This window comes from Myxococcus sp. CA051A, from assembly GCF_013336705.1.
GTDB classification, from domain to species: Bacteria; Myxococcota; Myxococcia; order Myxococcales; family Myxococcaceae; genus Myxococcus; species Myxococcus llanfairpwllgwyngyllgogerychwyrndrobwllllantysiliogogogochensis.
The window spans coordinates 1-115,343 of the sequence record NZ_JABUMS010000009.1 but is presented as its reverse complement, the minus strand read 5'-3'; the positions used below and the strand labels follow the sequence as shown (position 1 = coordinate 115,343).

Below are 115,343 nucleotides of genomic sequence, written 5' to 3'. Positions count from 1 at the left end.
AAGCCCAGTATGCGCAAGCACTTGACCGCCTGTTACCCCTACCTGCGGAAAGGTGCGCCTGAATTGTCAAGTGAGTGGGTTTTCGTCTATAACCACGTCCATCTTCTGGATCTGCGGCGTCCACCGCGGCGTGCAAGAAGCGCTCCGGACGCAGGGAGTTGAAAACCCTTATGGCCTCCAACACTGGATTCACCCTCTGGCTGACCGGCATGTCCGGGACCGGTAAGAGCACCACTGCCGCTTACATCGCGGCGCGGCTCCGTCAGGTCGGCCGCAACGTGGAGATCCTCGACGAGGGGGAGCTCGCCGACGAGCTGTGGGCGGGGTTGGGTGATTCGAAGGATGAGCGCAACACGATCGCCGGTCGTCTCGGCTTCGTGGCGAACGTCCTGACGCGCAATGGTGTCGCCGCCCTGGTGCCCTGCGTGAGCCCCTACAAGGGGAAGCGTGAGGAGAACCGCCGCGCCATCGGTCGCTACGTGGAGGTCTACGTCGACTGCCCCACCGAGAAGCTCATCGAGCGCGACAGCACGGGTCGCTACAAGAAGGCGCTCAACGGGGAGATTCCCAACTTCATCGGCATCACCGAGCCGTACGAGCCGCCCAACTCGCCGGAAGTCACCATCCACTCCGACGTGGAGTCGGTGGAGGACGGCGCCGCGAAGATCTTCCAGTCGCTGCTGGACCTCGGCTACATGACCACCGAGGAGCTGAAGATCATCACCGGCAAGAAGATGAAGGCCAACCCGCTGCCGGCCAAGGGTGAGCGGGCGGAGAAGGCTGAGAAGCCCGAGAAGGGTGGCGGTGCCAAGGCCCGTCGGGCGGAGGAGCCGAAGGTGGCCGCCAAGGTGAAGCCTGCCAAGGCCGACAAGGCGGACAAGGGCGCGAAGTCGCGTCCCGCCACGCGCGCTGCCCGCGTCGCGAAGCCGGCTCCCGCGGGGAAGAAGCCCGCGAAGGGCAAGTCCCGCTGAAGAGGGGGGGGCCGGACACGGCCCTCGTTCCACTTCAAGTCAAGGGCTCCAGGTTGCCGCGCGATGCGCGTGCAATCCGGGGCCCTTTCGTTTTAGGAGTCCCCCATGCTGAGCCCCGAGCGAATCCAGGCCCTGTGTGAGTCGTCGCGTCCCAAGCTGGAGGCCATGCGTGCCGCGTTGCGCGCCCATGGAAGTGCGCTGGTGGCCTTTTCGGGAGGCGTGGATTCGACCTTCGTCCTGAAGGTGGCCGTGGAGGAGCTGGGCGAACGGGCCCTGGCGCTCACGGCGCTGTCCGCCTCGGTGGCCCCCGAGGAGGCGCAGGAGGCGCGGGAGCTGGCGGAGAAGATGGGGGCCCGGCACGTCGTCCTGGGCAGCAACGAGCTGGCCAATCCGCAGTACGCGGCCAACCCCACCAACCGCTGCTACTTCTGCAAGACGGAGCTGTACGACATCTGCGAGGCCCAGCGGACGGAGCTGGGGCTGGCGGTGGTGGTGGACGGCTTCAACGCGGACGACTTCAAGGATCACCGGCCGGGGCACAAGGCGGCGCGTGAGCACACGGTGCGCTCTCCGTTGGCGGAGGCCGGGCTGACGAAGGAGGAGATTCGCGCCTGGAGTCAGTTCCTGGGGCTGCCCACATGGGACAAGCCGCAGATGGCGTGCCTGGCGTCGCGGATTCCGTACGGCACGGCGGTGACGCGGGACAGGCTGCTGCAGATCGCCGCGGCCGAGTCGGAGCTGCGCAAGCTGGGCTTCCGGCAGTTCCGTGTGCGCTACCACAGCGACGTGGCGCGGCTGGAAGTGGCCGCCGAGGAGTACGAGCGGTTCCTCGTCGCGGATGTGCGCCAGCGGATCAACACCGCGTTCCTGGCGCTGGGGTTCAAGTTCGTGGCGTTGGATCTGGAGCCGTTCCGCTCAGGCCGCCTGAACGAGGCCGCTGGCGTGACGAAGCCCGCGACCCAGGGGGCCACGGGCTTCGCACTGCCCGTCGTGAGCTAGGGCTTCGGGATGAAGCCGGTGCCGACCATCCGGCCCTCGACCTTGCTGCTGTAGGAGCTCGGCGTCCAGCCGAGGGCTCCGAGCTCGACGGTCGTATCGAACTGGAACGCTTGAGGGGTGGGGTACCCCTGGCTGTCCACTGTGCCAGTGAAGGCTGGGCTGACGGGGCCTGCCCTGAAGCCGAAGTTTGAATTGGCGAGGAGTCCTGCGAGGGACACCGAATTGCTGTCGGGCTGTGCGGACAGCTTGAAGGTCATGGTGTGCCCTGAGAGCCCGATACCGACGTTGTAGTGGAGGGGTTCGAGGTAGTCCCCCCCGAACTGAGGCGTCAGGGGACCCGTGGTGACTTCGAGGTTGAGAGTCCCATCTGGCCCCGGTGCAAGCCGAGTCAGCGTCACGGACTCGAAGCTGAATGCGAAGGGCCTGCTCTGGCCTTCCATATAAACGCAGGAGCAGGGCCGGCCACCTTGGTACACTTTGGTGAACTCCACCTGCCCGGTGATCCACCCTCCCTTGTCCACGCGGATGCCCACATCCACGGTGCCGGGGAGCACGATCTTGAAGATGAATTGGACGGTGGTTGTTTCCTTCTCGGCGATCGTGAACTGCAAGGGGTTTGGAGAGATCATCAACGCCTCGATGCGCTTGCCGGGCTCACCTGCAGTCACCTCCTCGAGGTGGTAGTCGCCCTTGAGCTCGATGTAATAGAGGCCCGTCGGGAGCTGGATGGAGAGAGTCTCCTCGCTGATGTCGGTGATGGTCGCGTTCTGAGGCCCGGTGAGCTCGAAGGTGGCCCCGACCAGGCGGTACGTCTTTCCCTCCGAACTCGATGTCAGCAGGGGGAGTTGCATGGCGCCCTTGCCGGGCTCGTACTCACTGGGAGGCCCAGAGGAGCCGCCGCACGCGGCGACGAGCAGCGCGAATGCAAGTGTGCCGAGACTTGATTTCTTCATGGGCATGTCCTCCAGGGGGTGGTCATCGTAGGCATCTTGAACGACCGCGTTAAACGTGTGGGGCGTATCGCATGATGAGGCCGCGTGTGCCTCGGGGCTGGTAGAACACGCGGTCGCAAGATGGCTCGCGAGTGCACAGTGACGTCCGGATGGTCCTCGGTGCTGACGAATCCTCTGCGGGCCGTGGCACTGCTGATCACAGTGCTCCCGCCAGGGGACGCGCCGGCCGCCGAGTACGTGGACTCTCCGTACCGGGACCGCAGTGCCTTCTCGCTGATCCTCGGCCCGGGCGCCTCCTATACGGAGTTGATCGACAGCGGGGATGCCGAGGTGGTGAAGGGGCTCGACGCGCTGCTCGACGTGGGGGCCAGCCTCACGTTGGGGTACGACGGGAACGAGGTCTTCGTGCTGATCCGCGGCAGCCTCCGGGAGCCAGATCTCTCGCTGGTGGGCGGGTTCCGAAGCGTCTTCGGGGACGAGTCCTGGCAGTCCTTCGTGGATCTCGGCGCCGTCGTGCGTCCGTTTTCTGGGCCGTGGGTGGGGCCTCGCGTAGCGTTGGGCCTGCGACACACCTTCTCGGAGCGGTTCGCGGTGTACGGGGGACTCGGGCTCACGCTCGGGTTCGGATCCGGACTGCGCGCCGATGCCGAGGGCTTCACCGGGCTGCAGTGGATCTTCCCGGTAGGCGGATCCGAGTGAAAATCTTGCGATCAAATAGGTCTGTGAGATGGTGTGCGCATCTGTAGGAGGTTGCGCACTTGGACATGAATCCCCGTCTCACTTCGGTGGTCTTCCGGCTGAACCGCGAAAAGCTCGATGCTCTGAAGGAGCTGTCGCGCACCACCCGCATCCGTCAGAGCGAATACCTCCGAGAGGCCATCTCGGATCTGCTGGCGAAGTACGAAGAGCGCCTCGTCGACTGATCAGCGCGAGGATCCGCCGCGTGTCACCCGGGTAGGAAGGGTGGCTCCAGCGGCAGCCCTGGAGGGTGGAGACGCTCCGGGGCGGTGAAGGGATCCACTCCAGGAGGGTAGCGAACCTCCCAGAGCATCAGGCCGTGAGCGGGCGCCTTGAAGCCCTCCATGGCCGCCCCTGTCTCCAGGGCCGCGAGCCACGCCTCTTCTGGCAGCAGCCCCGCCGCAACCTTCAGCGCGCCACCCACCACGTAGCGCACCTGGTAGCGAGCAAAGCCGTCCCCGGTCAGCCTCACCTCGTAAAGGCCACCGCCCCGCTCGTGCAGGGTGGCGGACTCCAGCGTGCGCGGCTTGCGGGGGCTGGACTTCTCATGGAAGGCGATGAAGTCCCTCGTGCCCGCCGCCATGGCGAGCAGCTCCGCCACCCGCTCGGGTGTCACCGTCGCGCCTCGTCCCTGGAGCCCCGCTTCGCCCGCCACGTCGAGCGAGTAGGGCGCCCACTCCGGCGACGGCGCTTCGCCGCCCAGCCACAGTCGATATCGATACTCCTTGCCGCTCGCGCTCCACTGGGCATGGAAGGAGCCGGGCCGGCGCACCAGGCACAACCCGAGCCCCGCGGGCAGGTGCGGGGGCAGTCGCTGGGCGAGCGACTCGGGTGAGTCTCCCGCCTCCAGCCGGACGCTCACCACCTGCATTCGCGCATGGACGCCCCGGTCCGTCCGCCCCGAGGGCATCACCGTCGCGGGCACTCCCACCGAGCGCAGGGCCCCCTCCAGGGCCTCCTGGACGGTGGGGCCTTCCGGCTGGCGCTGGAACCCGCGGAAGTTTCCGCCGCGGTACCAGATCCACAGTGCGACAGGAATCCGCTTGGAGGTCGAAGTAAGCACGGCGTTGCGAGGGCGCGGGGTAACACGGGATAATCGCGCGTGAAATGGCAGCTGGACAAGAACTCGCGGCGGACGTGGATGGGCAGTGGCTCTTCCGACATGGAGACCTGGTCCTTGGACCGGTGAGTGGCTCCCAGATCGTGGAGAAGCTCAAGACGGGCGAGTTGACGCCCGATTCCCCTCTGGCCCTGGCCGGCGAGAGGGACTTCCACCCCATTAAAGATGTGGAGCCCTTCAAGGTGCACGTGGCGCTCTCCGAGGCACGGGTGCGCGTGGACGCGGCCGTCCTGGTGGAGCGGGAGAAGAACCGCAAGCGGGTGATGGTGCTCGGCGGCGTCGCGGGTGCGCTGGCGCTGGTGCTCGGCAGCGCGGGCCTGCTGCTGGCGCGCAACGCCGCGGTGCACGGCTGGTTCGGAGAGGACGAGTTCGAGGGCATCGAGATGGAGGCCCCCGTCATCCGCGTGGCGCAAGCGCGCCAGGACAACGAGGAACTCTTCGATTATCCCACGCAAGGCTCCGCCCGGCCGACCAAACCCGGGGAGACGGGCACGACGAAACCCGCGAACGGCACGGGCAAGCCCACGGCGGTGGCCTCCGCGTCACGCACGGAGGACCGCAAGCCGCCGCGTCCCTCGGGGAGCGTGAACACGGACGCGGAGGGCATGGAGGTGGCGCAGCAGTTCGACCAGTCCGCCATCAACCGCATCGTCGCGGGCAACAAGTCCACGCTCTTCAAGTGCTTCAAGGAGGAGGCCGAGCGCAGTCCCGGGCTGGCCACGAAAATCCCCCTGGAGTTCGTCATCGGCAACGACGGCAAGGTCAACAAGCTGTGGGTGGACAACCCCCAGTTCAAGAAGGGCCCACTCTACGACTGCCTCTTCACGGAGCTGCAGAAGTGGCCGTTCCGGGCCTACGACGGAGAGCGGGCGACGGTGGGCCTGTCGTTCAATATCGGCAAGCGGGGGTAGGGCCACTTTCTTGCCCACCTCGCGGGCATGCCGCATACCGGGGCCATGTCCGCCGCATCCGTTGCCGAGACCGAAATCGCGAAGAAAGCGCTGAGCGTGCCGCCGGGGACGTTCCGTCACACCGTGCTGATGGCCGCCAAGCGCTTCAAGTCCACCTGGGCCGAGCTGGGCAAGTTGCTCGTGACGGTCCGGGACGAGGCGAAGTTCGAGGAGTGGGGCCACCCCACCTTCGAGGCCTACTGCCTCAAGGAACTGCACATCAAGAAGCAGACGGCCCTCAAGCTCACCCGTTCCTTCAGCTTCCTGGCCAAGCATGAGCCCGAGGAGGAGCTGCGGGCTCAGGAGTTCCCGGAAAAGGCTCCGGCCTTCGAGGTCATCGAAGTGCTGGCCGACGCCGAGGAGCGGGGCCAGTTGTCACCCACTGAATACAAATCCCTACGTGACAGCATCTGGAGTCCGGAGAAGTCTCCGACGGAGCTGAAGAAGGAGTTCACCGAGCGCTTCCCCCGTCCGCCGCCCGAGCCGCCGCCCGAGAGCCTCCAGGTGCGCAAGCTGGCGTCGATGGCTCGGAAGCTCGCCAGCGAGCTGGCGGGGTGCCGCAAGATTCCGAACGCCGTTGCCGAGCGGGCAGCCGCCCTGGCGGACGACGTGGAAGAGCTCGCCGCGGGCGTGACGGACGCCTGAGCCACTGTTACTGAACGCTCACCCGTTGCGGAGGCTGTACGCTCCGTAACGGGCCCGCACCGTTGGGCTTCCTGCCCAGGGGGGAGGGCCCTATAGTGGTTATGGGCCCCCATGTAGGTGGGCCCGGCGGCTGTTCGAGACGTGGGCAGGCCGTTTGGGTTGGGGAGCGGTGGACGGCGAAGTGGCTCCGGGGGAACCGGGGTCGGCGAACTCGGAGGCGGCAGTGAAGAAGGAGCACCACGTCAACCTGTCCTGCTCGTTCTGCGGAAAATCGCAGCGCGAGGTCCGCAAACTGATTGCGGGACCTACGGTCTACATCTGCGATGAGTGCATCAAGCTCTGCAACGACATCATCGCGGATGAGAACGAGCGTGAAGAAGGCAAGCCTCAGGTCAGCCTGCCAACGCCTTCGGAAATCAAGGCGTTCCTCGATGAGTACGTCATCGGGCAGGACCAGGCCAAGAAGGTACTCGCCGTAGCGGTGTACAACCACTACAAGCGAATCTACCAGAAGAAGCCTTCGGCTCGACCGCGCCCTGGCGTGAAGAGTCCGTCGGGCGAGGAGGTGGAGCTCAGCAAGAGCAACATCCTGCTCATCGGCCCCACGGGCAGCGGCAAGACGCTGCTGGCGCAGTCGCTGGCGCGCTTCCTCAACGTCCCGTTCACCATCGCGGATGCCACCAGCCTCACCGAGGCCGGCTACGTGGGTGAGGACGTGGAGAACATCATCCAGAACCTGCTCCACAACGCCGACTACGACGTGGAGAAGGCGGCGCGCGGCATCGTCTACATCGACGAGATCGACAAGATCGCGCGCAAGGGCGACATGCCCAGCGCGACCCGCGATGTGGGCGGTGAAGGCGTGCAGCAGGCGCTCTTGAAGATCATCGAGGGCACGCGCGCCAATGTCACCCCGAGGGGTGGCAAGAAGTACAACCAGCAGGAGTACGTGCAGGTCGACACGACGAACATCCTGTTCATCTGCGGCGGCGCGTTCCACGGCATCGACGGCGTCATCAAGCGCCGCGTGGGTGAGAAGGGCCTGGGCTTCGGGGCGCGAATCTCGCACCGCGAGGACCGCAGCGTGGGCGAGCTGCTGGCGCTGACGGAGCCGGAAGATTTGATGAAGTTCGGGATGATTCCCGAGTTCATCGGTCGTCTGCCGATGATCGCCACGCTGAATGATTTGAAGGAAGAGGACCTGGTCACCATCCTCGCCCAGCCGAAGAACGCGCTGGTGAAGCAGTACCAGAAGCTCTTCGAGATGGAGAAGGTGAAGCTGACCTTCACGAAGGAGGCGCTGCGCGCCATCGCTCGCGAGGCGATGCGCCGTCACTCCGGAGCGCGTGGCCTGCGCGCCATCCTCGAGGATGCGATGCTGGAGATCATGTACGACGTGCCGTTCCGCGAGGGCGTCAAGGAGTGCAAGATCACCGAGACGGTCATCACCCGTCACGAGGCACCCCAGCTCGTCATGGAGAAGGAGAAGAAGACGGCCTAGCCGCCGCGCTGCTTCTCTGATGTTCCGGCCCCTCCTTCCCGTGTGGAACGAGGGGCCTTCTCATGTCCGGCGTCAGGCGGCGGCGGTGGTGCCCTTGGGCGCGGGGAGGGTGATGATGAACTCCGCGTACTCGCCCAGGATGCTCTCCACCCGAATCTCGCCCTGATGCTCCTGGACGATGTCGTGGCAGAGCGACAGGCCCAGGCCCGTGCCGGAGCCGGCGGGCTTGGTGGTGAAGAACGGGTCGAACAGCTTCTCGCGAATCTCCAGCGGAATGCCCGGCCCGTTGTCTCGCACGCGCAGCTCCACGCGGTCTCCCTGCCGGCGGGTGGAGACCTGGACGCGAGGGACGAAGCCCGCGTCGGCCTTCTGCTGCTTCTGCACCGTGGCGTAGAAGGCGTTGTCGAGGATGTTGATGAGCAGGCGGCTGATGTCGCCGGCCACCACCTCCACGGTGCCGACGGTGGCGTCCAGCTCCGTGTCCGTCTCCACGGTGGCCGCGCCCTGGCGGGCTCGCAGCCCCTGCACGGCCAGGTTGACGCTGTCGCGAATCAACATGTTCAGGTCCGCGCGGGTGCGCGAGCCCTCCGAGCGCCGCGAGTGCCGCAGCATCGTCTTGATGATTCCCGATGCACGCTGGCCGTGGGACTGGATGCGCTTCGAGTTCTGCTTCAAGTCCTCCAGCGTCTCCAGCACGTCCTCCGCCGTCGTGGCGTCGAACTTGTCCGTCATGCCCCGCAGCGTGGAGTCCAGCTCGGCGGCCAGCTTCGCGGACAGCTCCGAGAAGTTGTTCACGAAGTTGAGCGGGTTCTGCAGCTCGTGGGCGATGCCCGCGGTGAGTGAGCCCAGGGACGCCAGCTTCTCCTGCGCCACCAATTGCCGCTGCATCTCCTGGATGCGGCTGAGGGTACCCGCCAGCTCCACGTTCTTGCTCTGGAGCTCCGCGGTGCGCTCATCCACGCGCCGCTCCAGCGTGTGGCTGTACTCCTCCAGGCTCGCGTACAGGCCCGCGTTCTCCAGGGAGATGGCGCCCTGGAAGGACAAGAGGCGCAGCACCTCCAGGCGCTCGGGCGTGAAGGCGCCTCGCGTCGCGTCGTTCTCCAGGTAGAGCACCCCCGTGAGCGAGCCCTGCTTCAGCAGCGGGCTGCACAGCACGGACTTCGGACGTGCGCTGCGGACGTACGGGTCCTCGGAGAAGGGCTCCTCCGCCGTCGCGTCATCCAGGAGCACCGTCTCCCCGGTGCGCACGACGTAGTGGACGATGGAGGCCGGCAGCGCCGTGGACGACTCCACCGGCACGGCCTGCCCTTGCAGCACGCGGGCTCCATCCACGGAGCCCTCCGCTTCGATGAAGAGGCCCGCGGGCTTCTTGAGGATGAGGAAGCCGCGCCGCGCCCCCGCGTTCTCGATGAGCAGCGTCATCAATTTGCGCAGCAGCTTGTCCAACACGATTTCGCCGGACAGCGCGCGCGCCGTCTTGAGCACCGACTCCAGGTCCAGTGCGGCCAGCGGAGTGCCACCGGACTCCTCGGTCCGAGGGAACTCTGGAGCCGAAGAAGTCAGCAGGCGCGGATGCTCTCGCTCCATTCGCGAGACGAGGGCCCGTGCGCCCCAGCGCAGATACGCGCTCCGTGCCTCTTCCAGATACGAGCGGGCCACTCGCTCGCGACCCACGGACAGGTGGAAGTGCGCGGCCCGCTCGCAGGCCACGCCCTCGTCGAGCGACAAGCCGTGCTCCCGGGCCAGTCGGATGGCCCGGTCATAGCCATCCGCTGCTTCGTCGGCGCGCCCGTCGACGCGTGCGCGCTCCGCGTCGAGCAGCTCCGCGCGCGCGCCATAGTTCATCGGGGCGATGCGGGCCCAACCCCGCATCTGCTTGCGGAGGGTGTCGATGGCGCGCGAGGAGCGGATTCGCTCCAGCGGTCCCTTCGTGGGATGGAGCTGGAGGAGCGCCAGTCCCTGGAAGAACTTGTACCAGGGCAGGTACATCTGCCCCGCGATGAGCTCCACGCGCGCGTCCACCGCCGCCGCGCTCTCCAGCGCTCCGCTCGCATCACCCCACAACCAGCGCCGCATGGTGCGCATGACGTCGCAGGTGGCGATGCCGTTGGCATAACCGAGCTGGTGATACGGGGCGACGATGTCCTGCTCCCGTGCCTCCACGTCCCCGGTGAAGGCACCCGTGAGCACGTCGAGCGTGTGCCGCGTGTACTGGAGGAAGGGCACGTTCTGGTGCCGGTGCGAGGCGAGGGCATCGATGAAGCGGTCGACGCGCGGGCCATGCTCTCCCAGTCCATCTCGCGCGATGAGCGACACGGCGCAGCCCGCGCTCGAGTTGTACGCGAAGTACTCGATGTCTCCTGTCTCCTGGCCCTTGCTCGCCCCGGCGAAGAAGTCGTCGATGCACGGCGACAGCGGCTCCTTCCAGTGCCGGATGAAGAGGTTGAAGACGAAGTGGACCATCGACCGGAGGCTCTCCGCGCTGAAGCGGTCCAGCGTCTTCAATGCCAGCCGGCCGTAGCGGTAGCCCTCCTCGGGATTGCCCAGGTGGACGCTGAGCATCAGGCCATAGCCCACGTAGCCGAAGGCCGCCGTGCCCGTCGCCCCATGCCGGATGGAAATCTGGAGGTTGCGCAACACGACGAGCGGGAAGAGCAGCGGCCGGGCCATGAACGCGGCCGTGGCCAGCTTCATCATCACCCGCAGCGTGGCGAGCAGCAGCGGGTCCGTCAGCTCCGGAAGTGACTCCAGGTCCTCGGGCTTGCGCAGCCCCAGGTACATCTTCGTCTTCGCCACGGCGGCCAGGACATGCGCCTGCTTGGGCTTCGCGGGCAGGTGCTGCCCCAACGTCCCGAGGACCTTCAGCCCCAGGTCCACCGCGCGCTCGTGCTCACCCCGGTGCGAGTGACACTGGAGTCTCACCAGATGCACCCGCACCTGTTCGAGCCGGTCCACCGCGTGGGCCAGCGCCGTGCTGGCCAGCCGCTCCATCTGCTCGAAGTCCGCAGCGAGGTACGCCGCCTCGGCCGCTTCGACGTGCAGGTCGAACGCGAGCGCGCGGTTCCACTTCCAGCCCTCGTCTCCGAGGAGCTGTCGCCCTGTCGTCAGGAGCCGCAGCGCCGCGGCCCACGCACCGCGTGACTTGGCGCCGCGCCCCGCGCGCAGGTCCAGCTCCGCCACGCGGTTGCGTTCCTCCGCGTCCTTCAAGACGGGCAGGGCGAGGTGGAAGTGGCTGACGATGTCGGCGAGCTGCTCGTCCATCAGCTCGGGAGGCGTGTGCCGCAGCAGCAGCCGGCCGATGCGCGCATGCACCTCCGGATGCTCGCTGACGGGCGTCAGCTCCAGGGCTGCCTGCTGGACGCGGTCGTGCGCGAACTGGAAGCTGTCGCTGCTCTCGGTATCGGCGAGCCGTTCGCCCACCGGGGCCACCAGCCCCGCCTGGAGCACTTCGTCCAGGGCCTCTTCCGCCTGCTCCGGCGAGCGCTCCAGGACGACGGCGAGGTTGCGCAACGTGAAGGTATGTCCGAGTGCCGCCGCCACTGGCAACAGGGCCTGCGCACCCGGGCTCAGCTCTCGAATTCGCGCCGTGAGCAGCGCCACCACGCCGTCGCTGAAGTCCTGTCCGCGCAGCGCTCCACCATCCCACCGGAACCCGCCGCCCTCCGCGTCGAAGCGCACGAGCCCGCGCTCGTAGAAGGCGCGCAGGAGCTGCACCGCGAAGAACGGATTGCCCTCCGTCAACGAGAGCACCACCGCGTCCAGTTGCGTGTCCGGCTGACCCGCCGCCGCGGGGAAGACATCGGCCACGAGGCGGGTGAGCTGTGCGGGTGTCAGCGGCTCCAGGTCGATGCGCTGCACGGGCGTGCCCGCATCTCGCAGGGCCTGAGTGAGTCCCTCCACCGGATGCTCGGGCCCCAGCTCCTCGGAGCGACAGGCCGCGACGACGAGCAGGTGATTGAGTCCCCGGTCCGACAGGAGCAGGCGCAGCAACTGGAGGCTCGCGCTGTCCGCCCACTGGAGGTCGTCGAGCACGATGACGAGCGGATGCTCCTGCGTGGCGAGCACCCCCACCAGCTTGCGCAACACGAGCTGGAACCGGAGCTCCGACTCCGCGGGGCCCAGCTCGGCGACAGGGGGCTGCTCGCCCAGCACCAGCGCCAGGCGCGGCACCGCGTCCACCACCAGCCGCCCCATGCCACCCAACGCCTCCAGCAAGCGCGCGCGCCAATCCTCCAGTCGCTCCTCGCCAAGCAGGCTGCGGGCCACCTCGCGGAAGGCCTCGAAGACGCCGCTGTAGGGCGTGTCACGAAGGAGCTGGTCGTACTTGCCCCTCACGAACAGGCCATGTCTCGCCGACACGGGACGCTTGAGCGTGCCCGTGAGCGCGGACTTGCCCATGCCGGCCGCACCCGTGAGCAGCACGAAGCCGGAGCGACCCGACGCCGCGCGATCAAAGGCGGCCTTCAGCTCGGCCTGTTGTGTCTCGCGCCCATAGAGCTTCTCGGGCACGGCGAAGCGTTCGGGCACGTCCTTCGTGCCCAGCTCGAAGTCGGGCACCGCGCCGGTGGTCTCCTCCAGCGCGTCGAGGCAGCGCTGGAGGTCGGCGACCAGTCCGTACGCGCTCTGGTATCGGTCCTCGGGTGACTTGGCGAGCAGCTTGAGGATGAGGGCCGAGAGGGGGCGAGGCAGCTCCGGCACGAGCTCCTGTGGCGCCGGCGGGGGGAGCGCCACGTGCGCGTGGATGAGCCCCAGGGCATCGGTGTCCGCGAAGGGCCGACGGCCGGTGAACAGCTCGAACAGCATGACACCCAGCGAGTAGAAGTCGCTGCGCGAGTCCACGCTGCGGTGGGTGCGGCCCGTGCCCTCGGGCGACAGGTATTCGAGCGTGCCCTCCAAGCGCTCCGGGGCGACAGGCGCCACTTCGGCCCGCGCGCGGCGCGTGGCCAGGGTGAGTCCCGTCAGCTTCACGGACGAGCCGTCCGCGCTCAGCAGTACGGAGGCGGGTTGCAGGTCCCGGTGCAGGATGCCGGCGGCGTGGAGTTGGCCCACGGCGCGAGCAAGGGCGACGGCGATCCTGCACCCGGCGCGGCCCTCCATGCGGCCCGCGGCGAGTCGCTGGGCGAGGGTCGTCTCTCCAAAACCCTCGAGCACGAGCACGGACATGCCGGGGCGGGATTCTTCGAGGGAAAGAGGGTGGAGGACGCCGTCGAGGCGGAGGGTGTGGGTGAGCTCGAATTCGTGGCGAAGACGATTGGTGAGGGACGGGGGCCGAGTGGGCTCCGCGACCTTCAGGGTGACCCGGGCACCATCTTCCGCGCGCGTGGCGCGAAGGAGCTGGAAGGAGCCGGAGGAGGAGAGCGCTCTGTCGCTGCGGTAGCCAGGAACCTCAATCATTGCTCAACCCGTGCGCGCAGGGGCGCGGCACCCCCCCTTGGAAGGGGGAGGCTAGCTGTGCACCCCCAGGCTCGCAACAGCGCCCGGTCGCTTCACCAGGAGGGTTGCCTGCTCGCCGGAGTGGAGCGCGCGGCCCGGGTGTGCCATGGAACCTCCACGGTGATGAGACCTTCGGCCAGGGTGGAGCTCGACACGCGGCGGGACGGCAGGCGCGTTCTCGTCATCGGAAGTGGTTTTGGAGGGCTGGCGGCCGCGGTCCGACTGGCCGCGCGAGGCTGGCGAGTCACCGTCCTGGAGCGGAGGGATGGACCTGGTGGTCGGGCCCATGCCTTCCAGCAGGACGGGTTCACCTTCGATGCCGGCCCTACTGTCATCACCTGTCCGCACCTGCTCGAGGAGCTGTGGGCCCTGGCGGGACGGAAGCTGGCGGACCACGTGGAACTCAAGCCGGTGACGCCGCTGTACCGCATGCGTTTTCCGGACGGCGTCACGTTCGACTACCACACGGACAAGGAGGCGATGCTGGAGTCCGTGCGACGCATCTCGCCTGGAGACGAGGCGGGCTACCTGTCGCTCAGTGCCCGTGTCGAGCGGATGTACGAAGCGGGCATCGGCCCGCTGATGAGTGCGCCGGTACCGCACGTGCTCAGCCTCGCGCCGTTCACTCCGGCATTGGTGCGCGATGAAGCCTTCCGGAGCATGTATGGACTGGTGTCGCGTCACGTGAAGGACGAGCGACTGCGGCAGGCGCTGAGCTTCCATCCGCTCCTCATCGGCGGCAGTCCCTTCTCGCCCGCGAGCGCGGTGTACACGTCCATCCAGTTCGTGGAGCGGCGCTGGGGTGCGTTCTTTCCGGTGGGAGGAACGGGGGCGTTGGTGCGGGGAATGGTGTCCTTGCTGGAGTCGCTGGGGGGCGAGGTTCGCTACGGCAGCGAGGTGTCGGAAATCACGGTGGAGGGGCGCAAGGCCACGGGGGTTCGGCTCGGGGATGGTTCGTGGCTTCCCGCCGAGGCCGTGGTGTCCAATGCGGACGCGGCGTGGACGTACCGCTATCTGCTGCCCAGGCATGTGCGCAGTCACTGGACGGACACGCGCATCCAGCAGGCGCGGTACTCGATGAGCGTGTTCCTCTGGTACTTCGGAACGCGGCGTCGGTACCCGGACGTCGCGCACCACACGTTGCTGTTCGGACGCGACTTCAAGGGCATGTTCTCCGGACTGGCCGGGCCGGGGCTGCCTTCCGAGGACCCGCTGCTGTACCTCCATCGCCCCACGGCGACGGACGTGGGGCTGGCTCCGCCGGACCACGATGCGTTCTACGTGTTGGCGCCCGTGCCGCACCTGGGAGACGGCTCGAGCTGGAAGGCGAGGGCGGAGATTTTCCGTCGCAAGCTGGCGGCCCGGCTGTCGCGCACGGTGTTGCCTGGGCTGGAGCAGGAGTTGGTGACGTCGCGAGTCTTCACGCCGGAGGACTTCCGGGATGACCTGCGCTCGTTCCGGGGCGCGGCGTTCAGCTTCGCGCCCACGCTGATGCAGACCACGTTCCTCCGAGCCCAGGCCAAGAGCGAGGACGTGGACCGGCTCTACCTCGTGGGTGCGGGGACGCATCCGGGGGCGGGACTGCCCGCGGTGTTGTGCTCCGCGAAGATCGTCGACACGGTCATGGCGGAGGCCTGAGCCCGCATCGCCGCATGGAGGCGTGAGCCTCGTGCTGACGAGGCGGCGGAGCGGCTTCAGGTCTCGATGGCGGCGCGTGAGTCCGTATCGCCGAACGGAGGCGTGAGCTTCGTGCTGGGGCCGGGTCTGCTTCGGACCTCGATGGCGACGGGGCAGCCCGCATCGCCGCGCTGCGTTCACGCGGAGATTGAGGGCGGGGCGCGCGTGCCCGAGAATCAGGCCACGGAGGAGCGCGTACATGACGACGGTCGAGGACCTGCCCCACTGTCACATCATCCTGAAGGCGGCGCTCCAGGCCGCGCGCCCGGAGGACCGGCCCGACGGGCCGTGGGCGCTGGGAGGGCCGCGCCCTGTCTGTCCGGCAGCGGGGCAGGTGGAACTGGGGCTGTGGTTCTCCTCGCTCGTCGCGCCGCACCTCGCTGACCGGTTCGAGGAGGCCGTCGCACGACGCGTGCTGGACCACGTGCGTGACTTCCTCGCGAAGCCGTCGCGCCTCACGCCGCAGGAGTCACTCTCGCTCGGGCATCAGAAGCAACTGACCAGCCACGCGGGCCGCGCATACCACCGGCTCATCGCGGACTCCCGCTCCGAGCCCAAGGAGTCGGAAGCACTCGCGGTGGCCCGGCGCACAGCGGGCGCGGCGGCGGCCCTGTGTCGGGGCAAGGACACGTATGTCCACCTCACCGCGGCTGTGGCTCGGGTGGTGAAGTACCTGCGCGAGGCGGAGACGCGCGGCGACTTGAGCGTGCATGACTTCATCGTGGAACTGGACGCGCGCATCCTCCGGCTGGAGTGTCAGGCTGCGATCACTCCATTGCTCGCGGCGGACACTCCGCCGCCGGAACTCGACGCGGTGCTGTGGCGGTTCGATGGAGGCAAGGGTCAGGCGCGGCACTTCATCGCACGTCTGCGTGGTGGAACCCTGGGCCTGGTGACGAAGCTGGGCGCGCGCTGGGCCTGGGTCGAGGGACGCCGTGATGAAGTCCTGGCCTCCGTGCCGGACACGCTCTTCGAGGACGCCACCCGTACCGTCATGGCACGGGAGTGATGCGAGGAGTCACCACGCCGCGGGGCTCGCGCGGAACTCGGGGGTGATAGGTTTTCGAGAGGCTTTCCCCTGGGAGGTATGGATTTGGGCTCAACCCCGTCAGGCCGAGTGAGTGCATTCCTCCGGAGTTTCGGTACCTGGGTCGATGGAGCTCACTCCGCCAGGGTTCAAGAACTCATCGAGCGCCTGGCGCAGCGGCCGTACGATGACTTCGCGGTGCGGGATCTCGCGGAGCTTGGCCCGCACGCGCGCCACGCGGGGGGTGTCCTCGTTGAACATCTGGCCAGCAAAGGCTGGGACATGAGGATCACCGCGGCCCTCGCGCTCGGCCTCATCCAATACGCGGAGGCCACCGATGCGCTCATCGCGCAGCTCGAAGATGGCCCGGACTGGCGCCGTGTCCATGCCTCGGCCCGCGCTCTCGGGTTGCTCTACGCGGAGCGAGCCATCGAGTCGCTCGAGCGCATCGCGGCGAGGCATTGGTATCCGCCCGTGAAGGAGGCGGCCAGCCAGGCCGTTCGGGTCATCCGGGGCGAGGAAGAGTATCCGGCGGGGAGGATCAACTCCGTGTTCTTCGCCCATGAGCATGCGGGTGCATCCCTGACGGCCACCTCCCGTCCGTTTCTCGACCTGGGCCCGGATGAACTCCCCGCGGTCTTCCTCGCGCAACGGACCTACTCCGCCGAGGTGTTCGACATGGGCGAATATCCTTCTCGGGTGAAGAAGCGAAACCAGCGGCCCCAATGCGGCCTGCGTGTCTCGGACGGATATCTGCTGGGTGCCAGTCGGGGAGAGTGGGGTGGCGAACTCGTTCACCAGCGGGACGACGCCACCGAAACGCACATCCTCTACACCCATGTGGTTGGCATCCATCGCCTGGGGCCGCACATCATCGTCGCGACAGGACTGGCCCACCTCGGAGGGAACACGGGTCGACTGTACCGGGTGTTTGCCCAGGGCGAGACCTTCGACGTGGAGCCCTGGCGACAGCTCCCCGGTGCTCCTCAGGGCTCTGGATGGCTCGCCGACGGACGCCTCTACATCTCCTGTTTCGGGGGAGCTGTCCTCGTCTCCCCCGAGGGAGACTTCGAGATGGCGGACTCCGGGATGCTCCCGGCGAAGTGACGCTCAGTCCTTCTTGCCGCCCCCGCCCGGAGGCGACCGCGGGCGCTGGCGCGGGAAGTTCGGGAACACGTCTCGCTCGAATACCTTGCGCAGCTTCGGGAAGTTGAGCGCCCACCTCACTCCCAGCCTCCACGGCGTGAAGAGCACGCGCGGGACACGGGGGAACAGTCCCGGGAGCCACTCCGCGTACGTCTTCTCCATCGCGTCCACGTTGTAGTCCTCGCGAACGTCCACGCAGTACTGCGGGCCCGCATTATCCGGCACGTGGCCGTCGAGGATCTCCCCCAGCCCTGGCGGAAGGAACGTGGTGTGCAACGTCATGCCCACGTCGAAGTACTTGCTGCCCAGCCGGCAGATGGGCCCCTTGCTCATGTTCTCCGAGTCGAAGATCCACACCTCGTTACCCGTGGAGTCGGCAGGCAGGTCCGGCGTCGGGTCGGAGACCACCAGCGCCACGACGTAGCCCTTCCAGTACGGCACCTTCGGCAGCTTGATGCTGGGCACGAACTGCGGCGCGAAGCCGAACCAGCCCGTGGGCAACACGTAGCCGTCGAAGCGACCCGACTTGACGTAGAACTTGAAGAAGCTCGCGGCCCGGCCTTCCTGGATGGGCAGGCCGCTCTTGTCTCCAACGATGGGCTTGTAGAGCTGGTAGACGTACTCGGGGACCATGTCCGCCGCGAACCCATCCGAGTTGAAGTAGATGGCCAGTTCGTCATCCGGAATGACCCAGTTCGGCTCCGCCCCGTCGCTGTTGTCGGAGGTGGGCGAGCGCCACTTCTGCCGCAGATACAGCCGCAGGTTCGTCTCGAGTTCTCCGTTGACGAGGCCCGCGTTGGAGAAGACGGTGAGGCCCCAGGTGAAGTTGTCGTGCGAGTGCAGGCGCGACTCGATGCGCCGGTTGCGCATGTCGATGCGGTGCACCCCCAGCGAGCTGCGCGTCACCGGCACCGCCGTGGGCATGCCCTCCTGGTAGGCCTCCGCCCGGCGGCCATTGATGAGCAGGTCCCCTTCCTTGATGGTGTGGGACAGGTCCTCGGACGGCGAGTGTCCCGCGACCAGGGTGATGACGTCGTCCGGGTTCTCGTAGCGAGCCGCGAAGTGCAGGCCACCCCCGCCGGACTGGAAGCGATGCGCCGGAATCCTTGGCGGGTCGTCCCGCGACAGCGTGCCGGGAGAGGGCCGCAGGTCCGAGCGCTTCACCACCCAGAACACCGCCTGCGGGTACGCGCGCTCGGAGGTGAATCTGTCCACCAGTCGCTGCACGCGCGTCATCCCCGGCAGCGCCGCCTGCACCGCGATGGTCCAGAAGTTGATGGGGAAGTTGCTGTCGAGCAACACGACGTAGTCGCGCGTGACGGCGATTTGATGGAGCGACTGGGCGACCACCGGATTGCCCGTCGCCGCGTCCATCAGTGCCCAGTGGTGCAGCCGGTTCTCCCACGTGTCCCAGCTCGACAGGTGCGTCCAGCCTTCGCCGAGCGGCCACTTGGGGGCGTGGTTGGTGAAGAAGAGGCGAGGCTTCTGCTGGGACTCGGTCTCCCGGGGAGAGATGGGCTCCGCCACTTCGGGCGCGAACGCGGGGTGCGCGGTGCTCTGGAGCAGCGGGAAGGCCCAGGGCGTGGGGATGGCGGGCTTCCACTCGCGCAGATAGCCGAGCGGCGTGTACGCCTTGAGCGTCATCGGGTGGATGGCCCACGGGCGCCCCGCGTCCGTGGTCACCAGCAACATGTTCTCACCCTCCACCAGGAACGGCGCCGTGTTGGGGGCCTCCTGCGCGCCCAGCGCGATGCTCACGTCGGAGAGCGTCGTCTCACGGAACTCGTTGAGGTAGCGGGTGATGGGGCCGCGAGAAGTCGCTCCATCGTTCACCGGTTCCCGCGCGTAGTACGACGGCGTCTCCATGATGGCGGAGCTGAAGGTCGCGTCGGCGCCGTCGAAGTCGAGCCGCAGCACCAGCCCATCCGAGGCCAGCGCGGGCGAGCCCGCATGGACGCTGGGGCCCGCGACGAAGACATGTCCATGCAGATCCGGCGGCAGCTTGCCGGCGAGCACCTTCAGCGGCTCTTTTGAGTACGGCGTCCGATCGGACGTCATCGCGTTGCGCGGCATGCCCGGGCGCAGGCCCGGATGCACGACGAGGCCGGGGTAGGTGGTTCCGTCCGGCATGTGCGGCGGCGCGGGAGCGGGCTCGTCGTCACCGGCGGCGTGGGGAAGAGGAGGAAGAGGGGGCTTGATCGCTTCGTGCATGGACGCCTCCACGGGTAGGGAGGTGCAAGTCGTGTCGGGGGAACGGGGCCGGCACGCTATCACGCGCCGCATCTCCACCTCGCACGAGGTGGCCCGTCCGCTTGGGTAGGGAGGGACCGGGATGGGGTACCGGGTGTGGACCCCATGTGCCATCATCCCGCCGCTCGGGGCGAACAAACATGAACGAACACGACATGTCTCAGCCACGCGTCATCGGCGGGCGATACGTCCTGGAGCGGGTGCTCGGGGGCGGTGGAATGGGCACCGTGTGGGTGGCGAGGGATCCCAAGCTCCAGCGCCTGGTCGCCCTCAAGCTGATGGCGAGCCACTGCGCGCCCACCCCCCACGCGCTGCGCCAGTTCGAATGGGAAGCCCAGGCCATCGCCCGCTTCCAGAGTCCACACGTCATCCAGGTCCATGACTGCGACCTCTCCGGTGACGAGCCCTACATCGTCATGGAGCTGCTGGAAGGCGAGGACCTGGAGGCGCTGCTCAACCGGCGCGGAAGGCTGTCGCTCGCCATGGTGGAGCGGCTGCTCACGCAGGCCTCCCGCGCGCTCACCGCCGCGCACGCCGCGGGCGTCATCCACCGGGACCTCAAGCCCGCCAACCTCTTCCTCTCGCGCAGCACGGCGGGAGAGCTGGTGAAGGTGCTCGACTTCGGGCTCGCCCTGTTGACGCAGGGAGGCGACGCGCAGCCTCATCCGGACGAGGAGATGGCGGGCACGCCGCGCTACATGAGCCCCGAGCAACTGCGCGGCCTGTCGCCCCGGTTGGACCACCGCTGTGACTTGTGGGCCCTGGCCGTGGTGGCCTACCGCGCGCTCACCGGTCAGCACCCGTTCCCCCTGGAATCGCTGCGGCAGTTGCGGCTGGGCAACGTGCCTCCGGCCCCCGTGCCGCCGTCCACGCTGGTGCCCGGGCTGGGCACGGAGGTCGACGCCTTCTTCGCGCGCGCGCTCGACGTGGAGCCCTCGCGGCGCTACCAGTCCGCGCACGAGCTGTCCTCGGACTTCATCGCGCGGGTGGAGGCGGGGCGTCCGTCACGGCCAGCGAAGGTGCTGGTGGTGGACGACGAGCCGGACGTCGCGGTGCTGATGGAGCAGAGCTTCCGCAAGCAGATCCGCCGCTCCGTGTACCAGTTCCTCTTCGCGTCGGACGGCGAGGAGGCGCTGGAGGAGCTGCGCCAGAATCCCGACACCGAAGTGGTGCTCTGCGACATCAACATGCCGAGGATGGACGGGCTCACCTTCCTGTCCCGCGTGGGCGAGGTCAGCTCTCTGACTCGGGTGGTCATCGTCTCCGCGTACGGAGACATGAGCAACCTGCGCACGGCGATGAACCGGGGGGCCTTCGACTTCATCACCAAGCCCATCGACTTCCCGGACATGGAGGCGACGCTCATCAAGACGCTCAAGCATGTGCGCGAGCTGCGCCGCACGGTGCGATACACGGAGGAGAACGGCCTTTTGCGCATGTTCGTCCCCGGCGGCGTGCTGGAGCGGATTCCTCCGATGTTGCAGGGCACGGAGGACATGTCGGGCGAGTGGGTGGAGGGCACCGTCGTCTTCATCGACGTGGATGGCTTCACACCCGTGCTCAGCCAGCAGGCGCCCCCGGAGTCGCTGCGCCGGCTCAACGCCAACTTCGAGGCCATTGTCCCGGAAATCCTCGCGCGCGGTGGCACGGTGGACAAGTTCGTGGGGGACGCGGTGATGGCCGTGTTCCGAGGGCCAGGGCACGTGGACCAGGCGCTGGAGGCGTGTCTGTCCATCCGCCGTCAACTGGAGACCCTGGCCACTCGCGGCGGCGCGCATGCGCCCTACGCGCATGGTGTCTGCATGGGGCTGGACTCGGGAGACCTCGTCGCCGGGAGCATCGGCGCGAAGGCGTCCGGGCGGCTCGACTACACGGTGCTGGGCGAGGTGGTGAACACCGCCTCGAAGCTCGCGGGCCTGGCCCGGCGAGGGCAGGTGCTCCTCAGCGACAGGACGCGTGAGCGCGCCCGGGAGTCCTTCGTCTACGCGCCGCAGGGAGAGCAGGTGCTGCACGGCGCGACGACGTCACTCACCGTCTTCGAGCTCTTGCGCGGCGAGGGGCCCCGGGACGTGACGCCCGAGGACTCCACGCCGTTCGTCGTGTCGGAGAAGCGTGAGGAGACGCGCGAGCAGGGACTGGCGGCGCTGCCGTCCCGGTAGGGGACGGCGGAGCGCTCAGCTCTGCGTCACTCGCACGGTGGTGTTCATCTCCCGGCCGGTGGCCGGGTCCCTGGCGCGCATGGTGAGGATGCCTTCGATGTTCACATCGAAGGTGATTTCCACCTGCACGCCGCCGGCGCGGGCCTGCTGGATGCCGGAGAAGGTGAACTCGCCGAGCATGTCATTGCGCACCACCATCTCGTGGTCGCCCTGGAAGATGCGCATGGCCAGCTCGGTCTGGTTGTCCATGCTGGTGGTGGCCAGCAGCTGCTTGGCGTTGGGAATGGGCGCGTTGCGCGGGAAGACGACGTGGAAGGCGCCGCCGGCCTTCTCCAGGCCAATGGCCATGGGAATCACGTCGAGCAGCTGGATGCGCAGGTTGGTGTCGTCCTGGAGCGAGTGCGCGTAGAGCGCCGCGCCAATGGCGACGGCCTCGTCCGGGTGTACGCCCTTGCTGGGCGGCTTGCCGAAGAACTTGGTCAGCCGGTCCTGGACGACGGGCATGCGCGTCTGCCCACCCACCAGCATGACCTCGTCGATGTCCTTGGTGGACAGCCCCGAATCCACCAGCACCCGCGCCACCATCTGCAGCGTGCGGTCCACGAGGTGGTTGGTGAGCTGCTCCAGCATCTTCCGGGTGAACTTCATCTCGATGTTCAGGGGCTGGCCCTGGGACGTCATCGTGATGAAGGGGATGTTGAACGGCACCTCGTCGCGCGCGGACAGGTCGATCTTGGTGCGCTCGGCCAGGTCCTTGATGCGCTGCATCGCCACCGGGTCTGTGGCCAGGTCGATGCCCGTCTTGGCCGCGAAGTCCTTCAGGACGTGGTGGATGATGGCGTTGTCGAAGTCGATGCCGCCCAGGAAGACGTCGCCGCCGGTGGCCTTCACCTCGAAGACGCGGTCCCGGATTTCGATGATGGAGACGTCGAAGGTGCCGCCGCCCAGGTCGTAGATGACGACCTTCTGCTTCAGGCCCTTGCCCACGCCGTACGCGAGCGCCGCCGCGGTGGGCTCGTTGATGATGCGCACGACGTCCAGGTCGATGAGCTTGCCGGCGTCCTTCACCGACTGGCGCTGCCTGTCATTGAAGTACGCGGGGACCGTCACCACCGCCCGCTTGATGGGCATTTTCAGGTAGTTGGACGCGACCTCTCGAATCTTCCCGAGGATCTTCGCGCTGACTTCCTGGAGGGTGAACTCCTTCTTGCCCACATCCAGCGTGACTTCGTTCTTCTTGCCGGGGCGCAGGTTGTACGCCACGACCTTCTTCATCGTCTCCACGACGTCGCTGCCGAACGTGCGCCCCACCAATCGCTTGGCACCGTAGACGGTGTTGCGCGGGTTGAGCTGCCACTGGCGCTTGGCCTCGTAGCCGATGAGCTCGTTCCCCTTGTCGTCAATCGCGAAGATGGAGGGGATGGTGTACTCACCGCCCTTGTAGGGGATGAGCTTCACGTTCCCGCTCTCCTCGACGATCGCCGCGCACGAGTTCGTCGTGCCGAGGTCGATGCCGATGATGGGCTCCTTGTGCATCGTGTTTGGACTCCGGGTGGGCACCGAAGAGAAGGTCCGGACCGTATCTCACCCCCGGCCCCCACGCGAGTATGCTTACACCCAGCGCGCCCGCTCGCCTCCGGTCGGCTCCTGGCAAAACCCTGGAACCCCGCACGATGTCGGGCGAAAAGTCCAACCCGGCCACTCTCTTCCCTGGAGGGCAACCGGCTGCCCGAGCCCGTGGGCTGGACGACATGACGGCAAAGGGGCCTGGACTTCCAGCAGGCCGGGCGGAAAGGTCTTGGGGAGGCCAACGGAGGCTGCGGAGCGCCGGGCCCCTGACTAGAGAGAACTGACCCGTACGAGGAGAGCCACCGTGGACGCGAAGGGTTATCTGCAGGAAGTGGGCACGCAGGTGAACGCCGACTTCGTCAAGAACCGTTCGATCCTGTCCTTCGAGGAGTACCTGTCGCTCTTCATCAACGATCCGCGCGCCCAGGCGCGGAACGCGGCGCAGTACCTCCGGGACGTGATGGACCACTTCGGCACGGAGACGGTGCCGCATCCGACGGGGACGATTCGCCGCTTCAAGGTCTTCAACACGGAGGGCAGCGGGCGGGACGGCCGGGTGGCGGGGCAGGAGGAGGTGCAGAACGCCATCTACCGGGTGCTCGGCAACTTCGTGCGCGCCGGCCGCATCAACAAGCTCATCTTCCTGCACGGCCCCAACGGCAGCGCGAAGTCCACGCTGGTCAACGCGCTCAAGGCTGGCATGGAGACGTACTCCTGGCTGCCGCAGGGGGCGCTCTACCGCATCGCCTGGGTGTTCCCCTCGGAGAAGCTCATCAAGGGCTCCATCGGCTTCGGGGAGCGCACGGACGGCAACGGGGAGCTGACGACCTTCGCGCATCTGGACGCGGAGAACATCGACCTGCGCATGCCGTGCGAGCTGCGGGATCATCCGATGTTCGCCATGCCACCGGGTGAGCGGCGCAAGGTGTTGGAGACGGCCCTGAAGAAGAAGGGGCTGGGCACCGGGGACGGGGAGTCGGGGGACTACATCCTGTCCGACTACGTGCGGGACGGAGAGCTGTGCTCCAAGTGCCGCCGCATCTACACGGCGCTGCTCAACTCGTACAACGGCGACTGGCTGAAGGTGATGCGCCACGTCCAGGTGGAGCGCTTCTACGTGTCGCGCCGCTACCAGGTGGCCACGGTGACGGTGGAGCCGCAGATGAGCGTGGACGCCGTCGTCCAGCAGATCACCGCGGACCGCACCCAGCTCAACGTGCCCGCGCCGCTGCACAGCACCGTCCTGTTCGAGCCACACGGGCCGCTCGTCCACGCCAACCGGGGCCTCATCGAGTACGCGGACCTGCTCAAGCGCCCGCTGGAGGCGTTCAAGTACCTGCTGGGGTTCAGCGAGACGAGCGAGGTGCCGCTGGAGCCGTTCGTGCTCCAGCTGGACGAGGTGCTCATCGCGTCGTCCAACGAGAAACACCTGGGCGCCTTCAAGGAGCTGCCGGACTTCGCGTCGTTCAAGGGGCGCATCGAGCTGGTGCGCGTGCCCTACCTGCGCCGCTACCGCACCGAGCAGCAGATCTACGACGCGCAGGTGTCCGCGACGACGGTGGGCAAACACGTGGCGCCCCACGCGACGGAGCTGGCCGCGATGTGGGCCGTGCTCACGCGCCTGAAGAAGCCCATTCCGGACCGCTATCCCAGTGACGTGAAGGAGCTCATCGACCACGTCACGCCGGTGGAGAAGCTGCACCTGTACGAGGAGGGCGCGCCGCCGGACCGGCTCAGCCTGGCCAACACCAAGGAGCTGAGGAAGCTGCGCGAGGAGCTGTTCACCGAGTCGGACGCGTACCCCAACTACGAGGGGCGCGTGGGCGCGAGCGCGCGCGAAATCAAGACGGCGCTGTTCAACGCCGCGCAGAACCCCGACTACAAGTGCCTCAACGGACTGGCGGTGCTCGAGGAGTTGGAGGCCATCTGCAAGGACAAGAGCGTCTACGAGTTCCTGCTCCAGGAAGTGGTGGACGGCTACCACGACCATGAGGAGTTCGTGCGCGTGGCGGAGGCGGAGTACCTGGACCGCGTGGACACCGAGGTGCGCGAGTCCATGGGCCTGGTCTCCGAGGGCCAGTATCGCGAGCTGGTGGAGCGCTACATCCAGGGCGTCAGCCACTGGGTGCGCGGCGAGAAGATGCGCAACCGCATCACCGGCGAGATGGAGAAGCCCGACGAGCAGCGCATGCAGGAGGTGGAAGCCATCGTCATGCCGCGCGGAGAAGAGGTCTCCGAGTTCCGCCGCGGGCTCATCTCCTCCATCGGCGCGCACCGGCTGGACAATCCAGACCTGGCGATGGACTACCCGCGCATCTTCCCGGACATGTTCAAGCGCCTGAGGGACCACTACTTCGAAGAGCGCAAGCGGGTGCTGCGCAAGAACAAGGAGAACGTCCTCAAGTACCTCTCCGAGGACCGAAACCAGCTGTCGACGCGCGAGCAGACGCAGGTGCAGGGCACGCTGAAGACGATGGCGGAGCGCTACGGCTACTGCGAGTACTGCGCGAAGGACGCCATCCTGTTCCTGATGAAGAAGCGCTACGCCTGAGGCCGGGCGGGCAGGCGACCGGCCCCTGCAGGGCGCCTGCTTTCCAATGAGGATGGGGCGTGGGGAAGATGGGCGTCGCAAGCGAGTTCGCAGTCTCAGCGCCGTCCTTCATCCCGGAGAGTCGATGACCCGCTTCCTCCTGGGCGCCCCCGTCGCCCTGCTCGCCCTCGCATCGTGTGCCGGTGCGCCCGCGTCTCCCGCCAGCGCTCCCGTGCCACAGGCGCCGCCGGAGGTGGTGCGGGTATCCACGCCGGAGCCGTCGAGGCCGACGCGCAAGGAGATGGTGCGCCGCATCCTCCCTCACAACGTGCGCCTGCAAATCACGGAGGCGGACAAGGTGAGGCGCACGGCCTCCGGCGTGGTGGTGGGCTCCGAGCGGAGCGCGGAGGGCGTGGTCGCGTGGGTCATCACCAATGCGCACGCGGTGGTGATGGACGACCTGAAGGCCCCCACGCTGAACGTGCTGGTGGACCGCCGCGCGGATGTGGAGTCGCACGTGGGCCAGGTGGTGGCGACCGGACAGGTGCCGGACCTGGACCTGGCGCTCGTGAAGGTGCCGGGGCTGGCGTTGCCCGCGGTGGAGTTGGCGGACGAGGCGGAGCTGGAGTTGGGCGAGGACGTCGTCGTGGCGGCGTCGCCCTATGGCCGCGCGCTGTCGCTGTCCGGCGGCATGTTGTCCCAGGTGGAGTGGGACCGGGAGTCCCGGCGTCCGAGGATGGTGAAGACGGACGCGCCCATCGGCTACGGCGCGTCGGGCGGCGGCATCTTCAGCCTGGAGTCGGGCCGGCTGCTGGCCATCGTGGAGGGCTACCGCACGGCGCAGGTGGACTTCGCGGTGCGTGAGGAGAGCTACAGCTTCGACGTGCCCATGCCCGGCGAGACGTTCGCCGCGCCCAGCACCAAGGTGCGACAGTTCCTGCAGGCCAAGGGCTTCGGGCGCTTGTTGGAACGCAGCCTGCCTGGCGAGGGAGGCGTCGCTCACGCCGCCGGGCGCTGAGCCGCCTTTTTGTCGACAGCCGTCCGCTGCGCGCTACATCTGCTCGGGCCAGGAGGCGAGCGGATGTCGGGACGTGTTTCGTGGGATCAGTACTTCATGGACATCGCCAAGCAGGTGGCGACGCGGGCCACGTGTGATCGCAAGCACGTGGGGGCCGTCATCGTCCGTGGACGAACCATCCTGTCCACCGGCTACAACGGCTCCATCCGCGGCCTGCCGCACTGTGACGACGTGGGCCACATGATGGAGAACGGACACTGCGTGGCGACAGTGCACGCGGAGGCGAACGCCATCATCCAGTCCGCCACCAACGGCGTAGCCATTGACGGAGCGACCATCTACACGACCGCCAGCCCCTGCTGGCCGTGCTTCAAGCTGATCGCCAACGCGGGCCTCGTCCGCATCGTCTTCGGCGAGTTCTATCGGGATCCTCGCATCTTCGAGGTGGCCTCCCAGCTCAAGCTGGAGCTCGTTGGCCTGGGTGAGGCCGCGCGCCCTCCCGCGTCCTCGACCTGAAGCGCCTGCTGGAACCCTTCGGGAAGCGTCATCCGGACAACACTCCGGAGCCTGTCCAAGCCATTGACTCCACTCGGGAATTTGCCGTTTCCGGCAAGAATTACCGACCCAGGGTTGACGTTGTGGAACAGGCTCCCTAACTCTTGCCGGCGGTGGGGTGGCGGCGGGAGAGGGAGACGAAAAACCCGAGGAGTTTCCGTTGGTTAGCTCGACGGCTGTGTCCAGTAGCGTGGTGCGTGTCCAGGAAGCGACGGATCCCGTGGTGGGCGCTGCCCGCTATGGCGCCGTGCAGACGCTGATGGACAGCCTGCTGCACGACGTCCGCAACCCGCTCAATGCGATGGCCATCCACCTGGAGGTGCTGTCGGAGAAGCTGAAGGCGGAGACCGGGCAGGTGCCGCCGTCGCAGGAGAAGAACCTCAAGGCGCTGCGCGAGCAGATCCAGCGCGTGGACGGAATCCTGCGGCAGTTCTCCGACTTCATCGTGACCCGGGGCGGCACGGCGGGCGAAGTGGACCTGTCGGACGCGACGACGCGGGCGCTGGGCGTGGTGGCTCACGAGGGACGCAAGCGCCGGGCCACGGTGCAGGTGGCGGTGGAGGCGGGCGTGCTGGTCCGCCTGGCGGACACCTCGGAGCTGGGCTTCTTCGTCATCCAGGCGTTGCTGCGGGGCTTCCGGCGGGCCGAAGGCGGGGGCTCGGTGCGCGTCACGGTGCGAGGGGAAGGCTCGGTGGCGGTGCTGGAGGTGGAGGACACCGGGGGCGACAGCGCTCCGGAGCACGCGGACGTGGTGGCGGCCCTGGGGCTGCGCTGTGCCCAACTGGGAGTGGACCTCCACGTCCGAGGTGGTTCCTGCCGGCTCATCTTTCCTCGCGCTTGAGGGCTGTACCGGGCGCCAGGCTTCTCCTTCAGAGTCATCCCCCATTCGCGTCACGACGCAGTACCGGAGGTCTTCATCTTGGGTAGCGCACGAATCCTGGCCGTGGACGACGAACGCGACACGTGCGAGGCGCTGGCGGAAATGCTCAGCACCTGGGGGCACAAGGTCGAGACGGCCTTCGACGGGCACGATGCCCTGCGCAAGGCCGGAGAGTTTCGACCGGACGTCGTCCTGTCGGACCTGGCGATGCCGGAGACCGACGGACTGTGGCTGCTGCGCAACCTCAAGGAAGAGCTGCCGGACTGTCCGGTGGTGTTCCTCACGGGCCGCGGCACCATCGACGCGGCGGTGGAGGCCATCCGCGAGGGTGCGTATGACTTCATCGTCAAGCCGCTGGACACCGCGCGCCTCAAGGTCTGCATCGACCGCGCGCTGGAGAAGAAGGAGACGATGCGCGAGGTGCAGACGCTGCGCCGTCGCCTCAAGCAACTGGGCTCTTCCGACCTGATCGCCCAGTCCGCGGGCATGCGCAAGGTCATCGAGCTGGTGGAGAAGGTGGCCCCGTCCAAGGCCAGCGTGTCCATCAGCGGCGAGTCCGGCACGGGCAAGGAGGTGGTGGCGCGCGCCGTCCACAACCTGTCCCTGCGCCGCGACAAGCCCTTCATCGCCATCAACTGCGCGTCCATCCCCGCCACGCTGATCGAATCGGAGATCTTCGGCCACGAGCGCGGCGCCTTCACCGGCGCGGATCAGCGCCGTCCGGGCGTGTTCGAGCTGGCCCACGGCGGCACGCTGTTCCTGGACGAATTGGGAGAGATTCCCATCGACCTGCAGGCCAAGCTGCTCCGCGTGCTGGAAGAGAGCCGCCTGCGCCGGCTGGGTGGCAAGGTGGAACTCGAGGTGGACGTGCGCGTGTTGTGCGCCACCAACCGCGACCTGAAGCAGGAGATCAAGAACGGGCGGTTCCGCGAGGACCTCTACTTCCGGCTCAACGTGTTCCAGATCCACCTGCCGCCCCTGCGCGAGCGCCGCGAGGACGTGCCCATCCTGGTCCAGCACTTCGTGGACAAGTTCCGAGGGGATTCAGCCAAGCGCGTGTCCGGGGTGCACCCGGAGGCCATGGAGGTGCTCAAGAACTACGAGTGGCCGGGCAACATCCGCGAGCTGCGCAACGCGGTGGAGCGCGCGGTGATCCTCTGCGACGGGGAGCTGATCACCCGGGAGCACCTGCCGCCGGACATGGCGGGCAAGGGCCCGGAACGACACACGTTCCGGCTGCCTTTTGGCCTGAGCCTGGACGCGGTGGAGCGCGAGTACATCCTGGGAAGCCTCCAGCGCAATGGCAACAACAAGGCGCGCACGGCGGAGGTGCTCGGGGTGAGCGAGAAGACGCTCTACAACAAGCTCAATCGCTATGCGGCGGAGGCGCGCACTCAGCAAGGCGGGCCCTCGCGTGACAACGGGCCGCTGGGCGGACAGGGAGGCGATGGCCCCCTGAGCGCCCACAACCTGGTCGCTCGCTGACCTGACGGGTAGGAAATCCCCTCCGGATTCCGCGCTGTTGGAGCGGCTCGGAGGGGCGGTCAAGAAGGCCTTGGCAGGAGGTGCCGAGAGGGGCCGACCCTCCGCGAAACCCCGCGTCAATTCTTGACTTTTGACCTCTGGACAAGGGATTCTGTGGTCGACTCCCACCCACAGGGATGGCCCGGCCGTACAGGTCGACGCACCGGGCAAACTCCGACGCCTTCTTCTCGGCAAATCAGGAGTGTGCATCAGAGTGCCGCCGGGGGGGCACAAGGAAGGCCACAACGCAATGAGCGACGCGCGAGTTCTTCACTTCTTCGGCGGCAAGGGCGGGGTCGGTAAGACCACGCTCGCGGCGGCGTACGCGTTGCGGTTGTCGGAGGAGGTCCCGAAGGAGCGGGTGCTGCTCGTTTCGCTGGATCCGGTGCGCTCCCTGTCGGATCTGCTGAAGAAGAAGCTGACCGCGAAGCCCTCGAAGCTGGTGGCGGGCAAGGGTGAGGGTGGCGTCTGGGGCCTGGAGCTGGAGCCGGCCGCGCTGCTCAAGCCGTTCCTGGCGGACTACCTGCCCGCGCTGAAGAAGGCCGCTGGCAAGGGCACCCACTTCTCCGAGGAGGAGCTGGGCTCGCTGTATCAGCAGGCCGTCCCCGGGCTGGAGGAGCTGGTCGGGCTCTTCCACGTGGTGTCGCTGCTGGAGGGTGAGGATTTCGACCGGGTGGTCGTGGACTGCTCGCCCACGAGCCACACGCTGCGCCTGTTCGACCTGCCGGTGGGGCTGCGCAAGTTCCTGGGCCTGGTGAAGGCGGGCGGCGACAAGCCGGCGCCGTCCACGGGCAAGGGCAAGAAGGCGGAGGCCGCCGCGGCGGAGCCGACCTACCTGGAAGCGCTGGGGCAGAAGGCGGAGAAGCTGCTGGGGCTCTTGAAGGACCCCGCGCGGACCGCCTTCCACCTGGTGGCGCTGGCCGAGCCGGTTCCCGAGGCGCAGACGCGCATGCTCTTCACCCAGCTGCGCGAGCGCGGGCTGCCGGTGACGGAGATCGTCGTCAACCAGGTGGAGGACCGCGAGGGGTGTCCCGCGTGTCAGGGCCGCCGGGGTCTGCAGGCGCCGCACGTGCGCAAGTTCCAGGCGCTGGACAAGGCCGTGCCGGTCCACCTGCTGGGTCGTCGTGAAGTGGCGCCGCGCGGGCTGGACGGCGTGGGCCTGCTCGCGAAGGCGTGGGCGGGTGGCAAGGAGACGAAGGCGCTGGAGTTCGCCGCCGCGGAGGGCCCTCCGGCCCTGGTGCGCGCGCCGTCCATGCCGCCCATCGCCGCGCCGCCGCTGCCGCCCACGCGGCTCATCTTCTTCGTGGGGCAGGGCGGAGTGGGCAAGAGCTCCTGCGCCGCCGCCGCCGCAGTGACGCTGACGGAGAAGGAGGGGCCGGTGCTCCTCATCTCCACGGATCCGGCGCACTCGCTGTCGGACGTGCTCCAGAGCCGGCTGACGGACACCGAGACGCAGGTGAAGGGCACCAAGGGCCTGTACGCGCGCGAGCTGGACATGGCGGGTTGGTTCAACGCCCTGCGCAAGCGGCTCAAGGAGAAGGCGGAGAAGGCCTTCGAGGGCGCGCCCAAGGCGGGCAACGACGTCCCCGCGGATCTGCTCTACCTGCGCAACCTGCTGGAGTCCGCGCCCCCGGGCATCGACGAGCTGGCGGCGATGAGCGTGCTCACCGACGCGCTGGTGCAGGAGCGCTTCAAGCGCATCGTCGTGGACTCGTCGCCGGTGGTGAACTCCGTGCGCGTGGTGGAGCTGGCGGAGACGGCGAAGACGTGGCTGGGCGCGCTGCACGCCGTGCTCAACAAGCACCGGGCCAAGGGCCTGGGCGAGCTGGCGGACGACATCGCGGGGATGATCAAACACGCGAAGCGCTTCGAGGAGGCGCTGGCGTCTCCCACGGAGGCGCGCTTCGTCGTCGTCACCCGCGGCGAGGAGCTGGCCGCGTCCCGCACCGAGCGCGTGGTGGAGTACCTGAAGGAGAGGAAGCTCCCGGTGGAGCGCATCCTCGTCAACCGCGTGGGCCCCAAGTCCACCTGCGAGAAGTGCGAGAACCGCCGCAAGCTGGAGCTGAACGCGGCGAAGGCCATCGAGAAGAAGCTGGGCCTGCCCGTCACCATGGCACCGGCGCTCGGTCGGCACCCGGCCGGGCTGCGCGAGCTGAAGGCGTTCCGGACGGCGTGGTACGCGCTGTCTCCTCCGGCCGCGAAGATCAAGGCCGCCTGAAGCAGCGAGGTGGGGGCCCCGCCATTGTGCTGGTGGCCTCCCACCTGAAACGCCCGCCGAGGCCCGTTCCCGTCCGCCCCCGCTGAGCACCTTGGCGTCCTCTCACGTGAGGACCAAGCGCTCTTCTCGTGGGGCTTCTGTATGCGTGCGAGCCCCGTCATCCCAAGTGGTGGCTGGTCAGCACTCGGACGCGGGACGTCTCAGGCGTCGCACTCCGAGGGCGCGTCGGTGAACGTTCCGAGTTCGGGGAAGGTGAGTGCTCCTGCCTCCGTCAGCGTGCCCGTGCGGGGTGCCTGTCCCTTGAGGCGCAGCTCCACCTGACGGCCGGTCACCGAATACGTCCCGGACACCTCGCTTCGCTGGGGCTTGCCCTCCGCGTCCACGGAGCGGGTCCAAAGGACGGCCCTGCCCCGGGTGAGGAAGCGCAATCCCCGGGTGCTGCCCAGGACGCCGACGCCCGGGCCGTACCAGGCCACGGTGCGCAGCAGGAAGGGCACGTCCGCCTCGCGCTCCGGGACTCGGCCCAGCAGCCGCTGCCAGCCCAGCGTGTCGCGAATGCCGTCCAGGTCGGCGTCCTGGCGGGCGCGGGCCAGTCGCCGGGCGTCCAGCCTCACCGCCTGGGAGAGGTGCTCGACGATGACGTCCCGGTGGGCGCCGTACTCGCACACGCGGCCCTGCTTGCGCAGGACGCCCAGCGTGGCGGCGGCGTTGTAGCGGGGCAGGGCGTACGCCGGGTCTTCCTTGGCGGCGGCCTGGAACTTCTCCAGGGCCTCCGGGTAGCGGCCGGCCCGGTACAGGCGGAAGCCCTCGGTGTTGAGGCCCTTCGCGGAGGGGGGCGCCGGGGTGGCAGGGGGGGCGGTCAGCGCCAGGACGAGCAGCGGCAGGGCCAGAAACATGTCGCTCCGAATGGGACGCAGGTGTCCGGCAGCGTGACACGGTGCGGTGCGTAACCGCTTGCGCGTTGAAAGGTGCCTTACCCTGGTGCTAGTTCCGCGCCATGGCAACCGGCATCAGTTACGCGCTCGACTTCGAGCGCCCGCTCATCGAGCTGGAGAAGAAGATCGATGAGCTCAAGGCGTTGTCCACGGGTGGTTCCGCGGACTTCACCTCGGAGATTTCCAAGCTCGAGAAGAAGGCGAAGAAGCTCCAGACGGAGATCTTCAGTGACTTGACGCGGTGGCAGGTGGTGCAGATGTCCCGCCACCCCGCGCGCCCCTACTTCCTGGACTACATCCGCCTGCTGTTCACCGACTTCGTGGAGCTGTGCGGAGACCGGCACTTCGGCGAGGACCCGTCGATTGTCGGAGGCTTCGCCCGTTTCGACGGCAAGCCGGTGATGGTGATGGGGCACCAGAAGGGCCGCAACACCAAGGAGAACATGGCGCGCAACTTCGGCATGCCGCGCCCGGAGGGCTACCGCAAGGCCCGCCGGCTGATGGAGCTGGCGGAGCGCTTCGAGAAGCCCATCCTCACCTTCGTGGACACGCCGGGCGCCTACCCGGGCATCGGCGCGGAGGAGCGCGGCCAGGCGGAGGCCATCGCCGTCAACCTGGAGGTAATGAGCGGGCTGCGCGTGCCCATCATCTCCACGGTGGTGGGTGAGGGCGGCTCGGGTGGCGCGCTCGCCATTGGCGTGGGCAACCGCGTGCTGATGTTCCAGAACAGCGTCTATTCCGTCATCTCGCCGGAGGGCTGCGCCTCCATCCTCTTCCGCGACGCCAGCAAGGCGGACAAGGCGGCGGATGCGATGAAGCTCACCGCGGGCGACCTGCTCCAGATGAAGATCATCGACGAGGTGGTGCCCGAGCCCGCCGGTGGCGCGCATCGAGACCCCGCGAAGGCGGCCGAGGCGCTCGGCAAGGTGCTGCGCAAGCACCTGGGCCAGCTCGCCGAGCTGTCACCCGACGGTCTGGTCAAGGACCGCTACGCGAAGTTCCGCGCGCTCGGCGTGTTCACCGGTCGCTGAGGCACATCTCCAGGGCCTCTACCTCCATGCGACCTCTCGTTCCTCCCCATGTCGAAACGCTCAAGCCGTACGTGCCGGGCAAGCCCATCGAGGAGACCGAGCGCGAGTTCGGCCTGACCGGTGTCATCAAGCTCGCCTCCAACGAGAACCCGCTGGGGCCCTCCCCGCGCGCGCTCGAGGCCATGCGGCTGGCGTCAACCCAGGTGCATCTGTATCCGGATGCCACGTCGTTCCACCTGGTGCGCCGGCTGGCCGCGTCCCTGGGCGTGCAGCCGCAGGAAGTGGTGCTGGGCAGCGGCTCCAACGAGCTCATCGAGCTGCTCATCCGCACCTTCACCACGCCGGAGGACGAAATCCTCCTGTGCAGGAACTCCTTCTCCGCGTACCGCATCTCCGCGCAGGCCCACGGGCGGCCCTTCGTGGAGGTGCCCATGCGCGAGGGCTACCAGTACGACTTGGAGGCCATGGCGCGCGCGGTGACGCCGCGCACGCGGCTCATCTTCCTGGCCAATCCGGACAACCCCACGGGCACCGCGTTCGGCCGGAAGGAGCTGGAGACCTTCCTCGCGGCCGTCCCGCCCGAGGTGCTGATTGCCTACGACGAGGCCTACTTCGAGTTCGTCGACTGGCCCGACTACGTCAGCGGCGTGGAGTTGTTCCGGCGTCACCCGAACGTCGTGGCGCTGCGCACCTTCAGCAAGATTCACGGGCTGGCGGGCATCCGCCTGGGCTACGGCGTCATGGACGCGAAGCTCGCCATGTATCTGCAGCGCACGCGCATGCCCTTCAACCTGACGGTGGTGGCGCAGGCGGCGGGCCTCGCGGCGCTGGAAGACACCGAGCATGTGCGGCGCACGCGGGAGAACAACCGCGCGGGCCTGCGCTACTTCGAGGCGGAGCTGCCCCAACTGGGAATCACCCTCACGAAGAGCCACGCGAACTTCGTGTTCGCGGACTTCCGCCGCTCCTCCACCGAGCTGTACGAGCTGCTCCTGCGCAAGGGCGTCATCGTCCGGCCCTTCGCGGGCGGGGGTTTTCCCACCTGTCTTCGCATCTCCGTGGGGACGGCCTCGGAGAACGAGCGGTGCGTGCGCGCACTGAAAGAGGTGCTCTCGTGAGCCCACGCTGCTTCATTGTCGCCATCGACGGGCCGGCCGGTGCTGGCAAGTCCACGGTGTCCAAGCTGCTGGCGCGCCGGCTCGGCTTCTCCCTCGTCGACACGGGCGCCATCTACCGCTGCGTGGCGCTGATGGCGACGGACGAGCGCATCCCCTACGACGACGACGCGCGCCTGGGGGAGCTGCTGGGCCGCGTGCACATCCACTTCCAGGTGGTGGGCGAGGAGAACCGCGTCTTCCTCGGCGGCAAGGACGTGTCGGGCGACATCCGCTCGCCCGAAATCTCCATGGCCGCGTCGCAGGTGTCCGGGCGCCCTGTCGTCCGCGCTGGGCTGCTCCAGCTCCAGCGTCGCCTGGCCCTGGAGTCGAGCAAGGGCTCCATCCTGGAAGGCCGCGACATCGGCACGGTGGTGTTCCCGGACGCGGACGCGAAGTTCTTCCTGGAGGCCAACCCCGAGGTGCGCGCCCGCCGCCGCTTCGAGGAGCTGTTCCAGAAGGGCGTGGAGAGCAGCCTCGACGACGTGCTCGCGGACCAGACGAAGCGCGACAAGGATGACTCCGCGCGCGCGGTGGCTCCGCTGAAGGCCGCGGAGGACGCCATCCGCGTGGACTCCAGCAGCCTGCCGCTGTCGGAGGTGGTGCACTCCATGGAGGCGGAGATCCTCCGCCGCATGGCGGCACGCGGGTAGGGCGCACCTGCGCTCCACCCGTCCGGGCCGGCTCAGAAGGTGACGCCCTCCTTGGAGGGCGCCGGCACCACCAGCGACAGCCGGGGCTGCACGCCCTGGGCGTCGTAGAAGGCGTGGTAGAGGAACAGGTCCGCCACCACCTGCTTGACGTAGCCGCGCGTCTCCCGGAAGGGGATGGACTCCACGAAGAGGTCCAGCGGCAGGTCGCCGCGCTCCTGGGCCCACTTCGCCGCGGCGCTCGGTCCCGCGTTGTATGCGGCGGCGGCGAGCACCGGATGTGAGAAGCGCTCCATCAACCGTGACAGGTACCAGGCCCCGTAGCGGATGTTGCGCTCGGGCGAGAAGAGGTCCGCGGGCGCCGGGTCTGGCTCCGCGAGCTTCCGGGCAATCTCCGTCGCCGTCTTGGGGATGATCTGCATCAGCCCGCGCGCGTCCGCCGCGCTCATGACCTCCGGCTTGAAGGCGCTCTCCCGCCGCATGATGGCCCACACCAGGAACGGGTCCACCTTGTGCGCCGTCGCCGCCTGCTCCACCGCGTTCGAGAAGGCGCGAGGGTAGAAGGCCGCGAGCGCATCCGGCTCGCGAGAGCCGAAGGCCCGGCCCCACAGGTGTCGCGCCGCCACCGTGTGCGCATGGCCGAACTCACCCAGGCCGATCAACGCGTGCGCGAAGGGCAGGGCCTGGTCCGCGGAGCGCAGGCGCGCCACATGCGACTCCACCTCTTCGGCCGCGTCCCGGAACAGGCCTGTGCGCGTCAGCTCCACCGCCAGCCCCAGCTCGGGAGGGCGAGGCAGCTCCAGCGACAGCGGAGGACGCGGGAAGCTCGCCGGCGCCACCCGTCCCAACTCCTTGAGCCGCTCCGAGGCCAGCAGCGCGTAGAACGACGCCGGCGCCACGGTGATGAGACGCTCGTACTCCGGGCCGACCTCCGCCGCGGCCGCTCCGCCGAGCTCGCGGCTGCGCGCCATCCAGTAGCGCGCCTGGGGGGCCAGGCTGCTCCTCGGGAAGGTCGCCACCAGCGACTCCAGCGACGCGCGCGCCTTCGCGTAGTCCGCCAGTCGCAGGTACGCGAGAGACCGGAACCACAGGCCCTCGTCCCGACGCCGCGAGCGCGCGTAGCGCTCCCCATGCGCGGTGAAGGACTTCGCGGCCTCGGCGAAGCGCCCCGCCTGCAGGTCGAGCCAGCCCGCGAAGAAGGCGCCTTCCTCGCCCGCCGACTGCGAGGCGTACTTCTGGTCCAACGCCGCCATCAGCGCCCGGGCCTTCTCGTTGTCGTCCGCGCGCAGGGCCCGCCGCGCCACGAGCAGCTCCGCGTCGGCCGCGACACTCGCGGGCCCCTTCTCCGCGACGGCGAGCGCCTGCCGCGCGTCCTCGTCGCGGCCCAGCGCGAACAGGGCCCTGGCTCGCAGCAGCGACACCTTCGCCGTCTGCTCCTTCGAGAGCTTGTCGCCCTTCAGCGCCTCCAGCTCCTCCAGCGCGCGCTGGGACGCGCCACCGCTGAGGAATCCCTCGGTGCGCTGCGCGCGCTCCGCGAAGCCCAGGCGCACCCCGGGACGGCGGACCTCGGTGAGCCACTTCACCGCGTCATCGGCGTACGGGTGCGCGGGAAAGCGCAGCGCCACCGTCATCAAATCCGCCTGCTGCCCCGCGCGATTGCCCGACGCGCCTCGCGCCTGGGCCCGTTGGAAGAGCAGCTCCGGGGACGGCGTCGCCTTCACCGCCGCCTCCAGCACGCCCACCGCCTGCTTCGCCTTGCCCGCCTTCAGGAGCGATTCGCCCAGCCGTGACCGGGCCCGCGTCACCAGGTCCAGGGGCGCTCCCGGGGCCTCCAGCACCCGCGCGAAGTCCAGCGCGGCCCCCGCGGCATCCCCCACGTAGAAGCGCGCCTGGCCCAGATAGAAGGCCCGGTAGGGCTCCAGCAAGGCAGGGGCGGGGCCGGCCGCCAGCATGTCGCGCGCCTCGGCCGCTCGCCCGTCGGACAGGGCCAGTGTGCCCGCCAGCAAGGCGAGCCTCCCCGCGTCCGGACACTGCTTCGCCACGCAGGCAGCCCACTCGCTCTGGGCCCGAGAGGTCGCGTCGGTCTGATGAAGCCGCACGGCCTCCAGGGTTGTCGGGGATTGTCCCAGGGAAACCCCCAGTGCCCACCCCGCGACCGTCCCCATCCAGCTCATGTGTTCTCCCTTTCAGCACGCGGCTTTGCGGCCTGCCAACGAGACGCGTCCCTCAATCATTCCCCCTCTCACACGAGGGGGGTGGTTTGACAGCCGGCCCGACAAGTCCTAAATCCGCGCGCCATCGGGCCGGTTCGAAATGTCCTCAACCCGTCGTCATTCGCTGAAAGCGTTCAGGCGATTACGTGCTCTTGGGTCATTGAAGTCGGCCCGTTGCGTCACCCGGGGTGCATCACTACTTTGCGCGGCCGTTGCACGCTACCCCGGTCCGTCGTCGTCCAGGCGGGACCTGTCGTCCGGTAACACTGCTCGTTCACAGCGCTCGGGGGGGAAACAGCACAGAGGGAGGGCTCCATGAAGCCGTGTCCAGCCGATCTGCCGCAAACCATCAATCCCGAGGCCGGGCCGAAGCGTGCCGGTGTCGAGACGCATCGCAACCTGAATTGCCACCAGTATGACAACTGCCTGGACGAAGCGGTCCGGCGAGGGTGGCAGTCCTTCACATGCATGAAGTGCCCGATGTATCAGCACGCCGCGCCGCCGCAGATGGGCCTCGAGGCTTACGCCACCCAGCGCCGTCCCGTCTGATTCGGAGTCGCTTCACCGTGTGAGGGGAGGCCCCGTTATGGAGAGGGGCGCCCCACACGGGCCGCGCCCGCCGCGCCTCACTGGACCGCGGCGTAGATGACGGCGACCCAGTATTGCTTCGCGCCAAAGCGCTTCGAATCGCCCCGCACCACGCCCACGCCCACCCGGTTGTTGGTGGCTTCGGTGACGCTGCGGGACTCGGGGAGCGCGGCCGGGTCAGAGACCACGAAGAAGTCCACCGATGCGGTCCCCGCGTCGGGGAGCACCCGGAACACCCGTTCGTGCAAGGGCGCCTCGCCAGGCTGGGCCGCGGGCTGGTCCAACTCCAGCGCATGTCGGGCATGTGCCACCGCCAGTGACTCCAGCGCCTGACTCCGGGCCAGGGGCGGCAGCTTCTTCGCGGCGCGCCACCGCGCCAGGGCGTCATACGCATCCTGCTGGGGATTCTGCGGGTCCGCCGAGGCGGGCGACGCGGCGGTGAAGACCTCCGTGACGGTGGCCTCGCTGCGACCGCCTGCCACTGTTCGCAGGACGACGCCCACCCCCATGAAGCGGAACCCGGGATCCAACAGGTTCCGGCGGTGACCCGGGCTGTGCTCGATGCCGAAGTGCGCCGCGAGCGGCCCGGCGGCCTGCCCCAGGTTCTCTCCGGCCCGTCCGTAGCGCGAGCCCGGGGGAAGTCGACGGGTGAGGGTGCTCCCATCCGGCGCGATGTGCGCGAAGAAGCCCTCTGTCGTCATGCGCGTGCTGTACCCCTGGGCCACGCGCTCCAGCACCGGGTCCGGCATCAGCTCCACCAGCCCATGGGCCCGGCGCAGGGCGTTGATGCGCTCATGCAGCGCGCTCCGCGCGCCTTCCTCCGTGGTGGGCTCCACGTTGTTCTCGCGCTCGCCGCGCAGACGGACTTCCCCAATCTGCGTGAGGAACAGGGACGTGACTTCCGGGCCCGCGTCGCCCTGCGCGACCACCTCCACCGTGTAGGTGCCGGGCTTGAGGAAATCCAGGCGCGTGCAGAAGTCGGAGCCCTCCGTTCCTCGCCGCGTGAGGGGGACGATGACCACTTCGCCGTCGGGTCGCGTGACGTAGATCTCCGGCGCATGGAGCGGCGGATTGAGCCTTCCGCAGAGTGTCTGCACCGCGCGCTCGCCGGGCATGACGCGGGGGAACGGCTTCAGCTCCGCCTTGCGGTCCGACACCAACGTCACCAGGGCGGCGCGCTTGTCCACCAGGGCCACGCCCACGCCGAAGTGGGTGGCTCGATCCGAGTTGAGGTCGGTCCGGGCGCGCAGCGACTCGAGCGCATGCGCATGGGCCCACGCGCGGATGACGAGCGCCCGGGGTGCGGGATCCGCCGCGCCCGCGTCGCTGACGGCCTCCGTGAGCGTGAAGAGGTCGGGCGCACCCGTGAAGACGCCGCTGAGCGCATCGTGGGCCAGTCGCCTCGCGGCCACGCTCAGCGCGCTGTCCTCCGTGGGCGCGCGACGTCCCACGCGCTCGAACTCCCGCACCACATGCTGGGCGGCCTGCCGCTCCATCGACTCCGCCGGCGTCAGCGGGGCCTTGCGCTCGGGCGGTGGGGTGCGCGGCGCCAGGGGCACTGACGGCGCCGTCGCGGCCCTGGAGGGCGTGGCGGGCCTCGTTGCTCCCGTCGTGGGCCCGGGCGCGGCGGCCAGGAGCGCCGTCAGCGCGAGCACGGCGATCATCGGGTGTCCCACCGGAAGGTGAGCGCCTTCACCGTGCCGGGGCCCAGTCGTTCATTGAGCTGCGCGCACAGCGAGGGCGCCTCGGCCTCCAGGGTGCGGGCCCACTCGGCGCTCGTGACGATGACGACGAGGGTGCCACCCTCCAGCGCACGGGGGGAGCTATGGCGGGCAATGTGTGCTCCCACCACCGCGCCCCACACGGGCGCGAGGGCATGGCCCCGGCCTGACTCACCCGCGAGGCGCGCCAGGACACGGGGTAGGAGACTTTCCAGGGACTTGGGCTCGCCACGGGCCATCGCGCACGATGATGATTCGTGAGAACCTGAAAGCCAACCACCTGTTGCGTGACGTGGGCGAAGAGCGGGCGGCCGGGTCCGACGGTGTCCAGCGAGGGGGCTTCAGGGCCCTCCGCGCCGTCGCGCGATGGGCGTCGTGCCTGTATGGTCTTGGGCGTTCCGCCCCCCGGGAGCCGCACCGTATGAGTCCCTCGCCTCGTCCCCTGCTGCTGACAGCCCTCGTGTGCGCCCTGGGGACGCTGGCCGGCTGTGGGATGAACGCCGACGAAATCCCCGGCATCCCCGGCGACAACAAGCCGCTGCCGGGTCCCTGCGCGGTGGACGAGGACTGCCCGAACCCGTCCCTCTTCATCTGCAACACGGCGCTGTCCCGCTGTGAGCCCGCCTGTCGGACCCGCGAGGACTGTGAGGAGGGCAAGCGCCAGCAATATGCGCTGCCCATGTGTGACAACCCGCTGGGCTGTCAGTGCGACATGAACCGGTGCGTGGTGGGCCTGTGCGCCGCGGACGCGGATTGCGGCGTGGACGAGGTCTGCCGGGACGGGGCCTGCGGGGCGCCTCCTGCCCCGGCGCTCGCGGCCTCGTGCCAGGTGACGCCGGAGGTCGTCGTGGGCAGCCCCGAGTTGTCCGTCGTCTTCGGGGTGTGGGTGAAGGATGCGTCGGGGCGGCCCATGGTGCCGCGTGATGGCGCGACGTGGTCGTCACTCTCGCCGATGGCGACGGGCGGGGGCACGGGCGTCCGGGCTGCTTTCACGTTGCGGGTGCCCGGCGCGGAGCAGGACGTGGTGGAGGCGCGCGTCGGCTCGGCCATCTGCCGCGCCCGCGTCATGGTGCTCAGCCCCGACGTGCCGGACGGAGGGGTGCGCGTGCTGGTGTTTGACGAGCTGACGGGACGCCCGTTGCCGCTGGCCTCCGTGGCCGTGTCGGAGGTGGGCGGGAAGATGTTGTCGGTGGGGCTGACGGGGCTCGATGGCGTCGCGTGGGTGCCCGCCTCGGGCACCGTGGGCCTGTCCGCCTTCCACCCGGACTTCGGCTACCTGACGCTGGCCCGCCACGACGTGGACGACCACCGCGATGTCCGGATGGCGCTGCGGCGCAACCCGCAGGATTTCTCCGGAGGCGTGCGGGTCGACTTCGTCGAGCCGCGTGCTGTGGGCGTCCCTGCTCCCATGCTGCGGTTGGGAATGACGGGCCTGTCGGTGCCGGGGCTCTTCTCCGAGCTGGCATCGGGGACGTTGCTGGGCTTCGAGCGCGAGGTGGAAGTGAGCGCGGGCGGCACGCGGCGACTGCCCCTGCCGTCGGGCACTGCGCTCTGGTTGGAAGGGGGCACGCCGCCTCCGGCCTCCGCGCCCGGGGTGGCGGGTATCTGCGATGGCGCGCTGGCGGGCGTGTTGAATCCCGAGGAGGCCATCCTGTCCGGTACCTGTGGCACCCGCGCGGCCTGGGGGCTGACGGGGAGCGTGCCGGTGGCGGAGCTGCCGCTCAATGCGCTGGAGCCCGGAGCCGACCCGCTGCTGATGCTGGGGCGCCTGCTCCCCCTGTCTCCGCGCTTCTATTCGTCCGTGGCGCGCGATGCCGCCTTCCGCCTGGTCCCCACGCCGGGCCTCTCCACGGGAGTGCCAAGGCCAGACACCGTGGCGTATTCCGAGAGCGTGTCCCTGGCCTTCGAGGGCGTGCGCCTGGCGTTTCCCTTTGCCGTGCGCGTCCCGGAGCTTCCTCGCTACCGGGGGACCTATCTGGACCGGGCCTATGTGGTGAGCACCGTGGTGGCGCCGGGGCGAGGGCTGGTTCCCCTGGGGCTCGGAGCCGCAGCCAACGTCGCGCCCGCGGATCCGAACACGGACGCGGATGTGCGGGTGGGCCGGTCCGGCGTGGTGGCCCTGCGCATGGCCCCCGCGCACCATGGCCTGGAGGGGCAGCCCTACCGACTCCTGGTGGGAGCGACCTCCCGAGCGGCCCTCGACGATGCCTCCGCGGGCACGGCGACCGGCTTCGTGGTGGCGGATCTGCCGGGATTGACCTTCGACCCCCTGGGCGAGCACCCCGTCGAGCCCACCGCCGACTTCCTCCCGATTCCCGAGGACGCTCGCTACAACTTCGACGGCGCCGAAGCCCACGGACTCCAGGGACGAGAGCTGCGCGCCGACGTCGACGAGCCCGCCACCCTGGTCCGCGTCGTCTTCACGGACCGCCTCGGGCGACGTTGGACGGTCCTGGCCTCACCCGACGAGCTGGAGGAAGGCATCCGTGTCCCTCGACCTCCCGCGGGGCTCGAGGACCGGACCTACTTCGGCGACCACCTGGGCTCGCGGGCGCTCCTGCGAGTGGAGGTGCTCCAGGTCACCGGGCGTGATGCTCGTGACACCCTGGGGCCCTCGCGGCTGGTGGCGGCGGGCGGTCCGGGCCTGGACCACGTGGGGGACCTGACTCGCGCGGCGTCGTCGCTGGACGTGGGGCGCCCGGAAGTCACCTGGCTCTATCCGGAGCTGGAGGGACAGCGGCTGAGCCGGGGAAGCGCCGTCCGTGTCCGAGTCACCGGTTTTCGCCCGGGCGCGAGCGCCGGAGCCGACGGCCGCGTGCGTGTCATGGTACGGGGGGGCGGGAAGGGCTGCGAGGAGGTCCTCGTGAGCGACTCCGCCGCCTCACCCGCGACGGGGGAAGTACAGCTCCAGCTCCCGGCCAGTTGCTCCGGGATAGGGGTGTCGCTCATCGCCTCGCTGGAGGACACGGAGGGCGCGCTGCTGCGTCCACCTGTCTTCACGTCGAGGGGCGTGGATATCCCCTAGGGGGGATGAAGGAAGACGTCGTTGGTTGGATGTCCATGGACGGAGGTTCCCTACCTGGCGTCTCGCCTTGTGATTCGCTTTCTGGATTTGCAGGGTGGTAGCGTCTCGTGGGTCGTTCGCTGGAGGAGCGGTGCAGAAGGAGACGGTCGTCACGGTCATCTCGAAGATCTCCGACCGGCCGGTCAACCTCGACGCGGCGCTGGTGGTGATCTACGGATTGGACCTGGGTCGGAAGTTCGATTTGACGCGCGAGGAGACGCTGATCGGGCGCTCGTCGAAGTGCGACATCCAGATCGACCAGGAGTCGGTGAGCCGCAACCACGCGGCCATCGCGAATACCCGCGAGGGCGTGAAGATTCGCGACGCGGGTTCCACCAACGGCACGTTCATCAACGACGAGGTGGTGGAGGGTGATCGCGAGCTGCGCAACGGCGACCTGGTGAAGATTGGCCGCACCATCTTCAAGTACATCGCGGGCGGCAACATCGAGGCCGCCTACCACGATGAGATCTACCGGCTGACCACGATGGACGGCCTGACGCAGATCTACAACCGCCGCTACTTCGACGAGCAGCTGGACCGGGAGATCTCCCGCAGCCGCCGTTATGAGCGCGTGCTGTCGCTGGTGTTGGTGGACATCGACCACTTCAAGAAGGTGAACGACAAGTTCGGGCACCTGGCGGGAGACTCGGTGCTCAAGCAGCTGGCGTCCACGGTGCGCACGCGCATCCGGCGCGAGGATGTCTTCGCGCGCTATGGCGGCGAGGAGTTCGCCATCCTGTTGCCGGAAGTGGCGCTGGTCGGCGCGCGACAGCTCTCCGAGAAGGTCCGGCGGTTGGTGGAGAAGCAGCGCTTCGAGTTTGATCGCCAGCCCATCCCCGTCACCATCTCCCTGGGCGTGGCGGTGTTGGACCCTCGCCACCGCGAGCCCGGAGACCTGGTGCGCGCGGCGGACGAGAAGCTCTTCGAGGCGAAGACGGGTGGGCGCAACCGCGTCATCGCCTGACGCGGCGTGCGCCCCTCGGGGCGTCCGATTCAGCCGGCGAAGATGGAGCGCCGCTCCCGCAGCAGCGTGTGGATCATCGACTGGATGGCCTCGCGCGTGCGCTCGGTGAGTCGCCCCACTTCGCCCAGGTCCTCCGCGGCTTCAGGGGGCAGGCCGTCCATGGCGATGGGTTCGCCGAAGCGGATGCTCCACTTGGCGGGCAGCGGGCCCAGCGGAGTGAGGGGCACGTAGGGCAACCCGAAGAAGCTCGCGGGAATGCGTCCCAGCAGGGGGGAGGTCTCCTCCGCGCCGACGATGGCCACCGGGACGATGGGCGCTCCCGTGCGAAGGGCGAGCTTCACGAAGCCACCTCGCCCGAAACGCTTGAGCCGGTAGCGCTCCGCGAAGGGCTTGCTGAGCCCCTGGTAGCCCTCCGGGAAGACGACCAGTGGGCGCTGCTCGTCGAGCAGCCGCAGCGCGTTCTCCGGGCATGCCCGCACGGCGCCCAGGCGATTGAAGAGGGTGCCCAGCACGGGCGCGTGGAAGATCTGATCCTCCACCAGCCAGCGTGATTCGCGCAGGTCGGGGCGCTCGCGAGCCAGGGTGAGCGACATCACCAGGCCGTCATAGGGCAGGGCGCCCGAGTGGTTCGCCACCAGGATGGCCGCGCCCTTGGGGATGTGGTCCGTGCCCTGCGCGGCGACGCGCCAGTACTGGCCATAGAGGAACTCCAGCACGGGCTCCAGTCGCTGCACCAGTGACGGGTCCTTGCCGTACTCGTCCAGGTGGGCGCCTCCGCCCGTTCCCAGGCCCGCGCGGACGGCGTCCAGCATGCCGTTCATCGCGCCCCAGGCACGTCCCAGGCCCTCGCTGGCCAGCGCCTGTCCGGCGATTTCACGCGCCAGCGACAGCATGCCGGTGGCGCGCTGCGCGAGGGGACGAGGGGCGTCGGATTCCCGCGAGCCATCCGGAGCCCGCGCCGCGCGCGCCGCATCCTCCTCGGCGGTTGCGGGCACCAGGGACAAGGGGCCTCGACGGCCTGGGGGGAACTCGTCGCGCGTCGCGTCTGGCATTTCCACCTCCGGCTCCGGCGAGGAGCGGGTTGTCGAGAGGGGCGGGGAGGACAGCTCCCACACGTCATCGGCGTCGTCCGGGGTTTCGTCGAGGTCGGAGAGCTCCAGCACCGCGCCCGCCAGGTCCTCGTGCGGCTCTAGACGGGAGGTCTGCTCCGCGTCGGATTCGTTCGTGGTGTTGTTCGCGGCGCGCTCCTCGAGAGCGTCCCTGGAGTGCGTGAAGGGGGCGCGGCGATCCATCACCTCCGCGACGGCGAGTTCGGCGGCGCTCTCGGCCACCTGCGCGGCGACGGTGGCGGCGAGCTCGCGCTCGCGTTCCGGGCGGCGGGTCGAGGGGCTGTGGTCCAGGACCTCCTCGACCGCGGCTTCGGCGAGCTCGGTCGCCATCTCCGTGGCGAGGAGCCTGTCCACGGGCTCCTTGGAGCCGTCCCGCCGGTTCATTGCCACGTCCACGGCGTGCTTCGCGGTGACTTCGGCCACCTCGGCGGCCAGGGCTTCCGCGAGCGCGTGGTCCACCTCCCGCTGATGGGGTGTTCTCGCCGCGTTGGCGTCATCCAGGGCTGGAGCGCGCGCGGGCGGCGGCTCGCGCGGCGTCACCGGAGCCGCGGGTTCACGCAGGGGCTCGACCTCAGCCGAAGGCACTGCGGACGTGTCGGCGGGGCGCGTCGCGGCGACGTCCTGGCCGAGGGTGTCGTGGGACACCGAAGCCGCGGACTCGTCGCCTTGCTGCGCCCGTGCACCGCGCGATGCCGATGTAGGGGCCTGGTGGCCAGCACCCGATGCGCGCTGCGAAGCGCCCGCCCCGGAGGGCTGACGGGCTGCCGCACTCGCGCCATCCTTCGGGCCCTTGGCGCTATTCGTGCGAGAGGGTGCTTTCGCGTTGGCGTTGGATGCGTGCTTCACCTTCGCGTCGGGCGGCGTGGAGTTCGCCTTGAGCTTCGCCTCGTCGCCGACCTTCGAGCCGGCCGTGCCTCGCGACGCCGTGCCCTGTGGCTGTTTCGTTCCCACTCCGGTTCGCGAAGCGGATGCACCGCCTCCGGAATGTGCCCTGGCCTCGCCCGCGCTCCGGGCCGCCGCCGTGGTGGAGCCCTTCGCCCCTCCCGTGGACTTCGCGGGTGCGGGCTTCGCGCTGGAGGGCTTCTTCGCTCGGCCCTTGTCCAGGGTGCCATCATTCCTGGCGTGGGCCGCGCTCGAGCCCGACGACGCGCGGGTGTTCGCGGCCTTCTTCTTGTCGTCGGAGGTCCCGCGCTCGGAGGGCGAGCGCTCCTGCTTCGCATGGGGGCCGGGCTTCGCGGGCGCGCCATCGCGGGTGGCGGCTCCGCGCTGGAAGGGATCGTTCCCGAGGACACCCTTGGCCATCTCTAGCTCCTCTTGAGCGCCGCGGCGGCGTCCCTGACGTGGTGGAAGGGGATGAATCCGAGGGCGGTCTCGGCGCGCGCGCCGTCCGCCACCCACGAGTAATGGATGTAGTCGAGAAGGGCTACGGGCAACGTGTCCGCTCCCACCACATCCAGCGCGTGGAGTGCGCCACGGAACAAAGGCCCTGGGAGGGGGAGCGGGCGAGCACCCGCCTGCCGGATGAGGCCGGACAGTGGCAGCACACCCCGTCCGACGATGTTGAACTCGCCGGATACGTCCGCCCGCAGCGACAGATGAAGCGCCCGCCCCGCGTCCTCCTCGTGCAGTCCCTGCCACAGCGGGTCGAACCCGAGCAGCGTGGGGACCACGGACGTGCGTGTCAGCAGCCGCGTCACGGGATTCTCGATGGTCGGCCCCAGCACCGGCGCGAAGCGCAGCACGAGCACGCGCATCTCCGGATGCCGCTCGCGGAAGGCACGGACCTGCCCCTCCACCTCCACCTTGTCGGTGACGAAGCGGCTGTGAGGACAGCCCTGCAGCGGCGACTCCTCTCGCAGCAACGCGGGGTTGTTCCCCCGCGCCCCATAGACGGCCGTCATCGAGGGCACCACCAGCCTCGGCAGGCGCGCCCGGCCCGCCGCGGTCAGCACGTTCATCGTGCCGATGACCTCCAGCTCGTGCGCCAGGGAGCCGTTGCGGATGGGTCCGAAGAGGAACGCCAGGTGGTAGAGCGCGTCCACGGGGCGCTCGGCCAGCGCGTCGGTGAGCTCGCTTTCGGCGTCATGCCGGGTGAGGTCCACCTGGTGGAACTCCACCTTGGCCCCCTCCGGACGGGCGACGTCCAGAACGAGGATGCTCTCCACGTCGGGATCCCGCTCGAGCCGGGGCAGCAATAGCTTCCCGTACTCGCCGCTGGCTCCGGTCACCGCGACGCGCAACCGCCCCTTGCCTGGTCGTGACACGTCCATACGCGGGCTCTCCTGTTAGCCCAGCCGGTCCTGAATGTCAGCCTGCACCCATCTCGTCTCGCTGGACAACGTTCGTTCCGTGGCGGAGGGTGGATGATTGCCATGGCTCGCATCGCACGTCTCAGTGACGTCCTCATCAACAAGATCGCCGCCGGCGAGGTGGTGGAGCGCCCCGCGTCCGTCGTGAAGGAGCTGGTGGAGAACTCCCTCGACGCGGGATCGAGCACCATCCGCGTCGACCTGGCCGGTGGGGGCGTGGACCGCATCATCATCTCGGACGACGGGCACGGCATGGGGCGGCACGACGCCACGCTGTGTCTGGAGCGTCACGCCACCAGCAAGCTGCGCGAGCTGGACGACCTGTTCCACATCGACTCCATGGGGTTCCGGGGCGAGGCCGTGCCCGCCATCGCCTCCGTCTCCCGCTTCTCCCTCCACACCGCCGAGGTGGGCGCGGACGTAGGCACCCGGGTGACGCTGGAGGGTGGGGTGGACCCGCTCATCGAGGATGCCCCTCCGCGCACGGGCACCGTCATCACCGTGGAGGACCTCTTCTTCAACGTGCCCGCGCGCCGCAAGTTCCTGCGCCGGGGCGACACCGAGCTCAAGCACGCCGAAGAGGCCGTCGTCCGCCTGGCGCTCGCGAACCCGGAGGTGGGCTTCTTCGCCACCCACGAGGGCAACGAGCTCTTCTCCAGCGCGGCCTGCCCGGAGGACCCCCGTGAACGCATCGCCGCCGCGCTGGGCCCCGCGGCCCACCCGCACCTGTTCCCCGTGGAGGAGCGGCGCCTGGGTGTCAGCGTCACCGGCTACGCGGCCTCGCCCGAGTTCACCTTCCCCAACGCGCGCGGGCTCTACACGTTCGTCAACCGCCGCTACGTCCGCGACAGGGGCCTCATCGGCACCATCCAGCGCGCCTACCAGGACTTCCTCGCCGCGGGCCGGCAGCCCGTCGTCGTCCTGCACATCGACGTGGACCCCATCGCGGTGGACGTCAACGTGCACCCCCAGAAGCTGGAGGTCCGCTTCTCCGATGCCCGAGGCGTCCAGGAGGCCATCAGCGCCGCGCTCAACCGGATGCTGCGCGCGGCCCCATGGCTGGGCGCGGGCGCCGACCCCAATGGCCCCGGCGGGAATCAGCCGCGCGATGCCGCGCACTACGCGCTCGCCGTGGAGCGCTTCCTCACTCGCGCGCAGGAGGCCTCCTGGGGCGCGCCGCTGCCCACCACGCTGGACGCAGCATCGGGGGGCGCTCCGTCGCACGCCCTGTCCGGAGCGCCCGGGCCCATGGTCGGGATTCCCTCGTCGCTGCCCTTCGGCGCGGTGGGGCGCCCGCCCGCGTTCGGCGAGGCCCAACCCCAGCTCAATGAGGCCCCTCCGCCGGGCTACTTCGCCGCGCTGCGACCCATGGGCCTGCTCGGAGGCCGCTTCCACCTCTGCGAAGGACCCGGCGGCACGCTGGTGGTGTTGGACCCTCACGCGGCGCTGGAGCGGACCCGGCTGACGACCTACCTGCGCGCGCTGGACGATGCGAAGGGCCCTCCCGCGCCCTCGCTGTTCGGCACCACGCTGGAGTTTCCCGTGCAGGTCGCCAAGGCGCTCGTCGAGGGGCGTGAGGCCCTGTCGCGCCTGGGCGTCGACGTGGAGCCCTTCGGCGGCACGACGGTGGCGCTGAAGACGGTGCCTCCGGGGTTGGAGGGGGCGGATGCTCGCTCGTTGCTGGAGGCGCTCGCGCGCGCGTTGCCGCCCAAGGGCGCCGCGCTGGACTCCGTCACGCTGGCCGAGGCCGTGCGGGTGATGGCGTGTCATGCCGCGCGCAAGGCGGGCTCCGTGCCGCTCACGGACGCGCAGCTTCGCGCGCTCCTGGGCGAACTGGACCGGGCCGACTTCCATCCCCCCTGCATCCACGGCACGGTGGTGGTGCTGGAGATGCCCCTGCTGGAGCTGGAGCGCCGCGCCCGCTGAAGCCGGAATCCCAGTCCCTCCGCGCCCTTGCACGGCCGGAAAATTGACCCGTGGGAGGCCGCTGCTACGGTGGGCCACACGCCTGTAGCACGGGGCGGACCGGGCACGGACGGCCGGGAAGAGCATCCCTCACGGCAACAACCACGATGGGAGCGGCCACATGCGCGGTGTCATCACCCTGCGGGACGTGGTGTCGAACCTGGGCGTGGTGCTCCGTGAGTTCGGAGCCCTGTGTGTCGTCCGCTGTCTGGTCGCCTCGCTGCGCCGCCAACGGACGACGTTCCTCGAAATCGCCGTGCGCCCCAAGCGCTCCTGACCTTCGCCCCCGAGTCCCTGCTTCGATGCTCCGTCGACTTCCGCTTCTGCTCGCCCTGTTGTTCGCCGCTCCCGCTTTCGCCCAGGACGAGGAGGACGATGGGCCCACCTCGATGGATGGCGTGGGACGCATCACCGTGCAGGGTGGCTGGCGTTCCACCTCCAACGAGACGTTCTACAAGGGCTGGTACGGCCGGACGGGCAACGGCGACCTGGCGCGCGCGCGGAAGACCGGAGGGGGGCCGTTCGGTGTGGCCTCCTTCGCCTATTCGCTGTCGGACCTCGTGGAGCTGGGCATCGACCTGTTCGGGACCGGCTCCCGGCTCTACGTCACGGAACCGGGCGTGGAAGGCCTGCCTCCCACCGAGCGGGGCATCGACACCCTGGCCTACGGCGCGATGCTGGGCCTGCGCTTCCAGAAGCTGCTCCCCGAGGTCGGCCCCTATGGGCTGGTCCCCTTCCTGGGCTTCTTGACCGGTCCCACGCTCATCAGCTCGGAGCGCGACGGAGAGGCCGTGCGGGAGAGAACGACGCAGGCCTGGGCGGGTTCGCTGGGAGCGACATGGCGCTTGTCCTCTCGCTGGGGCATCACCGGTGAGTACCGCTTCATGTTCCTGCGCGGACCCGTGGGCCCCGAGGACGCGAAGATTGGCTCGTTCAGTCTGGGAGGGAGCTGGCTGTCGCTGGGCGTGACGTACACTTTTCCGCCCGAGCCATCACGAGGTCTCCCAGGCTCTGGTTTGTAGCTCGCAGAGCGAGCAGGCGTGGACATTGGAAGGTTGTTTGCTCCCGGAAATGTGACAAAGCCTCCGTGTTGTTCCGGTGCGGAAATTGTCGCCGTATGACCGGGAGAACTCCTTACGATGCGTGAATCGGCCGAGATCGTTACCGGGCCCAGGAAGATGTCCATGCCAGAGCAGGCGAAGACCGAGATTGATAAGGAATTGGCGGACCTCCGCCGCGAAGTCGTCGAGGCCCGCAACCTCGTCATCAAAAGTGACAACCTGCTGAAGAACCTCCACGCGGAGGTGAAGGCGGTCGGCAAGCGTCACGAGGACTTCCAGAAGCGGCAGTGGATTTCGTCCGCGGCGGCCTACGTGCTGTTCGCGGTCATCGCGGTGGGCGCGGCGGTGATGATCACCAGCGCGCGCAGCTCCAGCGCCACCAACGAGCGGGAGCGCCTGGAGAAGATGGTGGCGGACCTGACGGGCCAGCTGGAGAAGCAGCGCTCGGACACCTCCGCGCACCAGACGGCCCAGCGCGGCGCCGCCGAGGTCTACAAGATGATGACCTCGCTGCCCGGCGACGAGCGGCTCAAGGGCATCGACGCGCTGATGAAGCTGGACACCCAGCGCCTCAGCTCGCTGGAGCGCCAGGCCCTCAATGACCGCGCCACGTCGCTGCGCCGCGAGACGGGTGATGCCGCCTTCGAGCGCGGCAAGATCGCCTTCCGCAAGAACGAGATGGACCAGGTCGTCTCGGAGATGGAGCGCTTCCTGGCCATGAACCCGCCGCAGGAGCAGTCGCTGGACGCGTCCTTCTTCCTGGGCACCGCGTACAACCAGCTGCGCAAGCACGACAAGGCCGTGCCCTTGCTGGCCCGCTTCGTGGAGGGAGACCGCAACTCCAAGACGCGCGACTACGCCATGCTGCTGCTGGCCCAGTCGTACCAGGAGGTCGGGCAGATGGAGAAGGCGCTGGAGACGGCGCGTGACGCGGCTGGTGCGTACCTCAACAGCCAGTACCAGATGCAGTTCCGCAGCCGCATCGCCATGGTGAAGCGTGCCATGAACGGCAACACGGAGGCCGCGGGTCCCGCGCCCGCCGCCGCCCCCGCCGCGGCCCCCACCCAGCAGGTGGCGAGCCCCGCGGGCCAGTAGTCCCTGGACGCACCCCGCCCGCCTGTCGGGTGGGGTTACACGGAAGCGTTGCCACGCGGGGTCCACAGTCATAAGACCTGGACCCCGTGTCCGCTCCCGACCCTCGGAAAGATCCTCGCTTCCGCCGCTACCGTGGTGCCGCGTATGGGGTCTACATCGCGCTCACCACGCTCTTCTCGCTGTGGATCATCTGGAACGTGAGCCGCTCGGTGGCGGCCATGACGCCAGAGGAGTTGCCACCCGCGGCCACCACGCTCAGCTTCCAGGAGTGTCTGGCGGGTGCCCGGGCCCTGTGGGACGAGCTGGAGGCGGGGCGCGAGAAGCTGGTGCGCGTGTCGCCCGCGCGAGACACGGACCAGGAATGGATGCGCTTCCGGACCTCGTGGCTGGCGCGGATGCGCGAGCGGGAGTCCCAGTGCGATTTGAAGGCCCGCGAGCGCGCGCCGCTGCGCACCGTGTACCGCCGCCTGGAGGTGGTGCTGGACCTCTACACCACGCACGCGGTGCAGTACGCCGACGAGGTGGGCGGCACGGTGGACTCGTTCCACGCCGCCTTCCAGGCCGCCAGCGCCAGTCCGGCCGCCACGTCGCCCCGGCCGTGAGTCAGCGCACCGGCAGCAGCGCGGTGTAGCGGCCCAGCGTGTCCGTCACGGACTGGGCCAGCAGCACGGAGGAGGGGCGCCCCTCCACGTTCACTACCCGATAGAAGCGGATGGACGTGAAGGGCAGGCCCGGAGGCACGCCCGGCTCTCGCGTCGACGACAGCACCCGGCCGCGCAAGGTGCGGCCCCGCTGGAGGGCGAAGGCCGTCACGGCCTGCTCGGAGCCGTCATTGGCGGGCAGCACCGAGACGAAGCGGCTGACGCGGGGCAGGTTCTCACCCGGCACGACGTCCAGCCGGTAGAGGGCGGGGTCCAACCGCAGCACGTATTCGCCGTTGGCGTCCGTGAGGGTCTCCGAGGCGAGGTTGGGCGGAAGCAGCCGGCCGGGGACGACGTCCACGGGCTCCACCACCAGCCGCACGCCCGCGGCGGGGGAGACGTTGTCGGGCTGCAGGAGCCGGCCGCGCGCCACGCGGCGGTTGACGCACACCACGTCCGGCAACACCGTGTCCTCGCGAGGCACCACGGCCGCGGAGGTGGTGAGCCCGGAGGTGGAGCCGGCGGGAGGCACCACCACCAGCTCCAGCGGGGACTCGGTGGCGCTGGGCAGGGAGCGCAGCTCGAAGCGGCCTTCCTCGTCCGTCGTCGCCACGGCGCTCTGGAAGCTCCCGCCTCCTCCCACGCGCCCCTGGATCGACACCGTGGCGGCGACGACAGGCCGGCCGTCCAGGGCCACCACGCGTCCCGACACCCGCACCGGGGCCCCGAAGTCACCCAGCTCCAGCGGGCCGGGCAAGGGGACGCTCGGGTCCACCGTGAAGGTCTGCTGGGGCAGGAGCGCGCCCGCGTCCCGCGCCGTCACGCGCAGCAGCACCGTGGAGGCGCTCGCGGCCACAGGCGGCAGCGCCAGCGCGAAGGCGCCCGTGCCGCGATTCACGGGAACGCGCTGGGAGATTGGCTTCAGCTCGGCGTCCAGGGCCTCCACCGAGAGGTCCGCGTCCAGCGGCGCGCCCCCGTGTCCGGTCAACTGCCCTTGCACGGGCACCACGGCGTCGGCGGCGGGCAGCAGCCACTCCAGCGCGAGCGCCTCGCCCGGGAACACGGTGCCCAGGTTCGTCATGGGTGGCACCAGGAGGTCCTCGGCGAGCACCGTCACCGCGTACTGTCCGCTGGCCACCGGCAGGGTCCACTGCCCGTTGTCCGGCACCAGCGTCGCCTCGTGGTAGCGGGCCACCCCGGGGATGAGGGCGCTCGTGCCGACGGCGCGCACGACGAGCGGCTCGGAGTAGGGACGGGAGGTGGTGGTCGACGACGCGGGCGGCACCGTCGAGCGCAGCGTCGTCCCGCGCAGCGAGGCCTTGTCGAACAGCTCCAGGTTCTGCTCGGCCCGCAGGCGACCCACCGGGAAGTCCTGCGCGTACAGGCCGAGAGCGGGGTTGGGCGTCACCTCCACGACGATGTCCTGGCCCGGGTCGCCACAGCCGTCCACGAAGCACACCTCGTTGGAGGCGCAGTCCGCGTCCGAGCGGCAGACGAGCAGGGAATCCTCCGGCTCCTCTTCAAGCAGGGCACAGCCGGTGCCCCAGAGCAGCGTCAGCGCGAGGAGGAGCCGCGCGGGGCCCCCCTTCATCGGCAGTCCCCCTGCACCGTGTTCACCACCCAGGAGTAGCTGATGACGAACCCCGGGTCGATGATGGAGCCTCCGTCGGGCAGGTTCACCACCTGCGATTCGGGCTCGCGGTCCGTGAGCTCCGCGTCGCTCACCAGCGCCTCCACCAGGTGCTGGCCCGGCGTGCTCAGCTCCGCGTTCGCCGAGGCCAGGTTGATGCGCAGCGTGCCCCGGTCCGGACGGCGGGCCTCGCCGTTGTTCGTCAGGGCGATTTCCCGGTACGGCCCGCGCGGGTCCTGCGGGCTGTAGTCGATGAACCAGTGCACCTTGATGCGGTCATCCACGTCCGGGTCCTCGACGGCGACCTCGAACGTCAGCTCGCACCGGCTCCCGCCGAAGTCCTGGATGATGTGCTCCTGCGGCAACACCAGCGACTCGATGATGCGCGGCGAGCGGTTCATGAAGCGCGGAGGCTCGTCGAGCAGGGTGTCGTCCTGGGGCAACAGGCAGCCGACGAGCAGGCCCAGACTCGCGGCCAGCACGCACGTCGCCCAGCCCTGGCCGGAGCGCCTGTCCCAGACTTCTCGCCGCGTCGTCGAGTCCATCACCAGTGCGACTGGGGCCGCTTCAGAGCAGCTCCTCGCCCTCCTCGGGGGGCAGGGGCCGCCCGGTCTTCTCCGCTTCCAGCTTCTCCAGGTGGCGGAAGATGGTGCGAGGGTCCACGCCCAGGTCCTTGGCCGTCTTCGTCCGGTTGCCGTTGTTCCGCGCCAACACTTCGTTGATGTAACGCTTCTGGAATTCTTCCTTGGCCTGGAGCAGCGGCATGATGGGCTCCAGGTTCTCCGGCTTGAGGTCCAGGTCGTCGGGGCCCAGCAGCGGCTTGTCGGACAGCACCACCGCCTTCTTGATGCGGTTCTCCAGCTCGCGGATATTGCCGGGCCAGCCGTACTTCTTCATGGACACGGCGGCGGACGGGGTGAAGCCCTTGGACCGGGAGTTGAACTCGCGCGAGTACTTGTGGAGGAAGAACTTGCCCAGCACGACGACGTCCTCGCCGCGCTCGCGCAGGGGCGGCAGCTTCAGGGTGACGACGTTGAGCCGGTAGTAGAGGTCCTCACGGAAGGTGTTCCGCTTCACCTCGTCCTCGAGCACCTTGTTGGTGGCGGCGACGACGCGGATGTCCACCGGCTCGCCGCGGTTGTCGCCCACCTTGTAGACGATCTTCTCCTGGAGCGCGCGCAGCAGCTTCACCTGGAGCTGGAGCGGCATCTCGCCAATCTCGTCCAGGAAGAGGGTGCCGCTGATGGCCGCCTGGAACTTGCCCGCCTTGGTGGCCACCGCGCCGGTGAAGGCGCCCTTCACGTGGCCGAACAGCTCGCTCTCCAGCAGGTTCTCCGGAATCGCGCCGCAGTTGATGGTGATGAAGGGGCCCTTCACGCGGGGCGAGCGGCGGTGGATCTCCCGGGCGATCAGCTCCTTGCCGGTGCCCGTCTCGCCGGTAATGAGGACGGAGATGTCCGTGGGGGCGATCTTGTCGATGCGCTTGTACACGTCGCGCATGCCCTGACAGGCCCCGACGATGTCGCCATAGCGCTGGTCCTCCAGCTTCCGGCGCAGCTCCGTGACGTCGAGCTTGAGGTCGTTGACCAGCATCGCGTTCTGCAGGACGAGCGACGCCTGCGCCGCGAAGATGGTGAGCATGTCCGCGCTCTTGGGCTCGAACCGGTTCACCAGCCGGTCATTGCCCACGTAGATGACGCCGAACAGGTCACCCTTGTGCATCAGCGGCACGCACATGACGGAGTGCACGCGCAGGTTGACGACGGACTCGCTGGCCTTGAACTCGGGCGCGTCCACCGCGTCCGCGACGATGAGGGGCCGCTGCTCCTTGACCACCTTGGCGATGATGGAGTCGGACAGCTTCTCCACCGCGTCCTCGATGTTCTCCCGGGCCACGTTGCGCGCGACCTTCACGCGCGGGTCCCCGCTCTCCATGAGGATGAGGAAGCCCTTGTCGGCGCGCGTCACCTCGATGGCCTCGTCCATCAGGCTCTCGAGGATGCGCTCCACGTCGTAGAGGGCCAGCAGCCGTTCGCTGAACGCGGTGAGCCGCCGCAGCATGGCCAGCTCTCGGCCGGGCACGCCGGGCAGCTCCGTGGTGTGCGAGTCCGCGGTTTCCGGACTGGCCACCGCGTCGCGGTGAGGCGTGAGGGCGGAGGGGGGGGGCGCGCGCGGCGCGTCCTCGCGGGCGAACGTCAGCTCGGTGCCGCCCACGCGGACCACGTCGCCGGTGGCGAGCGCGTGTGAGTCGCGCTTCTTGCCGTTGACGTGGAAGGTGGCGCCCAGGCTGCCGACTTCGTAGCGACTGCCGTCGAACGTGACGTGCAGGGCGCTGTCGGGAACGCCGGAGTCTTCGAGCGGGATGTCGTTGTCCGGGCTCCGGCCGATGCTGGTGATGCGCTTGTGCAGGGCGACCGCGCGGACCTTGCCATCAGGACTGCGGACGGTGAGGCTGGCCATAGGGCTTCACGTACCTGGAGAAAAAGGCTCAGAAGGAGAGGGTGAGTCCGGCGCCGAGTCCGCCGGAAGTAGGGTACAGCCCCAGCCGTGCGGTGGGGCGAGGCGCGGTCGCGCGCGGCGGCCGGGAGACCGAGGACTCCGAGCGGGGCGCGTTGGAAGAGGGCGGATCTCGCGTCTCCACCGAGGTGCGTACCACCTGGTCCTCGTGGTGGTACAGCGCGTCCACCACGCCCAGCGCATAGATGGTGTAGAAGCCGGCGGCGGAGGCCAGCTTGAGCAACTGCCACGTGTCCCGCTGACGCTCGCGGTTGGTGGGGATGTACCGGATGGTGATGGACGCCTTGCCATCCTCGTCGAGCACGTTGTCCAGCTCGAGGGGCCGCTCCTCGAAGAGCGACTCGTAGGCGAAGTAGGAGATGATGCTCGTCACCGCGAGCACACCTTCGGTGGCGGCGAAGACGATGCCCAGGCTGTTGCGGCCTTGCTGGAACTGGCCCGCGCCGAACGGCACGAAGTTGACCAGGAAGTTGCGCTTCTCCACCGTGCGGACGTTGACCTGACTCGCCAGCTCCTCGGCGCGGCGACGGAGGACCTCGGCTTCCATGCGCTCACGTTCGCGGCGCTCGGCCTCGGCCTTCTCGCGCTCCTGGCGCAGCCGGCGCTCCTGCCGGAGGAACTCCAGCTCATTGGTCATGTCGTCCTTGATGCTCTCCAGGAAGGTCACCGCCGGGGGCGGGACGACGAACGGGTCCAGGCTGAAATCGGGGTCCAGTCGGAGCAGGGCGCGCAGGTGACGCGAGGCCTCCTCGGTGCGTCCCAGGTTGAAGGCGGCGAGTCCGGCCAGCTTGTGCAGCTCCACCAGCTCGTCCTCGTTGAGCCCGCCACGGTCGATGCGGGCACCCGCGCGGTCCAGGACCTCGGCGTACTTGCCGTATTCGAAGCTGGCGCGCAGGGCGGCGACCTCCGGGTCTCCGGCCTCCTGCGCGAGCGAGGCGGCCGGGGTCCACAGCAGGATCCAGAGCGAGATGAACGCGAACCTTCGACTCATTCGGGACGCAGGCTCCCGTGCAGAAGGGTGGGCTCGCCGGGACGCAGGTGCACCACGCGTCGCTCCGTCTGGAAGCCCGGATGGGAGATCTCCACCGTGACGGTGTGCTGGAAGCCCGCGGGCCCGCGTGGCGAGCGAATCTCGAACGGGTGCTGGACGCTGTCGCGCGCGGTGCGCACCTGGTCGCCCACTCGCACGGTGGCCTCGGCGGGCTCGTACTCGAGCGACAGCGGCGCCGACTTGGGCTGGGCGCGCAGGTGGAAGATGTTCTCCCCGTCGGGCTGCACGTCGATGGTCTCCACCACGTCCTCGCAGTAGTCGCAGGAGATGGTGATGGCGTGTGGGCCGGGGGCCATCTCCACGTCGTGCTTCTGGAGGGCCTGGGCGCTGGGCATGCCATCGTCCACGCGAATGAGCCCGAAGGGCCGCACGAGGATGGACACCAGGATCTTCTTCGACGCGGATTTCCGGCCGGCGACACGGTCCTCGCCTGGACCTCCCGGCAGGGCGCGGGCGTCCTCCTGGGCGCCTCCGGTGGGACGTACCGCGCTCGCGCGCGCCGCGCTTCCGCCCGAGGCGGGGGCCTGCCGGGTGTCGAGACGGCCCACGAGGGACTCCATGCGGGAGGAGGTGGCTTCGGGGGTGTAGCCCGGGGGGAATCGCGACGGATCGGCGCTCCTCGTGCGAGCACCGTCGGTCGGCGCGGCGGGACGAAGGTTCGGTCGGGGAGCCGTGTCCACGGTGCCGGAGCCGGGGGGCTCGTGCGCGTCCGTGCCCGGGTTTCCCGCGCCGAGTGTTCCCTCGGGGATGGAGTTTCCGACCCCGCCGTTCGCGCCATCGTGACTGGTGTCGCCGGAGCCCGGGTTGACGCCCTCGCCGCCCTTGGGAGGGCTGTCCGTGCCCGGCTGGAGGGCCGCCGCATCCGCGCGTGCGTGGTACGCCTTGTAGGCGCCCAGGCTCACGGCCGTGGCGGTGAGCAATCCCACCGCCAGCCGGATGCCGCGCCGCCGCCAGGTCTTCACGCGCTGCGCGCGCTGGATGCCCTTGAGCAACCCGAGCGCCCGAGCGTTCTGCGCGTCCAGCGCCAGCACGTGATTGAGGCTGCCGAGCGCCCTCGACGTGCGCTTCTCCGAGAGCAGCCGCTCCCCTCGCTCCAGCAGCCTGGCGACAATGCGCTGCCGCGCCAGCTTCCGGTACGACGGTGGATCGGCGAAGAACGACACCAGCTCCTCGCCCACCCGGGAGAAGCCCAGGCCCGCGAGGTAGTCCGCCAGCGCGTCACGCAGTTTGCTGGCGTCCGGATAGCGCTGCTGAGGATCTCTCTGGAGACAGCGCGCGCAGATGTCCGCCAGCTCGTCCGACAGGGCGGGGAGGCGGCGGCGCGGATCCTCGTAGTCACCGTCGAGGATGCGCTTGAGCGTGGCCGTGGTGTTGGGCGCGGAGAAGGGCAGCCGCCCCGTCATGGCCGCGTAGAACATGATGCCCACGCTGAAGACGTCCGCCTCGGGGCCCGCCTCCAGGCCCTCGATGATCTCCGGGGACATGTGCGCGGGCGAGCCCACGAGCGAGCCCGTCACCGTCATCCGCTCCTCGATGTCGAGCAGCCGGGCGATGCCGAAGTCCATGAGCTTGAGGATGCCGTCCTCGCGCACCATGACGTTTTCGGGCTTGAGGTCGCGGTGGATGACGCCGGCCTCGTGCGCATGCGCGAGCGCCGCCGCCAGCTCGTGGATGATCATCGCCGCCAGCTCCGGCGGATCCAGCGGACCTTCGTCCAGGACCGTCTTGAGCGTCCGGCCACGGATGTACTCGGTGACGATGAACGCGTCCTGCGCGTCCGCGGCGGAGAAGTCGAACACCTCCAGGATGTTGGGGTGGTGCAGCTTCGCCACGGCGCGGGCCTCGCGGGCCAGCCGCCTGCGCGACTCGTCCTTGCCGGCCAGGTGCGGGTGCAGCACCTTCACCGCGACTTCACGGTCCAGGGCCGTGTCGAGCCCTTTGTACACGACGCTCATGCCCCCCGAGCCGAGTTGCTCGAGGATGCGATAACGACCGATATGGCGGCCGACGAGCGTCATGACATGCGGCGGTTGTGCCTGCCCCTCCCTCAGTCCCCGAAGCTGATGCCCATGCTCTTGGCGAAGCGCACCAGTTCGCCGGATGGGTCCACCCGGCGCTCCTTTCGCGACTCGCTCAGAGGTACCGCGACGAGCTGCCCGGCGCGCAGGGCCACCATGTGGTCCCACTGTTCGTCGCGCACCAGGTCCAACACCCCACAACCATAGCGCGTCGCCAGCACGCGGTCCGCCGCGCTCGGACTTCCTCCTCGCTGGAGATGCCCCAGCACATTCACCCGAATCTCCGCCTCGACGTGCTGCGCCAGCAGATCCGCGCACACCTTGCCGGAGCCGCCCAGTCGCACCACGCCTCGCCCGGGGACGTCTTCGGCCCGGTCCAGCACGGCCAGCGTGCCGCCCACGGGGAACGCGCCCTCGGAGATGGCGATGATGGAGAAGCTGCGGCGGCGGGTGGCGCGGCGGCGCAGCTTCTCGACGATGGCCTCCACCCGGTACTGAATCTCCGGGATGAGGATGACGTCGGCCCCGCCCGCGAGCCCGCTCTCCAGCGTGAGGAAGCCCGCGTGGCGCCCCATGATCTCCACCAGCATCACCCGGTCGTGGGACTCGGCGGTGGAGTGCAGCCGGTCCAACGCCTCCGTGACGATGAGGCGCGCGGTGTCGAAGCCGAACGTCTGGTCCGTCCCGCTCAAGTCATTGTCGATGGTCTTCGGACAGCCGACCACCTTGAGGCCCTTCTCGCTCAGTCGGTGGCCAATCGACAGCGTGCCGTCACCACCCACGGCGATGACTCCGTCGAGCTTCAGCGCCTCGCAGCGCCGCAGCACCGCGTCGGACACGTCGCGCTCCACCCAGTGGCCACCTTCGCGGAAGGCGTAGAGGAAGGGGTTCGCGCGGTTGGACGTGCCGAGGATGGTGCCGCCCTTGGGCAGGATTCCCCGCGTGTCCTCCTCGGTGAGGGGACGCGTGAGGTCTGGCTCCACCAGCCCCATGTAACCGTTCTCGATGCCCACGAACTCATGGCCGAACTCATGCGTGCCCCGCTTGACGAGGCCACGGATGAGCGCGTTGAGCCCGGGGCAGTCTCCGCCACCGGTGAGGACTCCGAGTCTCAGGGAACGGGCCATAGGGGTCGGACGCGGGTGTCAGAGGGAGGGTGGCCCACCATGACAGCGACGTCGGACCTGATGATAGGAGGCCCCGGAGCCGGGGTGCAACGCGCGAATCATTCGGCAGGTCGGATTTCCGAGTGGAAACGCGAGCTTCCATCAGTCCCGCTTGAGGCGGCGACGAGAAGCAACCCTGTCGAGGAGGGCTTGGAGACGGGGCTGAGGGGCCTTGGGAAGGGCCTTGTCTGTCGGTGACTGTAGGGGCATCTCCCGGGCCATCTGGAAGACCTCGAGCAGCCGTTCCTTGAAGAGCTCGTTGTCCGGACGCTCCTGGAGGGCGCGGCGATAGGCGGCGGCGGCCCCCACGTAGTCCCCGAGGGCGAACAGGCGCTCACCCTCTTGCGCGGGTGAGGAGGGACCGACCGGCAGCTCCGGCTCCTCGGGCGGGCGAGCGGCCTCCAGCTTCTGGAGTTCCAGGGGGAGCAGGGACTCGCGCACGTTGGCGAGCTTGTCGGCGAGCGAGGCGTCATCCGGGAAGGCATGGGTGAGCGTCTCGTAGAGGTCGACCGCCTCGACGAGCTCGCCACGGCGCAGGGCTCGGTCGGCGCGTGCCTCCATCTCCACCCGGGCTGCAGGAGTCATCTGGGCGCGAGGTTACCCGCGCCGCCCGGGGATGTCACAACGAAGGCATGTGAGCGGTGACTTCGCCGCGCCCGGGGGCACGGGGTATCCGTGGGTTCGTCGTTTCTCGGGGCCCATGACCTGGCCTGCGGATGTGACGCGGGGGGCCTATGCTCGCGGCGTGAATCTCGCGTGGGCGGCTGGAGGCTGGTTGCTGCTGTCGGGCGCGCTCGGCTCCGAGCTGCGTCGAGACGGCTACGTGCTGCGGCCGCCGGAGCGCTTCCACATGGTGCGGTGGGAGCCTTACGTGGGCTCGGTGGCGGGAGCGGTGTCGCTCGACGCGGAGGCGACGCGGAGCCTGTCGGCGGCGCTGGCGGATGGGGAGGGGCCCGAGGCGGCGACGATGCTGGTCTCGGTGGTGGAGCGGAGTTTCTCCGCCAGTCCTTCGGAGCGGGATGACTTCGCGTCGGCGGTGATGCAGCACTTCCAGCGGGAGCTGGGGGTGACGCTGTCTCCGGAGCGCGTGGACCGGGTGGGTGGAATCGTTCCGCGAGTGGAGGTGCTGGGCACGCTGCGCGAGGCGGGACAGGTTCGCACGGTGCTGGTGGCGGGGCTCGCGTCCGAGGGCCGGCACGCGGTGGTGGTGGTGAGCGCGCCGGCGGTGCGCTGGGAGTCGCTGGCGCCGGGGGTGCGCGCGTCGCTGGATACGTTCCGGTTGGAGGCGACGACCGCGCCGGGCGTGGTGCCGCGCCGGGTGCTGGGGGCGCTCGCGGGAGCACTGGCCGGGGCGCTGGTGGCGTCGTACGCGGCGTGGCGCCGGATGCGGGCGGGGCAGGGTACTTCCGAGGCGTGACGACGCCCCGAGCGCCTGTCGCGAGGTCGGCAATCGGGGACGGGCACCGGATTCCCTAAACCTCGCGGACCCCCGCGAGCCACCTTCGGCGGGGCGGAACCTATCCGCTGGCAGCCACGCCGCCAACAGGGCAGGTGGGTCGGCGAGCGCACGCGGGCCTCACGCTCCGGGCCGTGCGCGACTCGGTGCCCAGGCGCTCGGTGCTGGGATAGCGTGCGCGGCATCCATGTTCGTCCTCCTTCTCGTCGCCGTGCTTGGGCAGGCGCCGTCGGTCGCTCCCTCGGAACCGGGCGTGCAGGCCCCCGCTCGAAGCGAACCCGACTCCGCGCCTGCTCCCGCGCCCGAGTCCCCTCCGGCCGTGCTGCCTCCGGCCACCCACGAGCTGTTCCAGCGCATCCAGAACCGCGTCGCCCAGGTGCGCATCATCGAGCGGCGCTCGGGCACGCGCTCGTCCATCGGCTCGGCCTTCTTCGTCTCGGCCAGCGGACACGCCATCACCAACTACCACGTGGTCTCCGACGTGGTGCTCCACCCGGAGGACTACACCGCGGAGCTCGTCCTGCGCAGCGGCGGCGAACCCGTGCCGGCGCGCCTGGTGGACGTGGACGTCGTCCATGACCTGGCCGTCATCCGGATGGATGACGTCGTGAAGGACTTCTTCGCGCTGGAGGACCGCGAGCCGCAGCAGGGCACGCGCCTGTTCGCCATGGGCAATCCCCATGACCTGGGAACCACCATCGTCGAGGGCACCTACAACGGCTTCATCCAGGACTCGCTCTATGAGCGCATCCACTTCAGCGGCGCCATCAATCCGGGCATGAGCGGCGGGCCCACGCTCACCGGACAGGGGCGCGTGGTGGGCGTCAACGTCGCCACCATGGGAAACCAGCTCGGCTTCCTGGTGCCGGTGAAGCACGCGAGCGCGCTCCTGGCGCGCGCGCTGGAGGCGAAGCCGGACGAGGCCCGCACGCTCGTGGACACGGTGCGCGCGCAGCTCGTCGACAACCAGCAGCGCCTCACCGAGCAGCTGATGGCGGCCCCGGTGCCGAAGCAGAAGCTGGGCAGCTACCAGGTCCCCGGCCGGTGGATTCCCTTCCTCAAGTGCTGGGGCGACACGCCGCATGACCCGGAGGTGCCCTACACGGTGACGAACTACCAGTGCTCCTCGGAGGAGGACATCTACCTGTCCTCGCATCACCGCACGGGCGTGGTGGCCTTCCTGCACCAGCAGGCCTCCAGCCAGAAGCTGGGCGCGCTGCGCTTCTCCTCGCTCTACAGCGCGCTGTACGCGCAGGACCCGGACACGGTGGAGGCCTCGCGCGAGGACGTCACCAACTTCCGCTGCACGACGGAGTTCGTGGACGTGGAGGGTCTGCCCGTCCGCGCCGCGCTGTGCCTGCGCGCCTACAAGCGCTTCCCGGGCCTCTATGACCTGGTGCTGCGCGCCGCCGCGCTCAACGCCAGCACCAGCGGCGTCGACACCAGCCTCACGCTGGGCGGCTTCACGGCGGACAACGCGCGCAAGCTGGCGCGCCGCTACCTGGAGGGGCTGTCGTGGACGAAATGATCTTCCTGGAGGTGCTGGAAGGGGATTCCGTCCACGAGCGCCACCGCCTGGAGCGCTTCCCCGCGACGATTGGCCGGGCGTACTCGAACGACGTCATCCTCGATGACCCCAAGGTCTCCCCCGAACACTTGCGCATCGAGCGGCGCGAGGACGGCGCGCTCGTGGTGCGGGATGTGGGCAGCCACAACGGCACCTGGCGCGTGGAGCCCTGGGCACCGCTCGCCGAACTGGAGCTGGCGCCCGATACGCGCGTGGCCGTGGGTGACACGGTGCTGCGCTTCCGGCGCAGGGACCACGCCGTGCCCGGCACGGTCATCACCTCGGCCGTCGCCCCCCGGGAGCGCGTGTTCGAGCACGCCCGCGCGTTCCCCATCGCGATGCTGGCCCTGATCTTCGTCAGCTCGCTCGAGACGCACCTGGGCAACTACGGCCGCACGGACTGGGGCGAGCTGACGGTGGCGGTGGTGACGCCGCTCACGCTGACGTTGCTGTGGGCGGGGGGCTGGGCCGTCGCCAGTCGCATCTCCCGCCGCCGGTTCCACTACCGCACGCATGCCACCATCGGCAGCCTGGTGCTGCTGGGGGCCGTGGCGCTGCCACCGCTCGTGTCGGCGCTGGGCTTCAGCCTGGGGCTGGGTTCGGGCCTGTCCTGGCTGCACCACGCGACGTTCCTCTCGCTCATGGGCTGGGGCCTCTTCTGGCACCTGCGCTACGTGGCACGGTGGGAGCCCGCGAGATTGGTTCGAGTGCTCGTCGTGGTGACGCTCTCCTTTGGCGCCCTGTCCCGCGCGAACGACCTGCTGGGAAACGAGCCCTTCAGCACGTCGCTGGACTTCCCGCGCACGCTGCTGCCGCCGGCCTTCCGCATGACCCGCGCCCAGCCCGTGGAGTCCTTCTTCGAGGAGATGGAGGGGCTCCAGCAGCAGGTGGACGCGCTCGCGAAGGAGGAATAGCCGCGAGGGCCCGACGACGTCACGGGTGGGATGGTGATGTCAGACCTGGAAGGTAGAAGCCTTCCACGCGCGCGAGCACCCTCCACGGGTGGCTCGCGGCGTGTGTCGCTGAGCGACCAGGAGGTCCAGGTGCGGGTGAGCGTGGCGCCGGAGCTGGCATCGTTTCGGGAAGTAGCGCGGGGGCTGTTGGCGCGGTGTCTGCCCCCGGAGCGGGTGTCTTTCGAGGAAGCGCGGGGCCCGTGGGATGGACGGGTGGATGCGCTCGTGAGCGGCATGGGCACCGGCGCGCTGCCGGTGGTGCCCCGGGACTTCCTGGGGCTGGCGGAGAAGGTGGTGTGTCATCGGGAGCCGGAGCGCTGGGCGCTGCTGTACCGCGTGCTCTGGCGGCTGACCCACGGGGAGCGGTGGCTGTTGGAGCGGGAGTTGGACCGGGACGTCCAGCGGCTGCGGCGGATGGAGCGCGCGGTGCGGCGGGACGTGCGCAACCTCGTGATTCGCGTCCGCTTCCGGCGGGGAGCGTCCGATGGCGCGGAGCGGTATGTCGCATGGTACCGGCCGGAGCACCTCGTCGTCAGGCTGGCGGCGCCCTTTCTCGTGGGGCGCTTTCCCACGCTGCGCTGGAGCCTCTTCACCCCGGACGCCAGCGCCCACTGGGACCTGGCGCGCCTGAGCTACGGGGCGGGACTGGCGTGGGAAGCGCCGCCGCAAGCCCCGGCGCGGAGCACGGCCGCGCGCAAGTCGCGGACACCGTCAGAGGGGACTCCGGTGATGATGGTGGGGGACGTGCCCGACACGCGGGAGGACGGTGACGTGCCGTGCTTCGTGGGGCCGGCGGGGCGGTTGTTGGAGGTGGTGCTCTCACGGGCGGGGCTGAAGCCCACGGACCTCCATGTCTCGCGGGGACCTCCGCCGGATGGGGACGCGGAGGCCGCGGGCTGGCGGGAGGCGCAGGCGTTCCGGGAAGCGCTGGCGTCGGAGGTGGCCTCGGTGCGCCCGTTGTTGATGCTCGCGCTGGGCAGCACGGCGGGCCAGGCGGTGCTGGGGCCGGGGTTTCGTCTCAACCTCAACCGGGGACAATTCGTCCAGACGCCCTGGGCACGCGGCGCCATGGCCACCTTCGCACCCGCGGACGTGTTGCGCCGGGCGGACCCTCGTGAGCGCGCGGAGCTGCGCATCCATTTCGAGGCGGACCTTCGCTCGGCGGCGCAGTGGCTGCGACACGCCGGTCGGCGCGGGTAACGTTTCGACGCGGCCGCCATATCGTTCCCCACGGGGATGGTTGCTCCGTGGTTTGCCGGCTGGGGCGGGTCGCCGCGAGGGGCGTAATCTCGGAGGACGCAAAGCCCACGACAAGGGGACCTTCGATGCGCCGCTCCTCACTGACCCTGTTGCTGCTCCTTTCCGCCGCGTGCGCCCGCTCGCCCCTGGTCCGCCAGGGGCCCCCCGTCATCGTCGCCACGCCGGCGCTCGCGCAGCAGTCTGGCTTCGCGCCCTGGGCCATCTCCATGCCCTTCGGACACGCGCAGGACGGCAGCACGCTGGTGCTGCGGTTCCTGGAGCGCGCGGAGACGTCGGGCGCGCGCTACGTCAGCAACGTCCAGGTGGTGTTCATGGCGGACGACGGGGGCACGGAGCTGGAGTGCCGCACGCACCTGATGCCCGAGGGCCCCGTGCCGCCATGGAAGGCCCTGGTCCGCACCGCCATGGCCGCGGGGGAATACGCGCCGCTGCGGGTCATCCGCCGCCCCATCCCGTACACGATGACGCAGTGCCGGGAGCATTGGGTGTCCACCACGGTGACGGAGGCCACCCGGTCCGGTCCCAGCTCCGCTCGGGGCGCGGCCGTGTTGATGACCACGACCTCCCTGACGTCGCGTCCCGAGATTCGCTGCGAGCCCGTGACGGCGACGCGCATCCTCTCCCGGTATGCGTTCGAGGACGCCGTCGACTACGTGCCCCCGCGCATCGAGCGGCTCATGGAGTCCCGCCCGGAGCTGAAGCTCCTGGAGACCGAGGCCGAGTGTCTGCCGAGAGACCCGCTGGCTCCCCGCACCAACCGCATCGAAGCGCTGGCCTATGGCGGCTCTGGCCCGCGAGCCGCCTTCCTGGATGTCCCTCCGGTCGCGCCCGCGCGTGCGCCGAAGCCCGCTCCCACCCAGGTCGACCTCTGACGTCGACCCGGTACCGTACCGCCGCGCGGCTCACATGCCGCGCAGCGCGTGGGGCTGGTAGGGCGCCTCCAGGGCCTGGAGCTCCTCGGGCTGGAGCTTGAGGTCCACCGAGCGCATGGCGTCCTCCAGGTGCTCCAGCTTCGTGGCGCCGATGATGGGCGCCGTCACCACGGGACGCGACAGCAGCCACGCCATGGCCACCTGGGCCGGAGGCACGTTGCGCGCCTCGGCCACCCGCCGCGTGGCCTCCACCACGTCCCAGTCTCCCGCCTGGTCATACAGCACCGGCGCGTACGCATCCGTCTTCGCGCGCGGCGTGGCGTCCCGGTCTCCCAGCGACTTGCGCGTCCCCGCGAGCAACCCGCGCGCGAGCGGAGACCAGGGGAGCACGCCAATGCCCTCCGCCTCGCACAGCGGCAGCATCTCCCGCTCCTCCTCGCGATAGACGAGGTTGTAGTGGTCCTGCATGGACACGAAGCGGGACCAGCTGTTCACGTCCGCCACGCCCAGGGCCCGCGCGAACTGCCACGCATACGTGGACGACGCGCCCAGGTAGCGCACCTTGCCCTGGCGGACGAGCTGATCCAACGCGGACAGCGTCTCCTCCACCGGCGTGTGCGGGTCCATCCGGTGGATCTGGTAGAGGTCGATGGTCTCCATGCCCAGCCGCTTCAGGCTGGCCTCGCACGCCTGGACGATGTGCTTGCGGGACAGGCCGCGCATGTTGGGGCCATCGCCCATGGGGAAGTACACCTTGGTGGCGACCACCACCTCCTCCATGCGCGCGTAGCGTCGCAGCGCACGGCCCGTCACTTCTTCGCTGACACCCAGTGAGTACATGTCCGCGGTGTCGAAGAAGTTGATGCCCATCTCCACCGCGCGGCGGAAGAACGGCTGCGAGGCTTCCTCGTTGAGGACCCACGGGCGCCATGAGGGGGTGCCGTAGCTCATGCAGCCCAGGCACAGGCGTGAGACGCGCAGGCCGGTGCGGCCCAGTTGCGTGTACTTCATGGGGAGCTCCTCTCGTCGGGTGTCGACGCGGCACATCGCCACGAACGTTCGTGAATATGCAACCGGTCAACACCGATGTGCTGGGTCATTCGTGATGACACGACTTTTCTGGATGCCGAGAATCCATTAAAAGTAGGGGGAATCCAGGGGGCGTCGGTCGGTGCAGCAAGGTCAACGCCCCCCGGGTTCACGGGACGCGTGTGTGCCGGGCTGAAACGGCTTCCGTCCTCCTGAAAATCCCCCCGGGACACTCGACATGCACTTGCCGACTCGCGCTGCCCCCGCCTCCGCGTTCGTTCGTCCCGAGAACGCTACCCTCGTCGACGTGTGCCGTGCCCGGGCGGTGTCTCAGCCCACCGACTCCATCTTCACGTTTGTCGACGAAGAGGGGGAGCACACCGTCACCTATGCTGAACTGGATGCGCAGGTGCGCGCGGTGGCGGCGCGGCTCCAGCAAGAGATGGCGCCAGGAGACCGGGCGCTGCTCATGTACTCGCCAGGGCGCGAGTACGTGGTGGGCTTCCTCGCGTGTCTGTATGCGGGCGTGGTGGCGGTGCCCGCATATCCGCCGGATGTGATGCGACTGGGTCGCACGCTGCCCCGGCTCCAGGCGCTGGTGGCGGACTGCGGCGCGCGTGTGGCGCTCACCACGTCCGGAATCTCGGAGCTGGTAGGGCCGCTCACCGAAGGACTGGAAGACCTGCGGGCGCTGCGCTGGTTGTCGACGGACACGGTTCCTCTCGGTGAGGCCGCGTCGTGGCGCGAGGCGGGCGTGCGCGACGACACGGTGGCGTTCCTCCAGTACACGTCGGGCTCCACCGGCTCGCCACGCGGCGTGGTGCTGGCGCACCGCCAGTTGATGCACAACTGCGAGCTCATCTCCCGAGGGTTCGACGCGAAGCCGGACCCGAGGTTCGTCTCGTGGCTCCCGCCGTACCACGACATGGGGCTGATTGGCGGCATCGTCCATCCTCTGTTCCGGGACATGCATGCGTCGCTGATGGCGCCCTTGTTCTTCCTCCAGCGGCCCATGCGGTGGTTGGAGATCATCTCGCGCCACGGCGGCACGGTGAGTGGCGGGCCCAACTTCGCGTTCGACTTGTGCGTGCGCAAGAGCACGCCGGAGGAGCGGGCCGCGCTGGACCTCAGTCGCTGGGAGGTGGCGTTCTGTGGCGCGGAGCCGGTGCGCGCGGAGACGATGGACCGTTTCGCGGAGGCCTTCGCGCCCGCGGGCTTTCGCCGCCACGCGCTCTATCCCTGTTACGGCCTGGCGGAGGGGACGCTCATCGTCACGGGCCGCCAGCGCGTCGCGGAGCGTCCGGTGGAGTTGGTGGTGAAGAGCTTCTCGCGCGAGGGCCTGGAGCGGGGCGAGGCGCGAGCACCGGAGCACGCCGACGCCGGAGCAGTCCTCGTGGGCAGCGGCGAGGTGCTGGGCGCGCAGGAGCTGCGCGTGGTGGACCCCCAGACGCGCGAGCCGAAGGCCCCGGGCCAGGTGGGCGAGCTGTGGGTGCGCGGGCCCAGCATCGCGGAGGGTTACTGGCAGCGCCCCGAGGAGACGGAGCGTGACTTCCGGGGCCGCCTCGCGGGGACGGGCGAGGGGCCCTTCCTGCGCACGGGAGACCTGGGCATCGTCGAGGGCGGCGAGGTCTTCGTCACGGGCCGCTTGAAGGACGTGCTCATCCTGCGCGGGCGCAACCTCTACCCGCAGGACCTGGAGTTGACGGTGGAGCGCGGCCACCCGGCCCTGCGTCCGGGGTGTGGCGTCGCGTTCTCGGTGGAGGCGGAAGGGGAGGAGCGGCTCGTCATCGTCCAGGAGGTCTCCGGGAAGGCGGCCGAAGGGGGCATCATCGACGAGGCGCTCGCGCGCATCCGCGCCACGCTCGTCGAGGAGCACGGCGTGGCCGCGCACGCGGTGGTGCTCATCACGTCGGGCAGCCTGCCCAAGACGTCCAGCGGCAAGGTGCAGCGGCGCGTGACGAAGCAGGCGTTCCTCACCGACGGCCTGGAGGTCGTGAAGGAGTGGCGGGAGAGCCGCGCGGACGTGCTCGCGCGGGACGAGGTGGCGAGCGTGTCCGAGGCGCTGACTTCAGGAGACGTGTTCTCGTGGCTCGCGAGCGAGGTGGCGCACCGGCTGGGTGTCTCCGCGAGCTCGCTGGATGCCGATGCGCCGCTCACGCAGTACGGCCTGGACTCGCTGCGCGGGCTGGATGTGATGCACGCGGTGCAAGAGACGTGGCGCGTGTCGCTGCCCCCGACGTTGTTGCTGCAAGGGCCGAGTCTGCGTGACGTGACGGCGTGGGTGGAGCGCTCGCGGAGCTCGGTGGTGGAGTCGTCCACTCCAGCGGTGTCGGAGGACGCGACGCCGCATGTCTCGGACGGTCAGCGCGCGCTCTGGTTCCTCCAGCGCATGGCGCCAGGAAGCACCGCGTACCACATCGCGCGCGCGATGCGCCTCGCTCCGGACGTGGACCTCGGGGTTCTGGAGCGCGCGTTCTCGGTGCTCATCACCCGCCATCCTGCCCTCGCGTGCGCCTTCCCCGAGGAGCGCGGCGAGCCCGTGCTGCGTCCCGCCGCCGCGCCCGCCCTGGAGCGCGAGTCGGCCGAAGGGTGGGCGGAAGGGGCCTTGCGCGAGCGGTTGGAGGTGGAGACCCACCGTCCCTTCGACCTGGAGCGCGGGCCCATGATGCGCATGCGCGTCTTCACCGACGTCGCGGGTGGACCGGTGCTGCTGCTCGTGTTCCACCACCTCATCACCGACTTCTGGTCGTTGGAGGTGATGGCCGAGGAACTGGGCCTCCTCTACACGTCCGGTTTCCAAGGCGTGGCTCCGACGCTGCCGCCACCTCCGGCTCGCGTCGCGCCCATCCTCCGCGCGCAGGAGGCGCTGTATTCCGGTTCACGAGGCGACGGGCTCCAGGCGTGGTGGCGTGAGCAACTGAGCGGAGAGCTGCCGGTGTTGGAGTTGCCCACTTCGCGTCCACGGCCTCGGCTCCAGTCCTTCCGAGGCGCGGCCGTGACTTTCCGAGTGGAGGCGGAGACCGCCTCTCGCCTGGTGTCGCTGGCGAGCGCGCGCGGTGCCACGCCCTTCATGGTGCTCCTGTCCGGCTACCTCGCCTTCCTGCGCCGCTACACGGGACATGAAGACCTGCTGGTGGGGACGCCGACGGCGGGTCGGGCACGCGCGGATCTGGCTCGACAGGTGGGCTACTTCGTCAACCCCGTGGCCCTGCGCGCCACCGTGACGAAAGGGTTGTCGTTCTCCGCGCTGCTGGCGGAGGTGCGCGGCACGGTGCTGTCCGCGCTGGAGCGGCAGGAGCTGCCCTTCGCTCGGCTCGTCGAGCGGCTCCAGCCTCGGAGGGATGCGTCGCGCGCGCCCGTCTTCCAGACGATGTTCGTGCTGCACTCCGGGCGTCCGGGTCGTGAAGCCCTCGCGCCCTTCGCGCTCGGAGGCGAGGGGACGCGGGTCCGGCTGGGGGCGCTGGAGCTGGAGTCCGTACCGCTGCGCAATCAGGCCTCGGCCTTCGACCTGACGTTGTCGATGGCGGAGTCGCGCGGTGGCTTCGCGGCCAGCCTGGAGTACTGCACCGACCTCTTCGATGCCGAAGTCGTGGAGCGCATGGCCCGTCATCTGGGCGCGCTGTTGGACGCGGCATCGCGGACACCCGACGTGCCGGTGCTCGACCTGCCGGTGCTGGATGAGGAAGAGCGGGGCGCGGCGCTGGCCACCGGCCGAAGGCGCGCGATGTCCGAAGCCCCCCCGATGACCGGTCTGCACGAGGCCTTCGAATCCTGGGTGGCGAAGACGCCGGAGGCCGTGGCCCTGGTCGCGGGCACGTCGCGGTGGACCTATCGCGAGGTGAATGACTGGTCGGACCGTGTCGCCGCGAGGCTGCGCTGTCAGGGCGTCGGTCCGGAGTGCCGTGTTGGTGTGCAGATGGAGCGCGGGGGCCCCGAGGCGCTCATCGCGTTCCTCGCGGTGTTGAAGGCCGGTGGAACGGTGGTGCCGTTCGACGCGGGCTACCCGTCGGAGCGAGTCTCGTGGATGTTGAGCGACGCCGGGGCGCGCTGGCTGCTCGTCCAAGAGCGGCTCGCACGGCGGCTGACCCTGCCCGAAGCCGTGACGACGCTGCTCTGGGAGGAGCACGGAGCCCGGGACACACGTGACGGGGAGTCGCCGTTCGAAGCACGGGCGCTGCCCTCGTCGGACTGCACGGCGTACATCATCTACACCTCCGGAAGCACCGGCCGTCCGAAGGGCGTGATGATCTCTCACTGGAGCGCCCTGCAGTTGGTCGAGACGATTCGACAGGGCTTCGCGTTGGCCCCCGGAGCACGCGTGCTCCAGTTCGCGTCACCGGCCTTCGACGTCTCCGTCTGGGAATACATCCAGGGCCTGATGACGGGTGCGACGCTGGTCCTGCCTCCTCCTGGCGAAGTGCTCGCGGGTGAGGCGCTGCACCGCGTGCTGCGAGAAGAACGCATCACCCTCGTGACGCTCCCTCCCTCCGCCTGCACGTTGCTGCCGGAGACACCGCTTCCCGACCTGAAGACGCTCGTCTCCGCGGGCGAGCACTGTCCGGAAGACCTGGTGACCCGCTTCGCTCCTGGGCGGGTGATGCTGAACGCCTATGGGCCTACCGAAGTCACGGTCTGCTCGGCGTGGTCCACGTGCGTGGTCGGAACCGGGGCGCCGGACATCGGTCCGCCCTTGCCGCATGTCGATGCCTACGTGCTCGACGAGGCCCTGCGGCCCGTTCCTCCTGGGGTGACGGGGGAGTTGTTCCTGGGAGGACCGGCCGTCGCACGCGGCTACGAAGGGCGCCCGGACCTGACGGCGGAGCGCTTCGTCCCGGACCCGTATGGCCCACGGCCCGGGGCGCGCCTGTATCGCACCGGGGACCTGGCGCGCTGGCGTCCCTCTGGCCACATCGACTTGCTGGGCCGCGTGGATGCGCAGGTGAAGCTGCGCGGGTTCCGCATCGAGCCGGGCGAGGTGGAGGTGGCCCTGCGCGAGCTGGCGGGAATGCGGCAGGCCCATGTCCGTGTGTGGCGCCCGCCTGCGGGTGGAGAGCCTCGGCTGGTCGCGTACGTGGTGCCCCCGGAAGGCGGGATGCCGACGCCGGGAGAGGTGCGAGCGAGCCTTCGCGCGCGCCTGCCCGAACACCTGATTCCCGCGGACCTCGTCACCCTGGAGGCACTGCCGTTGTTGTCCAGCGGCAAGGTGGACACGCGGGCCCTGCCGGCTCCGACGCGAGCGGCGCCCTCGGAAGGTGCTCCGCGCACACCCTTGGAGCAGACGTTGGTCCAGGCATGGGCGGAGACGCTCGGGTATCCGACGGTGAGCGTCCACGCCCACTTCTTCGATGACCTGGGCGGCAGCTCGCTGTCGGCGGTGCGCGCGTGCGCGCGGCTGCGCGAGGTGCTCGGGCGGGACGTTCCCGTCACCCATTTCTTCGAGCATCCCACCGTCCATGCGCTGGCGCGGAGGCTGTCCTCCGAGTCGGAGCCAGGGACGCAGACGGTAAAGCATCAGGAGCGTGCGGAGGCCCGTCGTCAGGCCCTCCAGCGTCGCGGCGGAAGGAATACCTGAGAACATGGCGGACCAGGACCTGACGGGCGGAAGTGGCAACGACATCGCGATCATCGGCATGTCCGGGCGGTTCCCCGGCGCGGCGAATGTGCGGGACTTCTGGCGCAATCTGCTCGACGGCGTGGAGTCGGTCTCCCGCCTGTCGCCGGAGGCGCTGGAGACTTCGCCGCTGGTGCCCGAAGCGCTGCGGAGACACCCGGACTTCGTGCCCGTGGCCGGAGTGATGGAGGGGGCGGACACCTTCGACGCCGACTTCTTCGACGTGCCCCCACGCGAGGCGTTGTGGATGGACCCGCAGCAGCGGGTGTTCCTGGAGTGCGCCTGGGCCGCGCTCGAGGATGCGGCCTATGACCCGACTCGCTACTCGGGGAAGATCTCCCTGTACGCGGGCGCGGCCCCTTCGCTGCACACGTTGGGCATGTTGGGACAGGGGCAACTGGACCCGGCCTCGCTGTACGAGGTGATGGGCACGTCCGGCGAGAACCTGGCCACCAAGGCCTCCTTCAAGCTGAAGCTGCGTGGCGAGAGCCTCGCCGTCTACACGGCATGTTCCACGGGCCTGGTCGCGGTCCACATGGCCTGTCAAAGCCTGCTGCTGCGCCAGTCCGACATCGCGCTGGCGGGCGCGGTGCGTATCTCCCTGCCGCAGCGCACGGGGTATCTCTTCCAGGAGGGGATGATTCTCTCCCCCGACGGACACTGTCGTGCCTTCGACGCGCGCGCGGCCGGCACGGTGCCGGGCAATGGCGTCGCGGCGGTGGTGCTCAAGCCGCTGGCGGATGCGCTGCGGGATGGAGACCACATCCATGCGGTCATCCGAGGCTCCGCGCTGAACAACGATGGTGGCCTGAAGGTGGGTTACACGGCGCCCAGCGTGGAAGGGCAGGCGGATGTCATCGGCGAGGCGCTCGCCTATGCGGGACTGACCGCGGACGACATCGGCTACGTCGAGGCGCACGGCACTGGCACCGCGCTGGGAGACCCCATCGAGGTCGCGGCGCTGACCCGCGCCTTCCGGCGGGACACGGACCGCAAGGGCTTCTGCGCCCTGGGCTCCGTGAAGACGAACATCGGCCACCTCGATACGGCGGCCGGACTCGTGGGGCTCATCAAGACGGCCCTGGTGCTCTCCGAGGAGGTGATGCCTCCCACGCTCCACTTCACGTCGCCCAACCCCGCCATCGACTTCGCGAGCAGCCCGTTCTCCGTCGTCGCGGAGAAGCGCGCCTGGCCGCGCGGAGACGTGCCCCGGCGCGCGGGCGTGAGTTCGTTCGGCATTGGCGGCACCAACGCGCATGCGGTGCTGGAGGAGGCGCCGAAGAAGGAAGCCTCGGGCCCGAGCGCTCGGCCCGCGCAGCTCATCACCCTGTCCGCGCGCACCGCACAGGCGCTCTCCGCGTCGGTGCGTGAGCTGGCGGAGTGGCTGGAGACGGCCCCTGGGAACATGTCGCTCGCGGACGTGGCCTTCACGCGCAACGTGGGGCGCGGTGGCTTCGAGCATCGGCTCGCGGTGGTGGCTGGGGACCGGGCGGAGCTGCTCGCGCGGCTGCGGACTCCCAGCAACGGACGCGTGTTGGAGGATGTGGCGGCGGCGCGCGAGCGGCGCGTGGCCTTCCTGTTTCCGGGGCAGGGCGCGCAGTCGCTGGGGATGGGGCGCGAGCTGTACGGCGCGGAGCCGCTCTTCCGCGAAACGGTGGACACCTGTCTGCGAGAACTGGGGCCCTCGCTGGAGCAGGTGCTGCGAGACGTGCTGCTTCCGGGCCCGGGCGCGGAGGCCGCGGCACGCGAGGCGCTGGGAGACCCGCGCCATGCGCTGCCCGCGCTGTTCTGCGTGGAGTACGCGCTGGCGAAGCTCTGGGAGTCGTGGGGCATCCAGCCGGGAGCGCTGCTGGGACACAGCTTCGGCGAGTACACGGCGGCGTGCCTCGCGGGCGTCCTGCCGTTGGAGGACGCGCTGACGCTGGTGGTGGCGCGCGGTCGGCTGATGTCGAAGCTGCCCCCGGGAAGCATGACGGCGGTGGGCTGCGCGGAGGAGGAGGTGCGCCCGTTGCTGACGGGAGCCCTCGCCCTGGCGGCGGTGAACGGGCCCGAGCGGTGCGTGGTGTCGGGACCGACGGCGGAGGTCGAGGCCCTGGAGCGGGAGCTGGTGGCTCGAGGCGTCGGCGTGCTGCGCCTGCCCGCCGGGCACGCCTTCCATTCGGAGGCCGTGGAGCCGCTGCGAGAGGAGCTGTCGCGCGTGGTGGCGGGCCTGCGGCTCTCCGCGCCCCGGGTGCCGTATGTCTCCAGCGTCACGGGCACGTGGATTCGTCCGGAGGAGGCGACGGACCCCGCGTACTGGGCACGTCAGATGCGGGCCCCGGTGCGCTTCGGGGAGGGACTGGAGACGCTGAAGGAGGGCGGCTTCACGCTCTTCCTGGAGGTGGGACCGGACCAGGCGCTCACGGCGCTGGCGCGACTGGGACTGCGCGGACACGGAGGGCGAGTGGTGGCCTCGCTGCCTCGGGCCGACTCGAAGGTGGGGGAGTACGGCGTGCTCATGGCGGCCCTGGGCGCGCTGTGGGAGTCCGGGCTCGAGCCCGACTGGAAGCGGGTCTACGCGAACGAGCAACGCCACAGGGTGTCGCTGCCCACGTATCCGTTCCAGCGTCGGCGCTTCGCGCTGGATGCGCCCAAGGTGCTCGCGACGACGACTGCGGCCACCGTGGCTCACGCGCTCGACACCAGCGGCGCGGAGTCACCCGAGGTGATGGACGTCCCCGCGGACAAGGCGGGCCCGCGAACGGATGTGGAGCGGGGCGTGCTCGGCATCTGGCGCGAGCGGTTGGGGCGCTCGGATTTTGGCATCCACGACGACTTCCTGGAGCTGGGTGGAAACTCGCTGATGGCGGCACAGATGCTCACGCGGCTGCGTGAAGCCTTCCCCGTCCAGCTTCCGCTCAGTGATTTGTTCGAGGCGCCCACCGTGGCGGGCCTGGCCGCGCGAATCCAGACGCGACTGGGGACCGAGGGACTGTCCGCGAAGGACGGTGTCCTGCCGCCGCTCGTGCGGGTTCCTCGGGATGGGGTGCTGCCTTTGTCGGTGGTGCAGGAGCGGGTCTGCGCGCTGGAGCAGGCGCTCCCAGGCAATCCCGCGCTGAACATGTCCGTGGCCCTGCGCCTGACGGGCGTGCTCGACGTGTCGGTGCTGCGGCGAAGCCTGGAGGAGGTGGTCCGGCGTCACGAAGCCCTGCGCACGTCGTATCCGCTCGTGGACGGTCGGATGGTGCAGCGAGTCTCTTCGGAGGCGCGCGTTCCCCTGGTCATCGACTCCCTCGATGAGATGGCGGAGGAGGCGCGCGAAGCGGAGTGGCGACGGCGGGTCTTCGCGGAGATGTCCCAGCCGTTCGACGTCGCCCACGGGCCGGTGGTTCGCGCGCGACTGTTGAAGCTCTCGGCGCGGGAGCACCTGCTCGTCATCTCGGTCCATCACGTGGTTTGCGACACGTGGTCCCTGGTGGTGTTCAGCTCGGAGCTGGGCGCGCTGTACGGCGCCTTCAAGCGAGGGGAGTCGTCGCCGCTTCCGGAGCTGGCGATTCAGTACATCGACTATGCGGCCTGGCAGCGGAAGTTCCTGGAGTCGGGGGCCTCCACCGCGCAGGCGGCGACGTGGCGTGAGCGGTTGGCGGGCATGCCCGGGCCGCTGGACCTGCCCGTGGACCTGCCGCCTGGCGTGGGGCCCGCGCTCAGCGGAGTCCGACGCGGCGTCGGCTTCTCGGCGTCGTTGACGAGCGGCATCCACGCCCTGGCGCGGCGAGAGGGCGTCACGGCCTTCATGGTGTTGCTCGCGTCCTGGCAGGCGCTGCTGGCGCGATGGGCGGGCCGCGACGACATCATCGTGGGCACGCCCATTGGCAATCGGAATCGTCCGGAGCTCGAGCCGTTGATTGGCTACGTCGCGCATGCGGTGCCCCTGCGCACGGACCTGTCGGGTGACCCGACGTTCCGTGAGCTGCTCGGGCGCGTGCGCGATGTCACGCTGGACGCGTACGCGCAGCCGGACGTCCCCTACGAGCATCTCATCCGGGAGGTGGAGCCCACGCGGAACCCGGGCCGCGAGCGCGTGTTCGATGCGCTCTTCGTCCTGCATCCCCGGTTCGATGCGGTCCTGGATGCTCCGGATCTGCGGATGCAGTTGGTGGAAGTCGAGGAGGGGCCGCCGCGGTTCGGCGCGGTGCTGTCGCCGTTGTCCGTGTCGATGGGTGAGGATGCTGGCGGTTTCGCGGGCACGCTCGACTACGCGGTGGAGCGGTTCGCGCCCGAGACCATCGACCGGCTGCTGTCGCACTGGACGGTATTGCTCACCTCCGCGCTCGCGGACCCGGGGCAACCGCTGTCCGGACTGCGTCTGGAGGCCGAGGGCCAGGAGGCGCTCGCGCGCGTCTCGCCCGCTGACTTGTCGGCGCCGCCGAGCACGGTCTCCGCGTTGCTGGAGTCTCGTGCCACGCGGGCTCCGGATGCGGTGGCTGTGTCGACGGAGGGCCAAGGTGACTTCACGTGGCGCGCACTGCGCGCGGAGTCGCGCCGGCTTGCGTCCGAGCTGCGTGCGAAGGGCGTGGGCCCCGAGGTGCTGGTCGCGCTCTGTCTTGAACCGTCCGTGGAGCGCGTGGTGGCGCTCTGGGCGGTCCTGGAGGCGGGCGGCGGCTACGTGCTCCTCTCCACCCCCCAGCTCAGGGAACTCGCGGCCCTCGCGCCTGCTGGTGGCCCACCGCCCTTGTTGCTGACGCACGAGCGGTTGCACACGAGCGTGCCGTTGGACCCGGCTCGGGTCATCTCCGTCCGCGCGCTCTCCACGCTGGCGGTGGAGGGAGGCCTTACGTTGGATGCCTCCGCCTCGCGAGGCTCAATGGAGTCCTCGGCTGAGACCCTGGTCTGCCTGGAGTCGCTGGTTGGACCGACGGGAGCGCGACTGCGTGCCATGCACACGGTGCGCACGGTGGATGCGCTGTTCCGGCGCCTCGACTCGAATGCCGAGGTGAAGGAGGGGACCTGGCTGTCGGCGGAAGAGGCGGGGGCGCCGGGGACGGGACTGGAGTTGCTGTGGGCGCTGACGCGAGGCCTGCGCGTGGTGCTGCCGTCGGAGCGTGCCCGCCTCGTGCTGGCCACTTCGAGCGGAGCGGGCACACGGCCTGGGCCCGACTTCAGCCTGTCGTTCTTCGCCAACGACGAGGACTCGCTGGGGGGACGCAAGTACCGCTTGCTGATGGAGGCGGCGAAGTACGCCGACGCGCAGGGCTTCTCGGCGGTGTGGACCCCCGAGCGGCACTTTCATTCCTTCGGAGGGCTCTACCCCCGCCCCGCTGTCGTCGGCGCGGGCGTGGCCACGGTGACGGAGCGGCTGGGGATTCGCGCGGGCAGCGTGGTGCTCCCGCTGCATGACCCCATCCTCGTCGCGGAGGAGTGGTCGGTGCTGGACAACCTGTCCAACGGCCGCGTGGGTGTGTCGTTCGCATCGGGCTGGCATGCGAATGACTTCGTCTTCGCGCCGGACCGGTACGCGCGGCGCAAGGAGGTCATGTTCAAGGGCATCGAGGAGGTGCGCACGCTGTGGCGTGGCGGCTCGGTGCTTCGGCGCAACGGCGCGGGTGACGAGGTGGAGGTGTTCCTCCGTCCACGTCCCGTCCAGAAGGAACTTCCGTTCTGGCTCACGGCGGCGGGGAGCCCGGACACGTTCCGCATGGCGGGTGAAATGGGGGCGTACGTCCTCACGAACTTGATGGGGCAGAACCTGGAGGACCTGTCGTCGAAGGTGGCCCTCTATCGCGAGGCCTGGCGGCAACACGGTCATCCAGGGCGGGGACACGTGAGCCTCATGCTCCACGCATTCCTGGGCGAGGACGAGGCCGAGGTCCGCCGCCGCGTGCGCAAGCCGCTGCTCGAATACTTCCGCAGCTCCGTGGACATCCTTCAGGCCTTCGTGGCCAGCCTGGGCCTCAAGGGAGACTTCCGCTCGCTGACTCCGGGGGACATGGATGCCCTGCTGGAGCACGGGCTGACGCGCTACGTGGAGGATGGGGGCCTCTTCGGAACCCCGGACACGTGCGGGCCGGTGGTGGAGCGCGTGAAGCGCCTGGATGTGGATGAAGTGGCCTGCCTCGTGGACTTCGGCGTGGAGGTGGAGGCGACGCTCGACTCGCTCCAGCAGTTGGATGTGCTGCGGCGGCGACATGCGCCGCTGTCCGCGTCGCCCGTGCCCACCGTGACGCTCCACGAAGGGCCGAGCGCCGCCGAGGCGTTGTTGTCCCTGGTGCGCCAGACGGGCGCCACGCACCTGCACCTCACGGCGACGCTCGCCAAGGCCCTGTCGGAGCTGCCCTCCGCCGCCGAGGTCCTGCGTCCCGTGCGGCGCGTCTTGCTGGAGGAGGCGAAGGGAGAGGTCGCGGACGCGCTGTCGCGTGCGCTGCCGGTCGAGGTGTCGCGCCGGGACCCGCTGCTCGGCCTGGGGGCGTGGACGCGGTCCGGGTCTGCTTCACCTTCGTCGAAGGAGCCCCTGTCCTGGGACGTGGTGGATGCGCGAGGCCGCTCCGTGCCCACGGGTGTGGTGGGCGAGCTGGCGGTGCTGGGCGATCAGGCGCCACGCGGCCTCTGGAATGCTCCGGCGTCCGCCGCGCTCCGGCTGCTTCCGGACGGCGGCGCGGGGCCTCGCCTCGCGATGGGGCGCAGGGCGCGCCGCCACCTGGATGGCTCGTTGGAGTTGCTGCCGCCGCTGCCCGTGTCGTCACGTCGTCCGACCCCGCCCCGCGTCGTGGCGCAGTCGAACGGCGCCGCTCGGCGCGAGGGCCCTCCGCCCATTCCGCATGTCTCCCGGGAGCGCCCGCTGCCGCTCTCGTTCTCGCAGCAACGGCTCTGGTACATGGACCGGTTGGAGCCGGGGAATGTGGCCAACAACAACGCGGTGATGCTCGCGCTGACCGGCACGCTCGACGTGGCCGCGCTCGAGCGCGCGATCAACGAGGTGGTGCGTCGCCACGAGGTCCTCCGGACGACGTTCTCGATGTCCGACGCGGGCGGAGTGCAGCACATCTCCGCGGCGCTCGAAGTGCCCCTGCGGGTCTTCACGATGGATGCAGGGGACGCCCGGGGAGTGGACGGCTGGGCGCGGGACGAGGCGCGCAAGCCCTTCGACCTGGAGACGGGGCCGCTGCTGCGGGCTTCACTCCTGCGCGTCCGCGAGAACGAGGATGTGCTGCTGATCGTCATGCACCACATCGTCTCGGATGGCTGGTCCCTGGGCGTGATGTTCCCTGAGCTGGCGAGCCTCTATGCCGCCTTCCTCGCGGGCCAGCCGTCTCCACTCCCACCCATCACGGTGCAGTACGCGGACTACGCGGCCTGGCAGCTCGAATGGATGCGAGGCCCGGAGCTGGCGGCCGAGCAGGCCTGGTGGAGCGACGTGCTGGCGGACGTCCCCGTGCTCCGGTTGCCCACGGACCGTCCCCGGCCTCCGGTGCAGACCTATCCGGGCGCAAGACTGCCCCTCTCCCTCTCCCGGTCTCTCACGGACGCGCTGGTGTCACTGGGTCGGCGAGAAGGCGCCACGCCGTTCATGGTGTTGATGACCGCGTGGCAGACGCTCCTCCACGCGTACACCGGGCAGCATGACTTCGCGGTGGGCACTCCCGTCGCTGGACGCAACCGACCCGAAATCGAGCCGCTCATCGGCTGCTTCATCAACTCCATCGTGCTGCGCGCGGACCTGTCCGGAGACCCCACCTTCACGGAGCTGCTGGGCCGCGTGCGCCGCGCCTCGCTGGGGGCCTTCGCCCACCAGGAAGTGCCGTTCGAGAAGCTGGTGGACGCGCTCCATGTGGCTCGCGACCTGAGTCACACGCCCATCTTCCAGACGATGCTCGTGCTGCACAACACGCCGCCCATCGAGCTGACCATGGCCGGTCTGCGCTTGAGCAGCCAGGCCGTCCACACGGGGGCCACGAAGCTGGACCTCATGCTGGAGTTGGTGGAGTCGAAGGAGGGGCTGTCCGGAGGCATCGACTACAACACGGACCTCTTCGACGCGGACACCATCCACCGACTCTCGGGGCACCTGCTGCGACTGCTGGAGCAACTGGCCGCGCATCCCGAGCGACGCCTGTCCCAGCTCTCCGTGCTGTTGGAGGATGAGCGTCACCAGCTCCTCGTCGAGTGGGCCACTGCGCCCTCGCGCGAGTCGACGGCGGGCGAGACGGTGACCGCGTGCTTCGCCGCGCGCGCCTCCTCCGACCCCGACGTCGTGGCGGTGGACGACGGCACCCGCCGACTCACCTACCGCGAACTCGATGCGCTGTCCGCGCGCCTCGCTGGAGCGCTGAAGGCGGTGGGCGCGGGCTCGGGGAACATCGTCGCGCTCGCGCTCGCGCAACCGTCCGACGTGGTGGCGGGCCTCCTCGGCATCCTGCGCGCGGGCGCGGCCGTGGTGGTGCTCGACCTGGAGCATCCCTCCGAGCGGCTGTCCGGAATCATCGAGGACACCCAGGCGCACGCGGTGGTGACGTCCGGCGCCTGGCTGGCGCGTGTGCCTTCGCGAGAGGGCATGGCGGTGGTGACCCTGGAGGCCCTCCCGATGGGTGCAAGCGCGCTGCCCTCGGAGCCCCAGCCGCACCAGGCCGCCTGCATCGTCTACACCTCGGGCTCCACCGGCAAGCCGAGGGGGGTGGTGCTGGAGCACCGCCAGCTCGTCTCGGCGACGCGGGCACGACAGCAGGTTTATGGCGCCCCCGGAGTCGTGTTGTCCCTGGCGCCGTTCACCTTCGATGCCTCGCTGGCGGGGTTGCTCTGGTCGCTCTTCGAGGGTGGCACGCTGCGCTACCCGGACGTGGAGGACCGCGAGGACCCGAGGAAGCTGGCGGAGCTGGTGGCCAGGGCTCGCGTGACGCACCTTATCTCCGTGCCGGCTCTCTACGCGGAGGTGCTCGCGGCGGCGCCAGCGGGAGGATTGGTGGGCCTGCGCGCGGTGAGCGTGGGCGGAGAGGCCTGCACGCTCGAACTGGCGCGCGCGCATCACGAGGCCCTGCCGTCGGTGCCGTTGTTCAACGAGTACGGTCCGACGGAGGCGACCATCTGGAGCACGGTGCATCGTGTCCGGCGGGACGAGCAGGGACATGTGCCCATTGGTCGGGCCGTGCCGGGTGCCCAGGTGTACCTGCTGGATGCCCGAGGTGGGCTGGCGCTGCCTGGCGCACCGGGCGAGCTCCACGTGGGTGGCTCCGGCGTGGCGCGAGGGTACCTGGGCCAGCCCGGGCTCACCGCCGAGCGCTTCGTGTTGGACCCCTTCGACACGCGACCGGGCGCGCGCATGTACCGGACGGGAGACATGGCCCGCTGGCGCCGCGATGGGAGCTTGGAGTTCCTGGGCCGCGCGGATGCGCAGGTGAAGGTGCGAGGCTTCCGCATCGAGCCGGGTGAAGTGGAGGCCGCGCTGCTCGCGAATCCCGAGGTGCGGGAGGCGACGGTGGTGGCGAGGGCGGAGGGGAGTGGGCCCCGTCGGCTCGTCGCCTATGTCGTGGCGCGGAGTCCCGGAGAGGTCGAGGCGCTGACCTCGGGCGCGCTGAAGTCGTGGCTGCTCTCCCGCCTGCCGCCCTACATGGTGCCGTCCGCCTTCGTCACGCTTGCCGCGCTGCCTCGTACGCGTCACGGCAAGGTGGACGCGCGCGCGTTGCCGGCACCGGAGGCCCAGCCGTCGAAGGCCTCGAGCGCGGAGGACGCGGTGCCCCGTACGGAGGTGGAGGCGCGCCTCGCGGAGCTGTGGCGGCAGGTCCTCAACGTGGAGCGTGTGGGCATCCACGACGACTTCTTCGAGCTGGGCGGCGACTCCATCCTCGGCTTGCAGATTGTCACCCGTGCGCGGGCGGCGGGTCTGGAGCTGTCTCCGAAGCAGCTCTTCCAGAACCCCACCGTGGCGAGGCTCGCGACGGTGGCGGGAACACGGCTCGCGGTGCAGGCCGAGCAGGGACCCGTGGTGGGCCCGGTGGCGCTCACGCCCATCCAGCACTGGTTCTTCGAGCTGGGGCTGGAGGAGCCGCACCACTGGAACATGTCGCTGATGTTCGAGGCGCGGGCCGCGCTCGACGCGCCGCTGCTGGAGCGCGCGCTGGCGCGGGTCGTCGAGCACCATGACGCCCTGCGGTTGCGTTTCGCCAGGAAGGAGGACGGCTGGCATCAGACGTCCGTGGCGCCGGGCGTGTCGGTGGAGGTGGCGCGCGTGGACCTGTCGACCGTGCCGCCGGAGGCGATGGGGCTCGCGCTGGAGCGGTGCGCCCTGGAGCTTCAACAGTCCCTGCGCCTGGAGGCGTCGCTCGTCCGGGGTGTGTTGCTGGAGCGAGGTCCCGGACGTCCGGCGCTGCTGATGCTGGCGGTCCACCACCTGGCGGTGGACGCGGTGTCCTGGCGAATCCTCCTGGAAGACCTGGCGACGGCCTACGCGGAGCTCGCCGAGGGCGGCGCGGTGCGACTGCCACCGAAGACGACCTCCTTCCAGGTGTGGGCTCGGGGCCTGGAGGCACTGGCACGTTCGGAGAAGCTGCTCGCGGAGCGCGCGTGGTGGCTGGAGCGGCCCTGGTCCGAAGCCGCGCGGCTGCCGAGGGATTTCCCTGCGGGCATCAACACCGAGGCCACGGCTCGCCGGGTACAGGTGTCGCTGGATGCGGAGCAGACGAAGGCGCTGCTGCACGACGTGCCGAAGGCCTGGCACACGCAGCCGCAGGACCCCTTGCTCACCGCGTTGGCGCAGGCCCTGACGGCCTGGACGGGACGGAGCGTCGCGCTGGTGGACGTGGAAGGGCACGGCCGTGAAGAGGTGCTGCCGGGCGCGGATGTCTCCCGCACGGTGGGGTGGTTCACGCGTGTCTTCCCGGCGCTCCTGGACCTCCGCGACGTGCAGGGGCCCGGCGAGGCCTTGCGCGTCGTGAAGGAGTCGCTGCGCGCGGTCCCGTCGCAAGGCATGGGCTGGGGGCTGCTGCGCTACGTGGCGAAGGACGCTTCGTTGGCGGCGCTCCCTGTCGCGGAGCTTGGCTTCAACCATCTGGGACAGGTGGATGGCATCGTCGGTACGGGAGGCCCCTTCGGACTGGCCCCGGAGAGCGACGGGCTGAGGCAGCGCGCGGACAGCGCGCGGCGGCCGTACCTGCTGGATGTGACGAGCGTGGTGCGCGAGGGCCGGCTGGAGGTGACGTGGACCTTCAGCGAGGCGGTGCACCGGCGAGAGACGGTGGTGGGTGTGGCGGAGGACTTCGTGGCGAGACTGTTGGCGCTGGTGGCCGCCTCGCGAGCGCCCGACGCGGGGGGACATTCTCCGTCGGACTTCCCGCTCGCGAAGGTGAAGCAGTCGCAGCTCGACAAACTGGCGGCGCGGTTCGGAAAGAAGACGCGATGAGCGACAACATCGAGGACCTGTACCCGCTGTCGCCTCTGCAGGGCGGCATGCTCTTCCACGCCATCGCGGAGCCAGGAGAGGGGCTCTACTTCAACCAGCTCGTCTGTGAATTGCGGGGACAGCTGGACGTGGACGCCTTCATCCAGGCCTGGCGGGGCGCGGTGGCGGCGCATCCCGCGCTGCGCACGGCGCTCGTCTGGGACGACGTGGACGAGCCGGTGCAGGTGGTGCTGCGAGAGGTGGAGTTGCCCGTGCGCGTCGAGGACTGGCGCGACCTGTCGGCGGACGCCTTCGAGGCCCGACTGTCGACCTTCCTGGAGCAGGACCGGCGTGAGGGGTTCGACCTGTCGCGCGCGCCGTTGATTCGACTGACGCTGCTGCGAAGCGCCGCCGATGCGTACCGCTTCGTCTTCAGTCACTCTCACTTGGTGCTGGATGGCTGGTCCGTGCCGCTGGTGGTGCGGGACTTCTTCACGCTGTACGAAGGCTCGCTCGCGGGGCGGTCTCCGAGGCTCGTCTCGCCTCGTCCGTTCAGCGACTACCTGGGGTGGCTGGCCGAGCACGACCTGAAGGACTCGGAGGACTTCTGGCGCCGCGAACTGGCCGGGGTCGATGAACCCACGCCGACGGGCGAGGGGGCGGGGGAGGGCACGGGGCGAATCACGCGCACCCGCCATCTGTCGGAGTCCACCACCGCGGCGCTCAACACCTTCGCGCGTCGACACGGGCTCACGCTGAGCACCCTGGTGCAGGGCGCGTGGGCGCTGGTGCTGGGACAGCTCTCGGGCGCCGAGGACGTTATCTTCGGCACCACGGTCTCCGGTCGTCCTCCGGACCTCGCGGGCGTGGAGGACATGGTCGGGTTGTTCATCAACACCCAGCCCGTGCGAGTGCGCTGGTCCCAGGACCTGACCTGGTCGACGTGGCTGCGTCGCATCCAGGACACGCAGGTGGAGGCGCGCCAGCACGAGCATGCGCCCCTGGTGAAGGTGCAGCGCTGGAGCAACGTCCCCGCGGGCACCTCGCTCTTCGACACGCTGGTCGTCTTCGAGAACTACCCGCTGGATGCCGCGCTCACGTCCTCCGCTCGGGCGCTGGAGGTGCGCGACGTACGGGCCAGGGAGGCGGACCACTTCGGCCTCACGTTGATCTCCACCTCGGGCGCGAAACTTCCGCTGCTCCTTCGCTACGACCAGACCCGCTTCACGCAGGCGTTCGCGGATGCGCGACTGGAGCGGATGGTCCTCGTGCTGGAGGCCATCGCGGCGCGGCCGGAGGGGCGACTGGGGGAGCTGTCCCTGTTGTCCGGCGCGGAGCGGCACCAACTCCTGGTGACCTGGAACGACACCCGCGCGGACTTCCCGGAGCAGGCCACCGTGCATGGCCTCTTCGAGGAGGCGGTGTCGCGCACCCCGGACGCGCTGGCCGTGTCGATGGGAGATGTGCGCTGGAGCTACCGCGAGCTGGACGCGCGGGCGAATCAGCTCGCGCACCACCTGCGCGGCCTGGGCGTCCGGCGAGGAACGCTGGTGGGCCTGTGCTTCCGTCGCTCTCCAGACATGGTCGTGGCGCTGTGGGCCGTCCTGAAGGCCGGGGGCGCGTATGTGCCCATCGACCCGGCCTGGCCGTCGACACGGGTGTCCTTCCTCCTGGAAGACACCGGTGTGCCGGTGGTGCTCACCGAGGAGGTGCTCGCGGACGCGCTGCCGGCGACCTCGCAGTTCCTCCTCTGCCTGGATACGGACTGGGCGCGCACCGCGGGTCGCGAGCCCGTGACGCCGCCAGAGCCACTGGCCGGAGCCGGAGACCTCGCGTACCTCATCTACACGTCTGGAAGCACGGGGCGACCCAAGGGGGTGATGGTCGAGCACCGGGGCGTGGTGAACTACCTGACCTGGGCGCAGCGGGCCTATGGGCTCGCGGAGGGCAGCGGCTCGCCCGTGCACTCGCCGCTGTCGTTTGATTTGACGGTGACGAGCCTGGTGGCGCCGCTGGTCGCGGGGCGGCCGGTGGTGCTGGTGCCGGAAGACGTGGGCATCGAGGGCCTGGGTGAAGCCCTGCGCGCGGGCAACCACTTCAGTCTGGTGAAGCTGACGCCCACCCACCTGCGCATGCTGGCCGCGCAGCTTCGTCCCGAGGAAGCCGCGGGACGCACGCGGGCCTTCGTCATTGGCGGTGAGGCGCTGACGGCCGAGGGCATCGCCTTCTGGCGCGAGCACGCGCCCGACACGCGCCTCATCAACGAGTACGGCCCCACGGAGACGGTGGTGGGCTGCTGCGTGTACACGGTGAGCGCGGCGGACCCGGTGAGTGGTCCGGTGGCCATCGGTCGGCCCATCGCGAACACGCGCCTGTATGTCCTGGATGCGAGCCTGGGCCCGGTGCCGGTGGGCGTGGTGGGAGAGCTGTTCATCGGTGGCTCCGGCGTGGCGAGAGGCTACTGGCGGCGGCCGGAGTTGACGGCGGAGCGCTTCATCCCGGATGCCTTCGGTACGGAGCCGGGGGCGCGGCTGTATCGCACGGGAGACCGCGTGCGCTGGCGCGCGGATGGACGCCTGGAGTACCTGGGCCGCGCGGACTTCCAGGTGAAGGTGCGCGGCTATCGCATCGAGCTGGGCGAGGTCGAGTCCGTGCTGCGGACACACCCCTCGGTGGGCGACGCGGTGGCGGTGGTTCGCGAGGACGTGCCCTCCGGCGCGAGGCTCGTGGCGTATGTGGTGCCCTCCGGCGCACAGCGACCGGAGTCCTCCGCGCTGCGCGAGTTCCTGGAGGAGCGGCTGCCCGAGTACATGGTGCCCGCGGCCTTCGTCGTGTTGGAGGCGTTCCCGCTGTCGGACAACGGGAAGGTGGAGCGGCGAGCCCTGCCGGCACCGGAGCTCACGGTGGTGGAGCGGACCGCCGAGATCGCACCACGTGACGCGAAGGAGGAAGCCCTCGCGAGCATCTGGGCCCAGGTGCTGGGGCGTCCCCAGGTCAGCGTGCACGAGGACTTCTTCGAGCTGGGGGGTGACTCCATCCTCGGCATCCAGGTCATCTCTCGCGCCGCGCAGGCGGGGTTGCACCTGAGCGCGAAGCAGCTCTTCGACCATCCGACGGTGGCGCGGCTGGCCGCGGTGGTGTCCGAGGCACCCAGGGAAGTCATCGCCCAGGGGCCCGTGACGGGTCCGGTGGAGTTGACGCCCATCCAGCGCTGGTTCCTCGCGCGTGAGCTGTCGGGGGCGCACCACTTCAATCAAGCCCTGCGCTTCACGCTGCGCGAGCGGATGGTGGCCGCGCATCTGGACCGAGCCCTCCAACTCGTGCGCGAGCACCACGACGCCCTGCGCCTGCGCTTCACGAGGGACGGGCAGGGCGGCTGGCATCAAGAGCTGATGGGGTTGGAAGGAACCCTGCCGCTGGAGACGGTCGACCTCTCGCGGTGCGCGCCGGGGGCTCGGAGTGCAGAGGTGGAGGCGTACTCGGCGCGGGTCCAGGAGCGCTTGAAGCCCTCCACGGGAGACGTCGCGCGGGCGGTGCTCTTCGACCTGGGGCCGGAGGTGCCCCAGGAGTTGTTGCTCGTCATCCACCACCTGGCCGTGGATGCCGTCTCGTGGCGGGTGCTGCTGGAGGATCTGCTGTCTGCCTACCAGCGGCTTCGCGCGGACGAGCCCGTGCGACTTCCCGCCAAGACGCTGTCCTATCAGTCCTGGGCCTCGCGCCTGGTGGAGCATGCGCGCACGCCGTCCGCGCGGGAGGAGGCGACCTTCTGGCTTGGGCTCCCCTGGGCGCGCGTGGGCTCGCTTCCCCGTGAGGTGGAGGGAGGCGTCGCCAACACGGAGGGTGCTTCGCGTCTGGTGGAGGTGACGCTGGAGCCCGGGGAGACTCAGGTGTTGCTCCAGGACGTGGCGAAGGCGTTCCGCGCGAAGCCGGATGAGCTGTTGCTGGCCGCGCTCGCGCACGTGCTGCGTCGCTGGACGGGGGCATCGTGCGTGCGGGTGGAGATGGAGGGGCACGGGCGCGAGAACCTCTTCGGAGAGGTGGACCTCTCGCGCACGGTGGGCTGGTTCACCAGCCTGTACCCGGTGCTGGTGGAGTCGATGGGGGATGGGCCCGGGGCGTGGGTGCGAGCGGCGAAGGAGGCCGTGCGGCGCACTCCGTCGAAGGGCGTGGGGTTCGGTGTGCTGCGCTACCTGTCGCCGGACCGGGCGCTGCGCGAGCGACTGAGCGCCTTGCCCGTGCCGGAGGTGGGGTTCAACTATCTGGGGCAGTTCGACAATGTGCTGCCCGCCACGGCGCCGCTGCGCTTGTCGGAGGGCTCGGCGGGGCCCACGCACGCGCCAGAAGGGCTGCGCGCGCACCTGCTCGACGTGGACTGCGCCGTCAGCGGCGGCCGGATGCGGCTGATGTTCACCCATGGCTCGGGGATTCATCGGACCGAAACCGTGGAGAGGCTGGCTCACGCGCTGCGAGCGGCCCTGCGTGAACTCATCGCGCATGGGACGTCCGAGGACCCGCGTGGACTGTCACCTCTGGACTTCCCCCTGGCGAAGCTGGGGCAGGGCGCGCTGGAGGGGCTCGCGGACCGGCTGGCCTCCCAGGGACAGCGGCTTCGCGACGTGGAGGACCTGTATCCCTTGTCGCCGTTGCAGCAGGGCATCTTGTTCCACCACCTCCAGGAGGACGAGACCCAGCCCTACTTCAACCAGATCGCCTTCGAGCTGGATGGCGCCCTCGATGTGACGGCGCTGACGGAGGCGTGGCGGCAGGCGGCACAGCGCTTCACCATCCTGCGCACGGCGTTCTTCTGGGAGGGATTGGACGCGCCGCTGCAGGCGGTGATGCGCGACGTGGAGCCCACCGTCTCCGTGGAGGACTGGCGCACGGTGCCTCGGGAGGAACTGGAGGCCCGGGTGTCGGCCTTCTTCGTGGCCGACCGTCGGCGCGGGTTTGAACTCTCCGTCGCGCCGCTGTTCCGGCTGGCGCTGTTTCGCACGGACGAGCGCGTCTGGCGCGTGGTGTTCAGCGTCACGCACCTGTTGCTGGATGGCTGGTCCACGCAGTTGGTGACGCGGGACGTGTTCACCCGGTACGAGGCGCTTCGGCGTGGAGTGACGCCGCCGCGGGGGGATGTGCGGCCCTACCGGGACTTCATCGCGTGGCTGGAGGGGCAGGACCAGGGCGCCGCGAGGGACTTCTGGCGCAAGGCGCTCGTGGGCTTCGCGGAGCCCACGCGGTTGAATGTGGGAGGTGTGCCTCGGGGACAGGGGGAGCGGGGGGACGAGGAGGTGCGGCTGGGAGCGGAGGAGACGTCGGCGTTCGGCGCCTTCGCCCGGCAGCAGGGGCTCACACCGGGCACGTTGCTGCAGGGCGCCTGGGCGGTGCTGCTGGGGCGCTACAGCGGCGGCGATGACGTGGTCTTCGGTCTGACGGTCTCCGGACGGCCGCCCGAGCTTGCTGGCATCGAGAGCATGGTGGGTATGTTCATCAATGCCATCCCCGTGCGCGTGCGGATGCCCGCATCGCGGCCCGTGGGGCCGTGGCTGAAGGAACTGCAGTCGTGGTTGCAGGAGGCGCGTCAGTACGAGTCCTCTCCGCTGGTGGAGGTGCGCCGCTGGAGCGAGGTGCCTTCGAGCGAGCCGCTGTTCGAGAGCCTCGTCATCTACGAGAACTATCCGATGGAGGCGGGGCTCTCCACGCCGTCGGATGAGCTGGTGGTGCGCAACCCCACGTCGATGGAGGTGGACCACCACCCGCTGACGTTGATGGCGCTGCCGGGACACGAGCTGGTGCTTCGGCTGACCTATGACGCCAGGCGCTTTGGCGCGACGGGGGTGCGGCGGATGCTGGCGCACCTGCGTCACGTGTTGCGCGAGCTGCGTGAGAAGGTGGAGCGGCCGTTGTCGGAGTTGGCGTTGCTCGACGTGGAGGAGCGACGACAGGTCCTCACCGAGTGGAATCCCCTGGCGCGTGATGCACATGTGCCCGTGGCGGTGTTCCGTCCGGTGGAAGCCCAGGTGGCTCGGGTTCCCGAGGCCATCGCCGTCACTGATGGGACGCGGGCGCTGACCTATGCGGAGCTGGAGGCTCGGGCGAATCAGCTCGCGCATCACCTGGCGGAATTGGGAGTTTCCGTCGGGAGCAAGGTGGGCTTGTGTCTGGACAAGAGCCTGGACCTGGCCGTCGCCGTACTGGGCACGCTCAAGGCGGGGGCCACCTATGTGCCGTTGGATCCGCGCTATCCGGCGGAGAGACTGACGTTCATGCTGGAGGACTCGGGCGCCGTCGTGGTGCTGAGTCACTCCCGGCTGGGCACGGTGTTGCCGGTGGACTCGCGCGCGCGTCGCGTGTTCATGGACCTGGAGTCCGAGGCACTGGCGCGTCAGCCGACCCGGGCTCCTGCTCGAGAGGTTCCTCCGGAGTTGGCGTGTTACGTCATCTACACGTCGGGCAGCACGGGGCGGCCCAAGGGCGTGGCGCTGTCGCATCGTGCGCTGTCACATCTGCTGACGTGGCAGCTCGAGCGGTCCGTGAATCCCACGGCGACGACGCTGCAGTTCGCGGCGCTCAGCTTCGATGTGTCCTTCCAGGAGATGTTCTCCACCTGGTGGGCCGGTGGCACGTTGGTGCTGCCCTCGGAGGACGTGCGTCAGGATTTGTCAGCGCTTCTGACGTTCCTGGACAGGCACGCGGTGGAGCGCCTCTTCCTGCCCTTCGTGGCGCTTCAAGCCCTGGCGGAGGTCGCGGTCCAGAGCCCGACGGTGCCCAGAGCGCTGCGCGAAGTGGTGACCGCGGGTGAGCAGCTCCAGGTGACGCCCTCGCTGGTCGCGTTCTTCGAGCGTCTCCCCGGGTGCGTGCTGGAGAATCAATACGGGCCATCGGAGACGCATGTCGTCTCCGCGCACCGGTTGCGGGGGGCGCCTTCATCGTGGCCGCGTCTTCCGTCCGTCGGCGCGCCGCTGCCGCACTGTCAGCTCTATGTGTTGGATGCATGGGGACAGCCCTGTCCCGTGGGGATTTCGGGCGAGCTTTTCATCGGTGGCGCGCATCTGGCGCACGGGTACGTGGGTCGGCCGGAGCTGACGGCGGAGAAGTTCGTTCCGCATCCGTTCAGCGAGGAGGCTGGCGCCCGGTTGTACCGCACGGGAGACCTGGCCCGATGGACGGCGGAGGGGACGGTGGAGTTCGTGGGCCGCCTGGATGGTCAGGTGAAGCTGCGAGGCTTCCGCATCGAGCTGGGCGAGGTGGAAGCAGCGCTCCGTGCCGCGCCGGGTGTTCGCGATGCGGCCGTGGTGGTGCGTGAGGATGTTCCTGGGGACCGGAGGTTGGTGGGGTACGTCGTCCTCTCGGAGCCGGAGGGGGCGAAGCGGGAGGCTCTGCGCGCGCATGTCGGGGCACATCTGCCCGAGTACATGGTGCCGTCCACGTTCGTGACGCTGGACGCGCTGCCGCTGACGCCGAGTGGCAAGGTGAACCGCAAGGCGCTGCCCGTGGTGGATGCGGGGCGCGAGGGCGTGAGTGCCTATGTGGCGCCGCGCACCGCGACGGAGGACTTGCTGGCGGGGCTCTTCGCGGAGGTGCTCGGGCTCGACAGGGTGGGGCTGTACGGCCACTTTTTCGAGCTGGGAGGCCACTCGCTGCTGGCCACGAGGGCCATCTCCCGGGTGCGGAGTGCGTTTGGTATCGAGCTGCCGCTGCGCGAGCTGTTCGAGGCTCCGACCGTGGCGGAGCTCGCGAGTCGGGTGGATCGACTGATTCGAACGGGGGCTGCACAGGTGTCGCCGCCGTTGGTGCCAAGGGAAGGCAAGAGTCGGCCGCCGAGGCTGTCCTTCGCGCAGCAGCGCCTGTGGTTCCTGGACCAGCTCGAGCCGTTGAGCGCTTCGTACAACGTGCCTGGCGCGGTGCGGATGACGGGGCCGTTGAACCGGGATGCGCTGGCTCGAACGTTCCAGGAACTCGTTCGGCGTCACGAAGCGCTGCGCACCACATTTCGAAGTGTGAACGGCGTCGCCGTGCAGATCGTCGCGCCGGAGTCACCGGTGGTGTTGCACGACGTCGATCTGGAAGGGCTTCCCGAGGAGCGCCGCGAGGCCGAAGCACGTCGTCACGTGGAGCAGGCCGTGTTGCTTCCGTTCGACCTGACGGTGGGGCCGCTGTTGCGAGTGACGCTGGTGAGGCTGTCAGCGGAAGCACATGTGTTGGTGGTGGTGCTGCACCACATCGTGTCGGACGGGTGGTCGACGGAGGTGTTGGTGAGGGAGGTGGCGGCGCTCTACGAGGCGTACGCGGCAGGCAAGCCGTCACCGCTGGGCGAGTTGCCGGTGCAGTACGCGGACTACGCGGAGTGGCAGCGAGGGTGGTTGCAGGGAGAGGTGCTGGAGCAGCAGGTGGAGTACTGGCGGAGGCAATTGGAGGGAGCGCCGAAGGCGTTGGAGTTGGTGACGGACAAGCCGAGGCCGGCGGTGCAGAGCTTCCGAGGGGCCATGTTGGAGAGGCGGTGGCCGAAGGAGCTGTGGAGGAAGGTGGAGGAGGCGAGCCGGAGGGAGGGAGCGACGCCCTTCATGGTGTTGCTGGCGGCGTACCAGGTGGTGCTGGCGAGGTACGCGGGGCAGGAAGAAGTGGTGGTGGGGTTTCCGATAGCGGGACGTACGCACGCGGAGACGGAAGGGCTGATTGGGTACTTCGCGAACACGTTGGTGCTGAGGGGGCGAGTCCGCGAGGAGGAGAGCTTCCGGGAATTGGTGGGGAGGGCGAGGGAGGTGACGTTGGGTGCGTACGCGCACCAGGACGTGCCGTTCGAGAAGTTGGTGGAGGAGTTGGTGCCGCGGAGGGACATGAGCCGCAGTCCGCTCTTCCAGGTGTCGTTGACGTTGCAGAACACGCCTGGGGTGGAGGTGAAGCTGGGGGAGGGGTTGGTGCTGAAGGGGCTGGAGACGGACACGAAGACGTCGAAGTTCGACTTCTCGTTGCTGGTGGGGGAGGACTCGGAGGGGATGGGGGCGTCGCTGAACTACAACAGCGACCTGTACGAGGAGGGGACGGCGGCGAGGTTGGTGGAGCACGTGAGGGCGGTGTTGGAGGGGGCGGTGGAGGGGTTGGAGAAGAAGGTGTGGCAAGTGCCGCTGGTGGGGGCGGAGGAGCAGCGGCGACTGGTGCGCGAGTGGAGCGGGCGAGAGAAGAGAGGCGCGCGCGGGGACGAGACGCTGGCAGCCCACTTCGAAGCCCAGGTGGAGAAGACGCCGGGCGCGGTGGCGGTCGAGTGCGGCGAGGAGTCGCTGACGTACGCGCAGCTCAACGAGCGAGCCAACCAGCTGGCGCACCACCTGAGGGGGGTGGGAGTAGGCCCCGAGGTGAGGGTGGGGCTGTGCGTGGAGCGCGGGGTGGAGTGGGTGGTGTCGGTGCTGGGAGTGGTGAAGGCGGGAGGGGCGTACGTGCCGCTGGAGGCAGGAGTGCCGGCGGAGCGGTTGAGGTGGATGAAGAGGGAAGCGGGAGTGGCGGTGGTGGTGGGGACGGACGCGCAGGTGGAGGAAGTGGCGGAGAGCGCGGACGTGGTGGTGAGCGTGGACGGAGAGGGCTCCACGATTGCGCGCCAGCCGCGAAGCAACCCGAGTCTCCGAGGCAGCGGAGGCAACCTGGCGTATGTGATGTACACGTCGGGAAGCACGGGGACGCCGAAGGGCGTGGGAGTGCCGCAGAGGGCAGTGGCAAGGCTGGTGCTGGGAGCCAGCTACGCGCGCTTCGGCGCGGATGAAGTGTGGTTGCAACTGGCGCCCGTGTCGTTCGACGCGTCGACGTTGGAGGTATGGGGCGCGTTGCTGCACGGGGCGAAGTTGGTGGTGTACCCGGCGAAGGAAGTGTCGCTGGAGGAAGTGGGCCGCGAGCTGACGAAGAGTGGAGTGACGTCGTTGTGGCTGACGGCGGCGCTCTTCGAGCAGATGCAGGCGTATCAGCCGGAAGCGCTGAAGGGCGTGCGTCAGGTGCTGGCGGGAGGAGACGTGCTGCCGGCGCAGCGAGTCCGAGAGCGACTGCGGCAGGGAGGCACGCTCATCAACGGGTATGGGCCGACGGAGAACACGACCTTCACGACGGCGTACCGGATGGAGGGAGAGGCCGCGGCAGGAGCGCGAGGCATTCCGATTGGGAAGCCCGTGGAAGGCACAGAGGTGTACGTGCTGGACGCGCGAATGAATCCGGTGGCGGTGGGAGTGCCGGGAGAGCTGTACGCGGGAGGAGAGGGGCTGGCGCAGGGGTACGTGGGGCGTCCCGACTGGACAGCGGAGCGCTTCGTGCCAAGCCCATTTGGAGAAGGCGAGCGGCTGTACCGGACGGGGGACGTGGTGAGGTGGCGGGGGGACGGGGTGCTGGAGTTCCTGGGCCGTCGAGACAGTCAGGTGAAGGTGAGGGGATACCGGATTGAGTTGGGGGAGGTGGAGGAGGGGCTGAAGCAGCAGGCGGGGGTGAAGGAAGCCGTGGCGGTGGTGAGGGAGGAGCGGGGGGACAAGAAGCTGGTGGGGTACGTGGTGGGGACGGGGTTGGACGCCAGCGTGGTGAAGGAAGGGCTGCGGAGGAAGCTGCCGGAGTACCTGGTGCCGACGGTGGTGGTGGTACTGGAGGCGCTGCCGCTGACGGCGAATGGGAAGGTGGACCGCGGGGCGTTGCCAGCACCGGAGGACGTGACGCAGGCCGTGGAGGAGTACGAGGCGCCGCGAGAAGGGATGGAAGCGAAGCTGGCGGAAGTCTTCGCGGAGGTGCTGGGCGCGAAGCGAGTGGGGAGGAAGGACGACTTCTTCGAGCTGGGCGGGCACTCGCTGCTGGCGACGCAGGTGGTGGCGAGAGTGCGCGCGCTGACCGGCGTGGACCTCCCGCTGCGCACGCTCTTTGAAGCACCTACGCTCGAAGCCCTGGCCGCGCGCATCGACTCCTCGCGCGAAGCAGGTCCGTCGTCCGAGGCGTTTCCCTTGGTCGCGCTGCCGCGCACGGGGATGCCGCCGTTGTCCTTCGCGCAGCATCGACTGTGGTTCTTCGACCAGCTCTCTCCGGGCAGCGCGGCCTACAACATCCCCATCCACCTTCAAGTGGAAGGTGCGCTGAACCTCGTTGCCCTCCAGCGAGCGTTCTCCGCGCTGGTGGCGCGGCATGAGGCGCTGCGCACCACCTTCGCCCTGCATGAGGGCGAGCCTGTTCAGGTCATCCACCCTCCCACGGACTTCCCGCTCGCGGTGGAAGACCTCGGTCAACTGACTGAGCTGGAGCGAGAGGCAGAGGTTCGTCGTCGAGCTGTCGAGGACTCGCTGCGTCCGTTCGACCTGGGACAGAAGTGGCTCGTGCGAGCCACGTTGTCGCGGCTGGAGCCCGAGGTGCATGTGCTCTCGCTGGTGATGCACCACATCATCGCGGATGGCTGGTCCCTCGGCGTGTTGGTGCGCGAGTTGAGCACGCTCTATGTCGCCTTCTCCGAGGGCCGTGCTTCACCGCTCGCCGCGCTCCCGGTGCAGTACGCGGACTACGCACGCTGGCAGCGCGAGTGGCTGAGTGGTGAGCGACTGGAAGCGCAGCTCGACGGCTGGCGCAAGCGCCTGGCGGGAGCACCTCCCCACCTGGAGCTGCCCACGGATGGTCCAAGGCCCGCGATTCTGTCGCACCGGGGCGCCACGGTGCCGGTGCGACTTTCGAGGGAGCTGAGCGACGCCATCGGAGCACTGGCCCGCGCCGAGGGGGCCACGCCTTTCATGGTGTTGCTCGCGGCGTTCCAGGTGTTGCTGGCGCGCTATTCGGGTCAGGAAGACGTGAGCGTGGGCTCGCCCATCGCGGGCCGGAGGTACGCGGAGACGGAGGGCCTCATCGGCTTCTTCGTCAACACGCTGGTCCTGCGAGCCCAGGCACGGCCTCGGGACACGTTCCGTGAGCTGCTGGCCCAGGTGCGGGAGACCACGCTGGGCGCCTACGAGCACCAGGACCTTCCGTTCGAGAAGCTGGTGGAAGCGCTCCATCCCGTGCGCGACCTGAGTCGCACCGCGCTGTTCCAGGTCCTCTTCGTCCTTCAGAACGCGCCGGTGGAGGCCCTGGAGCTGCCCGCGCTGTCGTTGAAGCCGGTGCCGACCGAGGGCACGGAGTCCGCGCGCTTCGAGCTGTCGTTGAACCTGAGTGAGTCGGCCGAGGGTTTCGCGGGGACGCTGCTGTTCAACTCGGACCTGTTCCTGGCGTCCACGGCGGTTCGGATGGTCTCCCACCTCCAGGTCTTGCTGGAGTCCATCACCGCGAACCCGGAGCAGCGCCTCGCCGCGCTCCCGCTGATGACGGCCTCCGAGCGTCGACACGTCCTGGAGTCCTGGTCCACCGCGACCGCTGATGCCCCGTTCGAGGCCGCGCTGCTGCACCAGCTCATCGAACGACAGGTGGCTCGTACACCGGACGCGCCGGCCGTGTGCTGTGAGGAGACGGTGCTCTCGTATCGGCAGCTCGATGCTCGGGCGAATCAGCTCGCGCATCATCTGCGAGCCTTGGGCGTGGGACCGGACGTCCCGGTGGCGCTGTGTCTGGAGCGGAGCGCGGAGCTGGTGGTCGCGTTGCTGGGTGTCCTGAAGGCGGGTGGCGCATATGTGCCGCTGGAGCCGTCGCAGCCCGCCTCTCGCCTGTGCCTGATGGTGGAAGAGGTCGCCGCGCCCGTGGTGGTGACGGAGTCACGTCACGAGGCCTTGTTCCAGGCCTGTGCGGCGCGAAGAGTGCAACTGGACACCGAGGCGGAGCAGCTCGCCCTCCAGCGAGTGGATGCTCCGGACCATCGAGGTGCGTCGGAGAATCTGGCGTACGTGTTGTTCACGTCGGGGAGCACCGGGCGCCCGAAGGGCGTGGCCGTGTCGCATGGCGCGCTCGTCAACTACGTCCAGGCCGCGACGGAGCGGTTGAAGTTGAGCGAGTGCTCCAGCTTCGCGCTGGTGTCCACATTCGGCGCGGACCTGGGGAACACGGTGTTGTTCCCCGCGCTGTGCACGGGTGGTGTGCTGCATGTGCTCACCGCGGAGCGCGCGGGGAATCCCGTGGGAGTCGCGGAGTACTTCCAGCGTCACGGCGTGGACTGCGTGAAGATCGTCCCCGCGCATCTGTCCGCGCTGTTGACTGCGCCAGCACCGGCTCGGGTGCTTCCGCGCAAGAGACTGGTGCTGGGAGGCGAGTCATCCACCTGGGCGTTGCTGGAGCAGGTGCGTGCCCTGGCCCCGGAGTGCGAGGTGTTCAACCACTACGGCCCCACGGAGACGACGGTGGGGGTGCTCGCGGGTGGGGTTGATACGGGCGAGGCGATTGTTGCGCCTCACTCGACGCCCGCTCGTGCGGATGCGGGTCCGTCGACACGACGGGGTGCGGTGCCCTTGGGTCGACCCCTGGCGAATGCGCGGGTGTATGTGCTCGATGACGAGCTTCGGCCGGTGCCAGTCGGTGTTCCGGGCGAGCTGTTCATCGGAGGGGCGCAAGTCGCTCGTGGCTACCTGTCGCGCGCCGAGCTGACGGCGGAACGGTTTGGTCCAGACCCGTTCAGTGCCGTGCCGGGAGCGCGGATGTACCGCACGGGGGATCGCGTGCGGTGGCTCGCGGATGGGCGGGTGGAGTTCCTCGGCCGTTCTGACTTCCAGGTGAAGGTGCGCGGCTTCCGAGTGGAGCCGGGAGAAGTGGCCGCAGTCCTGCGCGAGCATCCCTCGGTGAAGGATGCGGTGGTGGTGGCCCGTGAGGACACGCCTGGAGACCAGCGCCTGGTCGCGTACGTCCTCGCGGATTCGGGGCAGGCGACGGAGGTGGGGGCGTTGCGAGGGTTCCTCCAGGAACGTCTGCCGGCGCACATGGTGCCCTCGGCCTTCATGTGGCTGGACGTGTTGCCGCTGACACCGAACGGAAAGTTGGATCGTCGAGCGCTACCAGTGCCCGAGTCCGGGGCCATGGTGTCGGGAGCCGCGCATGTCCCGCCCGCCACGCCGATGGAGGAGGCGCTGGCTTCCATCTGGGCAGAGGTCTTGCGAGTCGAGCGGGTGGGGCGACACGATGACTTCTTCGCCTTGGGTGGGCATTCGCTCGTCGCGACGCAGGTGGTGGCCCGTCTGCGTGCGTCGCTGGGAGTGGAAGTCCCCCTGCGAGCGCTCTTCGAGGCGCCCACGCTGGAGGCGTTGGCGAGGAAGGTGGACCAGGTCGCGCGAGCCGTCTCGTTGCCCGCGCTGCGACCTTCGCCTCGGAAGAGCGCGCTGCCGTTGTCCTTCGCGCAGCAGCGACTGTGGTTCCTGGATCGACTCGAACCAGGGAGCGTTGCGTACAACGTTCCGACCGCACTCCGGTTGGATGGGCCGCTCGATGTGGGGGCGCTGGAGCGAGCCTTCGCGGAAGTGGTGCGTCGTCACGAGAGCCTGCGCACCAGCTTCCCTGATGAAGGAGGTGTCCCCGTCCAGGTCATCCAGCCTCCGACGGCGTTCCAGCTTCAGCGAGTCGAACTGCCCGAGGATGAAGCCACGGTGCTGCGCTGGGTGGGTGAAGAAGTCGCAAGGCCCTTCGACCTGAAGAGGGGGCCGCTGCTGCGAGTGACGCTGGTGAGGTTGTCAGCGGAGTCGCACGTGCTGGTGGTGGTGCTGCACCACATCGTGTCGGACGGGTGGTCGACAGCGGTGCTGGTGAGGGAGGTGGTGGCGCTCTACGAGGCGTATGCGGCGGGGAAGCCGTCACCGCTGGGCGAGTTGCCGGTGCAGTACGCGGACTACGCGGCCTGGCAGCGCGGCTGGCTGCAGGGTGACGCCCTGGAGAAGCAGCTGTCCTGGTGGCGCCAGGAAATGGCAGGGGCCGCCCAGGCTCTGGAGCTGCCCACCGACAGGCCTCGCTCCTCGAATGGTTCCGCACGCGCGGCCGCCGTTCCCATCCGCATCCGTCGCGAGTCCACCGAGGCGCTGCGTGCTCTCTGCCAGCAGGAGGGACTCACGCCCTTCATGGGCATGCTGGCCATCTGGCAGTTGCTGCTGGCCCGCTACTCCGGCCAGGACGATGTCTGCGTGGGTTCGCCCATCGCCGGCCGCCGCTTCGCGGAGCTCGAAGGGCTCATCGGCTTCTTCGTCAATACGCTCGTCCTCCGCGCCCGCATCGACTCCCGTGCCACCTTCCGCGAGCTGCTCGCCCAGGTGCGCAAGAACACCCTGGCTGCCTACGAGCACCAGGACATCCCCTTCGAGAAGCTCGTCGAGGAGCTCCAGCCCGAGCGCAACCTGAGCCGCTCACCGCTCTTCCAGGTCATGTTCGAACTGCATGCCCTGGGCGAGTCGCGGCGCTCGCACGCGGGCCTGGAGCTGTCGCCCCTTGCCCTCAACCCTGGCAACGCCAAGTTCGAGCTCATCCTCGATATGGGCTTCGTCGAGGACGGGAGCCTGGAGGGACGGCTCGAGTACAATACGGACCTGTTCGACGCCTCCACGGCCGAGCGAATGATGCGGCACCTGGAGGTGCTGATCTCGGCCGTGCTGGCCCGCCCGGATGCGCCGCTCGCCACCTGCTCGCTGTTGCCTGGCGAGGAGCGCGAGCAACTGCTGTCGCGGTGGAGTGGCACCCAGGCCGCCTTCCCGCATCAGGCCTGCCTCCACGAACTGGTCATCCCGGCCTCGCGCGACCTCGACTCGGCGGCCATCGAGTCCAGCTCCGGCGCGCTCACCTACCGCGAGCTGGAGCGCCGCGCCAATCAGCTCGCCTGGCACCTGCGCTCCCTGGGCGTGGGCCCGGAGGTCCGCGTCGCCCTGTGCATGGAGCGCTCGCCGGAGCTGATCGTGAGCATGCTCGGCGTCCTCAAGGCCGGTGGCGCCTACGTGCCACTCGACCCGATGCAGCCTCCCGTGCGTCTGGCCTTCATGCTCCAAGACTGCGGGGCCACCGTGCTCCTCACCCAGCAGCCGTTCGCGGCACGCCTGCCTGCCTTCTCCGGCGCCACCGTGTGCGTCGACACGGCCGAGCTCTCCCGCCAGCGAGAGGACGCCCCGGTCTCCGGCGTGATGGCGGAGAACCTCGCCTACGTCATCTACACCTCGGGCTCCACCGGCCAGCCCAAGGGCGTGCTCGTCACCCACCGCGCCGTCTGCAACCTCGTCCACTGGGAGAAGCAGGCGTATGCCCTGGGGCCGTCCAGCCAGGTCCTCCAATTCGCCAACCCCAGCTTCGACCTCTCCGTCGAGGAGATCTTCAGCACGCTGACCGCGGGCGGAACCCTGCATGTCCTCACCACCGAGCAGGCCATGCCAGGGCCGGCGCTGCACGAGCTGCTGCGGCGCTCGTCCATCTCCGTCCTCAGCCTCACCCCCGCGGTGCTGGCGGCGACCGCCGCTGAAGAGCTGCCGGCGCTGCGCACGGTCATCTCTGGCGGCGAGGCCTGCTCGGCCGAGCTCGTGTCGCGCTGGGCTCCGGGCCGGACCTTCCTCAACACCTACGGCCCCACTGAGGCCACGGTGGTGGCGACGCTCCGCGAGTGCGCGCCGCAAGAGGGACAGCCGCCGCCCATTGGCCGCCCCCTGACGAATGTGCGGGTGTACGTCCTCGACGAGCGCCTGGAGCCCGTGCCCGTGGGCCTGCCCGGTGAGCTGTTCATCGGCGGGGTGCAGCTCGCGCGCGGCTACCTCGGCCGTCCGGAGCTGACGGCGGAGAGCTTCATCCCGCACCCGTTCAGCACCGAGCCCGGCGCGCGTCTCTACCGCACCGGCGACGTGGTGCGCTGGCGGGCGGATGGGCAGCTCGCCTTCGTCGGCCGCGCCGACGACCAGGTGAAGCTCCGAGGCCTGCGCATTGAGCTGGGCGAGGTGGAGTCCGCGCTGCACCAGAACCCGGAGGTGCGCGAGGCCGTGGCCCTGGTGCGCGAGGACGTCCCCGGCGACAAGCGACTGGTGGCCTACGTCGTGCCACGCCAGGGGGCGGGGCCCGAGCCCCTCGCCCTGCGTGGTTTCCTCCAGGAGCGCATCCCCAAGTACATGGTCCCTTCCGCGTTCGTGGTGATGGCAGCCCTGCCGCTCACCGCCAACGGCAAGGTGGATCGCCGTGCGCTGCCCGTGCCGGATACCACCCGAGCCGTGCAGGACCGGTACGAGGCGCCGCGCAATGACACGGAGCAGCAGCTCGCCGCCCTCTGGAGCGAGGTCCTCGGCGTCGAGAAGGTCGGCATCCACGACGACTTCTTCGAACTGGGCGGGCACTCACTGCTGGCGACGCAGGTGGTCGCGAGGGTGCGCGCGCGGACCGGTGTGGACGTCCCATTGCGCGCGCTCTTCGAGGCACCCACGGTGGAACAGCTCGCGTCCTGGGTGGAAGGGACTCGCGCGGGTGGCTCGGTCAGAGACTGCGTGACGTTGCAGGCGGATGGCTCGGGCACGCCGGTGTTCTTCGTTCACGCGGTGGGGGGCGCGGTGGGCCCCTACCGGCTGTTCGCGCGCACGCTGGGAACGGAGCGGCCCTTCTACGGGCTCCAGGCGCCTGGGCTGGACGGAGACGAGGCGCCGTTGGAGCAGGTGGAAGCGTTGGCTCGTCGCTACATCGCATCCATGCGCGCTGTGCAGCCGGAGGGTCCCTACATCCTGGGCGGCTGGTCCATGGGTGGCGTCGTCGCTTTCGAGATGGCGCGTGAACTGGAGCGACAGGGGCAGCGGGTGGAACAACTCGTGCTCCTCGACAGCTTCGCTCCAGGGGACGAATCCCTCATGACCGTGCCCGAGGACGCGCTGTTGCTCACGGGCATGGCGATGGATCTGGCGCGTGCGGCGGGGTCGGAATCGACGCTGCGTCCGGAGTTGCTCATGGGCCTTACGGAAGACGGGCAGCTCGCCCGATTCGCCGAACATGCACGTGTCGCCGTCTGGCTGCCTCCCGAGGTCCGGGACACCGACCTTCGAGCCTGGCGAGACGTGACGCGAGCAAACCTCCGAGCACTGTCCACGTATCGTCCAGGACCCTACGCCGGGCCCATGCTGCTTCTCCGCGCGAAGGACGCGAGGCGCGAGCGGGCCGTGGACGCGAGCCATGGGTGGTCGCGCTGGGTCCCACCGGGACAGCTCAAGCTGGAGGACGTCGCCGGTGACCATTACAGCATGCTGCGAGCGCCGTACGTCCATGCACTGGCCTCGCGACTGGCGCGCATCCTCGGGGACGAAGAGGCTGACGAGGACCGGGACGCGGGCACATAGTCGAAGTGCACGTCGTCCCGGAGTTGTTATGACAGGGCCATGACGACTGGAAACCGCGAGAGCGCCCACGAACTCAGCGAGTGGACCGATGGGATACGTCCCTATGGTCCACTCTCGACGCTCAAGCCGCTCGCCGAGGGCCTCTGGTGGGTGGACGGGCCCGTCGCGAAGATGAGTGTTGGCCCGGTGACGCTGCCATTCCCCACGCGCATGGTCATCATCCGGCTGCGCTCGGGGGGCTTGTGGCTCTGGTCTCCCACGGCGCCCACGCCCGAGCTGTTCGCGGAGGTCGATGCGCTCGGCCGTGTCGAGCACCTCGTGTCGCCGAACCGGTTCCACTACGCGGCCATCCCAGCCTGGAAGGCGCGCTACCCGCACGCGACGGTCTGGGCCTCGCCGGGAGTTCGTGAGCGTGCACGCTCGCAGAAGCTCGATGTTCCGTTCGACGCCGACCTCCAGGATGGCGCCCCCGAGGTCTGGGCGAATGACTTCGAACAGCTCATCTTCCGAGGGAGTCGCTTCGTCGAAGAGGTCGTGTTCTTCCACAAGGACTCAGCGACGTTGATCCTCGCGGACATGGTCATGGCGCTCGAACCCGAGCGCGTCCAGGCGCGTTTCCGGTGGGTGCTGAGCCTCGGAGGCACGATGTGGCCGGGACAGACGCCTCGCGAGGTGCAGGCGACCTCCTTCGGCCGAAAGCCTCAAGCACGAGCCTGCTATCAGCGGATGCTTGGATGGCAGCCGCAGCGGGTGCTCTTCGCGCACGGTCTCTGCTACCTCGACGACGCGGTGGCCCAGCTCGAGCGTGCCTTCGCCTGGCTGCGCTGACCCCCCATCGTGACCGGCGAGTGAACCATGCGACCTGAATCAGGAGATACGAGAGCCTGCGCCATCTGCGGGAGCACGGACCCGGATCGTCTTTCAGTGAAGATCGATGGCTCCGTCTGCCCATTCCCTGAAGACGATGAACTCTCGCGCTTCAGTGACGCGCGGCTGCACCTCGACTGCCTTGCCCGCTGGGAACATCGGATTCGCTTCTCTCGGGGCTACTACGACCTCGCCAGAGATGAAGCACCAACGGGGAGGACTCTGCAAAGACTGCTTCTGGCGGAGGGCGACAACTGGGTCTTCATGACCTCCACTATCGGCCGACGTGAAGTGAGGCGAGAGCCCACCTCGCTGACCATTCAGCTCGCTGACTGGCCGGTCCAACTCTACTTCTTGGCCTCGATGTGGCCAGCCCCGCTCACCCGGAGGCTGCGAAGCAAGCGCGTGGGTGACGTGTGGGAAGTGGCCAATGAGGCCATGAACCAAATCATCCAGCTCGCGCCCGACATGGCCGCGCTGCGGGAGATGTACCGACAAGCCATCGAGCGTCGGGCTGTATCTCCGTTCAGCCCGCCCACGCGAGCGGGCATTGTGCGGAGATATCGCAAGACGAGAAGTTATCTCCCCTCCTTCACCCCCGAAGAACAGGCTGTCCTGGATGTCCTGACGGCCAGGCATCACGCCAGGGGGAAGCGCCTTTCGTTCGAAATCCTCCTGGCGAGCTGGTTGCGATTCGCGGAGGACGTGGACGACACCAAGAGCCTGGCGGAGGAGTTCGCGGAGTATCTGTATCGGCGCGATGCCGTGGAGCAACTGCTGGGCGAATGCTCTGCTCCTCTCGTGGAGAAGCTCAGGTCCCTGGTCGCCGCTGCCGATGAGAAGTACCGGGCTGCGACGGTCGATGATGCGGGGCGCGCTCTCTCCAGGTGGTGGTCGGTCGAAGCGGGAAGTGACTGGTGGTGGCAGCGTCGTCCCACCACCGGGCCACTCAGTGACCTCCTCGACAGTCGAAGGGACAGAACCTAGCGGCTGTTCGCCTGGGGCGCGGCGACGAGAGATGGCGTGAATGCGTCCACGAGCCCCTGCGTCACCGCGGAGCCAAAGGCCTCCAGCGTGCGCTCCTCACGCCACCGCGCGGCTTCCTCGAAGTCGAGCGCATGGTGCGTCTCGATGATGACGGAAGGGATGGTCGGCTTGCGCAGCACGAAGATGCGTCGGTGCGTGGGCTTTCTCGCTACGAAGACCCCGGCCTGCGCGGAGTCAGCGGCATAGAGCCCCGTGTAGTCCACGCCGTCGTAGTGCAGGAATCCCACCTGGGACAGGTTCCGGGCGAGTGCCCGCGCCAGCGTGGCCCGTCGTGCCTGGAGGGGAGGCTCGGCCTCCTCGGACCAGAGCACGCTGAACCCAGGCGTCTCATCTTGCCGGTTGCATTCCTGGCCCGCCGTGGGTGACCACGGGTGCGCGGTCCCCCGAGAGTCCGAGTGCAGACTCACCAGCACGTGCGCGCCCCAACGCTCGGCCTCCGCGAGCCGGTCCGCGTAGGCGACTCGCTGCCCCGACTTGCGGCTGATGCGCACGTCGAAGCGCCCCGTGGCCTCCAGGCGCCGGGCCAGGTCCTCCGCCACGCGCAACGTGAAGACCTCTTCGTCCTCACAGGTGACGGACCGGGTGCCGGTGTTCCCCTCCGCTCCATGTCCCGCGTCCAGGTACACGCGCTGCTTGCCGAAGCCCTGGGGAAAGCGTGCCGACACGAGCGTCAGGGGCGCCCCGGAGGCAGGCCATTTGGGCGACGAGCGGAGGGCCTCGGGCTCCCCGGAGGGTGGCTTCGTGGGAGGTTCGACGACCACGCCCTTGGGTTCGGCCGGCGCGGTGGGAAGGGAGGTGCGGTTGCCCTCCACCGACTCCTTCACCGCGGCCGGGTCGACGGGCAGGGGGGCCGGTTTCGCCTCCGTCGAGGCTCGCAGGCACGCGGGCCCGGCGAGCAGGATGAAGCCCAGTCCCCACACTCCAGCGGATTTGGTCATGGCAGGTGCGACGCCTGGCAAGGGAGCGTCGTTCCGCAGTGTGCCGTGGAAGGGCAGGAAAGCGGAAGTCGTGGAAGGAGGGTTGCCTGCCTGTCCGCCTCGCCGTGGCGCTTGCGTTTCCCCGCCGCTTCGCGAAGAAGCGAAGGGCCATGTCCGTGGAGCGCCCGCAGCCTGTTCCCTCGTCTGTCCCACACTTCGCCACGGAGGGCGCACTGCGGTCCTGGTTGCGGGAGCAGGGCATCGAGCATCTGTCCCGCTTGAGCCTCACGGTGTTGACGCCCCTGGTGGACGCCGCGCTGTTGCCCCAGGCCCGTCCAGCGACCGCGCGCCGCCGCCTGGTGGAGATGCTCAGCGAGGAGGCGCGGACCCGCTGGAGCCAGGAGTCCCTCCCATCTCCGAAGATGAAGGAGCTGCTCCCGCTGCTCGCATGGCGCTTCGTGGAAGAGGAGCGGCGGAACGCGGAGCAGACCCGGGCCTCGCTCCCCGAGCGCCTCGCGCCGCCCCAGGATGTTCGCACGCACCGGGTCCACGGCCTGCTGCTGGACCTCCGCTCCCGCGCGCCCGGCACCGTCGCTCCGCGGCCCACGAGCGCGCTGAGTCGCGACGCGCTCCAGCTCGACCCCGAGCTCCCGGGCTTCCGCTTCCGTGAGACGCGCTGCTCGGAGCTGCCCTACGGCGCGCAGATGGGGTTCATCCTCCCCGAGGCGAGCCTGACCTTCACGCCCACCTCCGTGCAGGCCGACTGCACTTGTGGCGCGCCGCCCTGTGTCCATCTGCTCGCGGCCATCGACACGGTGCTGCTGTGGCTGCGCCAACCCTGGACGGAGAGTTTCGGCGAGACGCTCGATGAGCTGGTGCGGCCGGGGTGGGACCGCACGCTCCGGGCGCTGGAGCGCGCGCTCGATGAGGGGCTCGGAAGCGGCTCGGGCGTGGAGGTCTCCTGGCGCGTCGACGTCATCGAGGGCTACGGCGTGGAGGTGCATCCGTACGTGCACCGGCGCACCAAGAAGGGCCAGCGCTCGACGGGGGCGAAGGTGAGCCGGCGCAAGCTGCTACAAGAGCACGGCGCGCAGTTGTCCTCCCTCGACGCGCGCCTTGCGTCCTTGCTCCCGGACAACGACGGGCCCGCCTCGCGCGCGCTGCTCGTCGAGTTGGTGGAGCATCCCCGGCTCTACCAGGAGGGGACGCAGGACCTGCTGGTCCAGGTCGAGCGCGCCAAGGTGGGCATCGTCGCGGTGGAGCGGGGTGGGGCGGTCGTCGTCACCGCGGGCGTGGAGGGCGCGACGTTGTCCGCGTCGATGGTGGACCGCGTGCGCAAGTCGAAGCCCGAGGAGGCCCTCTTCCTCTGGGACGAGGGCGCGCGTCGGCTCACGCTCCTGGACGTGGGCCCGGAGGTCCGCGCGCTCGTCACGGTGCTCCAGCGCCACGGCAACGTCTTCCCGCCGGAGAGCCATGGCGTGCTGCTGGAGAAGCTGGCGAAGCTGGCCGTGCGCCTGCCCGTGGCCCTGCCTCGCGGAGTCATGGGTGAGCGCGTCCCCGTGCTCCAGCTTCCGGTGCTGCGGCTCGAAATCGAGCCGGGCGGCGCGGTGCGCGCGGACCTGCGCGTGCGTGCCCTCCCGGACAGCGCCTCCTTCATCCCTGGCGAGGGACCCCGGGATGTCTACGTGCGCCGTGGCAACGACGCGGTCCACACGGTGCGCGACTTCGTGAAGGAACTCGCGCTGGCCGAGTCGCTCCAGACGCGCCTGCCCTTCGGCCTCGCGGAGCCGCAGGTGATGCCTTTCTCCTATTCGTTCTCGGGAGTGCAGGGCGCGCTCGCACTGCTCGCCGCGTGTCAGGAGCTGGAGCCTGCTCCGGAGCTGGAGTGGTTGGGCTCGCCGCTGCGAATCGCGGCCCACCGTGGTGCCAGCGCGCTCCAGATTTCCGTCGAGCGCAAGCGGGACTGGTTCGGAATGCTCGGCGGGCTCGCTGTGCAGGGGGAGCGCGTGGAGCTGGCGCGGCTGCTCGATGCCGCGCGCCGCAAGGAGCGCTTCGTCCTGGTGAAGGACCAGACCTATGTGGAGGTCGAAGAGGCGCTGCGCCAGCACCTGGAGCGACTGGCGGACCATGCCCACCAGTCGCGGCACGGACTGGAAGTGGGCCCGGCCGCCGCGGAGTCCCTGTCCGCCCTGAGTGGCGCGGGGGCCGAGCTGGAGGCGGACAAGACCTGGCAGGGCCTTGTCCAGCGCATCTTCGCCGCGAAGGAGTTGAAGCCGAAGGTGCCCGCGACGCTGAAGACGGAGCTGCGCGACTATCAGGCGGAGGGGTTCCGGTGGCTCACGCGGCTGGCGTCATGGGGCGCGGGCGCGGTGCTGGCGGACGACATGGGCCTGGGCAAGACGGTGCAGGCGCTGGCCGTGCTGCTGGAGCGAAGCAAGCACGGACCCGCGCTGGTGCTGGCGCCCACCTCCGTGGCCTTCAACTGGATGGACGAGGCGAAGCGCTTCGCGCCCTCGCTGCGGATGCGGCTCTTCTCCGAGGCGGCGGACCGGGGCGGTCTGCTCGAACGGCTGGGGCCTCGGGACGTGCTCGTCATCAGCTATGGCCTGCTAACGCGCGACATCGGCCGGCTGTCCGAGCTGCGCTTCGCCACCATCGTCTTCGACGAGGCCCAGGCACTGAAGAACGCCGGCACGCATCGCTTCCGCGCCGCCAGGGCGCTCCAGGGAGACTTCAAGTTCGCCCTCTCCGGCACCCCGCTGGAGAACCACCTGGGAGAGCTGTGGAGCGTGTTCTCGCTCGTCTTCCCGGGGCTGCTCGGCAGTCACGAGGCGTTCCGCACCCGGTTCGCGATTCCCATCGAGCGACGGGTGGATCCAACGGCGGCCCCCGCGCTGGCTCGCGTGCTGCAACCCTTCCTGCTTCGCCGCACCAAGGCCCAGGTGGAGGCGCAGCTTCCCCCGCGCACCGACGTGCGTGTGCCCGTCGTGTTGTCCTCGGCGGAGTGGACGCTGTACGAGGACGCGCGACTGGCGGCCATCTCCTCGCTGGAGTCTCGTCCGGAGGTCATGCGCGAGCGGCGTGAGCGCGAGCACGAGCAGCGCTTCGAGGTGCTCGCGGCCCTCACCCGGCTGCGGCTGTTGGCCTCGCACCCGCGCCTCTATGACGCCGCGTCACGCGTGGAGTCCTCCAAGCTGGAGCGCTTCCTGGAGCTCGTCGAGGAGCTGCGCTCCGAGGGCCACCGCGCGCTGGTCTTCAGCCAGTTCACCTCGCACCTGGCGCTGGTGAGAGAGGTGCTGGACGCGCGGGGCATCACCTACGAGTACCTGGACGGGCAGACGGCCCCCAGGGCCCGCGCGGAGGCGGTGAAGGCCTTCCAGGAGGGCACCGCGCCGCTGTTCCTCATCTCCCTCAAGGCCGGCGGCTTCGGCCTCAACCTCACCGCCGCGAACAGCGTCATCCACCTGGACCCCTGGTGGAACCCGGCCGTGGAGGACCAGGCCTCGGACCGCGCGCACCGCATCGGTCAGGAGCGTCCCGTCACCGTCTACCGGCTGGTGGCGCGCGGCACGATTGAGGAGCAGATGCTCTCCCTGCACGAGCACAAGCGCGCGCTCGTCGCGGACGTGCTCGAGGGCAAGGACGGCGCGGGCCGGCTCTCCACCCAGGAGCTGCTCGGCCTGCTCGCCCAGCGGCTCTCCGGGCCCGACGCGCAGGACACGCCTTCGACGCGGCACTGACGTCGCCGAGACCCGCAAAGACAACGGGCAGGTCCCTCGGAAGAGGAACCTGCCCGTGTCACATCTCAGCGGCCTGCGTGGTTAAGCGCGGACCTCGGGAGAGCTGGCGTCCGCGGCCTGGGGAGGCAGCGGCTCCTTGCCCGGCTCGCCACCCGGCGTCCCCGCCGACGACTTGAACGGCGACGTCTCCAGCGCGGCCTTGAGCACTTCGTCCATCTGCGTGACGAAGATGAACTCCAGCTCGTTCTTGGCCTGATCCGGCACGTCCACCAGGTCCTTGCGGCACCGCTCGGGCAGGATGACCCGCTTGATGCCCGCCCGGTGCGCCGCCAGCACCTTCTCCTTGATGCCACCCACCGGCAGGACCAGGCCACGCAGCGTGGCCTCGCCCGTCATCGCCGTGTCGTGCCGCACCCGGATGCCCGTCAGGAGGCTGGTGAGCGCGGTGAGGATGGTGACGCCCGCGGAAGGACCATCCTTGGGGATGGAGCCCGCCGGGAAGTGCAGGTGCAGGTCCGTCTTCTCGAGGAAGTTGGAGCTGATGCCCAACTGCTCGGACTTGCTGCGCAGGTAGCTCAGCGCCGCCGTCGCGCTCTCCTTCATCACGTCGCCCAGCTGGCCGGTGAGCGTCATGCCGCCCTTGCCCGCCATCTTGGTCGCCTCGATGAAGAGCAGGTCGCCACCCGCCGCCGTCCAGGCCAGGCCCGTGGCCACGCCCGGAACCTCCGTGCGCTCCGCGACCTCCGAGTAGAACATCTCGGGCCCGAGGACCTCCTTCACGCGCTCCGAGTCGATGGTCTGCTTGTCCATCTTCCCGCCAGCGACTTCCACCGCCACCGCGCGGCAGATGTCCGCGATGCGCCGCTCGAGGTTACGCACGCCCGCCTCGCGGGTATACGAGGTGGTCAGCGTCAGCAACGCCTCGTCGGTGATCTCGATGTGATCCGCGCTGAGGCCGTGCTCCCTGAGCTGCTTGGGCACCAGGTGGATGCGCGCGATGCTCTGCTTCTCCTCGAACGTGTAGCCGGACAGCTCGATGATCTCCATGCGGTCGCGGAGCGGACCGGGGATGGGGTCGAGCTGGTTCGCCGTGGCGACGAACATCACCTTCGACAGGTCGAACGGCACGTCGAGGTAGTGGTCGCTGAACGTGTTGTTCTGCTCCGGATCCAGCACCTCGAGCAGCGCCGCGCTCGGGTCGCCGCGGAAGTCCGCGCCGAGCTTGTCGATTTCGTCGAGCATCATGACCGGGTTCTTGGTGCCGGCCTTCTTCATGCTCTGGATGAAGCGGCCGGGCAGCGCGCCGACGTAGGTGCGCCGGTGGCCGCGGATCTCCGCCTCGTCACGCACGCCGCCCAGGGACAGGCGCACGAACTTGCGGCCCGTGGCCTTGGCCACGCTCTGACCCAGCGACGTCTTGCCGACGCCCGGAGGACCGACGAGGCACAGGATGGGCCCGCGCATGTCGTTCTTCAGCTTGCGCACCGCCAGGTACTCCAGGATGCGCTTCTTGACCTTCTTGATGCCGAAGTGGTCCTTGTCCAACTGCTGCCGGGCGTTCTCGATGTCGAGGTTGTCCTCGGACATCTTCGACCACGGCAGGTCGGCGATCCAATCCAGGTAGGTGCGCGCGACGGTGTACTCGCTGGAGGCCGCCGGAATGGTCTTCAGGCGGTTGAGCTCCTTGTTCGCCACCTTCTCCACGTCGGGAGGCAGGGCCGCCTTCTTCAGGCGCTCCTGGAGCTCGTCGAGCTCCTCTTCCTCCTCACCCATCTCCCCGAGCTCTTCCTTGATCGCCTTGAGCTGCTGGCGCAGGTAGTACTCGCGCTGGGTCTTCGACATCTCGCCCTTCACGGCGGAGTCGATCTTGTTGGAGAGCTTGAGGATCTCCCGCTTGCGGTTGAGCAGCTCGAGCACGAGCTTCATCCGCGCCTTGAGATCAACCGTCTCCAGGACGGCCTGCTTCTCCTCGATCGGCACGTCCACGTTGGCGGCGATCAGATCCGCCAGATGGCCGGGGTGGGTGATGCTCTCCACGAGTTCGGTGGCGGCGGCCGGCAGCTCGGGCATCAGCTCGATGACCTCGCGCGCCAGCTTCTTGAGGTTGATGCCCAGGGCCTCCACCTCGACGTTTTCAGCGGAGGTCTTGTCCTCCACCGCGTCGACGCGGGCCTTGAGGTAGGGGGCTTCCTGGACCAGCTCCACCACCCGGAAACGGGCGAGTCCCTGCACCACGAGCGAGTAGTTGTCCTCGCCCATCTTGAGCAGCTTCACGATGCGGGCGACGGTGCCCATGGTGTAGAGGTCGGCGGCGCCCGGATCCTCTTCTTCGGCGCGGCGCTGCGTGACGACACCGATGACCTGGTCGTCGCGTACCGCGTCCTTGATCAGGGCAATGGTCTTCTGACGGCCGACGGCCAGCGGGAGCACGCCGCCGGGGAAGAAGACGCTGTTGCGCAGGGGCAGGATGGGGAGCACCTGCGGGATGTCTTCCTTGTTGATGAGCCCGGGAGGGGCCATCGCGGTGGGCATGGCGCTCGCGGCGGTGCCCTTCTTCTTCTCATCGGACATGAAGTTCGGCCTCTTCCTTCGTCTTCAAGCCCGGCCGTGCGAGCGGCCGAGCCGGTGAACATCTGTCGGTTTCTTGCGGCAGATGAACCAACGTAACAACCAAAACGCCCATGGCAAACGCCGTGTGCGATTTTCCACGTCCAAGTCGGATGCCAGACGCTGCACCTTGTCTCGCGTCCGGGCCTGGGGTGGGGCATGCTCGCCCCCCCAGCCCTGATGCGTCGCGCCGCCTGGGCGCGCCGCCTCCTAGGAGGCCGCCATGAAGTTGAAGCCCTGTGCCCCCCTGCTCCTCTTGCCGGCCCTCTGGGTGGCGTCCTGTACGTCGCCTGTCGACGAGGCGGGATCCACCCTTCCGGGCAAGTGTCAGAGCGAGTCCCCGGTGGTGGCTCCGCAGAAGACGGACATCCTCTTCGTCATCGACAACTCGGCCTCCATGGCCGAGGAGCAGGCCGGCATCGCCACCGAGCTGCCCGCGTTCATCAAGGCCCTCCAGGAGGGCGGCGGCGTGACGCAGGACTTCCGCGTGGGGGTGATCACCACGTCCGTCTACCGGCGGATCCTCTTCCAGGGTGTGGAGCAATACCGCGAATACCCCGCCGAGTCGGGACATCTCCAGGCTGTTCCGGAGGCGGATGGACAGCCCTCGGACGCGCGCTACATCGAGAGCACGGACGAGCACCTGCTGGAGCGCTTCCGTCGGCTGGTGCAGCAGGGCACGGCGGGCAGCGGGCAGGAGTCCCCCTTCGAGGCCGTGCGCCTGGCGGTCTCCGAGCCCCTGGCCAACACCTCCATCGGCGAGGGAGGCAACGGCGGCTTCCTTCGGGACGGGGCTCGGCTGCTGGTGGTCGTGGTGACGGACGAGGAGGACTGCAGCTCCAAGTTGCGTCCGCCTCCGGTCACCGTCCCGGACGACACGTCGGTGGACAAGTGCAGCGAGAACGCGGCGCTGCTGACGACGGTGGACGAGTACTTCGAGTTCTTCAGCTCCCTGCGGGACTCGAAGGGAGGGCGCCGCGAGGTGCTCTGGGCCACGGTGGGACCGGTGGCGTTGAGCGACAAGCGGGCGGAGCTGGTGCTCGACGTCACGCCGCAGGGCACGTACGTGCGCAACGTGGACTGCCCCACGTCGTACGGGCCCGGGCATCGGCACCGGGCGATGTCGGAGAAGTTCGACACGAAGTTCGACAACCTGGATTCCATCTGCCGGGCGAGCTACCGGGACACGCTGCTGGGCATCGCCGAGCTGGCCGCGGTGGCGCAGAGCCTGGACGTGGTGAACCTGCCGGATCCGCGGCTGGCGCAGGTGGAGCTGACGCGCGCCGGGGGCACGGTGGAGCGGTGCTCGGTGGCCGCGGGCGACCTGACGTACGAGCCGTCCGGCGAGGAGCGCCCCGCGCGCATCTACTTCGGCGGCAGCTGCCTGCGCCGGGCGGATGACGAGAAGGTGGAAGTGAAGGTCATCTGCGCCGGATAGGACGTGCAGGGGCTTGAGATCCCTGGCCTCGGGCCAGTGGATCCGAGCCGGTGCGTCGTGTCGCCTCACCCATCGCCGTGCGTCCTGGGCGGGCGCACGTCAGACCCGTGAGCATACTGAACTGCCGTCCAGTCGGACGTTCGGTGTGCCGGGTTCCGGCGAGGAGGCGAGATGGGCGCGGCTTTGGAGCAGCGGGTGGGCCCGGCGGGCTCGGCGGGCTCGGTCGTGGACCAGCTCCGGGAGCGGATCCGCCAGTTGCAGGCGGCGCCCCGGCGCTACCTGTCCGTCCTTCGCACGGGGATGGAGGCGGTGGACGCGCTGCTGCCCTCGGGCGGCTTCCCGCTGGGACAGGCGGTGGAGCTGTGCGGAGAGGCGGCCTCCGGGCGGACCAGTCTGGCGCTGAGCGCGGTGGCGGCGGCGCACCGGGAGGAGCGGCTGTGCGCGTGGGTGGATGGGCCGCGTGAGCTCTATCCCCCGGCGGCCGCGGCGCAGGGCGTGGACCTGGAGCGGCTGCTCATCGTTCGTCCCAAGGCGCCCGAGCAGCGGGTATGGGCGGCGGTGCAGCTCGCCCGGAGTGGGGCCTTCGCCTGCGTGGTGCTGGACCTGACGCGAGGGGTGGGGATGGTGGGGCGGTCTCCTCGGGTGGGGCTCGCGGAGGCGCGCAAGCTGGCGGACGCGGCGGAGCGGGGGGGCGGGCTGTTGTTGCTGCTCACCTCGCCGGACGCGCCGGCGGATGGAATGACTCGGCTGCGGACGGAGTCGGGGGATGGGGAGGGGTGGTCGGTGGAGGTGGTGCGCAGCCGGCGCGGTGGGACGGGGGCGCGGGCGGTGGTGCCGTGGAGCGCGCTGTATCCAGAGCTGGGGCTGGAGGGGGGCGGACGGTTGCTGGAGGTGGGGCCCTTGGATGCGGATGCCACGCCGGACTTCCTGAAGGAGGGGGCGTGGGTGGCGCGCAACGGCCTGGGGATCCAGGGCCAGCGGCCCGGGCGGGATGGCGCCATGCCGTCGCTGCGAGCGGGGCTGAGCGCGGCCTCGGCGACGCACTGAGGCCCCATGCGCAGGGCGTATCTTCACTTCACGCGCTTCCCGGTGCAGCGCAAGGTCATCGAGTGCCCGGAGCTGACGGGGCGGCCCTTCGTGCTGGTGGAGGAGTCGCGCGGCCAGCGGCGGGTGGCGGCGGCGTCGACGTCCGCGCTGAAGGCGGGGGTTCGGCCCGGGACGACGCTCACGGCGGCGACGGCGCTGGATCCGGAACTGCGGCACTTTCCCTATCGGCCGGAGGAGGAGGCCCGGGCGCTGGTGGCGTTGGGGGAGGCGCTCTTGTGCCTGGGGCCGGGCTTCCAGCTCTCCGCGCCGGATGGACTGTGGTTGGACGCGGGGGCGGCGCACCTGTCTGGAGGCGAGGAAGGGCTGTGCTCGCGGGCGTTGGCGCTGTGCTCGGAGCTGGGGTACCGGGCGCACGTGGCGGTGGCCTCGGAGGCGTTCACCTCGCGGGCGCTGGCGCGGTACGGGGCGCGGCGGGTGGAGGTGATTCCGCTGGGGGATTCGGCTCGGGCGCTGGCGCCGTTGCCGTTGGCCGCGCTGGAGGGGCGGGAGGGTGCGTCCTTCTCCGCGCTGGGGCTCACCACGCTGGGGGAGGTGGCGGCGTTGCCGGCGGGAGCGGTGGCCGCGCGCGGCGGGGCGAACGGGGCGCGGGTGCATGCGCGGTGCGGGG

Annotated in this window: 62 protein-coding genes and 1 pseudogene; 42 read left to right on the top strand and 21 right to left on the bottom strand. The window is 69.4% G+C overall.

Features of this window, described 5'->3' with window-relative positions; all coding sequences use genetic code 11:
* Positions 1 to 170: 170 nt before the first annotated feature.
* Together cysC and larE are read left to right on the top strand one after the other, a co-directional pair.
* Entirely contained in the window at positions 171 to 971 is an 801-nt protein-coding gene (cysC, locus tag HUA74_RS25385) for an adenylyl-sulfate kinase (RefSeq protein WP_141644792.1), read from the top strand.
* A 105-nt stretch (positions 972 to 1,076) separates the two neighbouring features.
* A complete protein-coding gene (larE, locus tag HUA74_RS25380; RefSeq protein ID WP_174456620.1) occupies positions 1,077 to 1,970 on the top strand; it encodes an ATP-dependent sacrificial sulfur transferase LarE in 894 nt (297 codons plus the stop codon).
* Here larE and HUA74_RS25375 read toward each other — a convergent pair.
* Complete coding sequence (locus HUA74_RS25375; RefSeq protein WP_174456619.1) at positions 1,967 to 2,923, bottom strand: hypothetical protein; 957 nt, start codon at positions 2,921 to 2,923, stop codon at positions 1,967 to 1,969. The two genes, larE and HUA74_RS25375, sit on opposite strands and share 4 nt — an antisense overlap.
* A gap of 183 nt (positions 2,924 to 3,106) precedes the next feature.
* Here HUA74_RS25375 and HUA74_RS25370 point away from each other — a divergent pair, with 183 nt between their 5' ends.
* Positions 3,107 to 3,622, top strand: a complete 516-nt coding sequence (locus HUA74_RS25370; protein WP_371817307.1) for a hypothetical protein — start codon at positions 3,107 to 3,109, stop codon at positions 3,620 to 3,622.
* Between the two features lie 59 nt (positions 3,623 to 3,681).
* Positions 3,682 to 3,846 carry a ribbon-helix-helix domain-containing protein gene (locus HUA74_RS25365; protein WP_141644788.1) on the top strand — a complete coding sequence of 55 codons (165 nt, stop codon included), beginning with the start codon at positions 3,682 to 3,684 and terminating at the stop codon, positions 3,844 to 3,846.
* A gap of 23 nt (positions 3,847 to 3,869) precedes the next feature.
* Here the strand turns inward: HUA74_RS25365 and HUA74_RS25360 are convergent, their stop codons facing one another.
* A complete protein-coding gene (locus tag HUA74_RS25360) occupies positions 3,870 to 4,724 on the bottom strand; it encodes a tRNA pseudouridine(38-40) synthase TruA (protein ID WP_174456617.1) in 855 nt (284 codons plus the stop codon).
* Between the two features lie 44 nt (positions 4,725 to 4,768).
* Here HUA74_RS25360 and HUA74_RS25355 point away from each other — a divergent pair, with 44 nt between their 5' ends.
* The 3 genes from HUA74_RS25355 (at position 4,769) to clpX (ending at position 7,877) form a co-directional block, all read left to right on the top strand.
* On the top strand, positions 4,769 to 5,692 hold the full coding sequence (locus HUA74_RS25355; RefSeq protein WP_174456616.1) for an AgmX/PglI C-terminal domain-containing protein: 924 nt from the start codon (positions 4,769 to 4,771) through the stop codon (positions 5,690 to 5,692).
* 27 nt (positions 5,693 to 5,719) lie between these two features.
* Positions 5,720 to 6,376, top strand: a complete 657-nt coding sequence (locus HUA74_RS25350; protein WP_141644785.1) for a hypothetical protein — start codon at positions 5,720 to 5,722, stop codon at positions 6,374 to 6,376.
* 223 nt (positions 6,377 to 6,599) lie between these two features.
* Positions 6,600 to 7,877: an ATP-dependent Clp protease ATP-binding subunit ClpX gene (gene clpX, locus HUA74_RS25345; RefSeq protein ID WP_141644784.1), complete on the top strand. Its 1,278-nt coding sequence runs from the start codon at positions 6,600 to 6,602 to the stop codon at positions 7,875 to 7,877.
* 72 nt (positions 7,878 to 7,949) lie between these two features.
* Here clpX and HUA74_RS25340 read toward each other — a convergent pair whose 3' ends face one another.
* The gene (locus HUA74_RS25340; protein WP_174456615.1) at positions 7,950 to 13,271 is read right to left on the bottom strand and encodes a trifunctional serine/threonine-protein kinase/ATP-binding protein/sensor histidine kinase; all 5,322 of its coding nucleotides are present in this window, start codon (positions 13,269 to 13,271) and stop codon (positions 7,950 to 7,952) included.
* A 162-nt stretch (positions 13,272 to 13,433) separates the two neighbouring features.
* On the opposite strand from HUA74_RS25340, the gene crtI reads away from it, so the two are divergent.
* From crtI to HUA74_RS25325, 3 genes are all read left to right on the top strand, one after another.
* A complete protein-coding gene (gene crtI / locus HUA74_RS25335) occupies positions 13,434 to 14,948 on the top strand; it encodes a phytoene desaturase family protein (RefSeq protein ID WP_174456614.1) in 1,515 nt (504 codons plus the stop codon).
* A 238-nt stretch (positions 14,949 to 15,186) separates the two neighbouring features.
* Entirely contained in the window at positions 15,187 to 15,996 is an 810-nt protein-coding gene (locus HUA74_RS25330) for a hypothetical protein (protein WP_174456613.1), read from the top strand.
* 78 nt (positions 15,997 to 16,074) lie between these two features.
* Positions 16,075 to 17,121 (top strand): HEAT repeat domain-containing protein, encoded by a 1,047-nt coding sequence (locus HUA74_RS25325; protein WP_256434706.1) that lies wholly within the window; start codon positions 16,075 to 16,077, stop codon positions 17,119 to 17,121.
* 3 nt (positions 17,122 to 17,124) lie between these two features.
* Here the strand turns inward: HUA74_RS25325 and HUA74_RS25320 are convergent, their stop codons facing one another.
* Positions 17,125 to 19,371: a carotenoid oxygenase family protein gene (locus HUA74_RS25320; RefSeq protein WP_174456611.1), complete on the bottom strand. Its 2,247-nt coding sequence runs from the start codon at positions 19,369 to 19,371 to the stop codon at positions 17,125 to 17,127.
* Between the two features lie 194 nt (positions 19,372 to 19,565).
* On the opposite strand from HUA74_RS25320, the gene HUA74_RS25315 reads away from it, so the two are divergent.
* Entirely contained in the window at positions 19,566 to 21,569 is a 2,004-nt protein-coding gene (locus HUA74_RS25315) for a response regulator (RefSeq protein ID WP_174456610.1), read from the top strand.
* Between the two features lie 15 nt (positions 21,570 to 21,584).
* Here HUA74_RS25315 and HUA74_RS25310 read toward each other — a convergent pair whose 3' ends face one another.
* Positions 21,585 to 23,105 carry an Hsp70 family protein gene (locus tag HUA74_RS25310; RefSeq protein ID WP_141644778.1) on the bottom strand — a complete coding sequence of 507 codons (1,521 nt, stop codon included), beginning with the start codon at positions 23,103 to 23,105 and terminating at the stop codon, positions 21,585 to 21,587.
* A 337-nt stretch (positions 23,106 to 23,442) separates the two neighbouring features.
* Between HUA74_RS25310 and HUA74_RS25305 the strand changes: the two genes are divergently transcribed.
* The 6 genes from HUA74_RS25305 (at position 23,443) to HUA74_RS25280 (ending at position 31,863) form a co-directional block, all read left to right on the top strand.
* Positions 23,443 to 25,689, top strand: a complete 2,247-nt coding sequence (locus tag HUA74_RS25305; protein WP_141644777.1) for a PrkA family serine protein kinase — start codon at positions 23,443 to 23,445, stop codon at positions 25,687 to 25,689.
* Between the two features lie 124 nt (positions 25,690 to 25,813).
* A complete protein-coding gene (locus HUA74_RS25300) occupies positions 25,814 to 26,686 on the top strand; it encodes a serine protease (RefSeq protein WP_141644776.1) in 873 nt (290 codons plus the stop codon).
* Positions 26,687 to 26,749: 63 nt separating this feature from the next.
* Positions 26,750 to 27,202 carry a cytidine/deoxycytidylate deaminase family protein gene (locus HUA74_RS25295; RefSeq protein ID WP_141644775.1) on the top strand — a complete coding sequence of 151 codons (453 nt, stop codon included), beginning with the start codon at positions 26,750 to 26,752 and terminating at the stop codon, positions 27,200 to 27,202.
* 259 nt (positions 27,203 to 27,461) lie between these two features.
* On the top strand, positions 27,462 to 28,082 hold the full coding sequence (locus tag HUA74_RS25290; RefSeq protein ID WP_371746092.1) for a sensor histidine kinase: 621 nt from the start codon (positions 27,462 to 27,464) through the stop codon (positions 28,080 to 28,082).
* 78 nt (positions 28,083 to 28,160) lie between these two features.
* The gene (gene nla6, locus HUA74_RS25285; protein ID WP_141644773.1) at positions 28,161 to 29,606 is read left to right on the top strand and encodes an enhancer binding protein Nla6; all 1,446 of its coding nucleotides are present in this window, start codon (positions 28,161 to 28,163) and stop codon (positions 29,604 to 29,606) included.
* 289 nt (positions 29,607 to 29,895) lie between these two features.
* Complete coding sequence (locus tag HUA74_RS25280) at positions 29,896 to 31,863, top strand: ArsA family ATPase (protein ID WP_174456608.1); 1,968 nt, start codon at positions 29,896 to 29,898, stop codon at positions 31,861 to 31,863.
* A gap of 200 nt (positions 31,864 to 32,063) precedes the next feature.
* On the opposite strand, the gene HUA74_RS25275 is transcribed toward HUA74_RS25280, so the two are convergent.
* Positions 32,064 to 32,759, bottom strand: a complete 696-nt coding sequence (locus HUA74_RS25275) for a tetratricopeptide repeat protein (protein WP_174456607.1) — start codon at positions 32,757 to 32,759, stop codon at positions 32,064 to 32,066.
* A 101-nt stretch (positions 32,760 to 32,860) separates the two neighbouring features.
* Here HUA74_RS25275 and HUA74_RS25270 point away from each other — a divergent pair, with 101 nt between their 5' ends.
* From HUA74_RS25270 to cmk, 3 genes are read left to right on the top strand one after another with little or no spacing between them, the layout of a single operon-like run.
* Entirely contained in the window at positions 32,861 to 33,829 is a 969-nt protein-coding gene (locus HUA74_RS25270; protein WP_141648761.1) for an acetyl-CoA carboxylase carboxyltransferase subunit alpha, read from the top strand.
* Between the two features lie 26 nt (positions 33,830 to 33,855).
* The gene (hisC, locus tag HUA74_RS25265; protein ID WP_174456606.1) at positions 33,856 to 34,947 is read left to right on the top strand and encodes a histidinol-phosphate transaminase; all 1,092 of its coding nucleotides are present in this window, start codon (positions 33,856 to 33,858) and stop codon (positions 34,945 to 34,947) included.
* Positions 34,944 to 35,636: a (d)CMP kinase gene (gene cmk, locus HUA74_RS25260; protein ID WP_141648763.1), complete on the top strand. Its 693-nt coding sequence runs from the start codon at positions 34,944 to 34,946 to the stop codon at positions 35,634 to 35,636. Before hisC ends, cmk begins: the two co-directional genes overlap by 4 nt.
* A 32-nt stretch (positions 35,637 to 35,668) precedes the next feature.
* Here cmk and HUA74_RS25255 read toward each other — a convergent pair whose 3' ends face one another.
* The gene (locus tag HUA74_RS25255; protein ID WP_174456605.1) at positions 35,669 to 37,807 is read right to left on the bottom strand and encodes a transglycosylase SLT domain-containing protein; all 2,139 of its coding nucleotides are present in this window, start codon (positions 37,805 to 37,807) and stop codon (positions 35,669 to 35,671) included.
* A 354-nt stretch (positions 37,808 to 38,161) separates the two neighbouring features.
* Here HUA74_RS25255 and HUA74_RS25250 point away from each other — a divergent pair, with 354 nt between their 5' ends.
* Positions 38,162 to 38,395 (top strand): hypothetical protein, encoded by a 234-nt coding sequence (locus tag HUA74_RS25250; RefSeq protein ID WP_141648765.1) that lies wholly within the window; start codon positions 38,162 to 38,164, stop codon positions 38,393 to 38,395.
* A 77-nt stretch (positions 38,396 to 38,472) separates the two neighbouring features.
* Here the strand turns inward: HUA74_RS25250 and HUA74_RS25245 are convergent, their stop codons facing one another.
* Together HUA74_RS25245 and HUA74_RS25240 are read right to left on the bottom strand one after the other, a co-directional pair.
* On the bottom strand, positions 38,473 to 40,098 hold the full coding sequence (locus HUA74_RS25245) for a CAP domain-containing protein (RefSeq protein ID WP_174456604.1): 1,626 nt from the start codon (positions 40,096 to 40,098) through the stop codon (positions 38,473 to 38,475).
* Positions 40,095 to 40,394 carry a DciA family protein gene (locus tag HUA74_RS25240; RefSeq protein WP_141648767.1) on the bottom strand — a complete coding sequence of 100 codons (300 nt, stop codon included), beginning with the start codon at positions 40,392 to 40,394 and terminating at the stop codon, positions 40,095 to 40,097. Before HUA74_RS25240 ends, HUA74_RS25245 begins: the two co-directional genes overlap by 4 nt.
* Before the next feature lie 182 nt (positions 40,395 to 40,576).
* On the opposite strand from HUA74_RS25240, the gene HUA74_RS25235 reads away from it, so the two are divergent.
* Both HUA74_RS25235 and HUA74_RS25230 read left to right on the top strand, forming a co-directional pair.
* Positions 40,577 to 43,180 carry a carboxypeptidase regulatory-like domain-containing protein gene (locus HUA74_RS25235; RefSeq protein WP_174456603.1) on the top strand — a complete coding sequence of 868 codons (2,604 nt, stop codon included), beginning with the start codon at positions 40,577 to 40,579 and terminating at the stop codon, positions 43,178 to 43,180.
* A gap of 130 nt (positions 43,181 to 43,310) precedes the next feature.
* Complete coding sequence (locus tag HUA74_RS25230) at positions 43,311 to 44,186, top strand: GGDEF domain-containing protein (RefSeq protein WP_141647946.1); 876 nt, start codon at positions 43,311 to 43,313, stop codon at positions 44,184 to 44,186.
* Positions 44,187 to 44,215: 29 nt separating this feature from the next.
* On the opposite strand, the gene HUA74_RS25225 is transcribed toward HUA74_RS25230, so the two are convergent.
* Both HUA74_RS25225 and HUA74_RS25220 read right to left on the bottom strand, forming a co-directional pair.
* Positions 44,216 to 46,597, bottom strand: coding sequence for a 1-acyl-sn-glycerol-3-phosphate acyltransferase (locus tag HUA74_RS25225; protein WP_174456602.1), 2,382 nt, complete (start codon positions 46,595 to 46,597; stop codon positions 44,216 to 44,218).
* A 2-nt stretch (positions 46,598 to 46,599) separates the two neighbouring features.
* Entirely contained in the window at positions 46,600 to 47,565 is a 966-nt protein-coding gene (locus HUA74_RS25220) for an SDR family oxidoreductase (RefSeq protein WP_141647948.1), read from the bottom strand.
* 102 nt (positions 47,566 to 47,667) lie between these two features.
* Here HUA74_RS25220 and mutL point away from each other — a divergent pair, with 102 nt between their 5' ends.
* From mutL to HUA74_RS25195, 5 genes are all read left to right on the top strand, one after another.
* The gene (gene mutL, locus HUA74_RS25215; RefSeq protein ID WP_141647949.1) at positions 47,668 to 49,530 is read left to right on the top strand and encodes a DNA mismatch repair endonuclease MutL; all 1,863 of its coding nucleotides are present in this window, start codon (positions 47,668 to 47,670) and stop codon (positions 49,528 to 49,530) included.
* Between the two features lie 160 nt (positions 49,531 to 49,690).
* On the top strand, positions 49,691 to 49,846 hold the full coding sequence (locus HUA74_RS25210; protein WP_174456601.1) for a hypothetical protein: 156 nt from the start codon (positions 49,691 to 49,693) through the stop codon (positions 49,844 to 49,846).
* A 25-nt stretch (positions 49,847 to 49,871) separates the two neighbouring features.
* Complete coding sequence (locus HUA74_RS25205) at positions 49,872 to 50,591, top strand: outer membrane beta-barrel protein (protein WP_174456600.1); 720 nt, start codon at positions 49,872 to 49,874, stop codon at positions 50,589 to 50,591.
* Between the two features lie 117 nt (positions 50,592 to 50,708).
* Entirely contained in the window at positions 50,709 to 51,725 is a 1,017-nt protein-coding gene (locus HUA74_RS25200) for a tol-pal system YbgF family protein (protein ID WP_174456599.1), read from the top strand.
* A gap of 86 nt (positions 51,726 to 51,811) precedes the next feature.
* Positions 51,812 to 52,327 carry a hypothetical protein gene (locus HUA74_RS25195; protein ID WP_174456598.1) on the top strand — a complete coding sequence of 172 codons (516 nt, stop codon included), beginning with the start codon at positions 51,812 to 51,814 and terminating at the stop codon, positions 52,325 to 52,327.
* 1 nt (position 52,328) lies between these two features.
* Here HUA74_RS25195 and HUA74_RS25190 read toward each other — a convergent pair whose 3' ends face one another.
* The 7 genes from HUA74_RS25190 to HUA74_RS25160 all read right to left on the bottom strand — a co-directional run bounded on the left by HUA74_RS25190 (position 52,329) and on the right by HUA74_RS25160 (position 61,333).
* The gene (locus tag HUA74_RS25190) at positions 52,329 to 53,957 is read right to left on the bottom strand and encodes a carboxypeptidase-like regulatory domain-containing protein (protein ID WP_174456597.1); all 1,629 of its coding nucleotides are present in this window, start codon (positions 53,955 to 53,957) and stop codon (positions 52,329 to 52,331) included.
* On the bottom strand, positions 53,954 to 54,544 hold the full coding sequence (locus tag HUA74_RS25185) for a hypothetical protein (RefSeq protein WP_141647954.1): 591 nt from the start codon (positions 54,542 to 54,544) through the stop codon (positions 53,954 to 53,956). The genes HUA74_RS25190 and HUA74_RS25185 overlap by 4 nt, the downstream gene beginning before the upstream one ends.
* A gap of 19 nt (positions 54,545 to 54,563) precedes the next feature.
* Positions 54,564 to 56,456: a sigma 54-interacting transcriptional regulator gene (locus HUA74_RS25180; RefSeq protein WP_174456596.1), complete on the bottom strand. Its 1,893-nt coding sequence runs from the start codon at positions 56,454 to 56,456 to the stop codon at positions 54,564 to 54,566.
* A gap of 28 nt (positions 56,457 to 56,484) precedes the next feature.
* Positions 56,485 to 57,504 carry a hypothetical protein gene (locus tag HUA74_RS25175; RefSeq protein ID WP_174456595.1) on the bottom strand — a complete coding sequence of 340 codons (1,020 nt, stop codon included), beginning with the start codon at positions 57,502 to 57,504 and terminating at the stop codon, positions 56,485 to 56,487.
* Positions 57,501 to 59,582: a serine/threonine-protein kinase gene (locus HUA74_RS25170; RefSeq protein ID WP_174456594.1), complete on the bottom strand. Its 2,082-nt coding sequence runs from the start codon at positions 59,580 to 59,582 to the stop codon at positions 57,501 to 57,503. Before HUA74_RS25170 ends, HUA74_RS25175 begins: the two co-directional genes overlap by 4 nt.
* A 29-nt stretch (positions 59,583 to 59,611) precedes the next feature.
* Positions 59,612 to 60,709, bottom strand: a complete 1,098-nt coding sequence (locus HUA74_RS25165; RefSeq protein ID WP_174456593.1) for a 6-phosphofructokinase — start codon at positions 60,707 to 60,709, stop codon at positions 59,612 to 59,614.
* 141 nt (positions 60,710 to 60,850) lie between these two features.
* On the bottom strand, positions 60,851 to 61,333 hold the full coding sequence (locus HUA74_RS25160; RefSeq protein WP_141646068.1) for a hypothetical protein: 483 nt from the start codon (positions 61,331 to 61,333) through the stop codon (positions 60,851 to 60,853).
* Positions 61,334 to 61,493: 160 nt separating this feature from the next.
* On the opposite strand from HUA74_RS25160, the gene HUA74_RS25155 reads away from it, so the two are divergent.
* From HUA74_RS25155 to HUA74_RS25135, 5 genes are all read left to right on the top strand, one after another.
* On the top strand, positions 61,494 to 62,165 hold the full coding sequence (locus HUA74_RS25155) for a hypothetical protein (RefSeq protein WP_174456853.1): 672 nt from the start codon (positions 61,494 to 61,496) through the stop codon (positions 62,163 to 62,165).
* Positions 62,166 to 62,391: 226 nt separating this feature from the next.
* Positions 62,392 to 63,732: a S1C family serine protease gene (locus tag HUA74_RS25150; RefSeq protein ID WP_174456592.1), complete on the top strand. Its 1,341-nt coding sequence runs from the start codon at positions 62,392 to 62,394 to the stop codon at positions 63,730 to 63,732.
* Complete coding sequence (locus tag HUA74_RS25145) at positions 63,720 to 64,685, top strand: FHA domain-containing protein (protein WP_141646070.1); 966 nt, start codon at positions 63,720 to 63,722, stop codon at positions 64,683 to 64,685. Before HUA74_RS25150 ends, HUA74_RS25145 begins: the two co-directional genes overlap by 13 nt.
* 102 nt (positions 64,686 to 64,787) lie before the next feature.
* Entirely contained in the window at positions 64,788 to 65,924 is a 1,137-nt protein-coding gene (locus HUA74_RS25140; RefSeq protein ID WP_371745633.1) for a DUF4130 domain-containing protein, read from the top strand.
* A 125-nt stretch (positions 65,925 to 66,049) separates the two neighbouring features.
* Positions 66,050 to 66,856 (top strand): hypothetical protein, encoded by an 807-nt coding sequence (locus HUA74_RS25135; RefSeq protein WP_174456591.1) that lies wholly within the window; start codon positions 66,050 to 66,052, stop codon positions 66,854 to 66,856.
* Positions 66,857 to 66,886: 30 nt separating this feature from the next.
* Here the strand turns inward: HUA74_RS25135 and HUA74_RS25130 are convergent, their stop codons facing one another.
* Complete coding sequence (locus tag HUA74_RS25130; protein WP_141646072.1) at positions 66,887 to 67,867, bottom strand: aldo/keto reductase; 981 nt, start codon at positions 67,865 to 67,867, stop codon at positions 66,887 to 66,889.
* 256 nt (positions 67,868 to 68,123) lie between these two features.
* On the opposite strand from HUA74_RS25130, the gene HUA74_RS25125 reads away from it, so the two are divergent.
* The 5 genes from HUA74_RS25125 to HUA74_RS25105 all read left to right on the top strand — a co-directional run bounded on the left by HUA74_RS25125 (position 68,124) and on the right by HUA74_RS25105 (position 104,867).
* Positions 68,124 to 73,457 (top strand): non-ribosomal peptide synthetase, encoded by a 5,334-nt coding sequence (locus tag HUA74_RS25125; protein ID WP_174456590.1) that lies wholly within the window; start codon positions 68,124 to 68,126, stop codon positions 73,455 to 73,457.
* A gap of 4 nt (positions 73,458 to 73,461) precedes the next feature.
* Positions 73,462 to 84,861, top strand: a complete 11,400-nt coding sequence (locus tag HUA74_RS25120; RefSeq protein WP_174456589.1) for a non-ribosomal peptide synthetase/type I polyketide synthase — start codon at positions 73,462 to 73,464, stop codon at positions 84,859 to 84,861.
* The gene (locus HUA74_RS25115; protein WP_174456588.1) at positions 84,858 to 103,013 is read left to right on the top strand and encodes a non-ribosomal peptide synthase/polyketide synthase; all 18,156 of its coding nucleotides are present in this window, start codon (positions 84,858 to 84,860) and stop codon (positions 103,011 to 103,013) included. The genes HUA74_RS25120 and HUA74_RS25115 overlap by 4 nt, the downstream gene beginning before the upstream one ends.
* A 39-nt stretch (positions 103,014 to 103,052) precedes the next feature.
* Positions 103,053 to 103,841, top strand: a complete 789-nt coding sequence (locus tag HUA74_RS25110; protein WP_174456587.1) for a DUF4336 domain-containing protein — start codon at positions 103,053 to 103,055, stop codon at positions 103,839 to 103,841.
* Positions 103,842 to 103,937: 96 nt separating this feature from the next.
* Positions 103,938 to 104,867 (top strand): hypothetical protein, encoded by a 930-nt coding sequence (locus HUA74_RS25105; protein ID WP_174456586.1) that lies wholly within the window; start codon positions 103,938 to 103,940, stop codon positions 104,865 to 104,867.
* On the opposite strand, the gene HUA74_RS25100 is transcribed toward HUA74_RS25105, so the two are convergent.
* The gene (locus tag HUA74_RS25100) at positions 104,864 to 105,865 is read right to left on the bottom strand and encodes an N-acetylmuramoyl-L-alanine amidase (RefSeq protein ID WP_174456585.1); all 1,002 of its coding nucleotides are present in this window, start codon (positions 105,863 to 105,865) and stop codon (positions 104,864 to 104,866) included. The two genes, HUA74_RS25105 and HUA74_RS25100, sit on opposite strands and share 4 nt — an antisense overlap.
* A 149-nt stretch (positions 105,866 to 106,014) precedes the next feature.
* On the opposite strand from HUA74_RS25100, the gene HUA74_RS25095 reads away from it, so the two are divergent.
* Positions 106,015 to 109,584, top strand: coding sequence for a DEAD/DEAH box helicase (locus HUA74_RS25095; protein ID WP_174456584.1), 3,570 nt, complete (start codon positions 106,015 to 106,017; stop codon positions 109,582 to 109,584).
* Positions 109,585 to 109,665: 81 nt separating this feature from the next.
* Here HUA74_RS25095 and lon read toward each other — a convergent pair whose 3' ends face one another.
* Entirely contained in the window at positions 109,666 to 112,155 is a 2,490-nt protein-coding gene (lon, locus tag HUA74_RS25090) for an endopeptidase La (protein ID WP_141647087.1), read from the bottom strand.
* A gap of 259 nt (positions 112,156 to 112,414) precedes the next feature.
* Here lon and HUA74_RS25085 point away from each other — a divergent pair, with 259 nt between their 5' ends.
* The 3 genes and pseudogenes from HUA74_RS25085 to HUA74_RS25075 form a co-directional block, all read left to right on the top strand.
* The gene (locus HUA74_RS25085; RefSeq protein WP_141647086.1) at positions 112,415 to 113,629 is read left to right on the top strand and encodes a vWA domain-containing protein; all 1,215 of its coding nucleotides are present in this window, start codon (positions 112,415 to 112,417) and stop codon (positions 113,627 to 113,629) included.
* Positions 113,630 to 113,800: 171 nt separating this feature from the next.
* The gene (locus HUA74_RS25080; RefSeq protein WP_174456583.1) at positions 113,801 to 114,676 is read left to right on the top strand and encodes an ImuA family protein; all 876 of its coding nucleotides are present in this window, start codon (positions 113,801 to 113,803) and stop codon (positions 114,674 to 114,676) included.
* Between the two features lie 6 nt (positions 114,677 to 114,682).
* Positions 114,683 to 115,343: pseudogene (locus tag HUA74_RS25075) on the top strand (DNA polymerase Y family protein); the annotation flags it as partial.

Coding starts and splice junctions, on each gene's coding strand:
- cysC (WP_141644792.1), top strand. CDS start 171: ATGGCCTCCAACACTGGATTCACCCTCTGGCTGACCGGCATGTCCGGG.
- larE (WP_174456620.1), top strand. CDS start 1,077: ATGCTGAGCCCCGAGCGAATCCAGGCCCTGTGTGAGTCGTCGCGTCCC.
- HUA74_RS25375 (WP_174456619.1), bottom strand. CDS start 2,923: ATGAAGAAATCAAGTCTCGGCACACTTGCATTCGCGCTGCTCGTCGCC.
- HUA74_RS25355 (WP_174456616.1), top strand. CDS start 4,769: ATGGCAGCTGGACAAGAACTCGCGGCGGACGTGGATGGGCAGTGGCTC.
- HUA74_RS25350 (WP_141644785.1), top strand. CDS start 5,720: ATGCCGCATACCGGGGCCATGTCCGCCGCATCCGTTGCCGAGACCGAA.
- HUA74_RS25340 (WP_174456615.1), bottom strand. CDS start 13,271: ATGATTGAGGTTCCTGGCTACCGCAGCGACAGAGCGCTCTCCTCCTCC.
- crtI (WP_174456614.1), top strand. CDS start 13,434: ATGAGACCTTCGGCCAGGGTGGAGCTCGACACGCGGCGGGACGGCAGG.
- HUA74_RS25330 (WP_174456613.1), top strand. CDS start 15,187: ATGACGACGGTCGAGGACCTGCCCCACTGTCACATCATCCTGAAGGCG.
- HUA74_RS25325 (WP_256434706.1), top strand. CDS start 16,075: ATGGATTTGGGCTCAACCCCGTCAGGCCGAGTGAGTGCATTCCTCCGG.
- HUA74_RS25320 (WP_174456611.1), bottom strand. CDS start 19,371: ATGCACGAAGCGATCAAGCCCCCTCTTCCTCCTCTTCCCCACGCCGCC.
- HUA74_RS25315 (WP_174456610.1), top strand. CDS start 19,566: ATGTCTCAGCCACGCGTCATCGGCGGGCGATACGTCCTGGAGCGGGTG.
- HUA74_RS25310 (WP_141644778.1), bottom strand. CDS start 23,105: ATGCACAAGGAGCCCATCATCGGCATCGACCTCGGCACGACGAACTCG.
- HUA74_RS25300 (WP_141644776.1), top strand. CDS start 25,814: ATGACCCGCTTCCTCCTGGGCGCCCCCGTCGCCCTGCTCGCCCTCGCA.
- HUA74_RS25295 (WP_141644775.1), top strand. CDS start 26,750: ATGTCGGGACGTGTTTCGTGGGATCAGTACTTCATGGACATCGCCAAG.
- HUA74_RS25280 (WP_174456608.1), top strand. CDS start 29,896: ATGAGCGACGCGCGAGTTCTTCACTTCTTCGGCGGCAAGGGCGGGGTC.
- HUA74_RS25275 (WP_174456607.1), bottom strand. CDS start 32,759: ATGTTTCTGGCCCTGCCGCTGCTCGTCCTGGCGCTGACCGCCCCCCCT.
- HUA74_RS25270 (WP_141648761.1), top strand. CDS start 32,861: ATGGCAACCGGCATCAGTTACGCGCTCGACTTCGAGCGCCCGCTCATC.
- hisC (WP_174456606.1), top strand. CDS start 33,856: ATGCGACCTCTCGTTCCTCCCCATGTCGAAACGCTCAAGCCGTACGTG.
- HUA74_RS25255 (WP_174456605.1), bottom strand. CDS start 37,807: ATGAGCTGGATGGGGACGGTCGCGGGGTGGGCACTGGGGGTTTCCCTG.
- HUA74_RS25250 (WP_141648765.1), top strand. CDS start 38,162: ATGAAGCCGTGTCCAGCCGATCTGCCGCAAACCATCAATCCCGAGGCC.
- HUA74_RS25245 (WP_174456604.1), bottom strand. CDS start 40,098: ATGATCGCCGTGCTCGCGCTGACGGCGCTCCTGGCCGCCGCGCCCGGG.
- HUA74_RS25240 (WP_141648767.1), bottom strand. CDS start 40,394: ATGGCCCGTGGCGAGCCCAAGTCCCTGGAAAGTCTCCTACCCCGTGTC.
- HUA74_RS25235 (WP_174456603.1), top strand. CDS start 40,577: ATGAGTCCCTCGCCTCGTCCCCTGCTGCTGACAGCCCTCGTGTGCGCC.
- HUA74_RS25225 (WP_174456602.1), bottom strand. CDS start 46,597: ATGGCCAAGGGTGTCCTCGGGAACGATCCCTTCCAGCGCGGAGCCGCC.
- HUA74_RS25220 (WP_141647948.1), bottom strand. CDS start 47,565: ATGGACGTGTCACGACCAGGCAAGGGGCGGTTGCGCGTCGCGGTGACC.
- mutL (WP_141647949.1), top strand. CDS start 47,668: ATGGCTCGCATCGCACGTCTCAGTGACGTCCTCATCAACAAGATCGCC.
- HUA74_RS25210 (WP_174456601.1), top strand. CDS start 49,691: ATGCGCGGTGTCATCACCCTGCGGGACGTGGTGTCGAACCTGGGCGTG.
- HUA74_RS25205 (WP_174456600.1), top strand. CDS start 49,872: ATGCTCCGTCGACTTCCGCTTCTGCTCGCCCTGTTGTTCGCCGCTCCC.
- HUA74_RS25200 (WP_174456599.1), top strand. CDS start 50,709: ATGCGTGAATCGGCCGAGATCGTTACCGGGCCCAGGAAGATGTCCATG.
- HUA74_RS25190 (WP_174456597.1), bottom strand. CDS start 53,957: ATGAAGGGGGGCCCCGCGCGGCTCCTCCTCGCGCTGACGCTGCTCTGG.
- HUA74_RS25180 (WP_174456596.1), bottom strand. CDS start 56,456: ATGGCCAGCCTCACCGTCCGCAGTCCTGATGGCAAGGTCCGCGCGGTC.
- HUA74_RS25175 (WP_174456595.1), bottom strand. CDS start 57,504: ATGAGTCGAAGGTTCGCGTTCATCTCGCTCTGGATCCTGCTGTGGACC.
- HUA74_RS25170 (WP_174456594.1), bottom strand. CDS start 59,582: ATGACGCTCGTCGGCCGCCATATCGGTCGTTATCGCATCCTCGAGCAA.
- HUA74_RS25165 (WP_174456593.1), bottom strand. CDS start 60,709: ATGGCCCGTTCCCTGAGACTCGGAGTCCTCACCGGTGGCGGAGACTGC.
- HUA74_RS25160 (WP_141646068.1), bottom strand. CDS start 61,333: ATGACTCCTGCAGCCCGGGTGGAGATGGAGGCACGCGCCGACCGAGCC.
- HUA74_RS25150 (WP_174456592.1), top strand. CDS start 62,392: ATGTTCGTCCTCCTTCTCGTCGCCGTGCTTGGGCAGGCGCCGTCGGTC.
- HUA74_RS25135 (WP_174456591.1), top strand. CDS start 66,050: ATGCGCCGCTCCTCACTGACCCTGTTGCTGCTCCTTTCCGCCGCGTGC.
- HUA74_RS25130 (WP_141646072.1), bottom strand. CDS start 67,867: ATGAAGTACACGCAACTGGGCCGCACCGGCCTGCGCGTCTCACGCCTG.
- HUA74_RS25125 (WP_174456590.1), top strand. CDS start 68,124: ATGCACTTGCCGACTCGCGCTGCCCCCGCCTCCGCGTTCGTTCGTCCC.
- HUA74_RS25120 (WP_174456589.1), top strand. CDS start 73,462: ATGGCGGACCAGGACCTGACGGGCGGAAGTGGCAACGACATCGCGATC.
- HUA74_RS25115 (WP_174456588.1), top strand. CDS start 84,858: ATGAGCGACAACATCGAGGACCTGTACCCGCTGTCGCCTCTGCAGGGC.
- HUA74_RS25110 (WP_174456587.1), top strand. CDS start 103,053: ATGACGACTGGAAACCGCGAGAGCGCCCACGAACTCAGCGAGTGGACC.
- HUA74_RS25100 (WP_174456585.1), bottom strand. CDS start 105,865: ATGACCAAATCCGCTGGAGTGTGGGGACTGGGCTTCATCCTGCTCGCC.
- HUA74_RS25095 (WP_174456584.1), top strand. CDS start 106,015: ATGTCCGTGGAGCGCCCGCAGCCTGTTCCCTCGTCTGTCCCACACTTC.
- lon (WP_141647087.1), bottom strand. CDS start 112,155: ATGTCCGATGAGAAGAAGAAGGGCACCGCCGCGAGCGCCATGCCCACC.
- HUA74_RS25085 (WP_141647086.1), top strand. CDS start 112,415: ATGAAGTTGAAGCCCTGTGCCCCCCTGCTCCTCTTGCCGGCCCTCTGG.
- HUA74_RS25080 (WP_174456583.1), top strand. CDS start 113,801: ATGGGCGCGGCTTTGGAGCAGCGGGTGGGCCCGGCGGGCTCGGCGGGC.